This is a genomic window from Staphylococcus sp. HMSC34G04, assembly GCF_001838765.1.
In the GTDB taxonomy this organism is placed as follows: Bacteria; Bacillota; Bacilli; order Staphylococcales; family Staphylococcaceae; genus Staphylococcus; species Staphylococcus epidermidis.
The window spans coordinates 57672-173014 of record NZ_KV838710.1 but is presented as its reverse complement, the minus strand read 5'-3'; the positions used below and the strand labels follow the sequence as shown (position 1 = coordinate 173014).

General features: G+C 32.5%; 87 protein-coding genes, 1 tRNA gene, 4 pseudogenes and 1 riboswitch (1 of these 93 only partly in view). Of the genes and pseudogenes, 28 read left to right on the top strand and 64 right to left on the bottom strand.

Annotated features, from left to right (window positions below; all coding sequences use genetic code 11):
• Together HMPREF3241_RS03425 and HMPREF3241_RS13125 are read left to right on the top strand one after the other, a co-directional pair.
• Positions 1 to 482 carry the 3' portion of a CHAP domain-containing protein gene (locus HMPREF3241_RS03425; protein ID WP_070853459.1) on the top strand. It extends 478 nt beyond the left edge of the window, so only the last 482 of its 960 coding nucleotides appear in the window; its start codon lies off the left edge, out of view; it ends in the stop codon at positions 480 to 482.
• 357 nt (positions 483 to 839) lie between these two features.
• Positions 840 to 1024 (top strand): annotated as a pseudogene (locus HMPREF3241_RS13125) (IS6 family transposase); the annotation flags it as partial.
• A 182-nt stretch (positions 1025 to 1206) separates the two neighbouring features.
• On the opposite strand, the gene HMPREF3241_RS03420 reads toward HMPREF3241_RS13125, so the two are convergent.
• Complete coding sequence (locus HMPREF3241_RS03420; RefSeq protein WP_002446968.1) at positions 1207 to 1653, bottom strand: MarR family winged helix-turn-helix transcriptional regulator; 447 nt, start codon at positions 1651 to 1653, stop codon at positions 1207 to 1209.
• 170 nt (positions 1654 to 1823) lie between these two features.
• Between HMPREF3241_RS03420 and HMPREF3241_RS03415 the strand changes: the two genes are divergently transcribed.
• Complete coding sequence (locus HMPREF3241_RS03415; protein WP_002496635.1) at positions 1824 to 3473, top strand: alpha-keto acid decarboxylase family protein; 1650 nt, start codon at positions 1824 to 1826, stop codon at positions 3471 to 3473.
• A 346-nt stretch (positions 3474 to 3819) separates the two neighbouring features.
• Here the strand turns inward: HMPREF3241_RS03415 and HMPREF3241_RS03410 are convergent, their stop codons facing one another.
• The 9 genes from HMPREF3241_RS03410 to HMPREF3241_RS03370 all read right to left on the bottom strand — a co-directional run bounded on the left by HMPREF3241_RS03410 (position 3820) and on the right by HMPREF3241_RS03370 (position 15731).
• Complete coding sequence (locus HMPREF3241_RS03410) at positions 3820 to 4986, bottom strand: CapA family protein (RefSeq protein WP_070853458.1); 1167 nt, start codon at positions 4984 to 4986, stop codon at positions 3820 to 3822.
• Between the two features lie 252 nt (positions 4987 to 5238).
• The gene (locus HMPREF3241_RS03405; RefSeq protein WP_070853457.1) at positions 5239 to 5997 is read right to left on the bottom strand and encodes an alpha/beta hydrolase; all 759 of its coding nucleotides are present in this window, start codon (positions 5995 to 5997) and stop codon (positions 5239 to 5241) included.
• Positions 5998 to 6290: 293 nt separating this feature from the next.
• Entirely contained in the window at positions 6291 to 6977 is a 687-nt protein-coding gene (locus HMPREF3241_RS03400; protein ID WP_001831835.1) for a Crp/Fnr family transcriptional regulator, read from the bottom strand.
• 244 nt (positions 6978 to 7221) lie between these two features.
• Positions 7222 to 8625: an arginine-ornithine antiporter gene (arcD, locus tag HMPREF3241_RS03395; protein WP_070853456.1), complete on the bottom strand. Its 1404-nt coding sequence runs from the start codon at positions 8623 to 8625 to the stop codon at positions 7222 to 7224.
• Positions 8626 to 8883: 258 nt separating this feature from the next.
• Positions 8884 to 9891: an ornithine carbamoyltransferase gene (gene argF / locus HMPREF3241_RS03390; protein ID WP_070853455.1), complete on the bottom strand. Its 1008-nt coding sequence runs from the start codon at positions 9889 to 9891 to the stop codon at positions 8884 to 8886.
• Positions 9892 to 9995: 104 nt separating this feature from the next.
• Positions 9996 to 11231, bottom strand: a complete 1236-nt coding sequence (gene arcA / locus HMPREF3241_RS03385) for an arginine deiminase (RefSeq protein ID WP_002446960.1) — start codon at positions 11229 to 11231, stop codon at positions 9996 to 9998.
• Positions 11232 to 11568: 337 nt separating this feature from the next.
• Positions 11569 to 12030 carry an arginine repressor gene (locus HMPREF3241_RS03380; RefSeq protein WP_070853454.1) on the bottom strand — a complete coding sequence of 154 codons (462 nt, stop codon included), beginning with the start codon at positions 12028 to 12030 and terminating at the stop codon, positions 11569 to 11571.
• Between the two features lie 513 nt (positions 12031 to 12543).
• Positions 12544 to 14067: a M4 family metallopeptidase gene (locus HMPREF3241_RS03375; protein WP_020362973.1), complete on the bottom strand. Its 1524-nt coding sequence runs from the start codon at positions 14065 to 14067 to the stop codon at positions 12544 to 12546.
• Positions 14068 to 14486: 419 nt separating this feature from the next.
• Positions 14487 to 15731 (bottom strand): ArgE/DapE family deacylase, encoded by a 1245-nt coding sequence (locus HMPREF3241_RS03370; RefSeq protein ID WP_002501383.1) that lies wholly within the window; start codon positions 15729 to 15731, stop codon positions 14487 to 14489.
• A 305-nt stretch (positions 15732 to 16036) separates the two neighbouring features.
• Between HMPREF3241_RS03370 and HMPREF3241_RS03365 the strand changes: the two genes are divergently transcribed.
• The 3 genes from HMPREF3241_RS03365 to HMPREF3241_RS03355 all read left to right on the top strand — a co-directional run bounded on the left by HMPREF3241_RS03365 (position 16037) and on the right by HMPREF3241_RS03355 (position 19814).
• Complete coding sequence (locus HMPREF3241_RS03365; RefSeq protein WP_070853453.1) at positions 16037 to 16540, top strand: chromate transporter; 504 nt, start codon at positions 16037 to 16039, stop codon at positions 16538 to 16540.
• A 204-nt stretch (positions 16541 to 16744) separates the two neighbouring features.
• A complete protein-coding gene (locus HMPREF3241_RS03360; protein WP_083324160.1) occupies positions 16745 to 17659 on the top strand; it encodes a DUF1672 domain-containing protein in 915 nt (304 codons plus the stop codon).
• The gene (locus HMPREF3241_RS03355) at positions 17652 to 19814 is read left to right on the top strand and encodes a coiled-coil domain-containing protein (RefSeq protein WP_070853451.1); all 2163 of its coding nucleotides are present in this window, start codon (positions 17652 to 17654) and stop codon (positions 19812 to 19814) included. The genes HMPREF3241_RS03360 and HMPREF3241_RS03355 overlap by 8 nt, the downstream gene beginning before the upstream one ends.
• A 444-nt stretch (positions 19815 to 20258) precedes the next feature.
• On the opposite strand, the gene HMPREF3241_RS03350 is transcribed toward HMPREF3241_RS03355, so the two are convergent.
• Complete coding sequence (locus HMPREF3241_RS03350; protein ID WP_002486877.1) at positions 20259 to 21038, bottom strand: (S)-acetoin forming diacetyl reductase; 780 nt, start codon at positions 21036 to 21038, stop codon at positions 20259 to 20261.
• A gap of 301 nt (positions 21039 to 21339) precedes the next feature.
• On the opposite strand from HMPREF3241_RS03350, the gene HMPREF3241_RS03345 reads away from it, so the two are divergent.
• The 4 genes from HMPREF3241_RS03345 (at position 21340) to manA (ending at position 26904) form a co-directional block, all read left to right on the top strand.
• Positions 21340 to 21474 carry a beta-class phenol-soluble modulin gene (locus HMPREF3241_RS03345; protein ID WP_001831873.1) on the top strand — a complete coding sequence of 45 codons (135 nt, stop codon included), beginning with the start codon at positions 21340 to 21342 and terminating at the stop codon, positions 21472 to 21474.
• 567 nt (positions 21475 to 22041) lie between these two features.
• Positions 22042 to 23913, top strand: coding sequence for a BglG family transcription antiterminator (locus tag HMPREF3241_RS03340; protein WP_070853450.1), 1872 nt, complete (start codon positions 22042 to 22044; stop codon positions 23911 to 23913).
• Between the two features lie 84 nt (positions 23914 to 23997).
• Complete coding sequence (locus HMPREF3241_RS03335) at positions 23998 to 25938, top strand: fructose-specific PTS transporter subunit EIIC (RefSeq protein WP_070853449.1); 1941 nt, start codon at positions 23998 to 24000, stop codon at positions 25936 to 25938.
• A 15-nt stretch (positions 25939 to 25953) separates the two neighbouring features.
• Positions 25954 to 26904, top strand: a complete 951-nt coding sequence (gene manA, locus HMPREF3241_RS03330) for a mannose-6-phosphate isomerase, class I (protein ID WP_002476080.1) — start codon at positions 25954 to 25956, stop codon at positions 26902 to 26904.
• 310 nt (positions 26905 to 27214) lie between these two features.
• Here the strand turns inward: manA and HMPREF3241_RS03325 are convergent, their stop codons facing one another.
• Complete coding sequence (locus HMPREF3241_RS03325; protein WP_070853448.1) at positions 27215 to 30073, bottom strand: YhgE/Pip domain-containing protein; 2859 nt, start codon at positions 30071 to 30073, stop codon at positions 27215 to 27217.
• Positions 30074 to 30361: 288 nt separating this feature from the next.
• On the opposite strand from HMPREF3241_RS03325, the gene HMPREF3241_RS03320 reads away from it, so the two are divergent.
• On the top strand, positions 30362 to 32329 hold the full coding sequence (locus tag HMPREF3241_RS03320) for an amidase domain-containing protein (RefSeq protein ID WP_070853447.1): 1968 nt from the start codon (positions 30362 to 30364) through the stop codon (positions 32327 to 32329).
• 368 nt (positions 32330 to 32697) lie between these two features.
• Here HMPREF3241_RS03320 and HMPREF3241_RS03315 read toward each other — a convergent pair whose 3' ends face one another.
• Positions 32698 to 34728, bottom strand: a complete 2031-nt coding sequence (locus HMPREF3241_RS03315) for an LPXTG cell wall anchor domain-containing protein (protein WP_002490902.1) — start codon at positions 34726 to 34728, stop codon at positions 32698 to 32700.
• 249 nt (positions 34729 to 34977) lie between these two features.
• Here HMPREF3241_RS03315 and HMPREF3241_RS03310 point away from each other — a divergent pair, with 249 nt between their 5' ends.
• Positions 34978 to 35406 carry an organic hydroperoxide resistance protein gene (locus HMPREF3241_RS03310; RefSeq protein WP_002446944.1) on the top strand — a complete coding sequence of 143 codons (429 nt, stop codon included), beginning with the start codon at positions 34978 to 34980 and terminating at the stop codon, positions 35404 to 35406.
• A gap of 313 nt (positions 35407 to 35719) precedes the next feature.
• Positions 35720 to 35896, top strand: a complete 177-nt coding sequence (locus tag HMPREF3241_RS03305) for a hypothetical protein (RefSeq protein ID WP_001831885.1) — start codon at positions 35720 to 35722, stop codon at positions 35894 to 35896.
• 231 nt (positions 35897 to 36127) lie between these two features.
• On the opposite strand, the gene HMPREF3241_RS03300 is transcribed toward HMPREF3241_RS03305, so the two are convergent.
• Positions 36128 to 36817 (bottom strand): flavin reductase family protein, encoded by a 690-nt coding sequence (locus tag HMPREF3241_RS03300; protein WP_002446943.1) that lies wholly within the window; start codon positions 36815 to 36817, stop codon positions 36128 to 36130.
• A gap of 161 nt (positions 36818 to 36978) precedes the next feature.
• Positions 36979 to 38151 carry an MFS transporter gene (locus HMPREF3241_RS03295; protein ID WP_002446942.1) on the bottom strand — a complete coding sequence of 391 codons (1173 nt, stop codon included), beginning with the start codon at positions 38149 to 38151 and terminating at the stop codon, positions 36979 to 36981.
• 340 nt (positions 38152 to 38491) lie between these two features.
• Here HMPREF3241_RS03295 and HMPREF3241_RS03290 point away from each other — a divergent pair, with 340 nt between their 5' ends.
• Positions 38492 to 38848, top strand: a complete 357-nt coding sequence (locus HMPREF3241_RS03290) for a hypothetical protein (protein WP_002446941.1) — start codon at positions 38492 to 38494, stop codon at positions 38846 to 38848.
• Positions 38849 to 38994: 146 nt separating this feature from the next.
• Here HMPREF3241_RS03290 and HMPREF3241_RS03285 read toward each other — a convergent pair whose 3' ends face one another.
• The 12 genes and pseudogenes from HMPREF3241_RS03285 to HMPREF3241_RS03230 all read right to left on the bottom strand — a co-directional run bounded on the left by HMPREF3241_RS03285 (position 38995) and on the right by HMPREF3241_RS03230 (position 52293).
• A complete protein-coding gene (locus HMPREF3241_RS03285) occupies positions 38995 to 39474 on the bottom strand; it encodes a peptide-methionine (S)-S-oxide reductase (protein WP_002446940.1) in 480 nt (159 codons plus the stop codon).
• Positions 39475 to 39642: 168 nt separating this feature from the next.
• A complete protein-coding gene (locus HMPREF3241_RS03280) occupies positions 39643 to 39990 on the bottom strand; it encodes a magnetosome magnetite crystal formation protein family (RefSeq protein WP_002446939.1) in 348 nt (115 codons plus the stop codon).
• 105 nt (positions 39991 to 40095) lie between these two features.
• On the bottom strand, positions 40096 to 41436 hold the full coding sequence (gtfB, locus tag HMPREF3241_RS03275) for an accessory Sec system glycosylation chaperone GtfB (protein ID WP_070853446.1): 1341 nt from the start codon (positions 41434 to 41436) through the stop codon (positions 40096 to 40098).
• Positions 41429 to 42937 (bottom strand): accessory Sec system glycosyltransferase GtfA, encoded by a 1509-nt coding sequence (gtfA, locus tag HMPREF3241_RS03270; protein WP_002446937.1) that lies wholly within the window; start codon positions 42935 to 42937, stop codon positions 41429 to 41431. Before gtfA ends, gtfB begins: the two co-directional genes overlap by 8 nt.
• A gap of 17 nt (positions 42938 to 42954) precedes the next feature.
• On the bottom strand, positions 42955 to 45345 hold the full coding sequence (secA2, locus tag HMPREF3241_RS03265) for an accessory Sec system translocase SecA2 (RefSeq protein ID WP_002476086.1): 2391 nt from the start codon (positions 45343 to 45345) through the stop codon (positions 42955 to 42957).
• Positions 45338 to 45909 (bottom strand): annotated as a pseudogene (asp3, locus tag HMPREF3241_RS03260) (accessory Sec system protein Asp3). The gene secA2 and the pseudogene asp3 overlap by 8 nt, the downstream one beginning before the upstream one ends.
• Positions 45896 to 47185 (bottom strand): annotated as a pseudogene (gene asp2 / locus HMPREF3241_RS03255) (accessory Sec system protein Asp2); the annotation flags it as partial. The pseudogenes asp3 and asp2, both read right to left, overlap by 14 nt.
• Before the next feature lie 73 nt (positions 47186 to 47258).
• Positions 47259 to 48560 carry a hypothetical protein gene (locus tag HMPREF3241_RS03250; RefSeq protein WP_070853445.1) on the bottom strand — a complete coding sequence of 434 codons (1302 nt, stop codon included), beginning with the start codon at positions 48558 to 48560 and terminating at the stop codon, positions 47259 to 47261.
• Positions 48561 to 48835: 275 nt separating this feature from the next.
• Positions 48836 to 49651, bottom strand: coding sequence for a phosphonate ABC transporter, permease protein PhnE (gene phnE, locus HMPREF3241_RS03245; protein WP_002476085.1), 816 nt, complete (start codon positions 49649 to 49651; stop codon positions 48836 to 48838).
• Positions 49648 to 50400, bottom strand: coding sequence for a phosphonate ABC transporter, permease protein PhnE (gene phnE / locus HMPREF3241_RS03240; protein ID WP_162832815.1), 753 nt, complete (start codon positions 50398 to 50400; stop codon positions 49648 to 49650). Before phnE (HMPREF3241_RS03240) ends, phnE (HMPREF3241_RS03245) begins: the two co-directional genes overlap by 4 nt.
• Positions 50401 to 50449: 49 nt before the next feature.
• A complete protein-coding gene (gene phnC / locus HMPREF3241_RS03235; RefSeq protein WP_002446931.1) occupies positions 50450 to 51223 on the bottom strand; it encodes a phosphonate ABC transporter ATP-binding protein in 774 nt (257 codons plus the stop codon).
• A 113-nt stretch (positions 51224 to 51336) separates the two neighbouring features.
• Complete coding sequence (locus HMPREF3241_RS03230) at positions 51337 to 52293, bottom strand: phosphate/phosphite/phosphonate ABC transporter substrate-binding protein (protein ID WP_002458058.1); 957 nt, start codon at positions 52291 to 52293, stop codon at positions 51337 to 51339.
• A gap of 234 nt (positions 52294 to 52527) precedes the next feature.
• Here HMPREF3241_RS03230 and HMPREF3241_RS03225 point away from each other — a divergent pair, with 234 nt between their 5' ends.
• Both HMPREF3241_RS03225 and HMPREF3241_RS03220 read left to right on the top strand, forming a co-directional pair.
• Positions 52528 to 54078: a Gldg family protein gene (locus HMPREF3241_RS03225; protein WP_070853443.1), complete on the top strand. Its 1551-nt coding sequence runs from the start codon at positions 52528 to 52530 to the stop codon at positions 54076 to 54078.
• 96 nt (positions 54079 to 54174) lie between these two features.
• Positions 54175 to 55710: a bifunctional metallophosphatase/5'-nucleotidase gene (locus HMPREF3241_RS03220; RefSeq protein ID WP_002490901.1), complete on the top strand. Its 1536-nt coding sequence runs from the start codon at positions 54175 to 54177 to the stop codon at positions 55708 to 55710.
• A gap of 99 nt (positions 55711 to 55809) precedes the next feature.
• Here HMPREF3241_RS03220 and HMPREF3241_RS03215 read toward each other — a convergent pair whose 3' ends face one another.
• Complete coding sequence (locus tag HMPREF3241_RS03215) at positions 55810 to 56985, bottom strand: MFS transporter (RefSeq protein WP_046044189.1); 1176 nt, start codon at positions 56983 to 56985, stop codon at positions 55810 to 55812.
• A gap of 592 nt (positions 56986 to 57577) precedes the next feature.
• Here HMPREF3241_RS03215 and HMPREF3241_RS03210 point away from each other — a divergent pair.
• Positions 57578 to 57667, top strand: a tRNA-Thr gene (locus tag HMPREF3241_RS03210).
• Between the two features lie 272 nt (positions 57668 to 57939).
• Here the strand turns inward: HMPREF3241_RS03210 and gehC are convergent.
• Positions 57940 to 60006 (bottom strand): YSIRK domain-containing triacylglycerol lipase GehC, encoded by a 2067-nt coding sequence (gehC, locus tag HMPREF3241_RS03205; RefSeq protein ID WP_002487506.1) that lies wholly within the window; start codon positions 60004 to 60006, stop codon positions 57940 to 57942.
• A gap of 406 nt (positions 60007 to 60412) precedes the next feature.
• Between gehC and HMPREF3241_RS03200 the strand changes: the two genes are divergently transcribed.
• Entirely contained in the window at positions 60413 to 61198 is a 786-nt protein-coding gene (locus tag HMPREF3241_RS03200) for an arylamine N-acetyltransferase family protein (protein ID WP_070592593.1), read from the top strand.
• 108 nt (positions 61199 to 61306) lie between these two features.
• Here the strand turns inward: HMPREF3241_RS03200 and hisIE are convergent, their stop codons facing one another.
• The 9 genes from hisIE to HMPREF3241_RS03155 form a co-directional block, all read right to left on the bottom strand.
• A complete protein-coding gene (gene hisIE, locus HMPREF3241_RS03195) occupies positions 61307 to 61942 on the bottom strand; it encodes a bifunctional phosphoribosyl-AMP cyclohydrolase/phosphoribosyl-ATP diphosphatase HisIE (RefSeq protein ID WP_002446921.1) in 636 nt (211 codons plus the stop codon).
• Complete coding sequence (gene hisF, locus HMPREF3241_RS03190; protein WP_002490899.1) at positions 61939 to 62697, bottom strand: imidazole glycerol phosphate synthase subunit HisF; 759 nt, start codon at positions 62695 to 62697, stop codon at positions 61939 to 61941. Before hisF ends, hisIE begins: the two co-directional genes overlap by 4 nt.
• On the bottom strand, positions 62694 to 63398 hold the full coding sequence (gene hisA / locus HMPREF3241_RS03185; RefSeq protein ID WP_070592594.1) for a 1-(5-phosphoribosyl)-5-((5-phosphoribosylamino)methylideneamino)imidazole-4-carboxamide isomerase: 705 nt from the start codon (positions 63396 to 63398) through the stop codon (positions 62694 to 62696). The genes hisF and hisA overlap by 4 nt, the downstream gene beginning before the upstream one ends.
• Positions 63391 to 63969 (bottom strand): imidazole glycerol phosphate synthase subunit HisH, encoded by a 579-nt coding sequence (hisH, locus tag HMPREF3241_RS03180; RefSeq protein ID WP_070592596.1) that lies wholly within the window; start codon positions 63967 to 63969, stop codon positions 63391 to 63393. Before hisH ends, hisA begins: the two co-directional genes overlap by 8 nt.
• Positions 63966 to 64544, bottom strand: coding sequence for an imidazoleglycerol-phosphate dehydratase HisB (gene hisB, locus HMPREF3241_RS03175; protein WP_002446917.1), 579 nt, complete (start codon positions 64542 to 64544; stop codon positions 63966 to 63968). The genes hisH and hisB overlap by 4 nt, the downstream gene beginning before the upstream one ends.
• A gap of 116 nt (positions 64545 to 64660) precedes the next feature.
• Positions 64661 to 65905: a histidinol dehydrogenase gene (gene hisD, locus HMPREF3241_RS03170; RefSeq protein WP_070592598.1), complete on the bottom strand. Its 1245-nt coding sequence runs from the start codon at positions 65903 to 65905 to the stop codon at positions 64661 to 64663.
• Entirely contained in the window at positions 65898 to 66512 is a 615-nt protein-coding gene (hisG, locus tag HMPREF3241_RS03165; RefSeq protein WP_002458067.1) for an ATP phosphoribosyltransferase, read from the bottom strand. Before hisG ends, hisD begins: the two co-directional genes overlap by 8 nt.
• Positions 66513 to 66536: 24 nt before the next feature.
• Positions 66537 to 67349, bottom strand: a complete 813-nt coding sequence (locus HMPREF3241_RS03160; RefSeq protein WP_002487479.1) for an ATP phosphoribosyltransferase regulatory subunit — start codon at positions 67347 to 67349, stop codon at positions 66537 to 66539.
• A gap of 236 nt (positions 67350 to 67585) precedes the next feature.
• Positions 67586 to 68002 carry a carboxymuconolactone decarboxylase family protein gene (locus HMPREF3241_RS03155; RefSeq protein WP_002458069.1) on the bottom strand — a complete coding sequence of 139 codons (417 nt, stop codon included), beginning with the start codon at positions 68000 to 68002 and terminating at the stop codon, positions 67586 to 67588.
• Positions 68003 to 68104: 102 nt separating this feature from the next.
• Here HMPREF3241_RS03155 and HMPREF3241_RS03150 point away from each other — a divergent pair, with 102 nt between their 5' ends.
• Positions 68105 to 68515 carry an Lrp/AsnC family transcriptional regulator gene (locus HMPREF3241_RS03150; protein WP_001829421.1) on the top strand — a complete coding sequence of 137 codons (411 nt, stop codon included), beginning with the start codon at positions 68105 to 68107 and terminating at the stop codon, positions 68513 to 68515.
• 162 nt (positions 68516 to 68677) lie between these two features.
• Complete coding sequence (locus HMPREF3241_RS03145; protein WP_002446910.1) at positions 68678 to 69085, top strand: YjdF family protein; 408 nt, start codon at positions 68678 to 68680, stop codon at positions 69083 to 69085.
• Between the two features lie 150 nt (positions 69086 to 69235).
• On the opposite strand, the gene HMPREF3241_RS03140 is transcribed toward HMPREF3241_RS03145, so the two are convergent.
• A complete protein-coding gene (locus HMPREF3241_RS03140) occupies positions 69236 to 69754 on the bottom strand; it encodes a GNAT family N-acetyltransferase (protein WP_049382846.1) in 519 nt (172 codons plus the stop codon).
• 308 nt (positions 69755 to 70062) lie between these two features.
• Between HMPREF3241_RS03140 and lqo the strand changes: the two genes are divergently transcribed.
• Complete coding sequence (gene lqo / locus HMPREF3241_RS03135; protein ID WP_255341872.1) at positions 70063 to 71601, top strand: L-lactate dehydrogenase (quinone); 1539 nt, start codon at positions 70063 to 70065, stop codon at positions 71599 to 71601.
• 1222 nt (positions 71602 to 72823) lie between these two features.
• Complete coding sequence (locus tag HMPREF3241_RS03130; RefSeq protein ID WP_002446907.1) at positions 72824 to 73339, top strand: YceI family protein; 516 nt, start codon at positions 72824 to 72826, stop codon at positions 73337 to 73339.
• Between the two features lie 261 nt (positions 73340 to 73600).
• Here the strand turns inward: HMPREF3241_RS03130 and HMPREF3241_RS03125 are convergent, their stop codons facing one another.
• On the bottom strand, positions 73601 to 74578 hold the full coding sequence (locus HMPREF3241_RS03125; protein WP_070846503.1) for an SMP-30/gluconolactonase/LRE family protein: 978 nt from the start codon (positions 74576 to 74578) through the stop codon (positions 73601 to 73603).
• Between the two features lie 282 nt (positions 74579 to 74860).
• On the opposite strand from HMPREF3241_RS03125, the gene HMPREF3241_RS03120 reads away from it, so the two are divergent.
• Both HMPREF3241_RS03120 and pcp read left to right on the top strand, forming a co-directional pair.
• Entirely contained in the window at positions 74861 to 75823 is a 963-nt protein-coding gene (locus HMPREF3241_RS03120) for an oxygen-dependent tRNA uridine(34) hydroxylase TrhO (protein ID WP_002446905.1), read from the top strand.
• 193 nt (positions 75824 to 76016) lie between these two features.
• Positions 76017 to 76655, top strand: a complete 639-nt coding sequence (pcp, locus tag HMPREF3241_RS03115) for a pyroglutamyl-peptidase I (protein WP_002446904.1) — start codon at positions 76017 to 76019, stop codon at positions 76653 to 76655.
• A gap of 32 nt (positions 76656 to 76687) precedes the next feature.
• Here the strand turns inward: pcp and HMPREF3241_RS03110 are convergent, their stop codons facing one another.
• Positions 76688 to 77248, bottom strand: a complete 561-nt coding sequence (locus HMPREF3241_RS03110; RefSeq protein WP_002499736.1) for a tubby C-terminal domain-like protein — start codon at positions 77246 to 77248, stop codon at positions 76688 to 76690.
• Positions 77249 to 77428: 180 nt separating this feature from the next.
• On the opposite strand from HMPREF3241_RS03110, the gene HMPREF3241_RS03105 reads away from it, so the two are divergent.
• Entirely contained in the window at positions 77429 to 79021 is a 1593-nt protein-coding gene (locus HMPREF3241_RS03105) for a BCCT family transporter (protein WP_002499737.1), read from the top strand.
• A 163-nt stretch (positions 79022 to 79184) separates the two neighbouring features.
• On the opposite strand, the gene HMPREF3241_RS03100 is transcribed toward HMPREF3241_RS03105, so the two are convergent.
• The 5 genes from HMPREF3241_RS03100 to lpdA form a co-directional block, all read right to left on the bottom strand.
• Entirely contained in the window at positions 79185 to 79697 is a 513-nt protein-coding gene (locus HMPREF3241_RS03100) for an immunodominant staphylococcal antigen IsaB family protein (protein WP_002446901.1), read from the bottom strand.
• Positions 79698 to 79899: 202 nt separating this feature from the next.
• A complete protein-coding gene (locus HMPREF3241_RS03095) occupies positions 79900 to 81177 on the bottom strand; it encodes a dihydrolipoamide acetyltransferase family protein (protein WP_002446900.1) in 1278 nt (425 codons plus the stop codon).
• Between the two features lie 13 nt (positions 81178 to 81190).
• On the bottom strand, positions 81191 to 82231 hold the full coding sequence (locus HMPREF3241_RS03090; RefSeq protein WP_002475401.1) for an alpha-ketoacid dehydrogenase subunit beta: 1041 nt from the start codon (positions 82229 to 82231) through the stop codon (positions 81191 to 81193).
• 70 nt (positions 82232 to 82301) lie between these two features.
• Positions 82302 to 83255, bottom strand: a complete 954-nt coding sequence (locus tag HMPREF3241_RS03085; RefSeq protein WP_002446898.1) for a thiamine pyrophosphate-dependent dehydrogenase E1 component subunit alpha — start codon at positions 83253 to 83255, stop codon at positions 82302 to 82304.
• A 41-nt stretch (positions 83256 to 83296) separates the two neighbouring features.
• Complete coding sequence (gene lpdA, locus HMPREF3241_RS03080) at positions 83297 to 84649, bottom strand: dihydrolipoyl dehydrogenase (RefSeq protein ID WP_070853442.1); 1353 nt, start codon at positions 84647 to 84649, stop codon at positions 83297 to 83299.
• Positions 84650 to 84974: 325 nt separating this feature from the next.
• On the opposite strand from lpdA, the gene HMPREF3241_RS03075 reads away from it, so the two are divergent.
• The gene (locus tag HMPREF3241_RS03075; protein ID WP_070853441.1) at positions 84975 to 86393 is read left to right on the top strand and encodes an anion permease; all 1419 of its coding nucleotides are present in this window, start codon (positions 84975 to 84977) and stop codon (positions 86391 to 86393) included.
• Positions 86394 to 86551: 158 nt separating this feature from the next.
• A riboswitch (TPP riboswitch) is annotated at positions 86552 to 86653 on the top strand.
• Positions 86654 to 86708: 55 nt separating this feature from the next.
• On the top strand, positions 86709 to 87620 hold the full coding sequence (locus tag HMPREF3241_RS03070; RefSeq protein ID WP_070853440.1) for an ABC transporter substrate-binding protein: 912 nt from the start codon (positions 86709 to 86711) through the stop codon (positions 87618 to 87620).
• Positions 87621 to 87719: 99 nt separating this feature from the next.
• On the opposite strand, the gene rarD is transcribed toward HMPREF3241_RS03070, so the two are convergent.
• The 11 genes and pseudogenes from rarD to HMPREF3241_RS03020 all read right to left on the bottom strand — a co-directional run bounded on the left by rarD (position 87720) and on the right by HMPREF3241_RS03020 (position 107361).
• The gene (rarD, locus tag HMPREF3241_RS03065; protein WP_002458084.1) at positions 87720 to 88622 is read right to left on the bottom strand and encodes an EamA family transporter RarD; all 903 of its coding nucleotides are present in this window, start codon (positions 88620 to 88622) and stop codon (positions 87720 to 87722) included.
• Between the two features lie 134 nt (positions 88623 to 88756).
• Entirely contained in the window at positions 88757 to 89254 is a 498-nt protein-coding gene (locus HMPREF3241_RS03060; protein ID WP_002458085.1) for a MepB family protein, read from the bottom strand.
• 94 nt (positions 89255 to 89348) lie between these two features.
• Positions 89349 to 91052, bottom strand: coding sequence for an ABC-ATPase domain-containing protein (locus tag HMPREF3241_RS03055; protein WP_070592609.1), 1704 nt, complete (start codon positions 91050 to 91052; stop codon positions 89349 to 89351).
• Positions 91053 to 91206: 154 nt separating this feature from the next.
• Positions 91207 to 92547 carry a glucose transporter GlcP gene (locus HMPREF3241_RS03050; protein WP_070592611.1) on the bottom strand — a complete coding sequence of 447 codons (1341 nt, stop codon included), beginning with the start codon at positions 92545 to 92547 and terminating at the stop codon, positions 91207 to 91209.
• Between the two features lie 284 nt (positions 92548 to 92831).
• Complete coding sequence (gene lip / locus HMPREF3241_RS03045) at positions 92832 to 95015, bottom strand: YSIRK-targeted triacylglycerol lipase (RefSeq protein WP_002475412.1); 2184 nt, start codon at positions 95013 to 95015, stop codon at positions 92832 to 92834.
• 370 nt (positions 95016 to 95385) lie between these two features.
• On the bottom strand, positions 95386 to 96009 hold the full coding sequence (gene ausB / locus HMPREF3241_RS03040; RefSeq protein WP_002475407.1) for an aureusimine biosynthesis 4'-phosphopantetheinyl transferase AusB: 624 nt from the start codon (positions 96007 to 96009) through the stop codon (positions 95386 to 95388).
• A gap of 9 nt (positions 96010 to 96018) precedes the next feature.
• A complete protein-coding gene (gene ausA, locus HMPREF3241_RS03035) occupies positions 96019 to 103182 on the bottom strand; it encodes an aureusimine non-ribosomal peptide synthetase AusA (protein ID WP_070853439.1) in 7164 nt (2387 codons plus the stop codon).
• Positions 103183 to 103379: 197 nt separating this feature from the next.
• A complete protein-coding gene (locus HMPREF3241_RS03030; RefSeq protein WP_070592614.1) occupies positions 103380 to 104621 on the bottom strand; it encodes an MDR family MFS transporter in 1242 nt (413 codons plus the stop codon).
• A 265-nt stretch (positions 104622 to 104886) separates the two neighbouring features.
• Positions 104887 to 105093 (bottom strand): annotated as a pseudogene (locus HMPREF3241_RS13115) (single-stranded DNA-binding protein).
• 38 nt (positions 105094 to 105131) lie between these two features.
• The gene (locus HMPREF3241_RS03025; protein ID WP_002475429.1) at positions 105132 to 106550 is read right to left on the bottom strand and encodes an MDR family MFS transporter; all 1419 of its coding nucleotides are present in this window, start codon (positions 106548 to 106550) and stop codon (positions 105132 to 105134) included.
• A gap of 562 nt (positions 106551 to 107112) precedes the next feature.
• A complete protein-coding gene (locus HMPREF3241_RS03020) occupies positions 107113 to 107361 on the bottom strand; it encodes a hypothetical protein (RefSeq protein WP_002458092.1) in 249 nt (82 codons plus the stop codon).
• Positions 107362 to 107692: 331 nt separating this feature from the next.
• On the opposite strand from HMPREF3241_RS03020, the gene HMPREF3241_RS03015 reads away from it, so the two are divergent.
• Entirely contained in the window at positions 107693 to 109141 is a 1449-nt protein-coding gene (locus tag HMPREF3241_RS03015) for an MFS transporter (protein ID WP_002458093.1), read from the top strand.
• 79 nt (positions 109142 to 109220) lie between these two features.
• Here HMPREF3241_RS03015 and dhaM read toward each other — a convergent pair whose 3' ends face one another.
• The 7 genes from dhaM to HMPREF3241_RS02980 all read right to left on the bottom strand — a co-directional run bounded on the left by dhaM (position 109221) and on the right by HMPREF3241_RS02980 (position 115295).
• Positions 109221 to 109595, bottom strand: coding sequence for a dihydroxyacetone kinase phosphoryl donor subunit DhaM (gene dhaM, locus HMPREF3241_RS03010; RefSeq protein WP_001830585.1), 375 nt, complete (start codon positions 109593 to 109595; stop codon positions 109221 to 109223).
• Positions 109596 to 109598: 3 nt separating this feature from the next.
• Positions 109599 to 110174, bottom strand: a complete 576-nt coding sequence (gene dhaL / locus HMPREF3241_RS03005; RefSeq protein ID WP_002446881.1) for a dihydroxyacetone kinase subunit DhaL — start codon at positions 110172 to 110174, stop codon at positions 109599 to 109601.
• A gap of 54 nt (positions 110175 to 110228) precedes the next feature.
• Positions 110229 to 111191 carry a dihydroxyacetone kinase subunit DhaK gene (gene dhaK / locus HMPREF3241_RS03000; RefSeq protein ID WP_002446880.1) on the bottom strand — a complete coding sequence of 321 codons (963 nt, stop codon included), beginning with the start codon at positions 111189 to 111191 and terminating at the stop codon, positions 110229 to 110231.
• Between the two features lie 15 nt (positions 111192 to 111206).
• Entirely contained in the window at positions 111207 to 112310 is a 1104-nt protein-coding gene (locus HMPREF3241_RS02995; protein ID WP_002446879.1) for a glycerol dehydrogenase, read from the bottom strand.
• A 304-nt stretch (positions 112311 to 112614) separates the two neighbouring features.
• Positions 112615 to 113580 (bottom strand): biotin synthase BioB, encoded by a 966-nt coding sequence (bioB, locus tag HMPREF3241_RS02990; protein WP_002458096.1) that lies wholly within the window; start codon positions 113578 to 113580, stop codon positions 112615 to 112617.
• Positions 113581 to 113880: 300 nt separating this feature from the next.
• Positions 113881 to 114756 (bottom strand): 5'-nucleotidase, lipoprotein e(P4) family, encoded by an 876-nt coding sequence (locus HMPREF3241_RS02985; protein ID WP_002458097.1) that lies wholly within the window; start codon positions 114754 to 114756, stop codon positions 113881 to 113883.
• Positions 114757 to 114866: 110 nt separating this feature from the next.
• Positions 114867 to 115295: a FosB family fosfomycin resistance bacillithiol transferase gene (locus tag HMPREF3241_RS02980; protein WP_070853438.1), complete on the bottom strand. Its 429-nt coding sequence runs from the start codon at positions 115293 to 115295 to the stop codon at positions 114867 to 114869.
• Between the last annotated feature and the right edge of the window lie 48 nt (positions 115296 to 115343).

The following is a 115343-nucleotide window of genomic DNA, read 5'->3' as shown; positions in this document are numbered from 1 at the left end:
ACAAAGATAAGCATGGAATGATTACTACCATTGATATGGATGAATTATATGATGAGTTGCAAATTGCTGAATTCAATGATAAAACTAAGACAAATGATGGAAAACCATTAGCTATTGGTAATGGAAAAATCGTTGATCAACCCATATTCACAGATAAGAATAATTTATATACTGCAGGTCAATGTACTTGGTACGTCTTTGATAAACGTGCACAAGACGGACATACAATAAGTACTTTCTGGGGTGACGCAAGAAACTGGGCAGGACAAGCATCAAGTGCTGGTTTTAAAGTCGATCATTCACCAAAAGAAGGTTCAATCATGCAAACGACCAATGGCCCATACGGTCACGTTGCGTATGTTGAACGTGTTAATAAGGATGGAAGCATATTTATTTCTGAAATGAACTGGGTAGCACCATATATCGTTTCAACACGTACAATATCTGCTTCCGAGGTTGATTCTTATACTTTCATACATTAAAAATTGAAAGACCTTGTAATGACTTAGCTTAATATAATTTGTCCTTTTGAAATAAACTAAAATACTATCAAATAGATTCATCCTAATACTTTATGTATTGTTCAATTTGAGAGGTATTCTAATCAAAGCTAAATGAGTTTTTAAGAATCATATAAAGAAATGAAAGTAAGCATAAGAGGTTTGAGTTGCAAAAGAAAAAGAGATTCTGTTGCAAAGTTAATTTTATAGAGTAATTTAAACAAAAAAGAAAAGATCTCTGTGAATTTTTTAGATATAAACAATTTATAAGGACGTAATTATTGTAGCTGTTGGCTAATATCTAAGATACGCACTTGGTTATTGTAATATATCTAAAATATTAATATCCTCATTGAGCAAGATTACCGCCATATTAAAGTGAGAGAGGTAAGGCATCCAAACATCAATACATCAAACTTTAAAAAGTATTGAATGTATTTACGATCTTTTAAAATATTTCAGGTCTCTTCAGATCTATGGATTTCCTACAGTGCTACGAAATTCGTCACATGTTGGTCAATTAAGAGAATACCACCATTTAAAAGTGATAATTAGTTAAATTTTTTGCCTATGCAATAGAAGCAAATAGATAGTAACTCAATGAACTAAATTTAGTTTGAGTAATTATAAAAAAGACAATTTCTATTGAATAAATATAGAAATTGTCTTTTTCTTCGTCTAAGACCTTTATGTTCCAACATCTTTGTCAATCTTCTTTCAAATGTTCAATTGTTTTGAAGCCTTCACGATAATTAGCTAGTTCTTCCATCATCGCGTACCAATCATGGCCTACTTTTTGTAGTGTCTGTTGAATTAATTCATCTTGTGCTTGGTTTAACTTACCTATTAAATCATCACCCGCTTCAGTGGTAAAAAGTTTTTTTACTCGTCTATCCTGCTTAGATGTTTGTTCAATAATTAAACCTTCTTCTTTTAATTTACGTAACGTTGCATGCGATCCTTGTTTAGATATTTCAAGCGTAATCAAAAGTTCTTTAATTGTTATACCCGGTAATTTATTAATGAAAAATAGGAATCGATGATGTTGGCGACTCATGCCATATTGCTCAATAATTTCATCCGCTGTAGTAATAAAAGTCTTATACGCGAAGTAAAACAGCATATGTTCGTAATCATTTTTATTTTTAGACATTTAACACTATCCTTTTTTATTCAATATCGTTATTATAATAAACTTTTGACTGATAGTCATATATTTCAGAAACTGTTCAAACTTTTAATAGGTCAACTTAGTTGACTTTATTTCAGATTGACGTTACTATGATACTTGTAAGATAAAAGAAATCAAAGGTGGAATTATATATGAAACAACGCGTAGGACAATATTTAATGGACGCGGTTTATTCAGCAGGTGCTGACAAAGTTTTTGGTGTCCCAGGAGATTTTAATCTAGCCTTTTTAGATGATATTATTGCACATAATCATATTAAATGGATTGGAAATACAAATGAACTTAATGCAAGTTATGCCGCTGACGGATATGCACGTATTAATGGCATCGGTGCAATGGTAACAACATTTGGAGTGGGTGAATTAAGTGCTGTCAACGGAATCGCTGGATCTTATGCTGAGCGTGTGCCAGTTATTGCCATCACTGGGGCACCTACTCGAGCTGTAGAACAAGAAGGCAAATACGTTCACCATTCCCTTGGCGAAGGAACTTTTGATGATTATAGAAAAATGTTTGAGCCTATTACAACAGCGCAAGCTTATATTACACCTGATAATGCTACCACAGAAATTCCAAGAGTAATCAACGCGGCGATTCAACAACGTCGTCCAGTTCACATTCATTTACCTATTGATGTCGCACTCACAGAGATTGAAGTTTCAAAGCCATTCAAAGCAGAAGTAGAACCACAAAAAAACGTTCAAACTTATATCAATATGGTTCAAGACAAACTTGAATCGGCAACACAACCTGTCATTATTACAGGCCATGAAATAAATAGTTTCCATCTGCATAAAGAACTCGAACAATTCGTTAATCAAACTCAAATTCCAGTTGTTCAGTTATCTTTAGGTAAAGGTGCATTTAATGAAGAAAATCCTTATTATATGGGTATCTTTGATGGTTCAATAGCAGAACAAGATATTCAAGATTATGTCAATCAAAGTGATGCCATTTTGAATATTGGTGCTAAATTAACAGATTCTGCAACAGCTGGGTTCTCATATCAATTTGATATTAATGATGTGATTATGCTAAATCATAATGAATTTAAAATTAATGATACATGCATCGAAGCATTTTCATTACCAAATATATTAAATGGTTTAAATAAGTATATTCACTACAAAAATACTAATGATTTCCCACAATTCGAGAGACCACAAGCACATAATTATGAACTTAGTGATCAGCCATTAACTCAAGAGACTTATTTCAATATGATGCAAGATTTTTTACAACAAGATGATATTTTAATCGCTGAACAAGGTACATCATTCTTTGGTGCTTATGACTTAGCCTTGTACAAAGATAATACTTTTATCGGGCAACCATTATGGGGTTCTATCGGCTATACACTACCAGCAACGTTAGGAACACAAATTGCAAATCCATATCGTCGAAACATTCTATTAATTGGTGATGGCTCACTACAATTAACTGTTCAATCATTATCTACAATGATTCGTCAACATTTAAACCCTGTAATATTTGTAATTAATAACGATGGTTATACAGTTGAGAGAATGATTCATGGTATGAAAGAACCTTACAATGACATTCGCATGTGGGATTACAAATCATTACCTTCTGTATTTGGTGGTGACAATGTTTTAGTTCATGATGTAAATACTTCAGAAGAACTCATGCTCACCTTTGAAAACATTAAATCTAATAGTGATCGCATGCACTTTGTAGAAGTGAAAATGGCTGTTGAAGATTCACCAGCTAAATTAAGTAATATAGCTAAAGCATTCGCATCACAAAACAAATCATCTTAATATCTTTTTAAAATTCTATAATATAAGCAATTCAAACACCCGTATGATTCTCTAGTTATACGGGTGTTAAATATATCTTTATAGAAGTTGAAACTTAAAAAATGACGTTTCCCGTGAAACAACATTCATTTAACGTTATATTTTATATCAATTAAAAGTAAAATGTATAAATAATCACAAACATTGATGACTCTAATAAATCATTCTTAAGACGCCTTTTTTAATGAACTCAATCATATCTTTAGCCATTGCTATAGTTTTAGAATTTGTTTTAACTTCCGAGTTAAAAATTCCAAATATACAAATAAGCCTGCACATTCTTTAATGTGAGGCTTACTTTGCTTATTTATAAACTTCGATTATCTAAAAATTGTTGATCAATGACTGAACGTGTAATATCTCGTAAGTGATTAGGGGCCATTGTTGAATCATATCTTTGATTTCGTCCATGATGAGCCGCATCATTATCATTATAATCATCTAGCATCATCACTTTAAAGTTCGACTTAAGGAACCGGTTTTGGTGTTGAGTTAATTCGTAATAATTCACCATACTTCTCCACTTCACATCTTGAACTTGAAACTGTTTATCTTTCTTACTAATTTTAAAATCTATTCGGCCTAATAAATCATTACTTTCATCCCCTGTTGACTGACCGTTCAAGAAATTTCCTAAAGAATATGCTACGAGTGTACGATTCCCTTCTCTACCATCAACCCATTTTACTGGTTGAATCACATGAGGATGTGTACCTAAAACTACATCAACACCTGCATCAGCGAAAATTTGTGCATATTTTTTTTGAGTGGCGTTAGGCTGATGCTTACCTTCATTACCCCAATGTGCTGAAACAAGTACTACATCACTTTGTTGTTTGGCTTTCTTAACATCTTGCTTAATTTTATTTTCATCAAACGTATCTACCGTATAATCATGAGTTGGTTGATGATCGTTTGTACCAAATGTGTAACTTAATAAAGCAACTTTCACACCTTTAATTGTTTTAATAGGAATTTGACGGTGTGCTTGTTCTGATTCATATACACCCGTGAACAAAACTTGATCTTTAAATTTGTTCCAAGTATGAATATGATTTCTTACACCTTGCTCTCCTTGATCTAAGGCATGATTGTTTGCACCGTTTATAAAATTAAAGCCTGTATCTACTAAATCCTGAGCAATACTACTCGGTGTATTAAAGTTTTTAAATCCTGAATAAGGCCTATCATCCCCACCTAATGGTGATTCTTGATTAACAAAAGAAATATCTGCGTTTTGAATGTCTTTTCTTACTGGTTGATACATGGGTTTAAAATCAAAACTATTCCCCGTAATTTGTGCATCTTTATATACAACTGGGTGAATTAAATTATCACCTACAGCAACAACACGTATCGTTTTATTTGCATTTTGTTTATTACCAAAAGATTGATTAATCGTACATCCACTAACAACTATGAAAAACGTAAATAATATCATGGTATACACTAAATATTTAGATACTGTTTTCATTTTTTAATACTTTATCCCCTTTTATAAACTTTTGTATTTATTTTCATCATATCTCTATTAACTTTAATAAACAATATATGATATGTGAACATGTTAATTTTAATAAATAACTATAGTTGCCTTACCTGTCATCTTGATTAACTGTAACACCGAACAAAATCAATAAGAGAAGAATACTAAGACGAGTAACAATTTTTTATATTCGTTTAATAAGATGTCCGCCTAAATATCCAAATTCAACCCTTTGTATCATTACTGGACAAACCACTCAATCGCACGTTTAATAGCTCTATCCCAATAAGCATAATCATGATCTCCTGGACCATCTTCAAACTTATAAGAAACCCCTTTTTTATTTAATGTCTCAATAAATTGAAGGTTATCATGATATAAAAAGTCTTCTTTACCACACATGATAAACAATTCAGGAATATCTACATTAGCATCGATGGCTTGATCAAGTAAGTAGTACGTATCGAGTTCTGTACCTTTAATTTGACTATCTCTTCCGGTGATAGCTTGTGGAGAGAAATCAATCCAATCCAAATCAATGAGTCGCTGTGCTTCAAAAACTGCTGAAAGTGGTGCAGCTTTAGCAAATTTATCACTTTGAGTTAGCGCAAATTTAATCGTTCCATAACCGCCCATTGAATGTCCTGCAATAAAATTATCTTCTCTTTTTCTAGAAAGTGGTAAAATTTGATGTACGTATTCGTAAATTTCTAATATGTAATCATAGTAACTATGTCCATATACCATATTTGCATAGCCACTATGATCGACGTTAGGCATTATAATCGCAAGTTGATGTTCATTTGCATAACGCTCGATACTTGTATATCTTATGTAAGTTGTTTCATCGCTAGACAATCCATGTAATAACAACATTGATTTCAATTGTTTCGCTGTTCTTGAACTATCAAAGAATGTTACATCCTCCGGTAAAATAATCGTTAAATTTTGATGCATTCCTATCGTTGGTGAATTGTAATTCATTGTTATTAAAGCCATATGTGTCACTCCTCTACTGTATTATCTATTATTTTACTTATTCTTTTTATCAATTTATAGAAAAAACGCAACTTTGACTATAGATTATATAAATTTCTATACTTTCCAATGCGGAACTAAAATTTTATTCTCTATATTAAACAAGTTGATTTACTATAGATTGTCTAACCTTTAAATATGATGTATTTCTAAAGCAATAAATCATGAAATAAAAAAAAACGATAGTGAATGATTTCATAGAAACCTATTCGACCATCGTTTGTCTTCAATTATGTATGAGTGATACGCACACATTATAAGTCTTTACTAACCAACCAATTTTTACTGTTTTTAAAGAGTATTTTTTCTTCTCTAAGTTCATTTATGATATGACTCGTCGTTTCTCTAGATATTCCTGCCATATCACTCAATAACTGTATTGTCATAAAATGCTTAATTTCATAAAACTCATCATGATCATAACCTACTGTTTGACATAGGTAACGTAAAATCTTAGTCACGCGTTCTTTAGCTAGTTTACTCGTTAAAGCCATATTATATTCAATATGTTGACATTGTGTTTCGCTTAATAAGGAGAATAATTTCACAAAAATCTCTTCGTGATTTTTACATAAATATTCTATTAAATCTCTTGGTATTCCAATCATTTCACAATCTGTTAGGGCTGTACACATTTCATTAGGAACTTTATCTTGAAATAAGTTATTTAAAGGAAAGAGCACTTTTTCTCTATTCAAATATCGATATACATCACCATTCAAATTAAAGTTTTCTCTCATAATATTACCTTTTAAGAGTAGGTAAATATGCGTGGTTTCATCAGACGAATAGTAGACAATTTGTCCTTTGTTGTAATGTCTCACAAAACATTGACTTTTAAATGGCAGTAATACGCCTACAGGAATATTGATATAAGATGCTAATTGTTTAAAACTTTCATCAAGTTCATTTTCTCTACAAAACATTTGATTTCCAGTCATAAAAATAACTCCTTATTGCCTTAGACTATGGTCAAAGGGGACGCTATAATTTCTCCGATTTAAAATTTATTAGAATTCTGTATATACTACAGACAATATTTACTATGGACCACTGTTCTTATTATACCAATAGTTTAAATATCAAATATTTTATATACTCTTCTTTGTTTGATTTTTATCGATTAAACTCCCTTTATAACTCATGATTGATCAATATCTATAACATTTAAAAATATAAATTACATCATCGTAATAACCCTATCAATGCTAAAATAACGATAAGACTGAAGAAAATATAGTCAAATTGTGTAAGTCGCTTTTGATTATTTTTTTGAACAACTACATAGACGATAATCCCCGGAATATAGAGCAACATGGTAAGTAACAAATAATCTATACCTGACGCGTAAACCAGCCAAATTGCATAAATAGATGCTAGAATTCCTATAATCCATTGTTTAGGCGTTGCAGTTAACTTGTGTTCTATTGTATATTTCACCTGATAAAACGCACTGAACATGTATGGATAAAGTATAGCACTTGCCGCGAGAGAAAATGCAAAATGATAGGCACTTTTGGTAAACAGCATGCTAATAAGGAATATTTGAACTAATACATTAGTAATGAATAAGGCGTTCATAGGTGCCCCATTTTTATTTTCTTTTGCAAACCACTTAGGAAACAAACCATCTTTAGCTACAATAAAAGGCAACTCTCCGGCAAGTAATGTCCAACCTAGCCATGCACCTAATACTGAAATAATAAGACCAATATTGACAAATGTTGCTCCCCAATCACCAACAATATAAGCTAAAATTTGTGCCATTGATGGTGCCTCAAGTTTAGAAATATGATTTTGAATTACAATACCTTGTGCTAATACAGTCAGCAAGAAGTAAATGAGCAATACTGAAATAAGTCCGATAACAGTGGCAGTTCCAACATCTTTTTTATTTTTAGCTCTTCCGGAGAATACAACAGCACCTTCAATACCAATAAATACCCAAACTGTCACTAACATCGTACTTTTAACTTGTGACATCGTATTAGCGAAATGAAATGATAATGATCCATATCCATCCATTCCAAAGAAACCTATCCTGAATGTATTAAAATTAAAGGCTACAATCATACATATAATCACTAATAAGATAGGAATTAATTTTGTAATAGTAACAATACTATTGATTAAAGCAGCCGTCTCAACTCCTTTTAATATTAAAAAGTGCACACTCCACAATAATATTGATGCCACTATGATACTAGGAAATGTGTTGCCCCCTTTAAATATTGGAAAGAAGTTCCCTATAGAAGACATTAATAACGTTGCATATGCGACATTACCTAAAAAAGCTGAGAACCAATATCCCCAAGCACTTGCAAACCCTATAAAATCACCAAAACCCGCTTGAGCATAACTATAAATACCACCATCTAAATCAGATCGTTCATTAGTTAAGTTTTGAAAGACAAGCGCTAATGAAATCATTCCAATAGCAGTAATCAACCATCCAATTATAATTGCTAATCCTCCAGCGTGGCCTCCCATATCAGATTGAATATTGAAAGCACCGCCACCAATCATCGAACCTATAACAAGACCGATTAATGATGTTCGACCTAATCTTTTATCTCCTGTGTCATTCATATTCATTTCTCCTTTAGAAGGAGGGAGTGAAAACGTATATGCCTTTTAAAATACACATATATAGATGTATTACGGAAAGATATAGATGAGTAACGACACATCTTTGATAGTCATTGACCGAAGTTCTATATCATCCTCTCAACATGATTTTGAAAAAAGTTATTTTTATTATGTGACACTATTTGTAAAAATAAATATTCGTTTATTTAATAAAGCATACACGTGATCTTATCCCTATTTATTTTTCTTGTAGTAAATCTAGCCTAAAGTTGCTGCCATCACAGCTTTAATCGTGTGCATTCGATTTTCAGCTTGCTCAAACACTCTAGAATGCTCACTTCTAAATATTTCGTCTGTCACTTCCATTTCAGTTAAGCCATATTTTTCAAAAATATCCTGACCATATTCTGTTTGTGTATCATGAAAAGCTGGTAAACAATGTAAAAATATCGTATTGACTTTCCCGGTTAAATTAAACATTTTTCTATTTACTTGATAGTCTTTCAATAAATGAATACGTGTTTCGAATTCACTTTCTTCACCCATTGATACCCAAACGTCAGTATAAATAACATCTGCATCTTTGACGGCAGTATGAATGTTATCAGTCATCTTAACTGAACCTCCATAATTAGACGCTTGATCTTTAGCAATATTAAAATATACATCTCTTGGTGTTAATGATGAGGGTGTACAAATACGTACATTTACGCCAAGCATCGCACCCGCCACCATAAGCGAATGTGCAACATTATTACGTCCGTTTCCTACATAAGTTAGGTTGATGCCTTTTAAATATCCAAAATTTTCTTTAATTGTCATATAATCAGCTAACATTTGTGTAGGATGCCAATCATCAGTTAACCCATTCCATACCGGTACTCCAGAGAATTCGGCCAATTGTTCAACAGTTTTTTGGGAAAAACCTCTAAATTCAATTCCATCAAACATTCTTCCTAAAACTTTAGCAGTATCCTCAACAGATTCTTTTTTACCTAATTGAATATCATTTTTCCCTAAGAATTCAGGGTGTGCACCTAGATCAATAGATGCGACTGTAAATGCGGCACGCGTGCGAGTAGACGTCTTTTCGAAGAGTAAAGCAATGTTCTTACCTTCTAAATATCGATGTGGTGTGCCTTGTTGTTTATATCTTTTTAACGTCATAGCAAAATCGATTAGACCTTCAAATTCTTCACCTGTGAGATCATACTCTTTTAGCAGTGACTTACCTTTTAAATCGAAGGGTTTCTTGATGTTTTTCATGGGATGTGCCCCTTTCATTTTATAAGTCGCTATCAAATTTAATAGCATAAGTGAATGTATTTCGTGATGCTCAAGCTATATCTATTCAACACCCTATCTTATATCTATAGATCTTCTCTTATTAAAGGTTGACTCATACATCGAGGGCCTCCTCGACCACGTACAAGTTCACTTCCAGGAATTTCAATAACTTTGATACCATGCTCACGTAACAATTGATTAGAAACATAATTACGATCATAAGTTACAACCACACCGGGACGGATGCATAAAGTATTCGAACCATCATTCCATTGTTCACGAGCTCCGTCGATGATATCACCATTTCCAGTTGGTATTAATGTAATTTCATCAACATTGAGCACTTCTTCTAATGTTTGTTTAAGATGACTAGAATGTTGGATTTTGATATCTTCAGCTTTATCATCGTATTCGATAATAAAGATATTCATGTTTCCTTCTGATTTAAGAATTGCTGAATGTGTAGTGAATTTGTCGTAATCAATCATTGTACAAACAGTATCTAGATGCATAAATGTTCGACTAGTTGGAATCTCAATCGCCACCACCTTTTTAAAAGTAGATAACGGATCTTTAAAAATACGTCGTGCTAAACGTTCAATTGCTTGTGCAGAAGTACGTTCAGATATCCCTATTGCAAGTACATCTTTAGATAAAACCAGTTCGTCTCCGCCTTCGATGTTGAATGGGCAGTCACGATCCAACCATAAAGGAACATTCTCATCTTTAAATCTAGGATGATGTTTTAAAATATATGAAATGAAAATCGATTCTCTGCGTCTTGCTCTCCAAAACATGCGATTTACTGTCATACCTTTACCAATTGAAGCTTGAGGATCACGTGTGAAATATAGATTAGGCATTGGGTCAAGATAAAACGGATATTTATCATCCATGTACTCTACAAGGTGTGTCGATTCAAGTTGTATTTCTTCTTTGCGTACGCCAGCCATAATCTTATTAATTAATGCTTGATTTGACAAAGTTGAAAAGAGTTTTTTTATTTCTGTTTCATGCCCTAGGATAGTTTTTCTAGATTCTGCTAAAACGTCATCTATAAATTGCTCTCTGACATTTGAATCTTCTATACTTTGTGCTGCTAATTTTTCTAAATAAAGCACTTCTATTCCTTCATCTTGAAGAACTTGAGCAAAACGATCGTGCTCTTGTTGAGCTACCTTTAAAAATGGAATATCATCAAACAATAATCCATCTAAGTAATCAGGCACTAAGTTTTCTAATTCCTTCCCTGGTCTTTTAAGTAATACCGTCTTTAGTTTCCCGATTTCACTGTTAACTTGAATAGGTCCATTTGTCATACTCATTTCCTCCTTTTCTTCGCTACATTATCAGTATAAAACTGATTAATAACTAAGTTCGTGATGATTATCACATACTAAATGTAAAAAGTTTCGCAACATTTGGTTATTCAATACATAATTATGTTTGAATATACATTACTATTGCATACTTTCGTTGAAAAAATGAATATTTGAGTAATATGAACCTTTACATCTTTATGGATAAAAGTTTTTTATTCATAAATTTGAATAGTTAGTCAACTGACAACACTTATATTTATTGAGATAAAAAACACCTGATAAACGATGTATGCGCTTACCAGGTTATATTTATAATAAACAACTTTATAAATTTTTATGAATAATTATGATTAAATATTTTGTAATAGACATATTCAGCTATAGACTGGGAATGTGTAAGAATCATAATCGTATCATTACCACTTATCGTTCCTATAATCTCTTTCAATTGTAACTGATCAATATAATAATTTATGCTTTGTGCAAATCCTGGTGTCGTCTTTATTAGTATATACGATTCTTTAATCATAGTGTTAATAATTTCTGTTTCTATGTAATCATTAAGTTTTACTCTTGAGTCTAATTGAGACTGCTGCGTATGTAATTTATATTCATATTGATTTGCCTTCACAGGCAGGCGATAAATATGGAGTTCTCTTAAATCTCTTGCAATAGTAGTCATGCTATAACGTACACCAAAGTGATCATCAATGTAATCAATTATATCTGCTTTTTTATAAATGTGATTTTGCTTAACAATCATAGTTACTAAATCTTGTCGTTTACTCTTTTTCACTGAATGATCAACTCCTATAGATAACTAATTTATTTTAATTTATAAATTAAAATTTCTTTTTATTTAATTATACTTTATCATTTTATTGTTGATAATTATAAGAATTTTTATGTCGTTTGTGACAAAGTACGTAAACATACATTCAAATTTAAAATTAATTTGTTTATTTAACTATCATTTTATCTATATTTCCCCTTTTATTCTTATTAGGTTTTTTATACTCATTACTATGCAGGCACACTTACGCTAGACAAACCGTAGTCTTACCTCAAGTTAAAGTAAGCGGCTTTGTATTAGTTTAAAAATTCCTGAAGATTTTAGTTCACTCTTATGATGAAATAAAAAACCTGAGACAGTTAAGTTTGTCTCAGGCTGAGTCGAAATTAAGTCAACACTCATTTCGATTAAGGCTTTAAAAATTGTAAATATTTAACATTACTTCTTCTTTGTTAAGGCTCTTAAAAATTCATTTATAGATACTTGTTAACATATTTTTATTTTAAAACGGTACGCTTATACGCCAACACTGTCCCATGCTTGACCTACTTGTTGAGCAATACCGTCGCCATATAAATCAAATGCTGCTTGTTGTAATGATGCTTTGGCATCTTGGAAATCAGAATTTGAAGTTAAATAAACAGTTAACGCTCTATAGTAAATTTGTTCAGAACGTTGTTTACCAATACTACGAATTGTGTTGTAAGCTGCTTTGTTCGGAATACCTGAATTCGTATGTACGCCTCCATTGTCAGAATTTGTATAAACAAAATCATTCATATGAGATGGTTGTCCAAAACGCTCTGGATTAGATAAACTTCTTAAGGCATCTCCGCCTACGCCAGGTGTATAAACATCTTCACCCATTAAGAAATCTTCATCATCAACGAAGTAACCAAATACATCTGAAAAACTTTCATTTAATGCACCTGATTGAGAACGGTAAACAAGATTAGCAGTTTGCTGTGTTACACCATGTGTTATTTCATGTGCAACAACATCATTTGCACCAGACAGCGCTGTAAATGTACGTCCATCTCCGTCACCGTAAATCATTTTATCACCAATCCAAGCCGCATTGTTTCTGTTATCTTGACCTTGGAAGTTATTTACATGTGCGAGTGAAATAATTGGGCTACCTTGATTATCATATGATTCTCGGCCGAAAGTATCTTTATAATAGTCATACGTTTCTTTAGCATAATAATTTGCATCTACACCTGCACGTTGTTCATCATCAACAAAATTTCTATCTTTATCTTGCATTAAGTAAGCTTGACCAGTATTCGCATCGTAATTGTAAGCTGAAAGTGTACCTTGTTGAGTTAAATCTTGTAGTGCATAGCCACCGCTGACACTATTAATATTAATTTGTTTCATGTCACCTAGTACACCTTTACCTGTACCTGTAGTAGCTGCTTCTTTGATCATATTTAATTTATCAACCACTTGACCCGTTTCAGCGTCAATTTTCACATTCCAATGAGAAATTTTTGGTGAAGTTGTAATAATTTCTATGTTATAAACATATTTATTTTTTTCTCCATCAATCTCAACTTTATTGGTTTTGATGACATCACTTTTTAAGTTTTTAGCTTTTTGACGGTCAATTTTTATTGCTTCGAAAGCTTTATCTGTGGCATTTTCTTTACTTATCGATACTTTATTCGTAGGTTGAACTTTCTTAGCATCAGTATCACCATTGACAAGAACTACCTTACCCTCTTTATTCGTATGAACTTTTACTTCTTTGTCGGGTGCATACGTGTTGCCCACTTTCGGTTGCAATGTGTAATGCGTAAATCCTTTGTTATCTTTTTCAGTATCAGTGACCTTATAATCTTTGTAATGATTTTTTATATTTTCAGATTTTGGTAACTCTTTCAATGCGTTAGTTGCTTGAGATTCTTGGGTTACTTTCGCATCGATGTTTTGAGTTGCTGATACTTTATCCTTAGCGTCAACCTCCGTATTGACTAAAGGACTTGCCACAGTTAATGCGGCAATACTTGTAAGTGCGAATTTAGAAAAATTCTTCATTTTATTACCTCCTATAAATTAATGAAAAACAACTTACTATATAATAGTAATTAAAATTTTCTGAAAAGTAAATGAAAATTTCATTTAATTCACATAATTATCACTTATAATTTTTTTGTATAAATAATTTGTACAATACTTTAAAAATTTATGTTAAAATTTTAATTTAGAATTAATGTTATAATACACTTCAGTTAATTAAAATGAAATAAAATTAATTATTATATCAAATAGTTAAAACGTTTCACTTCAAATGCTATATTTTGAGAAATAGATTTAAAAAGTCGTCACTTTCTGAAGAAACAACAATTCTAGAACAATATGGTACGGCGTATTTTTTAAATACTGTTTAGTTTTACGATGTTATATTAAAAACACCCTCCAAGTTGAATATTGGAGAGTGTAACGTCACATCTTTATTACTCATTCTCTTCATTTAAATATGAAGTGATAAACTCTATATAGTATTCCACAAATTCTAAATAATTGGCTTTTTCTACGCACTCATTTATTTGATGAGGTCCATTTCCCGGGCCAAACATTAAAAATGGAAAATTTTCATCTTTTCCTTTTAATAAGTTGGAAGCATCAGTAACTGCTACAGTAGGAGTAACGATTAAATCTCTTTCGTTAGAAAAATGGCTTTTTGCAATATCAAACCCTAGCTCTACCAAGCGATTTTGACCTGTTGTTACTACAGGTTCTAAATCAAGATAAAGTTCTTGTGTCAAACTAGCACCATTTTGATTTGCTTGCTCTATATATTCATTAAATAGCGCTTTAACTTTGTTATTATTATATTCTGGTATTGTGCGTACATTAAATTCAGCTGTAGCAAAATCAGGTACTGAATTAACTTGTGTTCCCCCTTGAACAATACTATTAGTCATAACAAGTCCTTGAATAAGCTCTTGTGCCTTTTCCTTTGTTATATGGTTAGGTAGTTGACTTCCTAAATTATTTATCATATTTGAAAAATCTAAGGATTCACCTTTTACTGATTGTGTTATTTTTTCATATTCTTGATTTATATTTTGAATAAATTCTAATAAAGGCTTAATAGCATTTTGACCTAAAAATGGTAATGAACTATGTGAAGCACGTCCTTTAGATTTTATTCTAAAGTCCATTGAACCTTTATGTGCATACACCAAACTAGGAAATGATGGTTCCGCAATAAGTAATGCATCTAAATCATCAGCATATCCTTTTTCAAACAACTGTTGCGAACCAGATTGTTCCATTTCTTCACCCACTGTTGCCATGAATTTAATAGTTCCCTGTGTTAACTTACCACTTTCTTTAATTTCAATAAGAGCAATGGCTAAAGCTGCTAATCCAGATTTCATATCTGCAGCTCCCCTACCGTATAAATAGCCTTGATCCTCTGTGAGTGTGAAAGGATCATACGTCCAATGATCATGATTTCCCTCAGATACTACATCCATATGACCAGATATTCCTATAACTGGTTGACTTGAACCAACGGTTGCAATTAAATTTGCTCGACCATCTGTAACTGTATCAATATGTGAACGAATTCCATACCGATTAAATAGTTTTTCTAAGTACTGTGCAACCTCTAATTCATTGCTATTTACAGTTTTTATTGACACTATATCGGATAAGATTTTAACTCTTTCCTCATTAGATAATACGCGCATCGTTATTCCACCTTTCTTAATTTGTAAAACTTTTAATTTAACAATGTAAGTATAACTTTTATTCTATAATGTATCTCATTTATCTATATTGTTTACCTTACAATACTTATATTAATTGATTATAACAAGCATAATGGTTCAGTCATGACATCATGCTTAGACGTTAAACGATAATTCTAGCTTGTAATATATTACTAGAAAATTAAATATGGAATTTTTAATGTACTTTATAGAATAATTCTACTTACAATAAAAAAAGGATTATAATAAAATATAGTTGATAAAAAGGATGGAGGATATACGCTTTGAAAAAATTTTTAGCTACAATAGTGGTAATCATTCTTATATGTGCATTGGGCTTTTCATTATATGCAGCTATTAACCACCATACGAATTCTAATAAGAATGATGAAAAAATAGAACACAATCGCAAAAACAAACAAAATGATACTTCAAATCAGATTCGTGATACTCATCAACACCAAGACCAAACGCAACCAACAAATAATGACTATAACAACGAGAATCAATCAGATACTGAACAACCAGCACAACAACCTAATTACCATCAATACCCAAATAATAATCAACAGTCTGGTTCAAATAAAAATAACTCTTCAAAAAATAACAAACAGAAACCGAATCAGAACAAAACTAATCAATCAGATCATCAACCAGCACAATCAACACCACAACAGTCGTCACAACCTAATCATGATCAATCTGATTCACAACAAAATGGCAACTCAAACAATAATTCCAACAATCAAAATCATGGAACAAATGATAATCAGAATAAAAATCGTTAATCATATGACAAAGCTTATGCATGTATCAAATTACATTGTATAAGCTTTTTATTTTTTTATTCGAATATGTTTGAAAATACTATAAAATCGATTTAACTAATATGTGAAAAATGTTATATTTGTTTAATACTTTTATAAATTCTATTTATATAATTTATAAATTAAGTTAAAATGAAAGTAACTAATCTTATATTGAGGTGTATCATGAGAAAACTGATATCTACCATTATCGTTTCAACATTATTAATTGGAGGATGTTCCACAGTGCATAAAGAAGCAAAACATTCATCACAATCAATTCCTGAAGAAGTTCCCGCAAGTCAATACAAAGGTCAAGGTTTCCAACCAGTAGCTGAAAAAAGTGCTATCGCACATGCGAAAAAACATCGTGAAGAATACGAAAAACTTGGTGAACAATTTTTTAAAGATAATTTTAGCCTTAATGTTAAAGCCACAAATGTTGTAGGAAGTGGTGATGGCGTCGAAGTCTACGTTCATTGCGATGATCATGACATTGTGTTTAATGCAAGCATCCCTTTTGATAAGGAAGCAATACATGAAGAAGGCTCCATGCGAAGCAATGATAACGGAGATACCATGAGTAATATGGTTGGAACTGTGTTAAGTGGTTTCGAATATAAAGCACAAAAAGAAAAATATGATAACTTAACAAAGTTCTTTAAAAACAATGAAGAAAAATATCAATATACCGGTTTTACTAAAGAAGCAATACATAAGACACAGAATGTTGGATATCAAAATGAGTATTATTATTTAGCAGGTAACGTTACTAATATTAATAATTATAGAAAATATTATGAACCTTTAATAAAAAAAGATTCTAAGAGTTTCAAAGAAGGCATGAAAAAAGCAAATGAAGCAACAAATTTCAAAGCCAAAGTTGAAGTCGTTTCAACATTATTCAGTACTAAATCTGATTTTACTAAAAATAACTCTAAGAAAGATTTATTATTCTTAAGTGATGATTTATATCATTACAAAGAAAAACCTGAAAACACAAACATAACTTTACAATTAAGTGAACCAAAAATTAATTCTACACGCGCATTTTATGATGCTAATGACCCATTAGAATATGGAGTGCATAAACATGAATAAAATCAATGATAGAGATATTGCTGAATTAAATAGCTTTTGGGCTTATCAAGATACAAAAAAACTGAAAACATTTTCAGTAAATGACAAGAATTTTAAACAAGTTGGAGGGTATGAAGATAATAATAATCAAAATATTAATGGTGCAGCAGATATCAAAGTTTACGAGTTATTAGATAGATACGGTATACCTTCGGGTGAACAATTTATAGTATTTCAGGGCACTGATAATAATGAAACTATTAATCCTAACAATCCTTTGAAAGGTAAACTTGCAGATGATTGGCTTCAAAATATAAAATTAATGAACAATAATAATAAAAGTACTGCTTTAATTAAACAAAATCAGAGTTTTATAAATAAATACAATAAAAAAATAAATGATGCTAAAAAATTAAATTCTGATGAATTTTATATAAAATACGGAGAAGAAAGAGAACGATTTAAAGATGTAAAAATAGTTAATAGTGGTGGAAATTCTCAAGGAGCAGTTGGTGCTAAATTAGCAGGTGTTAAAAATCCTAATTTAAAAGTAGTTACGACTGATCCTGCAACCTTACCTGAAGCGTCTTGGAGAGGCACTAAATCTAAAAAACATAATAATATTATAAATTATCATAGCACTTATGATATATTGTCTTGGGTTCAAGATCCGGTATTTAAAAATAATCCCGGGAAACGTGTAGACCTTAAAACCGGTGTGCCTACTCTTGAAGGTCTTGCTGATAGTCATTTAGGTTATAAAAGAGAATTTAATAAAATAAATAACACATACAAAGATATACCTGTTAAAAAGATAAAATCTGTTAAGGATACGGATACTAAAAAAGGCAAATCAAAACCTAAAACGATTAATATTACTTTAGACATGGACGGCCGAATCCCAATAAATGTCTGGACAGGAGAATCTATTTCTCGTTCTGGTACTGGCACATTAATTAAATTAGATATTGAAAAGTTAGAAAATCTCCATAATTTAGTAACTGGTGAAACAAGTAAAATGTTATCTGAATGTGTTAAATTTCTAAATGAAAGCTTTAATATATCTCAACATGAAAACAATAACTTTAGTAATCGTAAGCATAAACTTAAAAGTGATTTCATTGATAAAATATGCCTTGATTCCTTGGAAAACTTATGTAATTCCATTAAACACAAACGACAGTCTTTTGAAGAAGCGATTGATCAAGTACACAAAGTTATCGATCCTATAATTGGCTTAATACCTTCTATAGGTCTTAAATCACTTGAAGAATATATTTCTGAAATAGTCCGTAATTTAGAAAAGGGTATCGAAGCAATTCACGATACACTTGAAGCAAAAATCCAAAAAATATTTCAAAATTTGGATAATGATTTTCACGATGGTGTAGCTGAAGAAATGATGAAGCATCTTCAAGTGGTATCTAGAAATATTTTACAAGTAAAACAACAAAATGATATTTATGGTCGTCAAATAGCAGATATTAAAAATATCATGTCTCAACAAGATGCCACTATAATGGATGGTAATACTAATATAAGTTATAGTGGTGAAAATATGGTTTACGGTTCAATCGAATCTTCCAATTACTTAACTCGTAAAATGTCAATTTTAAAAGATCATATTGATAAGGGCATAAAAGATTTAGCAGAATATGTAGAAGAGTTATATAACGAGTATTTCAAACCTGTTAAGGATGATATCGATAAAACAGTTACTGCACTTACAAATGCGAAATTAAGTATATATTCTATTAAAACAATGTTGAAAAACCCAGCTATTATTACTGCATTGAAAGCTTCTCCATTTAGTCCTTCAATTGTAATTTCTGCACTTGAAAGATTAGTAGGTGAAATAGATAAGTGGGTATCTCTATTAAATGATTTGAAAGTTGCGTCGCCTATTCTCGAAAATCACTTAGATGATATTATAGAAAATGCGAAACCTACGATTGTTAATATGATTTTTGAACCAAGTCATTATGACGATATGTTTATTTTAAATACTCAAGCTCAAGCGCGTTTAGATCAAATGGCTCAACAATTTGAAGTAGTGTGTAATGGGTTGAATGAAAATGCTGGGCAAGCCATCAAAACTATGGATGAATCAGCATCAGTGATACGTTCGAATATGTCAAAAGTAAATGCGCAATTAGAAAAATTAGCTGTATATTAATAAAAAAGATGTATGTGAGCACACTTTTCACATACATCTTTTTTATCTTCATTCTTTTATATGATAAAAATTAAAATCACTATGTTTGTTTAAATGATAAAGCAATAAACAAATCAAAGTATCAATCATTGTTTACCTAAAGATTATCCAATATTTGCAATTGCTAGATTTCATGTCGTTTCTGGATTTGAGAGTGAATATTTTTCTAAGCGCATACCTGTTGTAAAAGATATGCCACAATATATCACGCCATCAATTTTAAATTTAATTACTAATTATAAATATTGACCATTTTCTAAGCGGTTAAAGTACCTTAAATAGCTTAAGTTATTTTTACAGAATAGAAGAATGTTAATGTTTGATAATTAAAAAAGTTAATTCTAGAAATTTAAAATCTCTAGAATTAACTTTACTCAACTTTTTTATATCTCATTGATATTTATCTTAGTGGAATCTCATACCACCGTCAACGATGATTGTTTGGCCAGTAATATAATCTGAATCGCTACCTGCTAAGAAGCTTACTACATTAGCTACATCTTCAGGTTTAGACAAGCGTTTTAAAGCAATTTGATCTGTAAATTGTTTCCAACCCCATTCCATTGGTTGGTTATTTTCCTCAGCAAGCTTTTCAGCGATACCTTTCATCATTGGTGTTTCAACAATACCAGGTGCGAATGCGTTGACTGTAATATTTTTCTCAGCTAAATCACGTGCTGCTACTTGAGTTAATCCTCTAACAGCAAACTTAGTACTACTGTATAGAGATAAGCCTGCATTACCTTCAACACCTGCTTGAGATGTGGCATTGATAATTTTACCGCCATGTCCTAATTTATCAAATTGTTCAATTGCAGCTTGGATGCCCCAGAATACACCACCTACGTTAACACCTACAACTTGATTAAATTGTTCAGGTGTTACTGATTCAATTGGTGTCATTGGACCAAGACCAGCATTATTAACTAGGACATTTAAATCGCCAAAGTGTTCAACGACTTGATTTAACACACTAAATACTTGATCACGATTTGAAACGTCTGCTTTAAAAGCAACTGCTTTTTGCCCTTCTTTTGATAATTTTTCAGCTGACTCTTTAGCTACCGCTTCATTAAAGTCTACAAGCGCGATGCTATATCCATCTTCAAATAGACGCTCAGCAATTTTCAAGCCAATACCTTGTGCTGCACCTGTGACAACGGCTACTTTTTTTGAGTTACTCAACAAAACCACTCCTCAATATTTCTTAATATTATATATTTAAATTATCATAATTTGTGCAATTTGATGTGAAGATATTGTGAATAAATGCACAATTTTATTAACATTTAATTTTCAATGTTCATCTATTGCAATTAATTAAATTACAAGAAGTCGCAATATTCCAAATTCCTAGTTCTCAATTTTATTTTGTTTTTAAAGAATTTGTTAAAATTTCTCAACTCCATTTACATGTATCTACATGTATGTTAAAAATAGTTATGTAAGCGTATCACAAACAACAACAAGGGAGGATTATATTATTATGTCAGGTATCGTTGAATCATTACATAACGCTGTAAACGCTGGTTTACACGTAAAACAAGATTGGGTAGACATGGGATTCGGTATTGCAGATACAGTTGCAAAAATCGTTGATCAAGTTTTAAAATTTGTTTAATTCAAAATAGCATATGAAACCTCATTGTTTCTAAATACCATAAAACAAGGCTGGGATACATATCATGTCCTAGCCTTGTTAACATATTAGTAGTTGTAGATGCTAATTAAGTTGAACAAGTGACTATACTGTACTATTCATCTTAAAATATTAATTCTATAACCTTTTTAGAATTTATCATTTTAGCCCTCTATTTCTCTGACAAAATCATTTGTTCTAATACTCCACCATCATACTGGACCATTAACTTTCACTCTTAAGCGAACTGATTTCCACATGGTTTAAAGTGAAGCAATTTTTATTAGAGATATTAATTTCATCTCTTTACCACTTAATATATATCGAACTCAAATCTAATTTAATTCAAATTTTACTTTTTAATAATTGATGTCCACTATTCTAAAAATATAACTTAATTATAAATAACGACTTCTTATAATTGTAATTAAGATGATGGTAATATTTTTCACGTTTTCCCCATATTGATTGTGTTCAATTTTAATAATAGAATTAAAGTAAATCATTGAAGCGTTTTCTCAAAGTTTATATAGAGAAGAGTGATTAATCGTGATCGATAGACAAATCAAACTCATCAAATTGTTATTAAATTATACAGATACGTATATAAGTGGCCATGATATTGCCAAACAGTTAAATGTATCTAATAGAACTATTCGTAATGATATTAAAACTATACATACTACATTTCTAAATGAATTAATTTTAAGTGTACAATCTAAAGGTTATCTGCTAAATACATGGCTTTATACACCTAATGAGATACAATCTGCTTTAGAATCAGTTATTGTAAAAGAGAATAAATTACTTGTCACAATTGCTTATAGGTTATTTATGGAAAAGCATACATTCACTATCAAAGAGCTATCTTCAACTTACCATTTAACAAAATCAAAAGTGATTGATTATATAACACGTATACAAACGTGGGCTATAAAATTTGATATTTATTTATCAATTAAAAAGAAGCAAGGTATCATGATCGATGCGAGTACAACGAGTATCAGTAATGCTGTACTTCATATCAACCAACTTACAGACGATGACTTTAAAGTTGAAAACCTTATTTTACAAGAGTTACCTCAAGCCCATACTAGAAAAATAAAGCAAATTATCTCAAAGCATATAGATAATCATCAATTATCAACTTCTGAAAATAAAATACAACAATTACTTGTGCATCTAATTTTAATTATCAAACATTCTCAACCAGAGGAAGAAGATTGGAGCACTGATTCAGAATCTTTAACTATTGCGAAAAAGTGTATAAAAGATATCAACGAAACGCTTGGATATCAACTTAACAATAAAACAAGCGAATGCTTTTCCTTTTTTATTAGCTACCATTACAATAAGTTTGATTTAGGGGTCCAACAACTATTTATCCAAAGTTATATCGATCGCCTCGTTGAATTAATGGAGCAACATATTGGTTTTCCCTTTTCACAAGATACAATTTTAAAAGATAATATGAACGTTCACTTTAGTCGTACATATTTGCGATTAATGCGTCATGTGTATCTAAATAATCCATTAACAAGTCAAATCAAACGACTATATCCCTTTGTCTTTAATACACTATATGATAGTATTCGACAATTATCACAAGATACAAATATCCAATTAAGTGAAGACGAGATTGCCTTTTTAACTATACATTTTCAGTCTTCTATCGAACGTCATAAGTCATCACATATTCATGTTGTAATTGCTTGTTATTATGGTTTAGGCATCTCAACGTTACTCGCTGAGAAAATCAAACAACTTAATCATGCAATACAAATCGTAGATACATTAAAACTTGAAGATATTAACGACTATCATTTTGAAGGGATTGACTTATTAATTACTACTCAAGACTTTGATACAAGACAACTTTTACAAACACCTAAAGTCATACAAGTATCACCTTTATTTTCAGATGAGGATGCTAAAAAAATCGAATTCTTTATAAAAGCCATGCAAAACCCATTATCAAAAGATGATATATTATCAAAAATTCAGTTGAGTGTTGAGTCCAATTTCAAACTGAATCATTCAAATCACATTCTTCCAATTTTTGAGAAATCCAAAGAAATTTTAGATTATCATCATGCAACTCTAGATGGCTATATAGAAAGTGCCATAGATCGCGAAAAACAATCCTCAACATATATAGGTAAAGGGATAGCACTCCCGCACGGCAACCCTGAAAAAGTACTAAAATCACACATGATTATATTTAAACCTTCTCAACCTATAACATGGAAACAACATAAAGTTAAACTTGTTTTCTTTTTAGCAATGAGTAAAAAAGATTTAAATATTAACCGTAAAATTATACAAACAATTGCTCAATTAGAAGAAGATGACATCCATCAATTATGTCTTTTAGATGATTTACAACTAAAAAACACTTTGTATGCACGTTTTAAAGAATAATTGCCACTATTGACGGCAATTATTCTTTTTTATGCTTAAATGTATGCGTTTACAATTATTGTTAGGAAAAGGAGCGTGCATACTATGAAAATACTTGCAGTTACATCATGTCCAAATGGAATTGCTCATACATATATGGCTCAAGAAAAATTAGAACAAGCGGCAAAAGATATGGGCGTTGATATTAAGGTTGAAACTCAAGGAGGCCTCGGAGCAGAAAATGTGCTCACTTCTAAAGAAATCAAAGAAGCTGATGGAATCATCATTGCTGCCGATAGACAGGTAGATTTATCAAGATTTAATGGTAAACCTCTCATCAATGAAAGTGTACGTGAAGGTATTCATAGACCTAAGGAATTAATACAGCGTGTGATTGACCAAGATGCACAAATTTACCATGATCAAAATATTTCTACAAATATGTCTAGAGACCAGGAAGAATCTCATAAAAGTAATATTCAAATGGTGTATCAGCATTTAATGAATGGTGTATCCTTCATGGTGCCATTTATCGTCGTTGGCGGTTTACTCATAGCTATTGCCTTAACTCTTGGAGGACACACCACTCCAAAAGGATTAGTTATCCCCGAAGATTCATTTTGGAAATCTATTGAAAATATTGGTAGTTTATCGTTTAAATTTATGGTTCCCATCCTTGCAGGTTATATCGCGGTGAGTATTGCTGATAAACCTGGTCTTGTTCCAGGTATGATTGGTGGTGCCATTGCTGCAGATGGTAGTTTATATGGAAGTGAAGCAGGAGCCGGTTTCCTTGGTGGTATCGTCGCAGGTTTCTTAGCGGGCTATATTGCAAAATGGATTAAACAGATTAAAGTTCCTAAAGCTATGGCCCCTATTATGCCTATCATTATTATACCTATTCTATCTTCATTAATAGTTGGTCTCATTTTTATATTTGTAATAGGCGCACCAATTTCGAATATTTTTGGTGCATTAACATCATGGTTAAAAGGAATGCAAGGGGCTAACATCATTATTCTTGCTCTTATTATTGGCGCGATGATTGCTTTTGATATGGGAGGTCCAGTTAACAAAGTAGCATTCTTATTCGGTTCTGCATTAATTGCTGAAGGCAACTACACTGTGATGGGAATGGTGGCTGTTGCAGTATGTACACCACCGATTGGTTTAGGTTTAGCAACGTTTGTTCGTAAACACCAATTTAATAAAGCAGAACAAGAAATGGGTAAGGCATCATTTACGATGGGATTATTTGGTATCACTGAGGGAGCAATCCCTTTTGCTGCACAAGATCCTCTAAGAATCATTCCAGCTAATATGATTGGTGCAATGATTGCTTCAGTGATAGCGGCCATTGGAGGTGTCGGTGATAAAGTTGCTCACGGAGGTCCTATTGTCGCTGTACTAGGTGGAATCAGTAACATTTTATGGTTCTTTGTAGCTGTTATTGTCGGAAGTCTAGCAACCATGTTGACAGTCTTGTTATTTAAACGTCACACCCCTGCTACAACAAAAAGCAGTAGTGGAAATGATACTTCTGTTGGAACTGACAATGTATTTTCTGATGACCAATCTACTAATCACACTACACAATCCTCACATCATATAGTGTTCGATAAATCACTCATTGAAATTACCAAGGAACCAATGACAAGAGATCAAGCGATTGATAGATTACTTACAAAGTTATGCCATCGTCATTACATTACGAATATAGAAGAGGTAAGAACCGCAATCCTTAAACGAGAAGCTGAGTCAACAACTGCTATCGGAATGAACGTTGCAATACCACATGCTAAATCTCATGCAGTTAAACGTCCTATCGTCGCTGTATTAAATCATAAAGCAGGTGTAGAGTGGGAAAGTCTAGATGAATCAAATCCTCAGCTCATTTTCCTTATAGCTGTTCCCAATGATAATAACGATACACATTTAAAACTGCTACAACGTTTATCACGAACGCTCATGAAAGATAATACGCGTGATGAGTTAATTCATGCTCAAAGTCGTGATGAAATATTTAATATCTTAAAAGAGATATAAAGGAGCGTATGACAAATGGTACTTTTTCTTCAACCCGTATTTCAAGAACGTTTATGGGGTGGCACCAATCTCACTCAATTTGGTTACGATATTCCGAATAATTCTACGGGTGAATGCTGGGCAATTTCCGCACATAAAAACGGTCCCAACACAATTCTTAACGGAAAACATAAGGGGAAATCTTTAAAACAAGTTTGGGACGAGGATAAAGCACTTTTCGGAAATGACTCACGTAAAGATTTTCCACTCCTCACTAAAATTCTAGATGCACATGATCGTTTGTCAGTACAAGTACATCCTGATGATGAATATGCACTTAAACATGAAGGCGAATACGGTAAAACTGAATGTTGGTATATTTTAGACGCTCAACCTGGTGCTGAAATTATCTATGGTGTTAATGCTACAAGTAAAAATGAACTTGAACATATGATTGATCATCATGAATTCGACTATTTATTTAAACATGTACCTGTTAAGCCGGGTGACTTCTTTTATGTACCAGCCGGTACAGTTCATGCTATTGGTTCCGGAATACTCATTTTGGAAACCCAACAATCCTCAGATACAACATATCGTATATACGATTATGACCGAAAAGATAAAAATGGTCATACGCGTGAATTACATTTAAACCAAAGTAAAGATGTTATTGATATCACTACAACTGAACCTAATACAACACCTAAGACTGAAATGATAAATGGCAATCAATACACTCAATTTGTTGCTAATCATTTCTTTACGGTTGAAGAATGGTCTATCAAAGACATATTAGATTTTCAAAAACCACACACTTATTGCTTAGTGTCAATGATTAACGGCCACGGGCAAGTTTCAATCAATAACGAAGTATATAAAATCGATAAGGGTGATCATTTTATTTTAACTTCTGAAGATCAATATATTAACTTTGTTGGTAATATGGATATAATAGTCAGTTTTAGTAAAGATGAGGCATCTTAAATAAACGTGTTGCATCAATTTTTAATTTAAATCAATTGAATAAAACATCATGTTACTTGAACTGACTTAATCATAGATTTTTCTTTCATATAAGAGAAGCATCGATAATTACAACTGTGCCTGTTTCTATAGCAATAAAATCTGTCACTGTTAAACTTAGGATAAACAAAAACGGTTATCCACCTTCTGTTAAGGTGAATAACCGTTTTTTAACTTATCTTTCTAAGATAAGAACAATACAACATGTTTTCCTGTAAGTATCATTTTAAATCATACTGTTCTGACATTAATTAAGTAAAATCGTTGATCTTTATTCAGTTACTTTACTTTCGTCAGCTTTTTCAGCAATTTTACGGATAATAGGGTCAGTCACAGGTTTCAAGCAATAACCTACAACCATGAATCCAATTCCGAATAAACCTAAAATAATCACTTTCGTAATCAGTATCTCTGGAACTATACCTCCAACTGTTTCACGTAATGCGTCGATAGAATACGTGAATGGTAAATATGGAGATATCGCTTGGAAGAATTCTGGCGTTGTTTGAATTGGGAATGTACCTCCTCCACCAGCAATTTGTAACACAAGTAAGATAATAGCAACAGCCTTACCAGGGTTACCTAACAATGATACAGATGTGTAAATGATCGAGTTAAATACGAGTGAACTAAACACGGCAACAGAGACAAATAATATCGGTGATTCTATCGATGCTTTAAGGATAACTAAATCACCGATAGATACTATTAATGCCTGTATGATACCTAATAAGAAAAAGAAACCAGATTTACCAAGATACACTTGTCTCTTCGTCATAATAGGTTGTAAGTGTTCGTGTTTGTTATCCACAGATAATAAGCTAACCATTAATAATCCTCCAACCCAAATAGACAATGCAGTATAGAATGGCGTCATACCAGAACCATAATCTTTTACTGGGAACACATCTGTCGTTTTTTTATTAATAGGGTTAGCAACAATATCCGCCTGTTTCTTCAAATCATTTTTCAGTGTATCTATTAACTTATCTACAGCATCATCTTTATCTAACTTTTTGAAGATTTTATTTGCTTTTTTCAAGTCTTTCTCAACATCTGGCAATTTATTTTCTGAGAAATCGGCAAGCGAAGCAAGTGCTTCTTTAGCTTGAGGCTGTTTCTCGTTTAATAAATCTACAGCATTATCATAACGGCTAAATAAAGATGGTATTTTTTGGTTTACAGACTGTGTTACATTAGCTAATTCTCTCTCTAATCCAGGCAAGTCATTACGTACAAAGTCTGCGGCTTTCGCGACATCTTTTTTAGCTGTTGGGAAGTAAGCCTGTGCAGTTCGCATTGCATTTATATATGCGTTTTCGATTGCTGGCAATGCAGTTTGAATCGTATCAATTCTCTTTTTACCGCTATTTAAAATATCTTGACCAGCGTTAATCACTCGGTTAATAGTATTTAATTTAGACTGGATTGTTGATAATGTATTTTGACCTTTATTAAGTTGATCAGTAATCTCATTAGAAACAGCTAGTAAATTACGATTAAGTTCTTTTTTAATGTAATTTCGTAATGTATCTAACCTTTTATTTAAGTTAGGTAAGTCACGTAATACATTGACTGCTTCTAATTGTCCAGAGCTACCATTTGACAATGCATCTATTAATTGATTGGTACTTTTTAAATTATCATTAATGCTATTGTTTGCTTCTTTCACTTGCTTAATTTCATTAGATAAATCAACATGTTCACTTTTTTCCAACTCTGACAAGATATCTATAAATTGTTGATTATACTTAGATGCGTTTTCTAAGCGTGATTTTATATTTTTTAATGGTTCTTTAAACTCTGATGGTTTATCTGAAGCGATGACACCATATGCTATATTTTTTAATGACTTAATGTCTTGTTGGGTAGCTTGTGCTTGTTGATCTGTTTGATTAGATAATGATAATAAAGCTTCTGTTAAAGCTGTATTCATTGATTTTACATCACTGTTAGATAAAATGTTATCACTGTATACGGGTTGATTCTCACCTGATTGACTCACAGGTACTGTTTTAATGTTTGAATGACTCTTCCCTTCCGAATGAGATGATTTTATAGCGCTTTGGGGTGTAGTTGATGCTTGATTTCTTAAATTTTGATTTGCTTGGTTGTTCACATCTTGAGCGCGACCCGCTGATTCTTGATAGTCTCCCACTCTCGCTTTAGCTTGAGTCAAATAACCTTTTGCATCATTTAACTGACCGCTCGCTGCATCAATACCTTCACTTGCAATATCAACACCTCTATTGATTCTAGGGAATTGTGCTGGAACATCATTAGCAGCAACATTTAAAATTCTTTCAATATTAGGCATGTAGCTATCAAGTGCAAGAATCAACTTAGCCCTTTCATTAAGCGCCGGAATAGACGAATTAACAGCATTAAGTTTTTCTTGAGCATCTAATACATTCCCTTTATACTTCCCTAAACTTCTAAATTGATTAGCATAAGCATCCAAATCGTCTTGATGTTTATTTAGTTCAATAATCTTGTCTGCAAATTGATTAATTTTAGGCAATGAATTATTAGCTTGATATACAGCACTCTTAATTTTATTGATTGTAGGTACATTATCTTCAATTGATAGTCCGACTTTATTAGCTTCAGAAAGTAAAGCGGTTGCTACGGTTTTGTTAAATTGTTTATTTGCTTTATCAATCACAAACGACGATCCCGTATCGGTTAACTTAGCTGCTACGGCATTAATCTTCTGATTTACTTTAAAATCTATATCCGCCTTTTGAGGATGTTTTCTTAAAGTGCCAGTGATTTCATGTGTAAATTTCTTCGGTATATAAATACCTGCATAATATTTTCCCATCTTAATTTCATGGTCAGCTTTTTCTCTACTCACAAATTGCCAGTCAAAACTATCATTCTTCTTTAAAGTTTTGACCATTTTATTTCCTACATTAATATTCTTACCACGAACTTTTTCACCTTGGTCTTCATTCACTACGGCAACTTTGATATGTCCTGTATGACCATACGGATCCCACATAGCCCAGAGGTTAAACCATGCATAGAATGAAGGAAGAATTGCTAAACCAGCTAAGATGACCCATACACCTGGTGTTTTAGCAACTCTTTTTAAATCCGTGATAAAAAGTTTTAGTGCGTTTTTCATTTTCACACTCCTAATTATCATTATTCTTTTTTATTGTAATACATTTCCGTACAGATGATTACTTAAATGTGCATATTTTTTTGCTTACGTAAAGATGATACACATATTATATTAAAATTTGATTAAATGGATTTATTTTTCTAATGTTGATTAGTATAATATTTGTATTAAGGCGTAATTCATTTTTGTTGATACTTGTCAACTTTATAAATCATAAGATAAATTATATCAAATTCTCATTTGTTATGACAATAACTAAAAATAATTTTTAAGGGAGCACACACTAAGATGAAGAAAAATAAATTTTTAGTATATTTACTATCTACGGCGCTTATCACGCCAACCTTCGCTACACAAACAGCTTTTGCTGAAGATTCATCTAATAAAAATACAAGTTCAGAGAAAATGGAACAACATCACGCACAAAAAGAAACATCAAAGCAATCTGAAAAAGATGAATTTAACAACGATGATTCTAAACACGATTCTGATGATAAAAAAAGCACTTCTGACAGCAAGGACAAAGACTCTAATAAATCATTATCAGCTGACTCAACACATCGCAACTATAAAATGAAAGATGATAATTTAGTTGATCAACTTTATGATAATTTTAAGTCTCAGTCAGTAGATTTTTCTAAATACTGGGAACCGAATAAATACGAAGATAGTTTTAGTTTAACGTCACTCATCCAAAATTTATTTGATTTTGATTCTGATATAACAGATTACGAACAGCCACAAAAGACAAACCATTCTTCTAATGACGAAAAAGATCAAGTAGATCAAGCAGATCAGACAAAACAACCATCACAACATCAAAATCACTCACAGTCGTCTGCTAAACAAGATCAAGTACCATCAAACAATGAAAAAGAAAAGACAACTAACCACCAAGCCGATTCTGACGTCAGTGATTTACTTGGAGAAATGGATAAAGAAGATCAAGAAAGCGAAGACGTAGATACAAACAAAAATCAATCTTCTTCTGAGCAAAAACAAACTCAAGCGAATGATGATAGCTCAGAACGTAACAAGAAATATTCTAGTATTACAGATTCAGCATTAGACTCTATTTTAGATGAATATAGTCAGGATGCTAAGAAAACAGAAAAAGATTACAATAAAAGCAAGAATACAAGTCACACTAAAACATCTCAAAGTGATCATACTGACAAGAATCCACAATTACCAACAGATGATGAATTAAAACATCAATCAAAACCTGCACAATCATTCGAGGATGACATTAAACGCTCAAATACACGTTCAACAAGTCTTTTCCAACAACTACCTGAATTAGACAATGGTGACTTATCTTCTGATTCATTTAATGTTGTTGACAGTCAAGACACACGTGATTTCATTCAATCAATTGCTAAAGATGCGCATCAGATTGGAAAAGACCAAGATATATATGCATCAGTTATGATTGCTCAAGCTATTTTAGAATCTGACTCTGGAAAAAGTTCACTTGCACAATCACCAAATCATAACTTGTTTGGAATCAAAGGTGACTACAAAGGACAATCTGTAACCTTTAATACTTTAGAAGCTGATAGCAGTAATCATATGTTTAGTATCCAAGCAGGTTTCCGTAAATACCCAAGTACTAAACAATCTCTTGAAGATTATGCAGATTTAATCAAACATGGTATCGATGGTAATCCGTCAATTTATAAACCAACTTGGAAGAGTGAAGCTCTATCATATAAAGATGCTACTTCACATCTGTCACGCTCATACGCCACAGATCCTAATTATTCTAAAAAATTAAATAGTATTATTAAACATTATCATTTAACATCTTTTGACAAAGAAAAAATGCCTAACATGAAGAAATACAACAAATCAATAGGTACAGATGTGTCTGGTAATGACTTCAAACCATTTACTGAAACTTCCGGTACATCACCTTACCCACATGGTCAATGTACTTGGTATGTGTACCACCGTATGAATCAATTTGATTCATCCATTTCTGGTGACTTAGGTGATGCTCATAATTGGAATAACCGTGCTGAAAGTGAAGGCTATACGGTAACGCACACACCTAAAAATCATACTGCAGTTGTGTTTGAAGCTGGACAATTAGGTGCTGATACACAGTATGGTCATGTTGCTTTCGTTGAAAAAGTTAATGACGACGGTTCAATTGTTATTTCTGAATCAAATGTTAAAGGATTAGGTGTCATTTCATTCAGAACTATTGATGCAGAAGATGCTCAAGATTTAGATTACATTAAAGGTAAATAGTAAAAATTTAAAATTATTTGAGGTATTACCCACAAAATAATAGCACAAAGATGTATTCCAATTTACAATGCATCTTTGTGCTTATTTTATATTCAATAACTATATTTGAGTAAGTTTACATTAAAAAGTCCATTTTTATATTTTTCTCAAGTGATTTCTAAAAGTATATTATTCATTATATATAACGATCGTTATTGCATGTCAAAAAAGAGTAGGACAGAATTGATTTTAAATTCTTAGTCCTACTCTTTTATACTGACTCTTGTTATAAACTTTGAGTAAGCGTTGCACCAACTCAATCATTAACTGTGTAATAGTTTAACTACACATAAGATTGATGATGTCTATTAGTATATATCATTTTCAAATTAATTTTGGTGTTTTTTTCTACGAGCCATAAAGATGAGCGCCCCACCTAATGACATGAGTACAACAGCCACTGGCATCCAATGTTGTTTGATGACTTCACCTGTCGCTGGTAATGAAATATTACCATCGTCGTCAAATAGATCACTTAAAAGGCCACCTTTATTATCTAAAGATAATCCATTCTCCGGTGCCGAATGATCTAATTTATCAAGAATAGATCCTCTTGAGTGAAGTTTATCAAGTAAACTTGGTCTATCAAATATTGAATTAGAATCACCGACACCTTTGTTAATACGATCTAACAAGGATGGTCTATTCTTTATAGGATCTAAAATATATTCTAAGTCTTTCTTAGCTTGTTTTGCTCGTTTTTCTAAATCTAATAAATCATTTGCCTTGCCTTCAATCGCAGAGTGAATGAGATCCATGATATCTGATTTGTCCTTTTGTACACGCGCAATAACATCAGCGATAATTTTAGCTTTGTCTTTATTGATACGGGTTTGTAATATTGTTTCAATCGCTTGTCTTTTGTCTTTAGCATCATTAATCACACCATTCAATATATCATCAGCTGTTGCTGTTCCTTGACTATTAAAATGACGTTTTAATTGTTCTACGATTTGAGAATTCGACAAGTTTTGGCTTAACAATTTTTTGGCAATACGATCTGCTTCATCATTACCAAGTCGTGTCGTCAACAGTTGTTTAATTAAACTTTCTTTATCTTTAGATTGATCTAACATTGATTTTAAAATATCATCACTAGAAGTTAATGCAAGACCATCGATTTGCTTGGCAATTTGATTAGCGATATCTTCATTACTTCGGCCATTTGTTTTAATACGTTTCATTATATCTTCTACTTCATTTTTGCTAAAAACACTATTTAAGATATCTTCGGTTGCTTGTTTTTTATTACTAGCACCATTGAGTTGATCTATAATAATATTTCTTTGTCGGTCAATACTTTGCTTAGTTTTATCAATTTCTTTTTTAAGCGCTTGTTTCTTATCATCAGATAAAGTGTTATTATCCTCTACTTTTGTATCTAGTGCTCTTAAATTCATTAATTTATTATTTATATAATTAGAATCTAGTGATTGATTGTCAGTTTGTACCTTAGCAAGTGCTTTTTCAATCTTATCACTACCTTGTAATGAACGTGTAATTGCTTGTATATCTTGTTTTCCATCTGTGACATGTTGATTTTTTGAATCCCTAATTTGATCAGTATCTGATGCTAGACGTTCTAATGTTGAGCGACGACCATCATTACTTTTATCGTCTTTACTATCACTATCAGATTGGTTTGTTGTTGTACTAGATTCTTCTTTGTTATTTTCTGTTTTATTAGATGGTGATGCTTGCTGATTGCTTTGTTCAGAAGGCTTATTATTAGAGTCAGACTTAAAATCTTGTTGGATTTTATCTAATTTATCAATAACTGACTCTTCAGAATCATCAGTAGTTGCATTACGTGTACTAGCACTTGTATCGTGTACTTTATTATTTGAATCATCTTCTTCATCGGTTGTTGAGTCGCTAGGTTTAGAAACACTTCCTTCATCTTGTTGACGGTTATCAACATTTTTAGCAATTGAATCTAAATCTGACAGAATTTTATCTAAGTCTTTAGTTATATCATCATTATCTTTTTCAGATGTATCGTCATCTTCAGTTTTTGATGATGTGGCACTAGAGTCTGTCGATTCTAAGTGATTATTTTTATCTTTTGCATCATTTATAATACGGTCAATGCTTGATTGATTATCGACTTTATCTAAACGTTCTTCAAAACTTTTGATATCTGCGTCAGAAAGTTCTTTCAAATCTTTAATATCATTTTTAGCTTGTTGGATTTTGTCAGCGATGGAGTTACTATTAGAAGTATTTTCAACATTTGATGATGTACTTTCTGAATCTGCAAAAGCATCTTTTGTAAAGCCATAACCAACCAGCGAACCACTAAGTAACAACGCAGAACATGACAGCTTGAGGTAGACACCAATTTTATCTGTTCTCTTCATTTACACATACTCCTTTAATAAAGTTACCTGTATTATTCTTTAAATAGATTTACATGATTTAATCAAAAATATACATATCACATTATAATACATAATTTCATAGATTTGTAGATAATGAACCTAAAATAACAAATTTAAAAAACAAATTTCTTGTAATTATTAGTAATTTGGTATTACACTTCTTTACACACATAATTATTTAAATAATATATTAAATTAAGTGTAATTCAAAAACAAGGAGTTTTTATAATGGCAAATTCTATTTACTCAACTACAATGATTTCAAATGGTGGACGTGATGGTCGCGTTTTTAGTCCAGATAATACATTTGTTCAAAACCTTGCAACACCTAAGGAAATGGGTGGTCAAGGAGGCAACGATACTAATCCTGAACAATTATTTGCTGCTGGATATAGTGCATGCTTTAATAGCGCGCTATCATTAATCTTATCTCAAAATAAAATAAGTGATGCAAACCCAGAAGTTGAAATCACTATTGAATTACTTAAAGATGATACTGACAATGGTTTTAAACTTGGCGCAGATATTAAAGTCACACTTGAAAATATGTCCCAACAAGATGCTGAGAAATTTGTGGAGCAAGCACATCAATTCTGTCCATACTCAAAAGCAACACGTGGTAATATTGACGTTCAGATAGACGTTACAGCTCAATAAAACTTGTAATCGTACAACTAACTCTTTGCAAATAATTCTATACACGATTAAAGAGTAGAATAATGAATTCAAATTGAATTCTATTCTACTCTTTTTATATATTCTCATACTTCCACAATCACTGTTTTTCATTTTCAATCCCTCATTATATTTACTTTTCATAAACAAAATATCTTTTTTTAAATCAATTTCATACTTTTTAAAAAATTTTACTTTAAAACAACTATAAAAAGGTTAAAATGGTAATAGTATAAGTAAGTAGATTTTTTCTTCATAAAATGTAAAGTTGCCCATCACCGAAGGAGGACTATTTATGTTTACCATATCAATCATCGCTATGATTATTGGTGTTGTGCTTATCGTTTTAAGTCAAATTATCTATCATTCAAAACCGATAGATGCTAAAGAAAAAATGTTTATACCCGGTGTATGCCTTTTTTTAGTAGGACTCTTAAGTTTAATCGGTCACTTTGTTAATGGCTACGTATGATCTTTTTTCAAAGCTGTAAAACATACCAACATCTCTATAACAAAACATAGTATTTAAAAATTTTGTAATTATTAAAAGAGCCTAGGACATCAATGTCCTAGGCATATTTAGCTATTGGCTTTTGTCAGTTAAATTTAAAATACTCTTTTTCAAGTTTTTAAATTTCTAGTTCTCATTAATGAATCTGAACGACGAATTCAATATGAAAATGATTTCATTCTTTTTGATGTATCATGATTCTTTATTAGTGTTGTCAAAATTTCGACCTTCTAGTCCAGCCAATTCTTCTTTCGACGCTGCAGGTGCTTTCATTTCAAATATTTCATCGACAACCGTGTAATCATAATAACCGAGACGTGCTATAGGTCTGATTGACTTAATGTCTAATTTTCCGTTGTCCATAATTACTTTATCGTCAATATGCACTTGTGCTACACGACCGATGACTATATCCACAGTTGAAACAGGGTCTCCAGTGGGAATTCTTACTGTTTGAACGTATTCACATTCAAAATGAACAGGTGATTCCTTTACCCTACTTCCAGGAGCTTCGATACACGATTCTTTCGTCACACCAGCAAAATCAAATTCATCATCTTCTGGAGGTAATGCTTTGGATGATAAATTCACTGCTTCACGCAAATCATATGTTGCCATATTCCATACAAACCAACCAGTTTCTTCCGCATTTTTAACTGTATCTTTTCTTTCATGATCGCCAAGCACTGACTGATTAGCCGCAAACATTACCATTGGGGGATCCCATGTAAGATTTTGATATTGACTGTACGGCGCCAAGTTATCTTTACCTTTTTTAGATACTGTAGAAATCCAACCTATAGGTCTAGGTACGGTGCTACTTTTGAACGGATCATGTGGCAATCCATGACTTTTAACACCTTGTTTTGGTGAATAATTCATTTTATATCCACTCCTATCGTTAATCGTTCTATCAACTTAAGGTTACATAACTTGACTTAGCATTGTCTAATATTTATCAATCATTTCAATATAGTTAAAAGTTAAAAATAATATTTATAACTTTTAACAACCAATATTGCTTTTATCATTTGAAGCTATTTTCAAGAACGTTGGTCACCTGGCATAAATATTGATACAACTAAAGCAATCAGTCCGACAATAGCAATCATTAAAAACTGTAAGAAAAAGTTAGACAGTTCGCCTACAAATAACATTAAAATAGGTGCAATCGCTGTTCCTAAGAATAATACAAATGTATTAACAGATAAAAAGAAACCTTGATTGTTTTTAACAACTACACCTACTTTTGAAATAACAGTAGGAATCGCAAATGCGATGCCTGCAACAAACAACACACTAAATGTTGTAATAAGTATAATATTCGTAGTCACACCCATGAGTATGATCGACACAATACATGTTGTTAATGCGATAGTTATCAAGCGCTTCATACCTATACGACTGCTTAAACGCCCTGCAAATAGAGATAATAGCATGCCTATCACACCGAACAATTTCATCATTGAGGACACAGACATGTCTCCCCCAACTTGGTGTGATGTGACATATTCATTTAAAATATCATACATACTTATAAACATAATCAATAATGTTAGTGAAATAAATAAACAATAGAAAACTTTAAGATTGTCTTTGAAATCTTTAAAGTTATTGAAAAACTTAAAGAGTTGTATATCAGGATTTTTATGTGGACTCTCAGGTACATTTTTATAAATAACTAATACGAGAATTAAATATAGGATTGTTAAAATAAAATATACCCACTGCCAATTCAAATAACTTACCACTAATTCACTCATATTTTGCCCTAACACACCTGATAACATAAAACTTGTACTGATAAAACTAATTGCTGTTACACGTTTCACACGTGGATAAGTTTCAGTTGTATAAGTCATGACTACAGGAGAAAATGATGCAGCAAATACGCCTTGTAGTGCTCTTAATATTAATAACACTGTAAATGAATGAACAATACCTATCATCAGACAGATGATAACTAATGCACTCATACCTACTAAAATAGTTTTAATTCTGCCATACTTTTCAGAAATCGTTCCATAAAATAGACAACTGATTGAATATGTTAATGAGAATAAAACACCGTTTAAAGTTGCTATAGATTCAGGAACATGAAAGTCTTCTGCGAAAGTTGCTGTAAGAGGTAGAGCCGTATATAAACTTGCCATTACAATGATACCTGAAATAAACATGATTGTCGTAATGAGATTATAGTTTTTACTTTCTTCCATCGATTTCCATACTCCTTTCTAAATTTTAATCAATACGATTATTATGACAGGTTGTTTCAAATACCTAAAGAGATATTTAAATTGACGAAAAATTAAAACATTATAAATACACTTGTATACATTTAATTTCTTTATAGACACATGAGAGCTGAAAAATTGACATACAGATTACTTCAATTTAAGATTACCATTACCTTTTATTATCTATATTTCACAAACCTATGATTAAATCGTTAGTATATTACAACATTTCTGTTAAATTGTGCATTTAATTTTTATTTTAGGGAAAAGAGATGTCTAGAAGGAATTCATATTTACAGATAAATAGGAGGAATCTTTAATGATTTTACGTTATGCTACAAATTTAAAACTAGCTAAAGAATTATATGATGCAAGTAAACCTAAATTAAAAGGCGATCAAGGTATGATTGATACGTTCACTAATACATTTGGTTTACCGGAAAACTCAGTTAAATTAGCAGGTGGCGTTGAAGCTGCAGCTGCTGGTTTATTTGCTGCAAGTTTTTTAAATAAAAATATTTCACGCTTAGGCTCACTTGCAGCAATTTCAGTACTTGGTGTTGCAGCTTACAAACATTTTGAAGCAGGGCATGGTAAAAAAGGTGCACAACATGCTTTAGACTTATTAGGTTTATCAACACTTAGCTTATTAGATACTTTTTCTTGTAAAAAATAAGTACTTCAACATATAAATATATATTAAATAAAATAACAGCGGTAATTTCCTTATTAATCTTATCAAGGAATTACCGCTTCTTTTATGTTATCTATCAACGAAAAAAAATGCATTCAATTCATCAGTCTAGATGAATACGACAATGATTATTTCTTGTATTTATTAAGCAATGCTGGAGGAACATGACATAAATAATAATCCTCCGGAAATTTCTCAAGATGATTCTGATGTTCTTCTGCACTCTTCACATAATTACTTAGAGGTTGTACTTCGACCATTACTTGTTTCGCGTCTTCCCTGCGCTTAATGTAGTCTTTTGCTTCATTTAAATGCTTCGAACTTTCACTATACACGCCTGTTCGATATTTTTGACCCTTGTCTTGACCTTGTTGATTTAAACTATAAGGATTTATCATTTCAAACAAATAATCCAGCAGCATATGTATTGAAGTTTTTGCAGGATCAAAGTGTATCTTCACACATTCGGCATAGCCATCATAAGGAGCATCTAAACATTTCGACGTTCCATTTGCCCTTCCAGCTTCTGTTTGAATAACTCCTGGAATCGTATTAAAAAAAGCTTGAGTTCCCCAGAGACATCCACCAGCAAAATATACCGTTTCCATATCCTCACTCCCTAAAACAAATGTGTTAACTCCCTTTTCAATAATAAAGAATTCAAAATAAGTCTCTCAGTTCATTCAATTACAATCAAATAAGAAAAGAACCTGTACATATGATTGATGTATCAGGTTCCATATTATTAACTTGATTACTCTGTTCATTCTGTCTTACTAAGGCATCAATAATTTGATACCCTTCACAATATTAATAATAAATAATACAAGCGAAGCGATAAGTAGAATACCTCCAATAATTACTCCTATCACTAGTACAGCAACTCCATTTGTCGAATCAATCAAGGATAGTCCAGCAGCAAATGATATAAGTCCTAATGCCAAACACACCCAACTCAATATATGGTTAAATAATGCATTTCTTGAATACGTAGATGCTGGTGGTTGTCCAACAATCCATACGATTAATGGAAACAATACAGGTGCAAAAAATACACTTAGATAACTTAAAGCCCCTAACATATCATCCGTTTTATCATGATAGCTTTTATCAAAATTTTCCATACAATCAATCACCTCAATTTAAATATAAACACATTCTGAGAATTCATTTAAGTGATATGGAATACAATTACAATATTGTAAGTTTCGATACAAAAATACTAATGATTAACCACTTAATGCTTGTACTAATGCATATTTAAATGTTGATACCGGCACAGCATTAGCATGACGTTGTTGTAGTGCTAAACGTGTTTCAAATTGACCACGATGATTTCCTATCTCTTTCAAAGCGTTACTCAACTGACTTATATCATTTACAAGAAACTGATTTTCTATTGCAACGAAATCTTGGTTATGAACAACCTCTTTATATCCCATAATTAACAATTGATGATTATATGCGCTTCTTACAGCATTCCCTATTTCGTTCCCCTCATTAATGTCTAAATAGATATCACATTGTTGATATAAGGTTTGAACTGTTTGATCTTTAATTATTGGATATAATTTAACATTTTCATATTGCGATAAACTTAATAATTTTGAAGACATCTCAGTTTTAGCGCCTATGTGAAATTGATAATCTTTATGCAAACGTATCAACGTTTCAACATGTGGTATTTGATCTGAATTTGTTAATGTTAATACATTCTTAGAATATTGATTCCGTTTATACATGTCATATAAGTAACCAGATGCATATACTTTCTGTTGTTCCTCTCTAGATAGTTGTTCTTTGATCAATTTATATTCATTTTGATTAGGAACAATAACGGCAAAGCGACTTTGAAGGTTTTGTGATAACATGACTTTCATATTTCCTGGGATATAACCATGAGATTGCTCTTGCCAAAATAAAATACCTTTTTTCAATGTCGGTAAATGATAAATTGCTAAAAATGGTGTTGATAAAGTATTAAATATAACTTCTTTTATCTCAATACCCATTTCACTCAAGTAAAATTTAATCCCCTCTGTATATGACTCAAAAAAATAAGATTTCCCTTCATATTCTACAACTACATCGTTAGTTACATAATTCTCATAAATCACTTCTTTACCTTCACGTGTCATATACTTTTTTAATATTGCATTACCTAGCAAATCGTAAACTGTTTCAGCAAATTTAAATCCTTCTTTTGTATAATAATCAACCGAACGCAAACGCTGTTTTGAATCAAGCCACTCTACATGGCTAACTACACGTGTCTTATAATGTTCCTTATAAAAGATTTTACCTCTAAGCTCACCCATATCTGTAATAGTAGCCATTGTCGCATCTCCTTTAATTTCCCAAAAAGGCGGCGTATCAATATCATTAAAAAAAGCAGGGGTATCATCTTCATAAATTTGATATGCTGCGAAAAAACGATACGGCGATGTCACATCATCAGGTAAAAAACCATCATCATTAATTACAATCGTAAAGTGATTGTAACCAGCATGCTTAAGAGAGTGATGTAATTCCTGTGTTTCTTGATTATAATTTTCGAATAAATTAATCATATAGCACCTCTTCAATGAGTTGTCTCCATAGATCAACAATATGCGATGTTTTAAATGATTCTGCAATGTTATACGATACCTCATGTGCCCTTATGGGACCATCTTTAAAATATCGAATAATCATATGAGCGATTTGCGTTGTGATATCATCAGTAGACGCTTGTTCAAAATCTATCGATATCAAATAGCCATTTTGATGATGTCGAATAAATGTCGGACTGCCATAATTCACATCAAATCCAATCATACCTAAACCTGAGCCAACCGCTTCCATTAATGTCAGGCCGAATCCTTCACTTTGTGAGGCAGCTATGAATAATTCATATTGCTGATATATTGTACGAAGATTTCTATGTCCTTTAATTTGTATGTAATCCTCAGCACGATGTTTGATAATAATATTTTTAATTTTTTCTTGTTCTTCTCCTTGTCCGTAGATATCAAAACTCAATTGAGGTAACTGATGTTTAGCTTTAATCACAGCTTCCACTATCCAATCAACATGTTTTTCGGTAGCAAGACGTGATGCGGTTATGATGGAATATGGTTTTCTTTCTTTTTCAGGATATTGTAACGATTCTATACTACCTACTGGAATTGTACGTATACGTGGGCAATCATTCTTATATTGTTTAAATTGTTCACTTAGTGTATGCCTTTGCAAATCTGTCGCTGTGATAAAGAAATCAATATACTGTGCATTTTCGAATTGATACTCATAATAATTATTCCATAAAATGTGAGTCCCATCAGTCGCCCCTTCACTGAAATGTTCAGCGTGAACGACTACGCCAACTTTACTGGATCCCTTGTTTTCTAATATGGCTTGTCCCACATCAGTTGCTCGATCAATAATAATGATATCATCTGAATCCAATCGCAATTGGCGTATAAAGTATGCGACGAGTGCTTGTTTACTGTATAAACGTGCATCATCAAACACAAAAACATGTTCATCTTCATCTATATATTCGCGGTATGCAATTGATCCATCTTCATTATAAAATTGACGCATATATATTTTAGCTTTATTGTCAAAAGGAGCATAATACTCCGAGAATGTTCTTACATAGCTATAAAAATCTTTCCTAATTAACATTCCATTCACTACAAACTCCGCACGATCAACGTAATGTTCGTTAGCATTTTTTAAATAGCAGGTTACGAATGTTTGCTGATTATTTAAATAGAGTCGTAATACTTTACCGTTTTGTTCTTTTCGAGTAACCTCATTACCTAACTCTGAAATTAAATCATCAACTGTGTACGTTGTAGGAGCGATTTTTACGTCTGTGAAGTATTGATATAGCCAAATAACTTCATCATCTTTAAACCCTATGTTGCTTGTTAGTGTTTGAATATTTTCTGATTGAATAAAATCTAAAAATATAAATTTTGTTGGATAAGGTAATTGCCTTAATAGTTTTGCTCGATACACTTGTGCATATTCAACACCACTACTGGCCCAACCGATTCCAAAATTGATATTATAAATCGTCATGTCTAACACCTCTTTGTTTATGGGAAATGAATGACCATATCTCCGTCCTTATCAAAGGTTAGAATACTTAAACATAAATTTCTAACCATCTTCCTTTTTATATCTTCAGACATATATTCATACGTTTCAAGAGCCACTTTGTGATATTCAAAAATGACATTACGCTGTCCATTTTGTCGATTGTTTACACTGGCTTTAAGTTGTTGTAAGTTATCTACTTGCTCAATCCATTCGCTATCTATCGCTTTCAAGATTGATTTTTGAATGAAACGAAGTTTTAAATATGAATCCGTCGCAATTTCTAAACGATTGTTAAATTGTTGAGTAAATTGTTGTATTAAGAATTGTATGATTTCTTCATCATTTTGCATATTAATATTTGATACATCTTCATCAAAGATAAAACTTAAGTTTTCATATATATAATTCACAAGTGCACGTTCACTACTTAAGCCAAGATTTTTAACGTCTTTTGTAAACACATCTCGTGCAAGCTGTTCAAAATTAAAATCATCAAAATCGCTTGCTTCAAGTATGTGATTACGTTCAGCATAAATTTTATCTCGTTGAACACTAATACTTTTTTCGAATTCATTTGCCATTTCTCTATTTTTCATAGCAGTCTCTTCAGATACACGTTGCGCTTTATTAACAATTGACTTTACACGTTTTTTAAAGAGTGCACTACTTTCTAGTTTAGATGCATCCATCGTTTGGAGATTTTTATTTTCTGCCAAGTTAGAGTTACTCCAACGTTTTACTAAATCATCATCAAGTGATACAAAAATCTGTGAATATCCAGGATCTCCTTGGCGACCTGAGCGCCCTCTTAATTGACGGTCAACACGACTGTTATCCATATGTTCATTAATTATCACTGCTAAGCCACCGATATCATGAACCTCTTTTGATAACTTTATATCAGTTCCACGCCCTGCCATACTTGTAGCAACAGTAACTGCAGATAATTGTCCCGCCTCAGCAATCATTTGTGCCTCTTTAGCTACATTTTGAGCGATTAATAAATTGTTAGGTATATCACGTTTAAATAACTCAGCTGAAAAATATTCTGCCGCTTCTGCAGTACGTGTAATTAGTAACACAGGTTGTTGAGATTCATGTATATCAATCACTGTCTTTAAAATTGCATCGTTCTTTTTGTCACCATTAGCAAATACTCTATCGGGTCTATCATCACGTTCAATCGGACTGTGCGTCGGAATCTCTATAACAACTTTTGAATATAAATCAAAGAATTCTTTTTCCCCTAATTTACCTGTTCCAGTCATACCTGAAAATTCATCAAATTGTTTAAATAAATTTTGGAATGTTATGGTTGCCATCACACTCATATCTTGAGAAATTTCAACATTTTCCAGAGCCTCTATAGCTTGATGTAAACCAGACTGAAGCTTCGTTCCAGGTAGCATACGACCAGTGATTCTATCTATAAGCACAATCTCACCATCAAAAATAAAATAGTCTAAATTATATTTGAATAAATACTTAGCTCTAAGCGATAAATGAATCATCCTCACTAAATCAAAATATTGCTGTTGGTATATATTATTCACTTTGAAATAATGGTTTGCTTTTTCCGAGCCCTCATCAGTGAGCCACACTTCTTTTTTATTAAAATTAACTATGAAGTCTTTATCTTTCTCAAGTGTTTCAACAAACGTTTTAACGATGTGAAATAAATTAGATTGTTCACGTGGCGCACCAGAAATAACTAAAGGCGTTTGGGCAGCATCTAATATAATAGAATCGACTTCATCAATAATAGCAAAGTTTAATTTCGGTAAAAATTTGGCACGAATATCATCAGCTAAATTATCAATTAAATAATCAAACCCTAGTCGCCCATTAGTCGTGTAAACAATGTCATGATGGTACAGTTCATATTTTTCATTTTCAGCGTATTCGTATTCTGGAATGTCCACAAATCCTAATGATACAGACAAGCCTAGCCATTCATATAGTGGTTTCATTTCTAAAAAATCGCGTTTTGCTAAGTAATCATTTGTTGTGATTAGATAAGCACCTTTACCTGTAAGTGCATTTAAGTACAGAGGCATGGTAGCAGTAAGCGTCTTACCTTCTCCTGTTTGCATTTCTGCAATATTCCCCTGATGCATAGCGATTGCTCCTAAAATCTGCACATCTTTTGGATACATACCTAAAACTCGCTTGGAAGCTTCTCTAACTGTGGCATAAGCTTGTGGCAGAATGTGATTGAGTGAAGATTTATTATCATTTAAATAAACTTTAAATTCTTTTGTCTTCGCTTGAAGTGCTTCATCACTAAAATTTGAGAATTCCTCACTCAACGCATTAATTTGATTTAATATTTTACGCAATTTTCTTAACCTAATATTATTAATAATTTGGTTGACACCTTTAGCCATTCATATCACTCCTGTGATAGTTTGATGTGTCTAGATGATGTGTCCTTATATTGGTTATTATTTGATTAATTACTTTAAGTTTTTTCTCAGGATCTATATATTTCGTTGTCTCGTAAGCTTGATTACTGTCTTCTCTTAATTCTTGCACAATTATATTGCGAAAAGATAAATGATTTATGCCAGCATTAATAAGTTCTAAATCATATGAATATGCTTCTCTAGGATAGACAATATTTTCTTTTTTATTTTTTAAAATTTGGTGACTAAGAATTTCTTTATTCTTACGATAAAATTTCATTTTAAAATAAGCCGCACCCTTAGGTTCAACTTCAAAATTAAATTGAAATTGATATTGGTGCCCTTTTTTTAAATAGATAGCTTAGGGCTTACACGGTCTTCTGCAAAATCAGTTAACATATACCAACTGTGAATGATTGTACCGGATGGCATCAAAGGGTTCTCAAAATAGATATTATCTTGATTAAAACGTAATTTTGTACCATACATAAATGTTGATGAATTAACTAGTCGCCATTTGACTTCAAATTTCCTATCTTCTTGCATGTGTCACCCTCCCAAATCGCTCTTCCATGATTAAATGATAAAAATTAATAAACCAATGAGTAACAGTAGCAGAATCATCGTTATGTCTACCAGGAATTCTTTTACTTATCACACGTGCATGTTGTTTTGTAAGAACAGGCAATAAATCTTGAAATGCATATTTGTCATAATCATCATGCTCCATGTAAGCAATCGCAAATGTTGTCATTGACAAATCACTATGCTGAATTTGCTTCCAAAAATGATTATCTAACTGAACAACATCTTTGTTAGTTATGTCATTTTGATTCAATCGCAAAATATCTAGTGACGTTCCAAAATCGTTTGGACGAACGAGTTTCATATTATTAGCAATAGTACCTAGATTTATCAAAGGTTTTCCTACAATAACAGCCGCTGGATTTAATTTTGTAGCGTAATAAAGTGCGCCAAATGACCCCATTGATAACCCTGAAAGAATTAATTGGTTGTTCGCAAATCCCAAATAATCCAAAGCATTTTGGATGACCTTACGGATTGCCTGTTCATAATTCTCTGACCCTAGGTAAAAGGCACCACCTTCGATTCTAGGATCAGCTATTAAAATAAATGGAGCATTCATGCGTTTCATCATAAAGTACCCTTCAAAGCCCTCAGCAGTACGATACCCACTAAAATACACATTGAGTGGCGGTTTTAAATCTCCAGGATGAAAGTAATGTATAAATTCTTGCTTATTTTCATCACTATATCGTTTTCCGCCTAATATGAACTGCCCTAATTCCAAGCGTGACCAACGTTTATGAATAGCACCTATAAATAATGTTCCTTTACCTTTAGCTTTGATTGATACACTCACATATGTTTGATAAGGACGAGCAGGTAGTTCTATGGGGGCGTCTAAATCGTCTTGTTCATATATTAGCTTTTCTACTGGTTGATCAGTTGAATAAACAGGCGTCAATCTCAATGTATATTGGATTTTAGCATCACCTTCAACTTTAAATTCTGGCCATATTTGATTCACCTTATTGGCATCAGCGATGATATTTTGACTCCATGTAATGAGGGGTTGGTATGATTCCCCAAATCGTCCTGATACTTCAATAGATTCATTTCCATTAAATTGATAAGAACCATCAAAATGAATACTAACGCGACAATGAATAGGTTTTACTTTATCTCCATATTGCCCAGGAAATGTAACTGCTTCTAATTTTTGTTGTAATTGTTCTTCATTTTCATAAATGAGTGGTTTTATAAAATTACGTTGTATTGTCTTATCTTGTTGGTAACGAATAAAAAACTAACTTTAAATAAAGTTAGTTTTAAAATTATTGATTAATGAATTTCTTTAGACAAAATATTATTTACCATTGTCCGTTGTTGTATTGATACATACCTTCTTTTAAATATATTCCCCAAAATATATAACACAATATGCCTAGCCCCATGGAATCAAATAAAATAATATAATTCATATTAACAAAGATAGTGATTAAAAATAATAAAATAGTTATACTCATTGGAAAAGTAACTAAAAGTACCATATGAAGCATGTATATCGTACATAAAGTAAGTCCTATTATTCCAGTAAAGATAATCATACCGAAGATGATATTACTCGTTTCTACATTAAAGTATTGTATTTCTGAACTCGCTTTTATTATTGGTATACCAAAACCGCTTCCTAAAAAAGGATGCTCAGTTAGCGCATAATCAATAGCTTTAATATTCATATCACTCGGCATAAAGACTTCCTGGCTATTCTTCCCTTTTAAGATTAGTTTAATAAAAAGGTGATAAATGTATGGTTGATTGATTATAGCAATTGTCATTAGTATCATAGCACCAATTATGGGATGTTTAATTCTCTTTTTCATGTGAGATAACGGTAATAGAAGCATTAGACATAAAATAACAGATATAAAAATATGACGAGAATTTGATAAATAGAGCTCTATTATTCCAATATTTAACAATAATAAATTGAATACATCATAATCTTGTTGTTTGATTTTTGTTACCATATATAAAACTAGTCCCATAGCAAGAATAATTGCGAATGAATGTTCATCTTTGAAAACACTTCGAAGTGATTCCCCATCAATTAAATATGATTTTGGCGCTATAACTATAAGTAAAAAAGTAAAGGCAATCATTAGCGTGATAAATTGATTAATCCAGTTAATAAGATTTTTTATCTTTTTTATTAAACTAACATACATAACAATCAAAATTAGCGGTATAAAGAAGTTAAGCAATTTAAGAATAGATTCTATCGGATCGTTAGATACAACTAAACTCATTATGATATAAAGTAGCATAAGAATCATAGTAGATTTGATAAACCTTAATATCATTTCATTTCTTATCCAATTTTTTACATATTTAAATAGAAAAAATACCCCAATGACATAAGTCAAGATATATTTCATACTTACTATGTAATGCGTCATCTCTAGTGTGTCAAAGGGAGTATATATCTGAGATCTGAGCATATAGAGTATGATTAATTGAACGACACCTAGCGCCCCTCTTTTAAGAAGTAATAAAGATAAAGCGATAGATATCATTAATGTCCATTTATTAGGAATGCTAACCATAAAAATGGATAAGATAATCAACCATTCGATAAATTTACGTTGAGTGATGTTTAAAAATTGTTTCATGATATAAGCCTCAAGTTGTCTAATTCGTGATGTAAGTGTTTAATCAATTTTTAATTATGAACATGTTATTATATTTCTATTACAAATAATTAAACGCTATCAACAAAATATTTTTCTAAATAATTTTATTATATTTTAGAATTATAACATGAATACATTCCTACCGAAAATTAAAATGATGAATATGCCGTATGTCTTAAATTAAAATTTTTATTCCAATAAATGAAAACAATTAATGCTTTAGACAATGAACATATCCTTCCACCATAAATGCACTAAACGATACGTTTACGAACCGCGCCAGATATTAAATCAACTAAAGCGACCATCGCAATCAAACCAATTAGAATCATGCCAACTCGGTCCCAAGATCGTGTTTGTAAAGCAAAAATTAATGGTGTACCTATGCCACCTGCGCCGATTAATCCTAAAATGGAGGCTGAACGTAAATTCAATTCAAATCGATATAAAATAAGTGAAATAAACGATGGTAAAATTTGTGGTATTACAGCAAACATTAACGTCTTCATTTTATTTGCTCCACTCGCTTTTAAAGATTCTACAGCGCTAAAATCTAAACTTTCAATATCTTCAACAAAAAGTTTCCCTAACATACCGACTGAATGAATCCCCAGTGCAAGTACACCTGAAAACGAACCCGGTCCAACAGCTTTAATAAATATTAACGCCATTACAATTTCAGGAAACACACGTATAATGCTTAATATGAATTTACTTATACCCGTAACTGGTCGTAATTTCATCATATTTTTAGCGCCTAAAAATGCAAAAGGAATACATATAATTGATGCAATGAACGTGCCAATTACTGCAATAGCAAAAGTTTCCAGCAAACCTCTAAGTAAATCTTCACCATCAGGTATATATATGTAACTTAAATCTGGATGAAATAATCCGTAAAAGATAGACTTTAATATTTCAATAGACTTACTTTTAAGTTCAAGGCCTGGAATCCCTGCAAACGCCCATATAATTATAGCTGCAACAACAATGACTATAATCCAATTTTTAATTATTCGTTGACGATGTTTTTTTGATTTTAATTCATATTTACTATCCAACGTATTCATGCTAATCTTTCCCTCACTTTCGAACTCACATAGTCAATAATCACTACAATGATTAGAGTGAACAGGATAATCATTGCTGTCTTCTTATATTGAAATAATCCTAACGTTTGATCGTAGAACAACCCAATACCACCTGCGCCAACAAGGCCTAAAACTGCTGATGCCCGAATGTTAATTTCAAAAGCAAATAGCACATATGACATAAATGATGAAAGTGCTTGAGGAACAACGCCAAATGCAATCCATTTCACTTTATTAGCCCCTACAGCTGTCATAGCTTCCATAGGTCCTGGATCAATTGTTTCTAATGATTCATATAATAATTTACCAATGATACATATTGTTAGAACAAAAAGTGCTAATACACCCGGAATTTGTCCAATACCAAATATGGCTACAAATACGGCAGCTAATAATAAATCAGGTATTGTGCGTACAATATTAAGAACAAAACGTGATGGTATCGCAATCCATTTAGTTTGAACAATATTACTCGCACATAGTAGCGCTATTGGAATGGAGACAATACTTCCTAGAAAAGTACCGACAATTGCCATACGAATCGTGTCTAGCATTGGTTGTGTAATATGATCTAGATAACCCCAATCTGGTGGTATCATTTGTTTGAAGAATACGCCAATTTGTGGAAGACCTATCATTAAATCTCCAATGCTAAAACCAGTATAAATAAAACTCCAAATAATCAAACCCGTGATTAAAATAATTGAAAAGCTAGTTTTAAGAGACATCCTTTTATTTAAATAGCTATTATATTTATGCGTTGTTGGTGTCGTCACTTTATTCCACCCCTAATTTTTCATCGTCCTTAATTGAGCGACCGTATATATGATTAAATACTTCATCATTTGCCTCAGACGCGGGACCATCATAAACGAGCTCTCCCGCTCTTAAACCAATTATTCTCGAGCCGTATTCCTTTGCTAAATCTACAAAGTGTAAATTAATCAAAATAGTAATACCTAGTTCTTCATTGATTTTCTTTAAGTCATCCATCACTTGTTTTGTAGTTAATGGATCTAATGAAGCAACTGGTTCATCTGCTAATATAATGGTTGGTTCCTGACATAACGCTCTAGCTATTGATATACGTTGTTGTTGACCACCTGACAACTGGTCAGAGCGTTGGTCATATTTATCTAAAATGTTGACACGTTCTAAAGCATTCATTGCCTTGACTTTATCTTCCTTAGGAAAAAGACCAAGTATCATTTTCCAAGTAGGGTGGTATCCTACCCTACCACTCAAAACATTTCTAAGCACTGTTGAACGCTTAACTAAGTTAAAATGTTGAAAAATCATCCCTATACTTCGACGCATTTCTAATAATTTTTTACCGCGTGCTTTAGTTATTGATTGACCTTCGATAGTAATTTCACCTTTGGAAATATCATGTAGCCGATTAACCGATCGTAGTAATGTTGATTTACCTGCTCCAGACAATCCAACAATAACTGCAAAATCACCTTTTTCTATATTTAAGTTAATATCTTTTAATCCCACATGGCCATTTGGATACACTTTACTAACATCCTTAAATTCGATTTGACTCATCAACAAACACCCTTCTTTTATAAAGAAAAGCTATGAGACTCAAACCGCAAGAGGTCTACAAACCTTCACGTTTAATCCCTTAGCTTTTCTTTTTATAATTCATTCAATTTATTTTATTTCATATCATGAACAGCTTTTTCATATTGTCTAACGATATCAAAGTCTGAATCTTTAGTATCAACATAACCTTCATGAGAGTATACCTCGCTAATGATTTTATGACCTTTTTTAGTTTTAGAAATTTCTTTAAAAGCTTTTTTCAATTTATCTTGGAATTTTTTATCCATATCAGGACGTACTGAAATCGTATCATTAGGAATAGGTTTAGTGAGTTTTAATATTTTAGTATCTTTAAATACATTTGGTTGATCTTTTTTTACAACTGTACGTGCATCATTAAATACAGCTGCTGCATCCACATCTCCATTTAACAATGAAATAACTGCTTGGTCGTGTCCTTTAACATTGACTATCTTCATATCTTTTGTTGCATCAATACCAGCTTCTTTTTTTAATGTTACTAGAGGGAATGTATATCCTGCTGTAGAAGTTACATCTTGTAATGCTATTTTTTTACCTTTTAAATCTTTGAGACTATTAATACCAGAGTCCTTTTTAACAAGGATTTCTGATTTATAATCATCAACTAACTTTTTACTTGGAGATCCATCTTCATTAACGTCGTAACGTTCTGCCTTTAATAATAAATCCGCTGCCTTTTGATCGTGTGCTAAAGTATATGCAGTTGGTGGCAAGAAACCAACATCCACTTTCTTAGATTTCATCGCTTCAACTATCGTGTTGTAGTTTGTTGAAACTGATACTTTAACCGGAATCCCTAATTTATCTGACAACAATTTTTCTAACGGTTTTGCCTTAGCTTCAAGTGTATCAGCATTTTGAGATGGTACAAATTGTACTGTTAATTCTTTAGGTGTATAACTACCTGATTTTGAATCTGATCCGCTATCAGAACTTTTATTATTATTCAAAGAACTTGAATTCCCACAGGCTGCTGCAAAAATAACCACCGATAAAACAAGCACCACTAAAAACTTAAGATTTTTCATTCTACTTACTGTCCCCTTCATATCAATATTGGTGTAATATGTATATTTTTGAAACTATATTTATAGATTAGCATATCTTATAAGTGATGGGTATTTAATTTTAATTAAAATTATAAATTTTTTATAATAAATCGTAAGAAATTGTAAAAAATCTGTTAAGCAAGCACAATACGCTATACTTTTATACTATACTTTTTAAAAATTCCATCTTTTATATAAGGAGTAATCATAGAGATGAAAATATTTAAAACTTTAAGTTCTATACTAGTTACATCTGTTCTTTCTGTGACTGTGATTCCATCAACATTTGCATCAACAGAATCTACTGCTACAAATCAGACACAACAAACAGTACTTTTTGATAATTCTCACGCTCAAACTGCGGGCGCTGCCGATTGGGTGATTGATGGCGCTTTCTCAGATTATGCAGATTCAATGAGAAAGCAAGGTTACCAAGTTAAAGAACTAGAAGGAAAATCAAACATTTCTGATCAATCTTTACAGCAGGCGCATGTATTAGTTATTCCCGAAGCTAACAATCCATTTAAAGAAAATGAGCAGAAAGCAATCATTAATTTTGTTAAAAATGGTGGTAGCGTCATTTTCATCTCAGACCACTATAATGCCGATCGTAATTTAAACCGTATTGATTCTTCAGAATCAATGAATGGTTATCGACGTGGCGCATACCAAAATATGACTAAAGATATGAATAATGAAGAAAAAAATTCTAACGTTATGCATAACGTTAAGAGTTCTGATTGGCTCTCACAAAACTTCGGTGTTCGTTTTAGATATAATGCACTTGGAGATATCAATACTCAAAATATCGTTTCAAGCAAAGATAGTTTTGGTATTACTAAAGGTGTACAATCAGTTTCGATGCACTCAGGTTCAACATTAGCAATAACTAATCCTAATAAAGCTAAAGGCATTATTTATATGCCCGAACATTTAACACATAGTCAAAAATGGTCTCACGCAGTTGATCAAGGTATTTACAATGGTGGTGGCATCAACGAAGGACCTTATGTAGCCATTTCAAAAATTGGTAAAGGAAAAGCTGCATTTATTGGTGATAGCTCTCTCGTAGAAGATCGTTCACCTAAATATCTTCGTGAAGATAATGGGAAACCTAAAAAAACGTACGATGGTTTTAAAGAACAAGATAATGGAAAGTTATTAAATAATTTAACAACATGGCTAGGCAAAAAAGAATCTCAATCTTCTATGAAAGACATGGGTATTAAACTTGATCATAAAACACCGTTACTTAACTTTGAGCAACCTGAGAATTCAATTGAACCTCAAAAAGAACCGTGGACTAACCCAATAGAAGGTTACAAATGGTATGATCGTTCAACATTTAAAAAAGGGAGTTATGGAAGTGATCAACAGGGGGTAGACGATGGAGTAGATGACAATAGCTCTTCTCATCAAAAACAAAATGGCAAAGTTGAATTAACTTTACCTCAAAATATCCAACCGCATCATCCATTTCAATTTACAATCAAACTCACGGGATATGAGCCTAATAGCACAATTAACGATGTAAGAGTTGGACTTTATAAAGATGGAGGTAAACAAATCGGTAGCTTTTCTTCTAACCGTAACCAATTCAATACTCCCGGCTATAGTCCTAGCCAATCAATTAAAACAACTGGAGCGGGTGAAGCCTCAATCACACTCACAGCTAGAGTGACAGATGAAATTAAAGATGCTAATATTCGTGTTAAACAAGGGAAAAAAATTTTATTAACTCAAAAAATGAATGAAAATTTTTAACACCGATAATAACTTAGTGTTGAAAAGTGAGACATTGTTTTTAATTTATATATCACAGAACTATGTCTCTTCCCCGTACTTGAGGAGGTTAATTCAATGTCTCAAATTGCTTTCTATATCCTTAGTGATGTCCACGGTTTTATATTCCCAACAGATTTTTCATCAAGAGGAAAAGATTTACCCATGGGGTTGTTAAAAGCCAATCATCTTATCGAGCAAGACTGCGTGCACTATGACGACAGTGTAAAGATTGATAATGGAGACTTCTTACAAGGTTCTCCATTATGTAACTACTTAGTATCTAAATTAAAGAGTAGTCTCCCATTAACATCAATATATAATCGTTTAGGGTTTGATTTTGGAACTGTTGGCAATCATGAATTTAATTATGATTTACCTTATCTAAAACAGGCCATCAATCAACTTCATTACCCAGTTTTGTGTGCAAATATAATTGAAAATACACAGCCATTCACTGGCCAAGGTATTCATTATTTTAAAGTAAATGGTTTAACTATAGGAACTATTGGATTAACCACTCAATATATCCCTCACTGGGAACAACCTGATTACATTAAGACACTCACTTTTAACAGTGCTTTCCACACATTAAAATCTGAGTTACCTACACTTAGGGAAAAGAGTGATATTGTAGTAGTAAGTTATCATGGTGGCTTTGAACGTGATTTAGATAGTGGCATCCCGACAGAGGCGCTTACTGGGGAAAACGAAGGGTATGATATTCTAAGTCAGTTTAGCGATAGTATCGATGTGTTGATAACCGGCCATCAACATCGTGATATTGCGACAATCAAGAACCAAACAGCCATCATTCAACCAGGTTCAAAAGGTACAAAAGTTGGAAAAATAGTTATTGAATATACGCATGATAAAAAAGTATTAATTAAAGAATGTAAATTAATGAATGTTCATAACAATACCTCCTTTAAGCCGAATGACGAAGATATCGTTTTACGTAATCAATTAGAAGATTGGCTTGATACTCAAATCGCAGAACTCCCCTACGCTATGAGAATAAACAATTCATTTGAGGCAAGAAAATCACCGCATGCATTTGTTAACCTTCTTAATTATATTTTACTAGAAAAAAGTGGTGCAGATATTGCATGTACAGCACTATTTGATTCCGCAAATGGCTTTGATGAGAAAGTAACCATGCGTGATATCATCAATAATTATCCTTTTCCTAATACTTTTAAAGTGATAGAACTTAGTGGAAAAGATATTAAACTTGCAATTGAACGAAGCGCAAGTTATTTTGACATTGTTAACCATAAAATCACAGTTAATAAAGAGTTTCTAGAACCTAAACCTCAGCATTTCAACTATGACATATTTGCAGGTATCCAATATACAATTCATGTTGGTCATCCTTACGGTGAACGTGTTAGTGATTTGCAAATTAATGATGCACCACTACAAAGTGATCAAATATATACAATATGCGTAAATAATTATAGAGCTGTTGGTGGTGGGAATTATGATATGTATGTTAACAAACCTGTGATAAAAGATATTCAAATCGAAGGTGCTCAATTGTTAATAGATTACTTATCTCACAATGATTTATCTCAAATCCCACAAGTGATCGATTTCAATGTTGTTAAGTAATCCCTCTTTCTATTAAAGTATCATTGCTGAAAAGTTTGATTGTATAAAGAAAAATCCTTATAGAGGTGTCGCCACACTTCTATGAGGATTTTTTAATAATCATGAATATTCATTAAAAGTGACATGTTTCTTTTCATAAAGTTGATTAACAAGATTAAGAAGCATACCCAACACTATAATCCCACCAGATATCATAGTAATTTGAATGTAAGGTAATCCTACTGATAATAATATAGATCCAATAATTGCACCAAGAAAATTAGCAACATTGAAAATAGAAGCTGCTAACGTGCTTGCAAGAAGTGGTGCTTCTTTTGCACTTAAGATAATTTTGCTATTAAGTAACGGTGTTGTACCAAATGTACCAAAACCGAATAAGAAGCAAATGATTAATGCTAATATTGAATTTTGAATAACAGTAACAAATAGTACGATTGTTAAAAATAGTAAAAGAAATGTAAGGTATAAATTTTTTGTTAATTTATTTTCCGGTACATTACCAGTAATTAAATTCCCTATTACACCGCCTAAACCAAACATAAATAAACAAACAGTTAAACCTACAATTTTAAATGGAGAAAAATCTCGTATCATTGGCTCCATAAATGTATAAGTAGTAAACACACCAGAGTAACCAAACACAATAATGGCAATCACAATTAAAATGTGTGGATTCTTAAACACTGTTAATTCTTTGCTAATATTTGCTTCTGCACTTAAAGAAACGTTGGGAACAAATTTAATCATTCCTAACATAGTAATGATTGCCAACACAATCATGAATCCAAAAACAACTCTCCAATTTGCAAAGCCACCTAAAAATGATCCGAATGGTACACCTAACATTACAGCAATAGTTAAACCTGCCTGAACAAGTGCAATGGCCTGTGTTTTTTTAGCAGGAGGTGCGACTGTCGCAGCAACACTCATACACACACCGAAGAATGGCGCATGCATTGCCGCAGACATGAGTCTTGATAATAACAATACATTAAAATTCGGTGCAAGCATCCCCACTATATTACTTATTATAAAAATCGCAACTAATATTGGTAACAGACGATGGGCGTGAACTTTCAATGTAATGATTCGCATTAAAGGACCTATCAATGCAACACTAATAGCATAAACACTAATTAATAAGCCAGCACTCGAAATAGAAACCTTCATATCATCAGCGATTTGTGTAAGTAAGCCTGTCACTACATATTCAGCCATTCCTACTGTAAATGTTCCTATCATAAATATAATGAACAACATTTTATTATCTTTCATGAGCGTTTCCTCCCTTTTCTTAATATCAAAAAATCAATATGAGGGATATCTTATAAAAAATTCGTCTCAATGTGAAGAGTATGTTTTCAAATTTTCATCTTCCTCAAATATTAATCTCATAAGTTTTCATATTGTTTTCATGTAATAATATTAAGACAATTTATGATGACTTGATATAAAGCATACGTTTAAATACGTCTGATTGAATTGATTTAATTTTGATAAATAAAATTGAATATTCATGAAATAATGTCGATTTTTTGACGAACCCTCTTATAATACGTTTTCTTTTCCCTGTTTGATCATAATTAAATGATTTTTTAAATAACTCGACAGTAATTATCTTTAAATTCATTTTAATATTTGAAGGTAATTTGATGATCTGAAATTAAAACAGTTACCTAAAAATTAATTGTAGTATGGACAATGTAATAGTATGTGATTAATGTCGATTGAATGATAATCACAGTCCGAATTGTATATATATATTTTAAGTAGCTTAATGAAGACGATTTACATGTTTATAATGAAAAACTAATTGATACTTTACAAAACCTTCTATATATTATATGATACTAATTGTTGAAATTTTGGAGGGATACTCAAGTCTGGTTTAAGAGGCTAATCATTCGTGATTAGTAGGAGCTTTTTGCTCGCGTTGGTTCAAATCCTTCTCCCTCCGCTATATATAAAAGAGCCTGAGGCATTTATTTGTCTCAGGCTCTTTTATATATTGGCTATGATGATTCAATTGAACCTCATAAATATCCCTTATCCAAGCTACGATATATGTAAACACTTGAATAAGGGATTTTTATCTTACTATAGTTTTACGTTATGAAAATAAATTTTTTAATACTCTGTATAAAGAGCCTAATAATTGAAAGAAATCACCTGTCATTTATCTCACTCCTATCTATATAAAATTACGTTAGGTTTATACCCTATATCATTTTATTTATTTGTTGATGTTAATTGTTCACTTTGTACTAAATCATCAGCAAGACCGTGCCAGAACTGTTGTAACTCATCTCTAGTACGTTTAGTATCTGTACTGTCTTGTCCTACAAAGTCCACATGATCCCAGTCATGTTTTGTTGGAGTTACTTGCCATACACCTTTTTGATTTTTATCTGTAGCTTCAACATATTTTTGATTAAATGGATGTTGTGAAGAAATGACTGAAACAAGTCCATCATTTTCTCTCCATTCTTTCTCTTTAGCTTTTCCAATTAAGTTACCAGTAATTGTAAATGGTAAGAACATGTTAAGATCAGCTTTTTGTTTTCCTGCCAATGTTTTATGTGTTGATTCGCCCGTATAAGTTTTATATACAATATTAGGATTTAATGATGTTTTTCGGTTTAAATCTGTTGCGCCATCGCGTGTTAAATCGTGTAAACCACTATCTTCTGATTTCCACAGTTTTGAATTTTGAACACGTTTAACATATTGAATATAAGATTCATTTGGTTTTTGTTTTAATCCCCAATGTTCTAATCCAAAGTCTACACGTGAATCTTTATTACCATACATTTTACCTACGTCATATACAAGTTGGCGTACAATCGCTTCGTTACCTAATAAGTCTGACGCATGTGTACCATTATGTGGTGTACCGAGTGTTGTAATAGATGACACCATATTGTCGTGGCCACCTTGGAATAATGGAGAAATTTCCCCACCATGTTGTTTTTGATATTCAACTTCTTCTGGATTACCATGTCTCAATAACTCTTCTAATTGACGAATTGTTTGACCACCCATACTATGACCAACTAAATGTATTTTTTGACCTGGTTTCCAATCTTTATACACACCTTCATAAGTTTTACCGTAACGTTCATGACCATATTTAGCTGCGTGTGCTGCACCATAGTCAACACGTCCACCTTTGATGTAGTAGTATAACTCAACAGCACGGTCATAGTTACTACCAAATGCACTTATACTTGCTTCATAAGCCTCATATCCATTTTCTTCTAAGTCTTGGCGAATATTCATTTTATCGCCACCCCAATAATGCGTTAGCACTGATGGGTTGATATCGTCTGTAAATCCATTGAAACCATGTACTAAAATAATTGGATCATTGTTTTTATATTGTTTTTGTTTTGCTGATTTATTTGTTTGATCCTCGTTTTTTTCACTCACTTGTTGCTTAGACTGTTTATTAGTTGTAGCAACAGCATTACTTTCTAAATTAGCGAGGCCATCTTGAGACCCTTTATCATTTTTAGAAGATTTATCTTTATCTGTAGTTGGATTCGCTTGCTTGTCAACTTTAAGAGGTTCCTCTTTACTATTTAAATTAAATGTTTCAACTTTGTCGTCATCTTTCTTAGCAGTCACTTGTTGAGTGTCGTTATTTACTTCTTTGTTTACCTCTTCTGTTGATTGACTATCTTTTGATTGATTTTGACCTGTTGTTCGTAGTAGATCAGTATTTTTAGATGATTGTGTATCTTGTTTACTCAAATTCTCTTTTTGAGAGTCTTCTTGTTGGGCAGTTGTATTATCGAGTTGTGAAGGTTTAGTTTTCACATCTTCATTGGACTGTGCTGCATTTGAGTGTAAAGTTTGATTGTTTTCACTAGCATGCTTTTCCAGTTCAACTTGTTCTTGTTGTGGTTTCTCTTCAGAATGATTTTGAACAAATGCTTCATTCTTTTTATTTTGTTCAACTACAGATTCAGATTTATTGTCATTTTGAGAATCTTTTTGTTGCTGAATCAAATCCTCATTTTTTGGTGTTTCGTTATGTAAGTTTTCATTTTCAGTAATAGAATTAACATTACTTTTCTCATTAACATTCTTATTTTGCGTTGATTGTTGTTCACTTAACTTTTCATTTTTATCCCCAATAGATTGTGTTGTGCTATTTTCAACAGTTCCTTTATCCTGTTGTTGCTCAGCTGCCTGAGCCGATCCTCCACCCATAAATAATAATGCTGCAATCAGAATGGATGATGCACCTACGCTAAATTTACGAATACTGTATTTATTTTGTCTTGTCTTCACAATTAGCACCTCTATCTATTTGTTTATTTTAAAATGAAATTTTTGTCGGTAATTTGTTAGATGAAAATATTAATAATCATACGTGGTATAAATCCGAAAATTTTACTAAAAATGGGTTTGATTGCTTCCATAACTATCTCCTTCCCACCAAAGGTAAGCGCTTCCATTTTTGTTCAAAAAAAATAAAAATTATAAAAATAATTTTAATAGGCCATAAAAGAATAATTCACTTATCTACTTTGGTTTGATTTGATTAATATATTACATCGATGTTCACAATTTGTCAACAATTACATGCAATTTAATTATTTATCATACTAATATTAAATCTAAAGAAATGATGGTAATCTATATATACTATAAAATAAAAAATATCGATTTATATAAAAATAAAGGATGATTAGTAATGGATATACAAAAGTTTGAATCTTATCTAAAAATTAAGAATTCATATTATTCAAACCCTTCTCTTGAAGCATTGAATTACTATGTAAGACGCTTTATGATAACTGTGCCGTTTGAAAATATTAATGTTCAAAACAAAATCCCTATCTCAGTTGATATCAACGATTTATACAATAAAATTGTTATTCAACGGCGTGGCGGATTTTGCTATGAATTAAATCATTTGTTTGCTACGTATTTAGAACATAAAGGCTTCCACGTCACTCGTGCTGCGGCAACAGTTTACACACCAAATGGTGGACGTAGTCCTGAAGGTTCGCATATGTCACTTTACGTTAATATCGAAGGAACACTTTATATTACTGATGTTGGATTTGGTGATTTACCTACAAGTATTATCGAGATAGGTTCTAAAACACAATTCATTCCAACATATGATAAAAATGGAGTTTACCGTGCTGTTTGGATTAATGACAATCAATATGCCTTACAGAAGCTTAGACAAAATAAATGGATGACACTCTATGAAGCACATTTAAAATCTCAAAGCATTAAAGACTTTGAAGATAAAATAAGCTACAATGAGCATCATCCTCATTCTATTTTTGTACGACATTTGCTTATTACACAACCACAATCGTTTGGACGTGCAACAATGACTTATCATTCTTTAACTTTAAGCAATGATAGTACTAAACATAAATATGACGTTACTACCAATAACTACAAATATTTTTTAAAAAAATATTTTAATTTAAACGTATCAATTATCCCATTTGAACCATAAATAGGATGAATCGTCATTCACTTTCATCCTATTTTTAATCATTGATTTATAAGATTCATGGAATAAATCCCCCATATTAAATTAATTAAAATTCTAAATTATACTACCTTACCATTCTCGAACCTCTTTGCGCTCGCCTTTAAAATTATTTCTTTTTTGATGGCGATGTGCTAGTACCTGTTCTACTTCTGAAAATGGAATATCTAAACTATGTAGTAACACAAAAAGGTGATACATGACATCTGCTGTTTCATTAATAACTTCTTCACGATTATGTTTTATCGCACCTATCACAACTTCAAATGCCTCTTCACCAAATTTCTTGGATATTTTCTCGATGCCTTCCTTTAACAAATATTGAGTGTAAGAGTTAGATTGATTGGCTTTAGCACTTTGATGAATCGTTTGTGCTAAAGCTTGAATTTTAAAGCGTGATGCAATTTCAGTATTAAAACAACTCAGACTTCCAGTGTGACATGTAGGACCTTGTGGCATCACTTTGATTAATATTGTATCTTGATCACAATCTATATGAATACTCTCAACGTGTTGGAAATGACCAGAAGTTTCACCTTTAGTCCACAAACGTTGTTTAGATCTAGAGAAGAAAGTTACTTTCTTTTCTTTCAGAGTTTTTTGATAAGCTTCTTCATTCATATATCCCAACATTAATACGCTATCCGTTTGTGCATGTTGCAAAATTACTGGTACTAATCCTTTAGAAAAGTCTATAGGTTTATTCATCTCACAAGGATACCTCCTTCACGCATTTTATCTTTAATTTCTGCTACTGTAGTTTCTTGATCATGTAAAATACTTGCCGCTAAACCTGCAGAAACATCTGTGTGTTGAAACAGTTCAACAAAATGTTGTGCATTTCCTCCACCCCCAGAGGCGATAATCGGAATATTAACTAATTGTTTAATTTTTGCTAAATGTTCAATATCAAAACCTTGTTTCATTCCATCATGATGCATGCTAGTTATAAGTAATTCCCCGGCACCTAAATGCTCTACTTCTTGTACCCAATCATATACTCTGACATCAGTTAATTTTTTACCACCGTGCGTAGTACAGAAATAATCCTTTCTGTCTTTATCATAAAAGCTATCAATAGCAATACAAATACATTGACGACCAAATTTCTCACTTGCTTGTCGAATTAATTCTGGATGTTTTAAAGCGCTTGAATTGAGTGATACTTTATCTGCTCCGTGATTTAATAGTTGTGTAATATCATCTAAATTTTGAATACCTCCTCCTACTGTTAAAGGGATAAATAATTGTTTTGCCGTTGCTTCTATCACTTCTATCATAAGATCATGTCCTGCTTCCGTCTTCGAAATATCAAGAAAGACTAGTTCATCTGCACCGGCTTCATTATAAAAAAGAGCCAAATCAACTGGATTACCGATATCTCTTAATGACTGGAACTGGATACCCTTTACGACGCGTCCATCTTTAACATCTAAACATGGAATTACTCTTTTTTTAATCAAGATAATCCCTCCCAGAATTCATCCCGATGTGATGCTTTTCCTACAATAGCAGCATGAACATTTAACGATTCTAATCGAAACAAGTCCTCTTGATGTCTAATACCTCCTGAAGCAATCACAGGCAACGATGTATAAAGTGCGAGACGACCTGTCAAATCAAAATTAGGCCCAGAAAGTTTACCATCTTTCGAAATATCGGTATAAATTACACCACCCAAAGGTAAATGCTCAATTTGGGCAACATAATCAAATAAATTGAGTTTGGCATCCTCTTTCCATCCATTAATCTTTATTTTCTCTCCAAAAGCATCTACGGATAAGTAGAGTTTATTGGGAAATTGATGTGTCATATGTGTTAACCACTCTATGTCTTGGATACCTTTTGTACCTACGATACAATAGTCTATTCCTGAATGAATATAATTTTCAATTGTTTGTTTTGAACGAATGCCGCCACCCACTTCTATAGGCTTAGTGGTCAACTTTCGTAAGGAACGAATGTAGTCGAATTCTTTTACTTCTTTTGCTTTAGCCCCAATTAAATCTACAATATGTATACGTTTCACACATTTAAATTGACTATAAAATCGGATACTGTCTTCTACAGATTTTTCCATTTTTTCTTTTGAATCATATTTGCCTTCTGTTAATCGAACACTTGTTGAATTAATCAAATCAATAGCAGGCCATAAATCAATCATTAATAAACCCTCCTTTAAGCGCTTGATTTAGAATCTCTAATCCATACGTTCCACTTTTTTCTGGATGAAACTGGATACCGATATAATTTCGGTATTGAATGACTCCCGGAATCTTCGTACCATAGTCAGCATAAGCCACTACATATTCTGACATTTCTGCTTGATATGAATGAACAAAATACACATCACTTTGCAGTAAAGGATGTGTACTCTTTAATTCATTCCATCCCAAATGAGGAATAGGATGAGATGATTGGATTGGCACTATATTTCCTGGGACAAGTTCCAATCCACTAATGTCACCTTCTGCGCTATGTTGAAAGAGTAATTGCATACCTAAACATATTCCAATTATCGGTTTATCATGTATATTTTTAAGCATATCTTTGATGCTTTTTTCTTCTATAGAATGCATCGCATCTCGAAAATGTCCAACACCTGGAAGTACGATAGCTTCAGCTTTTTGTACATCTTTATCATCACATGTCAAAATCACATCATATCCTAAATGTTGAATCGCTCGAGTGATGTTACTTATGTTTCCCAATCCATAATCAATAATCGCAATCATTCAATTACTCCTTTAGACGATGGAATACGTCCATCTTCATTTTGTGCAAGAGAAATCTTTAATGCTCTTGCAAAAGATTTAAATATTGCTTCAATCTCATGATGTGTATTTCCACCTCTTAATAAGTCAATGTGAACGGTTAATCGCGCATTAATTACTAGTGCTCTAAAAAATTCTTCAACTAGTTCAGTGTCAAAAGTTCCTACCTTTTGAGCGCTCAACTTGCTATTAAATGAGAAATATGGACGACCACTAATGTCCACTACTGTTCGAGCAAGCGCTTCATCCATGGGTACATATGAGCAACCATATCTTGTAAAACTTTGTTGAGTCTTAACTAATTCAAGAAGTAATTGTCCAATAACTATTCCTATATCTTCAGTTATATGATGATCATCAACATACGTATCACCAGTGGCCTCAATAGATAAAGTTAATCCACTATGAAAAGTAAATAGCGTTAACATATGATCCAAAAATCCTACACCAGTATTAATATGAGATTGTGTTCCGTTATTAGCCAGCGAAATATTAAGCTGAGTTTCTTCAGTGTTTCTTTTGATTTGATAGTTCATAACATACGCTCCATTTCTTCACTATTTTTTCCAGTAGAAGAAGCTGTTCTTCTGTAGCAATAGAGTAACGAACATACGCATTCATTTTTATTAACAGATATCGTAATAACCTATCCTTATCGGCGTACGTGAATCGATTTTTCATGATTAAATAAAGATTCTATATGTGCAATATGCTCAGCTGATTCTGCCACTTCGTTAAATGTTTTTTGTGATAAATGAATGACTGAATGTCGTGTCATAAAGTCATTCACAGAAAGCCCATTTGTAAATCTAGCTGTTTGATTAGTAGGAAGTACATGACTTGGACCTGCCACATAGTCCCCAATAACTTCAGGAGAAAAGTGTCCTAAAAAAAGTGCGCCAACATATTTAACTTTATTTATATACATTTCAGGTGCCCGAGTTTGAATAGATGCATGTTCAGGTGCAATCGTGTTCATAATTAAACATGCTTCTTCAGTATCTTGAGCTAATATTAGATAATGATGATTAGTAATACTTTGTGATATGATATCTTGCCGTTCAACATATTGAAGCTTCTCTTGTATTATAGTGTTCAATTGATTAAGTACCTTTTCATTTTCACTAATCACATAAGTACAAGCCATTTCATCATGCTCTGCTTGTGCAAATACGTCATAAGCGATTGCGTCTAAGTCAGCACTTTCGTCTATAATCAAGGCTATTTCTGTCGGTCCTGCGATTTGGTCTATGCCTACTTGACCGAATACAAACTTTTTGGCATAAGCAACATATTGATTTCCTGGACCTACAATTTTGTCAACTTTTTTTATAGTTTCCGTGCCATAAGTTAGTGCTGCAATACTTTGTGCTCCACCGACTTGATAAACATGATGAACGCCTGTAATGTAACAAGCGGCTAACACCTCTTGACATATACCGTTATTTTGAGGTGGGGTAACAACAGTAATCTCATTAACACCTGCTACTTGAGCAAGTGTTGCAGTCATTAATACCGTAGACGGATAGCTAGCCTTACCTCCCGGCACGTAAATACCTACTCGTTCGATAGGATGGTATCGTTCATAACATTCAGTTTGTTGAGATGGTTCCTGTTTCACCTTAATATTTTCTTGATACACTTTAATTCTCTGATAGCTTTGCTCTAATGCATCTCGTGTTTTATTATCTAGCATGTCATATGCATTTTTTAGTTGGCTTTGCTCTAATTCAAGATTCTCAGTTTCCACTTGATCAAATTGTAAATTATAATTTTTTAAAGCTTTATCTCCCTGTAATTTAACTTCTTCACAAATCTGACTCACTATCTCGTACAAAGATTCATCTAGAGATTCAACATTATTAAATTCTTTTAAAAATTGTTGTGCGCTAAGCATAGCTAATAGACACTCCCAACTGCTTGATTAGTCTCTCTATTTCAGATGATTGCTTAAAATATGATTCTTTATTTGTAATTAACTTAGCGTTAATTTCACTGATATACTTTTTCTCAACGAGCCCGTTAGCTGTAAGCGTAGAACCAGTTTGTACAATATCTACAATAGCATCAACCATATCCACTACACATGACAATTCAACTGAACCGTTAAGGTGAATCACTTCTACATCCATACCTTCTTTATTGAAGAATTGAGTAGCTGTATGTACATAGCTCGTTGCTACTTTTTTATAGCAAGATGTTTCTGGCTTTGCCGCCAACGCAAAATGACATTTACCAAATGGCAAATCGAGTAATTTATTAATATTATATTTTTGACCATTCAGAATATCACTTCCCACAATTCCTACATCAGCAATACCTTGTTCTACATAAGTGGGAACATCGCTTCCTTTAACTAAAATCATTTCAATGTTGTCGACTGTAAGCAATAACTGTCGTTGTCTATTTAAAAGTACAGTTGCAATATCTATCTGATTAACTTGTTGTAAATATTCGATAAAACTCTCTAATAAACGACCCTTTGCTAATGCAACTCGTAACATGGCGTTCCACCTCACCTTTTATAATTAAAGTGTTAATCCTAAACCAAAACCTTCTAGTGAACCGTGATAATAACCACCTGTCAAAACGCTATGAGTAGTATTTTTAAGATGACATTTTATAAAAATACCTTTGTAATAAGATCTAGGCGCTTGTGCAGTTACGTCAAGGTGGATTTCAGTAATCCCATGATCAGTAAACCATTGTGCCCAAGATTGAATTGCCCCCATTGCAGGATGTTGCTCAGGTAAATAATGAGATAATATTTTAAGTTGGTTTAATGTGTTCTCTTTAAGAATTTGAATGATGGGATGATTGAAAGTTAGTGTTTGAATAAGCCCTGATAAATTGCGTTCTTCTATCATCTCCATAACTTCTCTAGTTTGATGATTTTTCTCTAAAAGTGCATCAATCAATTGATAGTGACCTAAAATGACAAATTGAATATCATCATGAAGTACGTTTTGAATAAAATATTGGAAATCTAAGAAATTTTGAGTGATTTTATCAAATTGTGGCTCGTAGTTCTCGATGCCGACTTGCTTTATAACTCTGTTATCTCTGATAATATCCCCTGCATAAGCTACTTTTTTAAAATGTGTTGGATAGTTCGAATAATATCTGAATAATTGATCAGTAAAATCATTTCTTAATGCATAGATAGATTTATTTTGTTGCCAAAAGCTTCTTTCATCCATTTGTTGCAAATCCTCGTGAGTCAATCGTCGCCAATCCAATTCTTCAATTAAGTTAAAATCTACAACATTATACTTTTGTTGATGAAAAAACTTTAAAAAACGTAATTCCTTTTCTTTCATTGAAATAATGGTATTGTTCATACTTACGCCACCCCTCCCTCACGCTGCATTCTTTAGTTCGATAATACACTAAAGTAAAAATGTAGTAATACACTAACATGTTACAAGTTATCTGACAAGTATTTTTCTGAAAATTCTTTCTTTTCTAATGAAATATATCTAAGTCTTTAATTATCAATTTTTAATTAAAATAAAAACCTCTTGTGAAGTAAATAATACTTTACAAGAGGCATATATTATTGATCAGTATTAAATTTTTAATTATTGCTAGGTTGTAAATTCATCATGGCACCAAATTCTTGTTGACAGTGGGTAAATGATACGAATGCTAACAATTCTACAATCTCTAAATCAGTCAGTGTCTTTGTTAAAACCTGTATTGTAGATTGTGGAACCTGTCCCTTTTGTGACACATAAACATCAACAAAACCTATGCAAACTAAAGATTTTTCATCGGTAAATTTCTTATTGGGTTTTCCTTTAGATTTGCAGTATAGACAACCACTGTTTTGAGCTAATATTTTCCTGATTTCTTCTTTTAAATCAACAGATAATTGACCCTCATTTTTTAATATATCTTCTAATGCATTCCATTTTTCTTGAACACTAGGGAGATGTCCGAGAAGTTTGTCAAAAGAAGTATCACCACGATGAGATAAGTTAATTATAGCCATCTAATCACCTCTTATTTATTTTAATTAATCAAACATCAGTGATGAATGTTATAATTAAAGTAAATTTATAGTTTACTTATTAATAATAAGGAGATTTTCCCATTGGACCTAACAAATCAAAAAATTCTACACTTACTTGAGCAAAATAGTAAGCTATCGCTTTCTGAAATTGGAAAGGAAGTAAATTTATCTACACCTTCTGTTCGAGAACGAATCTATAAACTTATTGATTCGAAAATCATTGAGCGATATACAATCGATATTAATTACGATGCATTAGGTTTCGATATTAATGTTTTAATAGAAGTAACTATAAAAAATAACCTATATAAAGATTTCAAAGCATTTATTTCAGTTCAAAACAATGTTGATTTTTGCTATAGAATTTCTGGAGATAGTTGTTTTATATTTAAAGCGCATTTTAAAAAGATGAGCGAAGTCGAAACACTCATCAACGAAATCCAATATTATGGTCATACAAAAACACATTTTATATTTTCAGAAACAAAATAGTATTTTATGATTTATCAATATTGTCGTTTATGTAATACTATATAAAGAAATGTAAAAACACAATTGGGTTGGTAGTCCCAATGCAAATCACTTATATTTGTCAGTAACCTTCCTCCTCAGGTCGTCCATCATTTCAATTTTAAATTGAGGAGGGACTTATCTATGAAATTATCTATTTTTCATGATGGTCAATTTTTTGTAGGTGTCGTTGAATACCAAGAAGGCTGCATTCATAAATATCTAAAAGTTACATTTGGTAATGAACCTAGCGATGAAACAGTGTTACGATTGATAACTTTTAAACTTATTCCTTTATTAAATCAAACACAGGGCAAGAAGAAACCTATTCAAAAGCATAAAAAAATTAATCCAAAACGTTTACAACGTAAAATCGCTAAAGAACAAAAAGAGACCAATTTAACTACATTTGCCCAACAAGCGATTAAAGAAGAACAAGAATTGAATAAGCTAAAAAGTAAAAAGCTTCAGCGATTAGAAAAAGAACGACACAGACAATACAAAAGAATGTTAAAAAGAAAAAAGGCGCATGAAAAGCACAAAGGTCACTAATTTAATTGAGTCTGCCACATATATTAAATGTGCTGCAGACTCTAAACTTTTTCAAATTAATATAGATAACTTAAATCTACCAATTTGAAGTTAATCATTGCTTCATTTTTAATTACTCATAAAAACTACGAATTCATCATGCTTATAGTTTTAGTTATTATCCAACGCTTGTACGTTAAAAAAACAACGATCTCCTTTATTAATTACATCGTCCCAGTTAGCATCATAATTATATCCGAGTCTTTGTGCTAATTTAATAGAATTTGTATTATATTGATTTGTTCGAATTATTTTTGGTGTTATAGTATCATGCTTTTTTAAATGACGAGCAATCTCCTCCATCGACTCAAAAGCTAAACCAACACCAGTATACGATGGAAATATTCTATAATACGCATTAAGAAACTGTTGTTGATGAATTGTACGATACTCAAATCCTGCTATTCCCACTACTTTTTGATTATCTCTCATAATTAAAATGAAGTAACCAAATTGATATTCATCCCAATGCCTCATCCATCCTTTAATAAAATCTCGGGTTGCTACTTTATTCTGATGAATACCTTTAGGTGTATACTTTGTAGCTACCTTATTTGTATGCAATTGATAAAGTTCATCTGTATAACTCAAATTGGGCTTCACTAGCTTTAATCTATGTGTTTTTAACATCTACATCACCTTTTCCAATAAATTATTCAATTGTAGATAACTTAATATTGTTTACGCACTCTTTTCACTATTGAGAAGAGTATATATTATATTTAGACTTACGTCAGTCTCACCTAAAAATTTCACATAACATCCAATTTTGACAATATAGTTCACCTTATATTTATACTTGTTCACTAGTAAATGTGTCTAATCAATGATCATATTGTGTCCAAAATATTACAAAATGGAATAGGTAGTATTATAAATATGTATTTTTGTTATATGGACTATCGTCTTATAATAGGAATCAGCGCAATAATTTAATTATTTTTGCACGAATTCTTAAACTAAAGAAAGGTGAGCAAAAAATGGCTAATAAAGAGTCAAAAAATGTTGTTATTATTGGCGCTGGTGTCTTAAGTACGACATTTGGTTCTATGATTAAAGAATTAGAACCTAATTGGAACATCAAACTCTATGAACGCTTAGATCGTCCAGGTATTGAAAGTTCTAACGAAAGAAACAATGCCGGTACAGGACATGCGGCGTTATGTGAATTGAACTATACAGTACAACAACCTGATGGTTCAATTGATATAGAAAAAGCCAAAGAAATCAACGAACAATTCGAGATTTCAAAACAATTCTGGGGTCACTTAGTAAAAAGTGGTAACATCAGTAACCCTAGAGATTTCATTAATCCACTTCCTCACATTAGTTTCGTAAGAGGTAAAAATAACGTTAAATTCTTAAAAAACCGTTACGAAGCAATGCGTAACTTCCCTATGTTCGATAACATCGAATATACAGAAGATATCGAAGAAATGAGAAAATGGATGCCATTAATGATGACAGGTCGTACTGGTAACGAAATCATGGCGGCTAGTAAAATCGACGAAGGTACAGATGTTAACTACGGTGAATTGACTCGTAAAATGGCAAAAAGTATTGAAAAACATCCAAATGCTGATGTTCAATACAACCACGAAGTAATTAATTTCAATCGTCGTAAAGACGGTATTTGGGAAGTTAAAGTTAAAAACCGTAATTCTGGAGACGTTGAAACTGTTCTAGCTGATTATGTATTTATCGGTGCAGGCGGTGGCGCTATTCCACTATTACAAAAAACTGGTATCCCAGAAAGTAAACATCTTGGTGGATTCCCTATCAGTGGTCAGTTCTTAATTTGTACAAACCCTGATGTCATTAATGAACATGACGTCAAAGTATATGGTAAAGAACCACCAGGCACACCTCCAATGACTGTACCACACTTAGATACACGTTATATCGATGGTGAAAGAACATTATTATTTGGACCATTTGCAAATATTGGCCCTAAATTCTTAAGAAACGGTTCTAACTTAGACTTATTCAAATCAGTTAAACCTTATAACATCACAACATTACTTGCATCTGCAGTTAAAAACTTACCTTTAATCAAATACTCTATCGACCAAGTATTAATGACTAAAGAAGGTTGTATGAACCATCTACGCACGTTCTACCCTGAAGCTCGTGACGAAGATTGGCAATTATACACTGCAGGCAAACGTGTTCAAGTTATCAAAGATACTAAAGAACACGGTAAAGGATTCATTCAATTTGGTACAGAAGTTGTTAACTCTAAAGACCACTCTGTTATCGCATTATTAGGTGAATCACCTGGAGCATCAACTTCAGTATCAGTAGCCCTAGAAGTTTTAGAGAAAAACTTTGCTGAGTATGAAAAAGATTGGACTCCAAAATTACAAAAAATGATCCCATCATATGGTAAATCTCTTATCGATGATGTTAAGTTAATGAGAGCAACTCGTAAACAAACATCTAAAGATTTAGAATTAAATTATTACGAATCTAAATAAAATACTTTCCCTGTAAAATATAAAAATGATGAAGAGAAAATAAATAAATATAAAATATTTCTCCCCTATCCTCAAAACCTTAATTAATATTAAATTAGAGTAAATAAATTTAGAAACAAAATTAACCCCTACTCCTGATACCTCCAACGAAGTCGAGCCAACTTCGTTGGAGGATTTTTTATTTTTTTCTTAGCGACTTAAGTATCTATCACAGTAGATATCTAACAAATCAGCGATACAACAAAATTTATGAATTGTCCATGTTTTAAAACTCAATGAGTTAAAATAACTATTCACACGATTTCTTCTCAATTCACTTTTTATAAACACTGTTTCTATATAAAAAATAAGCTTGTCTCTCTTTTTATAAAAACAAACTCAAATATCATCTCATTATACATTTTTAAAGACGTCGTTTAACCCATGCACTCTTTATATAAATATATCCATTGTACTAAAGGTTATTTAAAATTCCATGTTGCAAGTCATCATAGATACGAGAAAGCCTGTGAGTTGATTTAATTTCAGAGTATAATTGAATAGAATCTTCAACAATTTCATCACTCTACTATAAAAAAACACCCGTCCTAAGACGAGTGAAAATAAAAAGAGTTAGAAATAAAAGGAAACTAAACATAAAAAGAACAATATAATAGATGATGGTCAATTGATGTGTTATATGAGGTATTGAAGAATTTTCACTTTGTTTGCACTTCAAATAAAATAGACAGGGACGGATGTGTCCATCTTATATTCATCCAACCATCATCTCTATATCATTCTTAAATCGTAAATATTACGATTTAATGTTATGTTACTTTCTTCTAATTGCAATGTCAAATGAAAATATATGTGTTTAATTATTTTTTGACATATACGTTATCTTACTTCAGTATTAAATGAAATATTCTTAGTTTATACTTCAATAATTCTCTCTATGAGCAACCTCAAATTAACAATCACATGTTCTTTTTTATTTTAAAATAAAATTTTACAACATTTTTTCTGGAGGATAAATTTACTGTTGATTGCAAAATATCATCATTCTTTTATGTATACTTCATTTCTTTTTAACAAATCTAGTATTATAAACACACTAAAAAAGGGGTTAAAAATCCGTAAATTTAATAAGAGCAAAAAAATTGATAAGTCATCTTACTGTATCTAGAATATAAATACAAGAAACATAACTATTGTAATAAAGAGAGAAGGGGTTATAATAATGACAAAATTTAACTTTGATCAAGTTCACAGTGATATTCAGTTTAAAATTAAACATCTTATGGTGTCTCAAGTAAAAGGAACATTTAAACAATTTGATGTTCAATTAGATGGAGATATTAATGATTTAACTTCACTAAAAGCAACAGCTACTATTATTCCAAGTTCAATTGACACTCAAAATGAAGACAGAGACAATCATTTAAGATCAAACGATTTCTTCGGTACAGAAGACAACGATAAAATGACATTTGTAACTAAAGAAATCAACGAAGATCAAGTAGTTGGAGATTTGACAATTAAAGGTGAAACTCATGAAGAGACATTTGATGTTGAATTTAATGGTGTAAGTAAGAATCCAATGAATGGACAACAAGTCACTGGTTTTATCGTTAGTGGAACAATTAACCGCGAAAAATATGGTATTAATTTCAACCAAGCTTTAGAAACTGGTGGCGTGATGTTAGGTAAAAACGTGAAATTTGAAGCATCAGCAGAATTTAGTATCGAGAATTAAACGATTTGTTATAGAAAAATTTCTTAAACTTTTTATCTTTAACAGTAAATTACAACAACACATATAATAAATGCCTGGGACACATTCAATGTCTCAGGCATATTTATTTATGGACAATCGTTTTATTAATAGAAAATACAATGAGTTGTATCAAATTTTCAAATTGAGCTATGCGAGTGAAGAACATAAAGTTTTATTCGACTTTTGTGCTACTTCCTTTATTTATACAAAACAACTTATTCCATACGCTTTTTTAAGAATTTATTGAAATTGATAACTCTCATATCCTTTAGCAAAGCCATTAACTGTATAAAGCATAGCCCCACCTTCTGAATGGTTTTCAATATCATTAGTACAAATTATAAGTTGATTTGTACCAGGTATGAATTGTGGATGTGTTGTACGTAACATCTTCCCATCATCACGTCCCGGCATTAAAATTTGACCTATAGGATAACCTCTCTTATTGAAAACTAATACACGTCCTTGTCCATACATAGCCACATATAAATTATCATCACTATCAATACAACAAGAATCCGGTCCTTCATGACCTGTAAAATAATATGGTACTGTTGCTCCAAATGGTGCAATAGTCACACCATCATCCTCTAATGTGATTCGGTGAAGTCGATTAGTTGTAGTTTCGGTTACCCATAGTACTTTTTCATCCGTACTTAAAGCAATACCATTCGCCACAGAAATATTTTGAATAATTGGCGTAACCTTCTTAAAGTCTGGATCTACATAGTAAACACCGCCCAAAGGTTGTGTAGAATACCCTCTAAAATCAGTGAAATAAAATCCGCCTTTACTGTCAAAAACCATGTCATCAATACAATATTCTGTATTTAAATCAGAAATAATTTCTTCTATTTGTTCACCATTTTCTGTTGTCGCAAATATGCCTCCAGTTGTCTTAAAATCACCTAGATAACAGATAAATAAACGGCCATCTTTATGTACTTTAATCGCTGCCGGATTATCTTTAACAGACTGAAATTCTGTTGTAACCTCCTTGGTCGCAGGATTAACTTTAAAAATATTCCCTTCAAACACGTCTAATAAGAATAACTGACCTTCGCGATTAAAATTAAGTCCTTCTAGTTGTAACCCTTTATCTGAAATTTTCACCCACGGCTCTGCTGTTACCGTTTGTAATTCACTTTCTGACACAATTGGCACTGCACTTTTTGATTTACCAGTATATTTTAATGTTGGTAATTTTTGATTTGCCATCGATTGAATCCCTCTCTTTATTCAGTGACTTTATTCTCATTTTATAAAAATTTATATTAAATGTCATTATAGCTACACAACTACACTTTTATTCATATATGAAAACAATCACATCTTATATCGGTCAAATGACGGATTTATAGGCTACCTTATTGAAAGTAATTCTCATTTTGATACAATATTAAAATGTCTAATTTTTAAACTTCAATCACTATCAATTTTTTTATATAACTTCAAATACTTTTAAATTAACTAAAATTGACTAAAGAGGAGCACAGATTTATGGATTATAGAGTACTACTTTATTATAAATATGTAACTATAGATGACCCTGAAACTTTTGCAGCCGAACATTTGAAATTTTGTAAGGAACATCATTTAAAAGGAAGAATACTAGTTTCAACGGAAGGCATTAATGGAACATTATCTGGAACTAAAGAAGATACTGATAAATATATAGACCATATGCATGCAGATAGTCGTTTTGCTGATTTAACTTTTAAAATTGATGAAGCTGAAAGTCATGCGTTTAAAAAGATGCACGTGCGTCCAAGACGTGAAATTGTTGCACTCGACTTAGAAGAAGATATTAATCCACGTGAAATTACCGGTAAATACTATTCTCCTAAAGAATTTAAAGCCGCACTAGAAGATGAAAATACTGTTATATTAGATGCTCGAAATGATTATGAATACGATTTAGGACATTTTCGCGGAGCTATTCGTCCTGATATAACACGATTCCGTGACTTACCTGAATGGGTGCGTAATAATAAAGAACAACTCGACGGAAAAAATATTGTCACATATTGTACAGGTGGCATTCGTTGTGAAAAATTTTCTGGTTGGTTAGTAAAAGAAGGATTTGAAAACGTAGGTCAGTTGCATGGTGGTATTGCTACATACGGTAAAGACCCTGAAACTAAAGGGCAATATTGGGATGGTAAGATGTATGTATTTGATGAACGTATAAGTGTCGATGTGAATCAAATTGATAAAACAGTCATCGGCAAAGAGCATTTTGATGGTACACCTTGTGAACGTTATATTAATTGTGCAAACCCTGAATGTAATAAACAAATTCTTGTTTCTGAAGAAAATGAAGAAAAATATTTAGGTGCATGTTCGTATGATTGCGCAAAACATGAGCGCAATCGCTACGTTGCCCGTCATCATATTAGCAATGAAGAATGGCAACGTCGTTTAAACAATTTCAAAGATGTGCCTGAACACACACATGCATAATTCAAACACGCCTTTATTGTGAGTTTAACATTTCACATATAAAGGCGTATTTCATATGATTTAAATATCTATAATAACTTTTAACCCTGTTTTTTGACATAAAGAATACGTAAAATGGCAAATATTGATATCATTTATGTCACTGATAGTGTTAAAATAAATAACATAATAAGTCTGCTTAAGGAGTGTCTGCATGGAAATATTAGTCACAGCATTTGAACCATTTGGAGATGAAAAAATTAATTCTGCACTTGAGGCTGTTAGCCATCTGGAAACTAAAATTGGTTGTCATAAAATTGATCGATTGATACTTCCTACAGTATTTCATGACTCTGCGAATGTGATTGCTAAAGTGTTAAAATCTAAAAATTATGATGTTGCTCTAGCTATCGGACAAGCAGGTGGTCGTAGTGAAATCACTCCTGAGCGTGTAGGTATAAATATAGATGACGCACGTATTAAAGATAATCAAGGACACCAACCTATTGATCAAGTTATACGTCACGATGGCGCACCCGCTTATTTTTCTAATTTACCTATCAAAAGAATGACAATGGCAATTCAAAAGGCTGGTCTCCCTAGCAGACTATCTAATTCCGCTGGAACATTTGTATGTAATCATATCTTATATCAACTTGGATATATGGCAGACCATTTTTACCCTGACTTATTATTTGGATTTATACACGTGCCTTTGATTCCTGAGCAAACAATTAATCATTCTCAACAACCTTCATTGTCCGTTGAAGATATCGTAAAAGGATTAACTGAAGCAATCAAAGCTATCGACTTCGTTGAAGATAACAAGATTGCATTAGGAGAAATCCAATAGTCTCTTAGTTCACTAATCATTCTGTATGTACTTTAAACAGGTGGCCCTGGGAACATCAAGCTCGTTTGACGTTTGCTCACATATGTATTAGCAAAAGCGTGCATGATAAGAATATAGAGTAATTGATGTTCTTTAAACACCCTATCATTCCCTTCTGCATAAGCATAATCACCAATTTGTTTCCAACTCGCAATTTGTGTATCTCGCTTTATATCTTTGATAGTAGTATGATGTTTCTCATTAGCATGAATATTTAATATTATACCGTCAATTTTTAATATTCCATACGTCTCCTCATAACCATTACTTTGCTTATCAAATAACGCTTCACACTGCCTACCTTTTGAATCACGATATTCTACTTTAAAATGTTTTTTCTCCATATATCGCGATACCTTAATATAAGCTACACTATTATTATTCACATCACATATCTCATATTGATTTAATTTTAAACCTAAGGTCAAATAACCAATACATTTTTGAATAAAATTTTTATACACTTTCGATATCATACCAACAGGTTGCTGAGCATCATTTTTTATAATTGAAGTCTGCGTTGAGAATCGATTTCTTTTTAAATATTTATACATTTTGTCACCCATCTCTCTAATATCATACTTTTATCATATACAACAGACTTCTCTAAATCAAAATCTCTTTTTTATCAAATCATTTTAAATACAAAAAGTATTTTTGAAAATATTTCCAATTATCTGTATACTTTAAACAAATACTTTGCAAGTTAAAAAGGGATGAATAAAAATATTAAAATGAAAAACAAACGAAAAATAAACAATACGCTTGTTTATACTATCTCTGTTTTAATTATTGTTGTTATTACACTTATTGCGGGTATCTTTCCTAAAGCATTTGGGATGTATGCGCAAAGCATTTACGATTGGATTACAAATTGGTTTGGTTGGCTATTCCTTATCATTGTCTTTGTTTTGGATGTATTTTTAATATTCTTAGCTTTTTCTAGATATGGGCGCTTTAAACTTGGTTCGGATGAAGAAGAACCAGAATTTTCCATGCTATCTTGGATTGGCATGTTATTTTCAGCAGGCCTTGGCGTTGGTATAGTCTTTTGGGGTGTTGCCGAACCTTTAACGCATTATCTCCATTCACCCTTCCCAGGAAAAATTGCAGATCACTCTGAAGAATCAGCACGTGTCGCGATGGGATATACATTTTTCCATTGGGGGATTTCACAATGGTCAATTTTTGCAATTTCAGGATTAATCGTTGCATACTTTCAATTTAGAAAACAACGTAACGGGCTTATTTCAACAGCTATGGAGCCCGTTTTTGGTGAAGCTTATAAACGTCCATTCAGGAATATTATTGATATATTAGCAATTATTGCAACCGTAATGGGAATTGCTACATCCATTGGTCTGGGGATTATGCAAATTGGTGGTGGATTAAACCATCTTTTTGATGTTCCTAATAATAATTCCACTAAAATCTTAATTACTATTTTGATGGTAGCCATATTTTTAGGCTCTTCATTAACTGGCTTAAATCACGGTGTAAAATGGTTAAGCAATTTTAATATCATATTAGGCGCGGTTTTACTCATATTTATTTTGGTTTTCGGTGATTTGAAGTTTATTCTTGAATCATACACACTAGCAATTTCTGATTATTTGCAGCATTTTATAGAATATAGTTTACGCGTAAATCCATACTCAGGAGATGATAGTTGGATTCAACAGTGGACTGTTTTCTATTGGGCTTGGGTAATTTCGTGGTCACCTTTTATTGGTGGCTTTGTAGCAAGAGTATCTCGAGGACGTACAATTAGAGAATTTGTCGTAGGTGTACTCATTATCCCTCCTCTAATTTCGTTTACATGGATTGCAGGTTTTGGCGGTACAGCTATTAAGCTTGCTTTAAATCATAACGACAAGCTTGTTCATATTGTCGATAAAGATTATACTGTTGCCTTGTTTGAATTATTATCACATTTTCCATTGTCGGAAGTCACTAGTTCCTTAGCCATTGTACTTATTTTCATCTTTATTGTAACAAGTGCTGATTCAACTACGCATATTGTTGCAGGTATGGCTACAGGTGGTGCTATCAATCCATCTTTAAAACATAAAGTCTTATGGGGTCTACTTATTGGGGCGATTTCAGTTGCTATGACAATTGCAGGTGGTCTTAAAAGTTTACAAACTGCATCAGTCATTACTGGTCTACCATTCTCTATCATTTTATTACTAATGATATTCTCACTCATGAGGGCTTTAAAAAGAGAACCCATCCATCATTTTAAAATGACATCAATTGATGATGAAAAAGATTACTCTATTTCATTAGAAGAGCGTGAAAAACAGGATGAACAAGAAAATCAGTAAAGCAGCTTTAATTGAGTAGCGCTATTATTCACTTTCTTTATTATTCTTTTGAACTATGACACAACGGGAGCGGGACAGAATTCATATTGAATTCGTTGTCCCACTCCCGTTTATCTATGTTTTAAAATAATATTCTCTTTTTTAATTTGCTATATATAATCATTTATGACAATGTAGCACTTGTAACATACCCATCTTTAACGTGAAAAACGATGTTTCCTTTTCCAACTTGATAACCGTACAAGCCATCTGTCTTACTTGTTTTGTTTTTAGATAATGGCGGCTGATAATTATAATTTTTTCCATACTTTTGTTTAATTTGATCTAAAGTAACAGTTCTGGAAGCAATTTTAAATTGTACGTTGTTTGCTTTATTTCCGTTAATTTGTTGAAATGTCTGATCGTATATTTTTTTAGTAGCAGTCTTAGATTCATATTTTTGATTTACCTTAATACCATTAAATGTAACGTTTCCAGCTTTTAAACCTTGATAAAATGAATTGCTAAGTACAAAGTCGCCACCCGATGCAGTATAACCATTATATTTATACCAGTAACTGTGTGCTGTTTGTGCCTTTGCTTCATTAGATACACCATTATGCTCTGTTACATTTAAACCTAAAATTGCACCTAAAGTAATACCACTTACGACAAATGCTTTTGCAAACCCTTTCATAATGTATCACACTCCTAATATAAAATAATAATGTGTTGCTACATTCAACATATAATATTTCATTAAATATTACAACTATCTATTAATAGGTAAAAAATCTCTTAATGATTTTTATCAGTGCTCTATCAATCTTTATTTTGAAATTAAATGAAAGCGGGCTAACAAAATTGTTCAATGTTGTTAGCCCATTCATTGTCACTACCTATAACATCAATAAATAAGGGTTTTCGATATATTTAGCTAGTACTTTAAGAAAATCGGCCGCACCTGCACCATCTAAAATTTGATGATCAAATGTCAGACTTAAAGGAATTTTTGAAACTTGTTTAATGTTATCCGCTTCTAGCACGACTTCTTTAGTTAAAGCACCAACGCCTAGAATACCTGTTTCACCTAAATTTAAAATTGGTGTAAAGTATTCTATACCACTAGCACCCATATTAGTGATTGTAAATGTTGCTCCCTCTAATTGCACTGCTCCTGTGTTTCCTTCACGAATAGCTTCAGCCGATGATTTAATTTCATGGGCTAAAGTACCAATACTTTTTGTATCTGCATGATTAATCACTGGCACCATAAGGCCTTCGTCTAGAGACGTTGCGATTCCTAAATGGACATCTTCATACTCAGTTAATTCGCCTTGTTCATAACGTGCATTCATTGCTCCATATTCTTTAAGTGCAAGGACTACTGCTTTAGCTAATAATGCAGTAACAGTTAATTTAACATCTTGATCTGCTTGTTTAAGTTCCGTAGCTAATCTGTCTTTGAAATCTAGCAAGCGATCCGCATCAACCTTACGATGTAATGTTAATTGAGCAGTATTATTAAGACTTTGTCTCATATTTTGAGCAATACGTTGACGCATAGGATTCAATCCTTCACCAATCGCACTTGTATCCACAGTCTGTGTTGGAACACGACTTGTATCTTCATTAGATGTCGTATCACTAGCATAGTCGTATCCATTTGCTTCAACACGTTGAATATCTAGTTTTGTAATACGATGATTACCGCCCGTGCCTTTTATCTTGTTAATGTCTAATCCTTTATCCTCAGCCATATTACGTGCGAGCGGTGAGATAAAGATTCTTTCTCGTGATGCGCTTTTAGGCGAATTATCTTCATTATCGGAAGATTGTTGTGATGTATCTTTAACTTCTTGCGTTTCTTTTTCATGCTCGTTGTCTTCTTTTACTTTTTCTGATGCTAAATCATCTTCATCTTTATCAATAGCTTCCCCTTCTTCTCCAATTACACCTAATACCGCTTTAACTTCTGCATCTTCTCCGGCTTGCACTTTAATTTCTAACAATGTCCCACTCGCCGGCGCTTCAACATCGTTGGTTAATTTTTCAGAGCTTATTGTAACAATACTCTCTCCTTGTTTTACGGTGTCACCCTCTGATTTAAACCACTCTTCAACTGTTCCCTCTTTCATTGTCATTCCAAGCTTTGGCATAATAATATTTTCACTCATTGTGATACACCTCCTATGCGTTAGCCTTTTTTAAATCATCAATTAATTCAGATGCAATATTTAATACCTTATCAGCATTCGGCATATATGCCGCCTCTAAATTCGCTGCAAATGGTACAGGAGTGTCTGGTGCAGTCACTTTCTTAATTGGACCATCTAAGTAATCAAATCCTACATCTCCAATCACTGAAGCAACATCTCCAGCAATGTTACACTGTGGATTAGATTCGTCAATAACAATTAGGCGACCCGTTTTCTTCACAGAATCTAAAACTGTTTCTTGATCCCATGGTGACACTGAGCGTAAATCGATGACCTCAACTGATACTTGATCTTCTGCAAGTTTTTCAGCAGTTTCTTCCGCTACAGCTACCATTTTGCCAATAGCCACAATTGTTAAATCGTCACCTTCACGCGTCACATTGGCTTTACCAATTTCTATAGTATAGGGTTCTTCAGGAACATTACCTTTTTGTCCTAATAATGTTTTATCTTCTGAAAAGACAACAAGATTGTCCTCTTGAATAGCTGACATCAATAGACCTTTCGCATCATATGGATTAGATGGAACAACAACTTTAACTCCTGGAATTGCTGCAAACATATTATATAAAGACTGAGAGTGCTGTGCAGCAGCGCTTGCCCCTGCTCCATGAACAGTACGTACAACTAGTGGGATTTTGGCTTTTCCACCAAACATATATCTCATTTTTGCACCTTGATTTAAAATGGGATCTAAACCAAATCCGATAAAGTCGTTGAACATGAGTTCAGCAATTGGACGTAGCCCCGTCGCAGCAGCTCCTACTGCCGTGCTCAATGTAATGTGCTCAGCAATCGGTGTATCGATTACACGTTTACGACTATATTTTTTTGCGAGTCCTTTTGTAACACCAAATACACCACCGAATGTATCATCATCTTTGATGTGGTCTACCTTTGCACCACCTGAGACATCAGTACCAATTAAAATGACATCCTCATCTTTTTCCATAGATTGGTCAATGGCTTCATTAATAGCACCCATAAATGTTAACTTGCGTTCTTCACTCATCGTAAAAACCTCCTTATGTGGTTAGGTCATTTGTTCTTATATCTTTTAATAAATATTCCAACTTTCTGATTTAAGCAAAAACATCTTTGTATAATGAATCCTCATCTGGTAATTCGCTTTCTTCAGCAAATTTCACAGCATCTTCTACCGCTTGCTCAGCTGCTTTTTCTATTTCATCTGCTTCTTTTTCAGTGAGCCAATTTTCTTCAATTGCTCTTTTTCTAAATTCAACTGTCGCATTTTTATCTGCATTACGATCATCTGGTGATTTTACTTTTTGCTCATCACCTTCAAAATGTCCATATTTACGATACGTATCACATTCAATTAACGTTGGTCCTTCACCTTTTTTAGCGCGTTCTACAGCCTCTTGTGTTGCTTTATATACTTCCACAACATCCATGCCATCAACACGTACACCCGGCATATTATAAGCCGCAGCACGCTCTGCAATTGTTTCAGAAGCACTTGCGTAGTCATGTGTTGTTCCTTCAGCAAATTGGTTATTTTCACATATAAAAAGAACAGGTAAATCTAAAATTGAAGCAAAATTAAGACCTTCATGGAAATTACCTTCATTTGCAGCACCATCACCAAAGAAACATACCGCAACATTATCTTTACCTTGATTGATGATAGAAATACTTGCGCCAATTGCTAACCCAAAACCACCACTGACAATACCATTCGCACCGAGCATTCCTTTGTCAATTTCTGCAACATGCATTGAGCCACCTTTACCGTGACCTAATCCGTCACGTTTGCCCATAATTTCTGCCATCATACCATTTAAATCGCATCCTTTTGCAATCGCATGACCATGACCACGGTGTGTACTTGTAATATAGTCATCATCACTTAATTGAGACATAACACCTGTTGCAACGGCTTCTTCACCTACATATAAGTGTACGAATCCTGGGATTCTACCATCACTAAAAATTTTGTGTACCTTTTCTTCAAAAAATCGAATTTCGTTCATCGTTTTATAAATCCAACGTGCTTGTTCTTTTTCCATTTTCATTGTCAATTCCTCCTATCTTTCATAGGTCATAAAGTTTAAAACTACATATGAATTGCAGAATCAAAAAATGCATCTGCACTCTCACCTATTGCTTCTAATAAAGCCGGGTGTGGTTGAATAATTTGAGAAAGTTCATGAATCGTACCCTCTGATGCTTTGACACTTAAAAGTTCTCCAATGATATCTGTAGCATGTGGTCCTACAATAAAAGCACCAAGAACCTCTCCATACTTTTTATCAACGACAAGTTTAATAAATCCTTCATTTTCTCCTTTAATTAACGCCTTTGCATTCCCTTGAAATGCTGATTGAGTCACTTTCACATCATAACCAGCCTCTTTAGCTTGCGCTTCTGATAACCCAACTGATGCTGCTTCAAGTCTTGTGTATATACAACGCGTAATATCTTCTTGACGCACAAGTGACGGCTGTTTGTTCATTATTGTTTCGACAACATGAATGCCATGCGCACTTGCTGCATGTGCAAGTTGATATCCTTTAATTAAATCTCCTATAGCATAGACATGTTTTTGACTCGTTTCATAATGTTCATTGACTTTAAAGAATTTACCATCCATTTCCAAATTTAAATTCTTTGCAACTTGCGTATTCGGTTGTCTACCTGTTGCAACAAGAAGGGTATCAAAGCTAACATCATCTTGCCCATCTAATATTATTTTCGATTCCTTAACTTGTTTTATCTTTGCTTTCGTCAGTATCTTAATACCTTGATTATCTAAATGTGCTTTTAACATTTCTCTAGTTTCGTTGATTTCAGTTAATAAAATGTCATCTGCAACTTCTATTATCGTAACTCTAACTCCAAGATCAGCCATTGAGGATGCGAGTTCTGTTGCAATCACACCCCCACCGATAACCGCTAACTGTTTTGGTAGCTTCTCTAAATCGAAAAATGTATCGGTTGTTTCATAATTGACTTGATCTAACCCATCAATTGGTGGAATGAACGGCTGACTGCCAGTTGCTAAAATGATATCTTTCGCTTGATACGTTTCATTGTTAACGTCCACTTTTAAGTTTTTAGAAATTCGTGCTTCCCCTTCAATATAAGCAACTTTATTTTTCTTTAACAACTGCTTCACGCCACCCGTAAGTGTTTGTACAACTTTCTTTTTACGTTGGACAAATTGAGTAAAATCAATTTTTAAGTCTTTCGTTGTGATACCCCAATCATTTGCAACTCGTATGTTGTGCGCTTTCTCGCCGTGTTCTAACAACGTTTTAGAGGGGATGCAACCTACATTTAAGCACGTGCCCCCAGCATTATTTTTTTCAATGACTGCAACATTTTTACCAAGTTGCGCACCACGTATTGCAGCTACATAGCCACCAGGTCCAGCTCCTATTACGATTAAGTCATATGATTTACTCATATAATAAATGCCTCCTTTCACCAATAGTACGTTGTGCCATCCCAATTTCATTTGCATGAGGAATAAGAAATATTACATTTGTAAGCGCTTTCTTATCCCTTCAATTCCATTCTACTTCAAGTATTTTGAGTTTTCAAACAATTGTATGTTATTAATTATTAATACTCTATAAACTTTATAAATTACTGTTTATCTAACTCTTAAACTGATTTAAAAAAGTAATGATGTTTAAAGATTGTATAATTATAAAAAGACCTGTACATCAGCGTGTGATAAGACTATGATTAAAATGTAAAAAAGATTTTAGATAAAGGAAGATGGTGTCGTGGGAAGTACTGTTAAATATCGTAAGTTTATTCTACCTATTGTCGTTGGTTTAATTATCTGGGCATTGACACCTATTAAACCAGATGCCTTAAATGATCAAGCCTGGTATATGTTTGCTATTTTTGTGTCAACCATCATTGCTTGTATTACTCAACCTATGACTATAGGTGCCGTATCAATCATTGGGTTTACAATCATGATTTTGGTTGGAATTGTTGATACAAAAACTGCCGTTCAAGGCTTCGGTAATAGTAGTATTTGGCTTATTGCAATGGCCTTTTTCATTTCAAGAGGATTTGTAAAAACAGGGCTAGGTCGACGTATTGCTCTACAATTCGTTAAATTATTTGGAAAGAAAACGCTTGGTTTGGCTTATTCACTTATTGGTGTTGATCTTATCTTAGCTCCTGCTACTCCAAGTAATACAGCACGTGCTGGTGGTATTATGTTTCCAATCATTAAGTCTTTGTCAGAGTCATTTGGTTCATCGCCGAAAGATGGCTCTGAGAGAAAAATGGGTGCGTTTTTAATCTTTACTGAGTTCCAAGGTAATTTAATTACTTCGGCTATGTTTTTAACAGCTATGGCCGGTAACCCAATAGCGCAAAGTTTGGCTGAAAAAACGGCACACGTTCAAATTACATGGATGAATTGGTTTGTTGCTGCTATTATACCCGGATTAATTTCTCTCATCGTTGTCCCTTTCATTATTTATAAATTATACCCACCAACTGTTAAAGAAACGCCTAACGCTAAAAAATGGGCTACTGAACAACTAGAAGAAATGGGACATATGTCTATAGCCGAAAAAGTGATGGTTGGTATCTTTATCATTGCATTGGCTTTGTGGGTATTAGGAAGCTTCATTAATGTTGATGCCACGCTCACCGCATTTATTGCTTTAGCATTGTTATTATTAACAGGTGTATTAGCATGGTCAGATATTTTAAATGAAACAGGCGCATGGAATACACTCGTTTGGTTCTCAGTTCTTGTATTAATGGCAGAACAATTAAACAAGTTAGGCTTTATCCCTTGGTTAAGCAAACTCATTGCTCAAGGTTTGAATGGCTTTAGTTGGCCTATCGTTTTAGTTTTACTCATCTTGTTTTATTTCTACTCACATTATTTATTCGCAAGTGCAACAGCACATGTCAGCGCTATGTACGCTGCGTTACTCGGTGTTGCAGTCGCTTCGGGTGCACCGCCATTATTCAGTGCATTAATGTTAGGGTTCTTTGGTAACTTACTGGCATCAACAACACACTATAGTAGTGGACCAGCGCCTATATTATACGCAGCTGGCTATGTTACACAAAAGCGCTGGTGGACTATGAATATTGTACTTGGTATAGTCTATTTTATTATTTGGATTGGATTAGGTTCACTATGGATGAAACTCATTGGTATGATGTAAAGTTAGAATTTTAATTAAACTTTCGTTCATCAAACATATTGTAAGCTAACGTTTGAAACGTTAGCTTATTTTTTGCATCATACTCCCATGATTAATATTTGCTATATTCATTTTACTTTTTATTCAATTCAACTATGTTATTCTGTACATAGATTAACCAGTATCACTAGGGGTGCAATTCAATTTGCTGAGAGAAAGTCTACTTTCAACCCTTGAACCTGTTGGTTAGCACCAGCGTAGGAAAGTGAGCAATATTGACAACTGTTTCTTCATTCACTTTTTTACGCAATAATTAAATGGATGGAGGAATTTTTTATGAACAAATTAACAGTAGGTTTAGAATGGTTTTTAAATCCTGATCATATGCCATTAATCATAGGTATTGAAAAAGGATGGTTTAAAGAAGAATCATTAGAAATTGAGATGATTGAACCAAAAGAGCACTTTGATGCATTAGACGAGATTGAAAATGGTTCAATGGATATCGCGATTACTGAACCTATTCATCTGGTTCAAGATAGAGCTAAAGAACAAAACGTCATCGGGTTTGCGAGATATCTTCACACTAACGGCGGTATTATGTATAACAAAGATAAAAATATCGCTCGCCCCAAAGATTTAATCGGTAAGCGACTTCAATATCCTGGCGCTCCCGGTCCAGGTGGTATTGCCATGGCTAAAACGATGATTGAAGCAGATGGCGGCACATATAAAGAGGGTGACATCACACCAGTTAATCATAGCTTTTATCATACTGATGCACTTTTAACTGATAAAGCTGATGCTGCTACACTTATTTTCGAAAATTTTGAAATTCTTGAAGCTAAAAATCAAGGACTAAATGTAGATTATTTTCCACTAAAAAATTATAATGTACCTGATTTTTGTCAACTCATTTTCATTACTACGCCTGAAGTATTAAATACGAGTGAGATCAAACTTAGAAAGTTTCTGAAAGTCATTCAAAAGGCCATTCATTACATCAATCATCATTTAGCAAGTGCAATTGAAATTTACTCAATGTATACTCGAACTGATATCTCTAACCAATTAAACAAAGATACAATTGAAGCAACAGCTAAATGTTTTACAAATGATTTGTCTATGAGTTCCGACTACTACAATGATTTACAGTTGTGGCTTAAAGAAGTCAATGATATTAAAGACACGATTAACCCAACTTTATATTTTACAAATCAACTACTATTCAGTCGATATACAAAATAAAAAATACACCTTCACTCTATTTAAACGTTGATGTACACATCAATAGTTAGAATCAATATCTAATTTAGAGAATGCACATTAAATAAAGTGAAGGTATATTTATTTTACAACTGGGTTTTTCTTAATTTGAACATATTGAGAAATACTATATAACACAATACCTATCCATATAAAAATAAAGGTAATCAATTGATCAGTGTTAAATGGCTCTTTAAAGACAAAGATACCTAAGATAAACATGATTGTCGGCCCTACATATTGAATGAAGCCAGTTAACGATAATGGAATTCGCTTAGCACCTGCTGAGAACAGAATCAATGGTATTGCTGTAATTGCACCTGAAAATAGTAGCCAAAATGATGATATATTTAATCCAAATGTTATGTGTTGTTGCTGCCATAGGTAAATAACATAGATTAAACCTGCTGGTGCAGTAACAATACATTCAATAGTGATGCTACTTATCGCATCGATATGCACAATCTTTTTTAGTAAACCATAAATACCAAAAGAAAATGCTAACAGAAGTGAAATAAATGGAAATTCACCGATTTTTATTGTCATATAAAGTACGCCTACTAATGCAAAGATGATGGCTAACCATTCGAATTTATTAAATCTCTCTTTTAAAAATATAAGCGCCAATACGATACTCACTAGTGGGTTAATGTAGTAACCTAGGCTAGATTGTAGCACGTGACCATTAGATACTGCCCAAATAAATGTCCCCCAATTCACTGTAATAACATACCCTGCAACTATGATGGCAATAAGTTGTACGGGATGCGATACCAACTGATTAACATCTCTAAAAAAAGCGTTCCGTTGATTTTTTCCTATAATGAGCACAAAAATCATAAATATCACTGAAAAAATAATGCGGAATGCCAAAATTTCAAAAGCGCCTATTTCATCAATTAAACGCCAATAAATGGGTAAAATCCCCCATAAAATATAAGCACCTAAAGCTAAAAATATTCCTTTTTTATACTCCGAAGACACCATTAACCCTCCCTCAATATAAGTGATTAGAAAATGAGACTCATTCCAACTCATTGACAGTTATGTAATCAAGTTTACTAATAAAACAGTAATATTTACACATATCTGTTTGCGCACAGCTTTTGATTTTATAATCAATCTTCATTAAAATAAGCACGTTTAATACTTGGTACATCAATTGTTTGAGACATATCTATAAAGTATTGTTTTTGCCACGCTTGTGTCTTTTGAGCGACACGATTTAAATCTTTCTCCCAAGTAGGATACACTCGAAAAGCCATTTTCCCTTTAGATTCATGATGTCTTAAAATACCTTTATGGAAAAGTACATGTTTTGGAAAAATAAACTGACCTACTTGAGAATCATCTATCACATGTACAATTAATTTCCCAGGAAATGACTCGTAGTCAAATGCACGATTTTTCTTTGTTTTATCTTTTTCCCAAAGCGATAAAAAATATCCTTTTTTCTTTGTTGTTTTTTTAGCTAACCTACTTTTAAATACGTAGTCGTTAATATTAAAATTGTATGCCTCATAAGACTGATTCCATTGTTCATCTCTTATAATTAATGATTGTTGTAAATTCATTATCTTTATGATGTGATTTAACAATCGAACTGAAGACTTCATCTTCATACTCCCCTTTATTTTCAGTCTCAAAGTTCAACACATCGACGCAAACTCTGAGATACTTTTATAATAAATATTTAAAATGGGCATATATTTATTCCCTTTGCTTTATTTTTAATCTACGATATCGATTAAGTGTCGCAATAAACTCCTGCTTTCTAGGTAGCGCTAAATGACCAGGATGACCATGATGATTTGATATAACATCTAATCCGTGTTTCTCAATCCGTTGATACAAACAATTGGTCAATTCTACAATCGTACTTTTGTCATCTAGCAATTCATTTTTTACATAACTTAACATCATCGCTAAACCTTGTGTTTGACTGTCATCGACAAGTTGTTCTAAGCCAGAAATATGAATAGTTTCCTTACCATACGTTACTACATTCAATCCTTTAGCTTTAAAGCGATCACGTTTCCCTTTTTGATTAAAACTCGCTCTCAACGGAATTCTTGATGGAATGTGACCGAACTGATTGTGAGAAGAAACCTTTCTTTGATAACCGTCTGACTGCGCAATGTCTTTAGCTTGTTGCGTAACATCTTTCAATACATATTCATCCATCATCAATACTTGATCTGCCACGTCAAAATAATCTCCCGAACCTCCAACGATTAGAATAGTCGACACGTTATGGTCGTCATATAATGCTTTTACCTTATTAGAAAAGGGTGTAATCGGCTCTTTTTCGGGAGCAATTAAACGTTGCATACGACCATCACGAATCATGAAATTCGTTGCAGATGTATCTTCATCAATGAGTAACAATGACGCTTGTGATTCTAAAGCTTCCATGACATTTGCAGCTTGAGACGTACTACCACTCGCATTTTCAGTTGAAAAATGTATAGTATCTTTTTCACCTGGCAAATGATCAATAAATGGCTGGATATTAACATTTTGAATACTTCTTCCGTCTTCAGCACGAATTTTCATTGCATCTTGATTTGTAATCACATATTCTCTACCATCACCAGCAATATGATTATATACACCTCGTTCTAACGCTTCAAGTAATGTTGATTTACCATGATAACCGCCTCCAACTATTAGTGTAATGCCTTTGGGAATACCCATACCCTTAATAACTTTGCCACTCGATAGTTTCATTACAATCTCATATTGTTTGGGACTTTTAAATTCAATAGCGTTATTCATAGGTAGATCTGAAACACCACTTTTTCTTGGTAAAATAGCACCATTTGCTACAAATGCAACAAGGTCACGTTTTACTAACTGTTGTCTAATCTCCTCTTGATCCATCACTAATTCAACTTGTTGTTGCAATTGTGAACCATTAATGTTGCGATAACATAAGGCATGTTCTACTATTTGAGGCAATACATTAATAAGTGTATGTCTTGCTATTCTACCTAATATGGTACGTCCTCGTGCTGGTAATCCAACTTCAATACGTGCCTCAATTTGATGATTCTTAATTACTACTGCGGTACGCTCTAAGATTTCTTGGCCACAACTATCAATTTGAATTTTACTTACTTTTTTATCTTGGGCTACTATTGATTGAATCTGCTTATGAAACACGCGCGTTAAGTAATCACTCACAGCTCGTTGTTTCAGTTCAGAATTTAATAAAGAATCAGGAAATTTTGCTTGTTGGCGATCTATAACGACACTCATCTTAGATGGTGGCGCAAATGAATCAGCTTGAATATGATCAATACGTAGTTTAAATAAATTAAATTTGTATAGGTCTTTTATTTGCTTATACGCACCGTACTTTTGACCGTCTAACGATGTTAAAATCTGTTCAAGTGCTTGGGCACTTTTCATATTTTCAACCTCCAACGTTCATATATTATTACTTTTATTCTTGTACTTATTATCAAGTGTACTAAACGTTGACATTCCTACAAAAATATTTGAACTAAAAAATACTCCAAATTTTCAACTATACATTGAAAATTTGAAGTACTTCTCATTGTAATTATTCAGTTCTTGCGCCTGTACGCTCACGTAATTCATATTCTATTTCTTCTAAACTACGTCCGCGTGTTTCTGGTAAGAATTTAATTACGAACATCATCGCTAACACGCCTATGAACGCAAAAATTAAGAATACCCATTCTGTACTTAATGCATCACTTAATATTGGGAAGAATAATGACACGATAAGCGTTCCGATATTTAGCACAAGCGCTGAAATACCAGTAGCAGCGCCACGTGCGCGCATCGGGAATAATTCAGGTAGCATAACCCATAGAACAGGTCCCCAAGAAATCCCGAAGAATACGATAAATAATGATAAACAAACAATAATAATCCACGCTGATGAAGCGATTCCAATTGTCCAAATTAAGATTGCCATAATTAATAATGAGGCAATCATACCAATATTACCACCAACAAGTAATTTTTTACGATCAATCTTATCTACTACAAAAATGGCAACTATTGTTACAAGAACATTAATAGTTCCTATACCAACTGAACCTAATATAGACGCCGCTTCACCCAGTCCAGCCTTAGCAAAGATTGAAGATGAATAGAAAATGACCGCATTGATACCAATAAATTGTTGGAAAATAGCAAATATACAACCTACAATTAATATTCTACCTAACCATGGTGATTTAATGACTGTCCATGTTGATTCAGAGATAGCGTTAATTTCTTTCATTTCTTTAAGTTCTTTATCAATTTCGCTATCGTCATAGGTAATTTTCATCACTTGACGAGCAGCTTCTTCGTTTCTATTTTCAAGTAACCATCTTGGACTCTCAGGCATAAAATAAATACCCACGAGTAAAATAACCGATGGAACAACTGCTAATCCAAGCATCCAACGCCAACCCTCAATATCCGCAAATGCATAGTTGACTAAATATGCTGCTAAAATACCAATTGTAATCATTAGTTGATTAAGTGAACCTAGTGAACCACGATATTCTGTCGGCGCCATTTCACTTAAATAAACAGGTACTGTAGACATCGAACCACCCACTGCTAAACCAATAATTAAACGTCCAATAATTAATAATGCTAAATTGGTTGATGCAGCAAGAATCAGTGCCCCAATAATAAATACAATAGCGATGAGCATTACTAGACGTCGACGACCTAATTTATCGGCAAGTGGGCCACTGCTTCCTGCACCGACTATTGCGCCAATTAACATTGAAGACACAACGATACCCTCAGTTGTACTATTGAGAGGTATGTCTTTATGTATAAATAATAAAGCACCGGAAATCACACCATTATCATAACCATATAATAAGCCACCAAGTGCTCCCAAAATAAAGATTAAATACTTATTTGCTTTCATTCGTATCATTCCTTTTTCTATAGCTAGACTAATTATAATGCCTATATGAAAGCGTTTCAACATAATTTTATTAACATTTACTTATGAATGGTTATGATTTGATATTCAAGTCAAGTATAAATAAATATCATCATATTGCTTAAATTATCTATATCAATAACTTCACTAATCATAGCAATTTAAATATAATCATTGATTCTAGAAATACATATATAAATAAAACACCCTATCCGCTCACAATTTCTATCGACCGGATAAGGTGCCTTTGATTTTTCTTTATTTAATTATTGTTTATCTGTCACTTTTTCATTACGTACCATATCTTCAAACATGTTGTCCCAGAAATCTTCTAATTCTTCTTTAGAGATACGAACTTCTGATGTATCTGTACCAACAAAGTCACCATGGTCCCAATTATGTTTAACTGGTGTCACTTGCCATACTCCTTTTTGAACTTGATCTGTCGCAGACGTATGCGCTTGGTTCAATGGATATTGCCCAGAGATGACAGACACAAGTCCATCGTTTTCTCTCCACGCTTTGTCTTTTACTTTACCAATCGTATTTGCAGTTAATGTATAGCCTATGTTCATATTGACATCTGCTTTTTGAGTACCATTTGGACCTGGTCTTGTAGATTCACCCTGATATGTTTTGTAAACAATATTGGGGTTTAAAGATGTTTTTTGATTTAAGATATCTGTACCCTCAGTAGTTAAATCATAGAATCCATTATCTTTTGTTGTCCATAATTTACTTTGTTTCACACGTTGAATATATTGAACTAATGTTTCGTCTTCTCTTTGTTTAAGTCCCCATTGACTTAAACCAACATCAACATGAGATAATTTATTACCTTTTGACCTTGCATAGTCATATGCTACTTGTCTAATGATTTCTTCATTACCTAATAAATCTGCAGCATGAGTGCCATTATGTGGTGTGGCAATAGTAGTAATAGACGATATCATATTATCTTGCCCACCTTTATATAACGGAGAAATGTCACCACCATGTTGTTTTTGGTATTCTACCTCTTCTGGACTACCATGACGTAATAACTCTTCAAGATAACGAATTGTTTGACCACCCATACTATGGCCAATGAGATGAATTTTTTGACCAGGCTTCCAATCCTTATAAGCACCGGCGTATGTTTTTCCGTAACGCTCGTGTCCATATTTTGCAGCATGTGCCGCACCATAGTCTACACGTCCACCTTTAATGTAATAGTACAATTCTACAGCTCTATCATAATTACTGCCAAATGCACTTACACTTGCTTCCATCACATTATAACCTTTAGCTCTATAATCTTGAATAATTTTGAGACGGTCACCACCCCAATAGTTACCTTTTCCTGTAATGGGACCAGTTCCTGATGCATAACCATTAAATCCATGTACAAGAATAATAGGATCGTGATTTTTATATTCTTTTTGTGATGCTACTTTATTTGTTTGATCCTTCAATTCTTTGGATGCCTCTGTTGTCGCAGTATTTCTTGTTGTTGCCTGAGAATTTTTAGTGAGTGCCTTGATCCCTTTTCTAGAATCATCTTTTTCATTTTCAGGAGATTCTTTTGTGGAAAGATCTTTGTCTATGTCATCCACTTTAAGTTCTTTATCTGATGTTGTTGACTTTTCTTGATTTAAACGTTCATCTCCACGATTATTTCGAGTAACACCTTCATCTTTTGCTGTTATATGTTGCTCTGAAACATTCTCAGATGCAGTATCCTCATTCGATTGCGTTGCATCTTTATTGTATTGATGATCTAATTTTCCATCTATTCTTGAAGATTTTTGAACCTTTTCGATGCTCGATTGTTGGAGGTTAATTTTTTCTTGAGATTTTTCTTGTTCTATATTTTGATTTTCCTGTTGAGCATTTTTTACATCTTTACTTTGTAACTGCTTTTGCTTGTTTGTAATCTCCTGTTCACGTGATTCTTTCATTTTTGTTTGTTCAGATGTTGTTTTATCATCTTGTTGGGGTTTTACTAGGCTTTTTGCATTTTCATTCTTTCTAGTTTCTTCTTTTTTTGCATTTATGCCATTCGTTGCATGTTCCCCAATCTTTTTAGGATTTTGTTGGTCATTCTTTGTCATGGATGTCTGAGGTTGATTGGATTGACTATCAATTTGTTTGCCTTCATTAGATTTAACGTCAGTACTAGGTGTCTCATGATATGAGTAGTCATTGTTATGTATTGTTGGATTTTTATCAATTGTTTCTGAATGGTAATTTTTATTATCTTTATTCTCAGGTTGTTGAATTTCTTGATCTTTGTGTTGCAGCTCAATAGAATGTGATGCACTTACTTCTGATTGTTCTTGATTTTCAAGATGATTGGATTCAGCAGCATGTACTGAGCCTCCGCCAATAAATAACATCGATGCAACAATGATTGAAGACGCACCAACACTTAACTTTCGAATGCTATATGAATTCTTTTTATTTTTCATGTTTAAAGCACCTCTATCTTTTTTATATCATTTATAACCGTGACTTAAATGAAAAGATTAATAATTTCGCGCGGGATAATTTCTAAAATTCTTTGAATCCAGGCCTTCATCAATAAACTCCTCTCTCTTAGCTGAATGATTTAACAATTTATGAGAACAACACCAATTTTACACAATGAATATTAATCTATTATTAATTTCTTTTTACAACTATATAAACAACAATAAAATATGTACTTAAATTTAAACTTTTAAATACACACATATGCATTATCTGGATAGCAATTAGTCAATCGAACAACCTTTAAAGTTTAAAAAGACACTCAAACGATTTTCATATCGCTTAAGCGCCTTTTGTAAATTTACACCATTATAATAATTGTGTGAGCGGCACCACTTCAAAGTTTAAACTATGTTTACTCATATGACATATTTGAATGAGCCTTTTAAAATAATCCACTGAGGTAAATTGGACATGTTTTTTTAAAAATCTTAAATTTTGTGTCACATCATAGCGGTCTAAACCATTCACTAATCCCTCACCAATGAGTTTTGTATAACTTTCTTTCTTAGTCCAAATTTCATAAAAATCTTTAAGTGTAGTCACTTGGTTAAATTCATTTGTTGTAAAATTCTTCGCCAAATATTTATAATCTAAGTCTTTCATTTCTTCGATATCAATGCCAATAGGCTGATTATCTATTATACAAACGAGATAAGGATAACTATACGAAAGACTCACGTATATATGACAAGAACTTCGTATCTCAACTTTACCCATAGTTGTGATGTGATACCTCCATTCTTTAGGAGTTAATCCAGCACATTGTTCAATAGCATACTGAATCAATACATCACCTAATTGGTGCATAAGTCGATCCTTTAAAAATTTATAGTGCATTCGTTCTGGCTTTTTCAACTGACGAGAACTTCTATTCAAAAGCAATTCTACTTCCTCTAAAGTTTCTGTCATCTTAGTCACATACAAATACATGATTCACCTCTAGTTGGCATCAAATTTTTCAAACAATAAGTGGTACCATTGTTGCAACCATTGGCAAGAAAGATGTGGCCATTCACCTTGTAATTCTTTCATTACTGTTTGAGTCATATTTGAATCTGTCACACCTGAAATTTGATTATCTCCATTACTATTAAGACCAATCAATTCATGCATACCTAATTCATGTAATTTCTGTTCAAACTCACTATCACTTACTACAGTCATTTCTGACCCTTTGGCATTGTCAATTACTTGTTTCATAGTTATTGAACGTGGTGCGTATACATGATAAATAATAGGTATTGCATTGGATCTTGCCAATTTAATAATATGGCGCGCTGTGACATCTATAAATGAAAATTCAACTTTAGCTTTCGATATACTTTCTCCTATAAACGGCATTTTTAATAAATCATGCATGACAATACTAAAACGATTAGTTGTTAAATTTTTCATATTTAATGGTCCGGTAGAAGCACTTGTCAGATTTCCTAATCTTATAATCTGAGCTGCTAGACCTTCATTAACCGCTTCTAACACTTTCATCTCGCTATAAAACTTACTTTTAGTGTATGGTGATGTAAATAACTGGCCTTTATATAAATCTTTTTCAGAAAATGAAATATCGTCTTGATGTGCTTTAAACACCGTACCTACACTTATCGTTGATATATAGATTAATTTCGCTTTTTTATCCTTAGCTAAATCAATTAATGCTTGTGTACTTCTTACATTGACATCAAAAAATGTTTCATCATCACCAAAGTGATCTGTACGTGCTCCGGCATGAATAATTGTATCAATGGCTGAATCGATAATGAGATGATCAAGTTCTGATAAATCAGCTAAAACAATATCAATATGCTTCATTAATTTATCCACATGAGCCATATCAAAATAACAATTTAAATTATTTTCCAAGTTAGTCTTAGCTTGATTGATATCATGACCTCTGACAATACATGTAATTTGATCAGCATTATCTTGCATTTCATCAATTAAATATGCGCCTAGGAACCCCGTTGCACCAGTTAGCAATACATGACCTAAAGAAGATTGCGCTAGGTGTTGTGGTTTTAGTTGATATCGTCGTTCAACTAATGATTGTAATTGTGGTAGATGATCTGGTAATACTACTTCTGGTAGTGCTTGGCGTGTTTTTGTGTGATTAGCTATATAACGAACAGTTTTAAATTGATATACATCTTGCATTGTAATGTGTATGCCATTTGATTTTAGTTTTGATACTACCACCATTGCATCTAGTGATGTACCACCCATTTCAAAGAAGTCATCATCTATACTCATAGATGATACGTCCAACACTCCGCTAACGATTTGTGCTATTTCTCGTTCGATATTATTACGTGGTGCAACAAATTTATTTTTGTGTACATTAGGTACAGGTAATTTTGACTCATCCACCTTATCATTTCCTGTTAATGGTATTTCGCTAATAGCTGTTAATGTATTAGGAATCATGTATTTAGGCAAATATTGATTTAAATGTTGTGAAATATGATTTTCGTCTTCTTGACTTCCAACATAATAAGCATGCAGCACTTCATGCTCACTTTGTTTAGCTAAAATAACAACGCTATCTGTCACAGTATCCACTGAATTAATGATATTTTCAATTTCACCTAGTTCAATGCGATAGCCATGTACTTTAACTTGCTTGTCTATTCTACCAAGAAATTCAATTTGCCCATCTGGCATCAATCGTGCTAAATCACCACTTCGATAAAGTTGTCCTGGACCAAACGGGTTTTCAATAAATTTTTCCGCCGATAGTTCGGGTCTGTTTAAATATCCTGAAGTTAAACTTTCTCCTGCAATACATAATTCACCTGGAATACCAACGCCACATAGTTTACCGCCTGACATAATAAAAATATCAACATTAGCTAACGGTTTCCCAATCGGAATAGTCGATGGTATGGCGTCACCTTTTTTGTATATCCAACAAGATGCGATAACCGTATTTTCAGAAGGACCATAGGCATTAACATACATATCACAATGCTTAGAGATATGCTGCACAAATGCTGGCGTACTTGTCGCACCTCCTGTAATTACTTTAGGAATGTAAAAATGATGCATCACATTATATACCTGTAGTGGAATAGATGCGATGGTGATATTTTCTTGTGAAATTAACTTTTCTAATAAATCTGTATTGGTCCGCTCAACTGATGTTGCAATGACAAGTGGATATCCATTTAATAAACTACAGTAGAAATCAGTTGCCGAAGCATCGAACACATAATTAGCGTACTGCAGATAGACTTCATCATCGGATAAATTGAGTCTTTTTGTCCAAGCACACACTAAATTTAATATATTACGTTGTTTCACTGATACTGCTTTAGGCTTTCCTGTTGTTCCAGATGTATAAATATGATACAAATCATCTTCCAAATTCCCTGCATATTCTATATTTAAACTTTTATTATTTTCAGTGTTATCAATATCTTCGATTTTAATTACTGGTATATGTGAGGATATTGTTTTTCCATATGTGAGAACTGCTGCGACTTCAGCGTCTTTAATAATAAATTCAATGCGCTTATCGGGATAAGTGACGTCAATAGGTACATAAGAACCTCCAACTTTTAATACAGCAATCATACTAGCAACCATTTCAAAACTTCGTTCAGTTAAAAGGGCTACACGTTCCCCTTTTTGAATGCCATTATGTATCAATGTTTGAGCTATACTATTAGAATAATCATCAAGTTCTTGATACGTCATCGATTGTCCATTCATTTTAAGTGCTACATCATCTGCTTTCGCTTTCATGACATCATGTAAAAGTTGCTGTATTGACTTATTTTTTGGCAAGTCTAAAGAACAATCATTCACATACTTGTCCAACCAAATTAATAAGTCATCATTTTCATCAATATCTTGAATTTTTAGGTTTTCGGTAGATATTACATGTTTAATAATCATTTGAAGTTGTTCAGCAATATGATGAATGGTTTCTTGTTTATATAAATCTGTATTATATTCAATATTAACGACATAGCCATCTTGATCTTCTTCAATAATAAATGACATATCAAATTTAGCTGTTGTTGACTGAGGTGGGATATGTGTCAGTTGACTATGTCCAAAATTCGCATGATTTGTTTCATTATTTTGAAGTACGAGCATCACATCAAATAACGGATTATGTGAAGCATCTCTTTCATCAACAAGATCATTGACTAAGCTTTCAAAAGGATATTCTTGATGTTCATATGCCCCTAGACACATCTCTTTCATCTCAGCCATCAATTGATCCCATGTCTTTTGATCATGTGGTCGACCACGATATACAAGTGTATTAGCAAACATACCTAACATATTTTCAGTATCGCGATGCGTACGCGCACTGATTACACTACCAATAGCGATATCGTCCTGACGTGTATATTTGTGCAATAATACCATGATTGCACTAGCAAAGAACATAAAGTCTGTCACTTGATGTTGTTCTACATAAGATTTCAATTGCTGTTTGATTTGATGATTGTAATGAAACGACAACATATTACCGTTGGTTGTTTTAATACTTGGTCTAGGATAATCCGTAGGCATGTTTAATATTGGAACCTGATTTTCAAATTGTTGTAACCAAAAGTGACGTTGTTTAGATAAATCTCTATGCACCATCCACTCACTATAATCTTTATACTGAAGCTTAAGTTCAGGTAATGATTTATCTTGATATAAAGCGTTCATATCAGATAGTAAAATCGTGTTACTCATACCATCATTAATACTATGATGAGTATCCATAAATAAATAATCTTGTTGTGGTCCATGTATATATTTAACTCGCATCTGACTTGGTTGTTCTAAATCAAACGGTTCCATAAATGATTGAATAATATCTTGCTCGTTCGTTAGAGATGTCGTTACCTCTTCAAAATCAGGTAAAACGTGTGTTGCAATACGTTGTTTAACTTCATTGTCATCAATTACATATTGTGTTCGTAATATTTCATGACGTTCAATTAACTTAGATAATGCACGTTGCAATTGCATAACATTGAGTTCAGAAGATAATCTCCATAAGAATGGAATGTTATACACTGTGTCTTTAGGATTGACCTTCCATAATAGATACATACTTTTTTGAGACGCACTTAAATCATATTGATACGATTCATTTGCTTTGGGAATCACATCATAGACATCATTTTGCAGTTCTTCAATTTGTTGTCCTAGTTGCTCTACAGTAGGAGATTTCATTAAATCACCTACTTTAAGACGTTTTTTCAACCTTTCTTCAATACGGTTTACAACTAATGTTGCTCTAAGAGAGTGTCCACCTAGTTCAAAGAAATTATCTTTAATACCTACCTGATCAATATGTAAAATCTCTTCGAAAATACGGCAAACAGTGCGTTCAATATCGTTACGAGGTTCTACATAATTTCTATTATTCTTTAGATTAATTTCAGGTAATGCACGCACATCTAATTTCCCATTCATCGTGATGGGTATACGATCCACCTTCATAAAATGCACAGGTATCATATATTCAGGTAATGTTCCACTTAAAATATCTTTTAATTGACCTGTTGATTTTAATTGCGATGCTTCATAATATGCCACTATTTGTTTATCTTGGTCTTGTTCCCGAACGATGACTACAGCTTTATTAATATCACGTATAGCTTCTAATGCTTTTTCAATTTCTGATAATTCTATTCTAAATCCACGTATTTTAACTTGCTTATCGATACGACTAATATAATCAATATTGCCATCTTCTTGAAGACGAACTAAATCACCGCTACGATAAAGCATTTCATTATTAAAAGGTGACTGAATAAAACGTTCAGCAGTAAGTTTAGGTTGATTTAAATAACCTTTTGCTAAACCTGCACCACCAATGCACAATTCACCTGGAACACCTACACCACAAATACGTTCACCTTGCATGACATAAACTGTCGTTCCACTAATAGGTAAACCAATAGGTATACGTGAAGGCATCTCTTGTGGAATCGCAAAAGTTGTAGTAAATGTTGTATTCTCTGTCGGTCCATAACCATTGATTATTTGAGGATGACACTCACGTGAATTTAATAAGTGAACCCACTTAGCATTTAACACTTCCCCACCGATAAACAAATAAGTTAAAGATTCTAATGCTTCGATACGTTCGCTGGCAATTTGATTAAATAAAGATGACGTTAACCACATCGTGTTGACTTTATTTTCAGTAATAGCTTGATCTAACAATTGAGGATTTAACAATGTATCTTTAGATGTAATGACTAACCGTCCACCATTCAATAATGGACCATATATTTCAAAGGTTGCTGCATCAAAAGCTACTGTTCCTGATAATAAGACGGCTGTATTTTCATTCAATTCGACATAATTTGGATTGTGTACTAAGCGATTAATACCTCTATGTGGCACCAGTGTCCCTTTAGGTTTACCAGTCGTTCCTGATGTATAGATGACATAAGCGATATCTTCTGAACAATTAATGCCTCTAGGGTTATCAATCTCTTGTTCTCTTGAACCAACTATAAATTCTATATCCATTTGAGGTAAATCTGATTGAAATGATGTACGATATGTTAAAACCGCTTTAGGTTTTGCGTCCTCAATAATATAATTTATTCTTTCTTCAGGATAATCTGGATCAATTGGTATATAACCTGCACCAGCTTTCAAGATGCCTAACATTCCAATAATCATCTCTAAGCTGCGTTCTGCTATTAACGCCACCATATCATTAGGTTCAATCTGATTATTTAAACGCAATTTATATGCTAAAAGATTCGCACATTGATTTAATTGATGATATGTCATCGATTGTTGTTCATATTGCAACGCAATACTATCTGGATGTTGGTGCACTTGACGTTCGAATCTTTCAACCACGCTTTTATAAGTGACCTCACTATAATTGATGTCATTGTTTTGAAAATTGATGTTGTTATATTTAGCTAAATCTGATCGATCACTGAGTTTTATATCTTTAATTAATAATGATGGATTTTGTGTAATTTGCATATAAATCCCATTAATTAATTTGACTAACGTATGTACAGTTAAATCATCATAAACATTGTCATTATAAACTATCTCAAAACCACCCTGTACGTGAGGATAAAACTCTAAATCCGCTAATGATGATGCTTCATTGTATAGACGATGTATATGATGACATATATGATTAAGCTCAAATTGTTCTTGTACTTTTTCAATATGAATCATCGTTTCTACATCTGTTTGTACTGCTTTAGGTTGAACAACAAAAGACGTACCACACATTTGAAGCTCTTCAAGTAGTGCGGAACACTCATCCACCATATCTTTTACGGTGTCACTTTGACTAACACTTAAATTAAGTGGGGCAATGTCTGTGTTTAAAACCATCATATTCTCAGTATTTTTATTATCTATCGAAAAATGGATGCCTAACGTCACATCAGAAGACTGACTTATAAAATGATGCGCTAAGTAAATACTTACAATCCACACATCAATGTCTAAAGATGGTAGTTCTGTATGCAAAGAACACATTTTTTTCTTTTCACATGTATTCTTAACAGGTATGTAAGCGTAATTATCACCGTCTGCATTCAATACGTTGAAGTGCTTTAATGGACATTCAGCTTGATTTTGATCCATCTTTTGGTTCATTTCTTTGATCCAATTATAAAAATCCGAGATACTATATTCACTTTTTAAAGAGTGGGTATAAGCGATATTTAATTGTTGCAAAAATGGAGTTAATTGACTTTCATTAAAAATAGTAGCGTGGAAATCTAAAAGTAGATAGGCTTCATCTAGAAATTGATAAATCTTAAAATTAAACAGAGGTAATTGATTGAAATGGTAGGAATTTAAATTACGTGTAAAGAATGCTTCTAAATCTATGCTTTGCGACATTTCATTAACTTCTTGAATTTCAATAAATGGAAAAAAATCTCTTAAATTTATCTTGAGTTGATTAAAATCATCTGTCACAAACTGTGTGCGCAACACAGGTTGATTTTGAACGACATCTAATAATGCATACATTAATCTATGTAACTCAATGTCGCGACTTAACTTTACCCAATATGTCACCCTGTGTTCTGAACTTGATTGATTTAAATGTTTAAAATAAAAATACTTTTGAAAATATAGTGCTTCAATATTCATTAGAGTCCTTCTTTCATATTCATTCCCAAAATAACTCATAAACAACATACATCATATTTTCTAGCCATGATTTATATTAGTATACTCTCACTATAGAAAACAATTAGGAATATGAAAATTAACAAAATCTTAATAAATATAGTTTTTTTAAAATTACGAGCAATTTGGTACGAATTATACATTTCTAATTTAAAAAATTATTGTGAATTTGCATTATTAAAACGACTCACTGCAATGTAAAGTGACATGCCACCTAGCAGTAATAAAACAAACATATAAATCCCCATCTCCATTGAAGTTAAAAACACACCTAATATAATTCCAAATCTTGCAAGTAATTCAGCTAGGTTAAATCCTAAAGCATGCACTGCTGAATATGTCCCTCTCTTATGAGAAGGAACCATTTTAAAACGATTTTCTTCAAGAATTGGAGAATATACCATTTCACCTATCGTCGCTATAATCATAAATATGATAAGTAACGTAAAATCATTAAGATAAGTGAGGTTCGAATATCCAATGACATAAAAAATAATTCCAATCAATAATGCTGTTTTAACATCCATTTTCATAACAATTTTTGAAATAAAATAGGTAAAAATGATAACAATGATTGTATTCGTCATTAATAGAAGTGAATACATTTTAACGCCATCGATATGTAACGAAAACAATATCATCGGATCAAACTCTTGTTTTAAACGCACTGAAATGTATGATGATACAGATAACTCACCCATCGTTAAAATACTAAATCCTATAATTAGAAGTAGATATGTTGTATCTTTAAATACTGGTTTATAACTTTTTAATATTTGACCCACGGAGAATTGTTGCTCATTAGCATGATGTGTGTACGACTGATTCACTTGATTTAAATCTTTAGGCAACCATATGAAAAGTGCTATAAAAACCATAATGTAAATAGCAAATGCGATTAAAAACAACATAGATTTATGTGCCCCATACATCAATCCACCTATGAGCGCACCAAAGGCTACAGCAATATTCGTCAGCCAATAACTTACCTTATAAATATATTGCTCAACTTCAGGCGTAATCGCATCCATAATAATCGTGTCCATAATAGGTTGCTGCATGCCTATTGTGATACTAAATATTGCGTAAGCGATACAAAATAAAATGATCATATATACTTGTTCCGAGATTGTAATCGCCATAATTACGAGCATTAAACTTAATATCAATTGATAACTTAGTGTCAATGTCTTTTTAGGTAATCGTTCAATAATATGACCTGATATTATTGATATGGGAAAATTTATCATGACTAGCGCGAATAAAAAGAGTCCTGAAAAATGTTGATTGACCATATCTGTTAAATACAATGCCATAAATGGTAAAAATGCTGTAACGATCATATTTTGGAAGAAATCACATATCAGTCGTATCTTTAAAGTCAAACTCAATTGTTTCAAATTCATCCTTCTCTCTATGTTAGAATATAAACTTTTAAATCAAATGGATTGTTCTGAAAAAGAATTAAGAACAATTTAATTTTACATCATATATACTATATATAGTCTTTCTTATATTTAAATGCAAGTTTCATATTAAGTAAATTGATTAAAAAATTGTTTCAATTTCTCATTAATCGATTTCATTTTAAATAAAAATATTTCATCGGTATATTTAAGTGGTGGATGGGGGCTTGAATTTAGAAATTATGATGGAATTCATTTTTTATTTAACAACCGTTAGTCCGTTTGAATTTCCACTAAAAAGCTGAATAATAAGACATATATTCATAATGTCTTCATTGTCTCACTCTCTAAGCGTCGATACCCAAATTGCTTTGTCTATTGAAATACACTCTGTTAATGCCCAGAAGTTCACCGCTGTCTTTACATTATAAAAAACCTGGAACATCAATTTGTGTCCCAGGTTCATCCCATAATTCAGTCTCTCTTATACAGTTTTTTGAATAATTAATGATTTTTTTCTTCTTTTATGAATAACGCTAAGATAAATCCAACAATAATTAATACTGTAGTAAAAATAAATGCAACATCTATACCATGTACGGTTGCTTCTTGTGTTAATTTCATTTTTGACATTGTCGCGTGTGAAGCTGTATACTGTTTTGCCACTATTGATAAAATTGTCACACTAATCGCTGTACCCATAGCACCTGCAATGATGCGTAAAGAATTCATAATTGCTGTACCATGTGAGACATCATCTGATTCAAGTGCATTCAGTCCAACTGTATTAAGAGGCATCACTAATAATCCTAATGCGATCATCCGTATAGTATAAACGAGAATCACAAACCAGTATGGCGTTCCTGTAGTAAGGAACGAATATAAAAATGTCATACTAATGAGTAAGATAAAACCAGGTATCACAAGCACTTTAATACCATGTTTATCAAAAATTTTTCCTGTATAAACCATCGTTAAGCCATTAATGACCGCGCCTGGAAGTACGACAACCCCCGATAATAATGCGGATTGACCTAAACCTGTTTGAATATAAATAGGTATGAGTAACGCAGGACTTACCATTGTAATATATACTAGCATTGAAGAAACAGCTGAAAGTGTGAACACTTTATTTTTAAACACACGCATATTTAACAATGGATGTTTTAATTTAAGCTGACGCGTTGTAAAAATTATGATAATGGCTATACCAAGTACAAATGTCACAATGACAGGTAGAGAGGTGATACCAAATGTACTCACGCTACTAAATGCGAATAATATTAAACCAAAGCCGAAAGTAGAATAAACTACAGAAATTTTATCAAGAACAATGTCTTTTGTTTTTGTATTATTTTCAACAAAGAAAAATCCTAAAATAAAAGCCACAGCAGCAATTGCTGAAACAAGATAAAAAGGCATTCTCCAACTAAATAAATCTACGAATAATCCAGTTAACGTTGGACCAATTGCAGGCGCACTTTGTACAACCACACCTGCCAATCCCATCGCAAACCCACGTTGTTCAGCAGGAAACAGTGTAAATACTGTAAACTGCATCAAAGGCAAAAGAATGCCGGCACCAATCGCTTGGATAATACGAGATATCATTAAAATTGTAAACGTAGGTGAAAATGCCGCTACAATAGATCCTATAAGAAAAATAGCCATTGAGAAAATATATAAATGACGTGTCGAATATTTATCCATTAAAAAGGCAGTAAGAGGAATCATAATACCGTTAACAAGCATAAATCCAGTAATTAACCATTGCGCTGTTGTTTCTGTGATGTTCAGTCCTTTAATAATTGCTGGAAGTGCTGTGTTTAAAATAGTTTGGTTGAGCATTGACACAAAAGCACTAATAAGCATTACCGTAACGATAGCGTTACGTTTTGAGGTAGTCATTGAAATATTAGACATCGAATGGTACTCCTTTCAAAAATGAAGTTGCAGACACCAAACTTAAGATTGTGTAGAAGACTATTAAAGAAACAAGTTGGTGGGTATAACATGAATGGTAGTCTTACTTGCACATTAACAAGAATTATTACTACATTGTGAAATATATCCTAGAAGTCTTATATAAGTACTTAACTGTATAAAATGATTAAAAATTAACAGAAGTAAAATAAAATTCGTATCGAATACGATGAACTACGCTTTTCAATAGATTGAGTTAAACCTTGTTATAATCACATTTTAGTTCTATCCTCATATGTGAATACATAAAAATACCCGAGACGTTTGATGATGTCTCGGATATTAATCATATATTACTATTTTATATATCTACATTCCTTTTCAATTCCCAACTTACTAGCGTCATCATTTACACAACACTACTTAATAACAAAACGCTTTTCGTTAAACTTAATCCTCTCGTTGTTGTTCATGATATTCAACTTTATTTATATGATATAAAACCTGAAAATTTCTCAACAACTGCTATGTCATAATCATCTTGAGGGATGACTAACTTCCTTTATTTATCCTTTTGTGCTCTCTGCCATTCCTCTGCCAAGAATAATAGAGCCACAATACCTATAATCATAACGCCAATCAGTTTCATATGTATAATATCGGCTTGATACATATATATAAGACTTGCAATCACACCAACAGGCACAATAAGGCCTAATATTTTATTTCCCGTACGCGATAAAAAGTAATGAATAGCAAGCAAAACAGCGTATATAATGACTGGCGGTATGTAATGTAAAAAATCCATCATAACGTATTATCCTCCATTCGAATTCATTAATAACCTTCTATGTAAGGATAACGTACTTATGGTTATTGGTCATTGATTCCAAAGTTTAGTTATTATATTTTTAATGAAATACCATGCCATTTTCATATCTTTAACAGTATAAATAATTACATTATCTTTTTAAAAATAAAATATATTAAGATTTTCTTTTTCATTTTTAATAACATCATATCAGTTTATTTATCCACCTTACCATTAGCGTTATAATGATTAAGTTGCTTTTTTTATCAACAAAAATTTAAAGATGTGAGATGAATAAATGATGGAATTTTGGTCTTCAAAACGAGACAAGATGTTAGAAATCACTGTCCTCGTGTTTATTACAATTTTTGGTGTAGGCTCTCAATTTTTTTCAAATTTAGCCTATAGTTTAAATCAAGGTATCCTTCAAACATCCTTTGGTATTGGCTCTCAATATCTGATTATCCCCTCTGTATTAGCTAATTTCACTTTTGCTTTAGGTATACCGTTGGGGCATACACTCACACATAAATATGGATTCAAGCGTAATTACTTATGCTTTGTGTTTATATTTCTCATTGGTTCAATCTTAGGACTTTTATCTTTTAACTTAATCATTTTGTCTATTGCTAAAATGATTCAAAGTTTCAGTTCAGGTGTATTATTCTTTACCTTGTTACCTAAACTTTTCTTGAACTTTCCAAAACAATATAGAAATGTATTTTTATTGATGGTTATTGTAGGTTTATTTGGTTCAAATGCGCTTGGAGGATTATCTGGTAGTTTATCATTAGAATTAGATCGTTGGCATTGGATTTTTGTAGTAAATATCATCTCCGCGATATTATGCTTAATTCTAGGCAACGTCATATTAAGAAAAGATGAATATCATCAAACGTCAGATATTCATATTAGTCGATCAATGATGATTACTTTAGTATTAAGTACCATTTCTTTAATGATTCCTATGTCACTTCTTACTCAAAAAGGCTACCATTCATTATGGGTGTGGCCGATACTCTTAATTGCAATATTTTTTATTGTAAATTTTATCATTACAAATCGGCAAGCTACACATCCTATTGTTCACTTTCATACACTATTCAGTAAAAAGCCTTTCGTCGGTGCAACAATGGCAATTTCATCACATTTAACTTTATTAACAGGCATTGCTGGTATCAATGTCTATATCGTAAGAATATTAAAGTTGCCTTTTGATATTTCATTACATTTCTATTTCTTTTTCTTTGTTGGAGTCATTATAACGGGTATCTTAAAAATGTTCTTTTATAGCTCTGTCGGTGCAGGTTTTTTAGGTACATTGGGATCGTCAGCCTTGCTATATGTAAGCATCCATTGGATTATTCTGGGAAATACGATTAACATTCCATTACTTTATATTCAAGGTCTTCTGCTCGGCTTCGGTGCAAGCATGACCTTAGTTAGTGGCTCGATGGCTACATTATTGGACGGAGATTTAAAAGAAGCAGCACAACGTTCTCAAACCATGCATACAATGAGAAATTTCTCTGCTGCTATGTTGATACCGATTATTGCTTATACGATTAAGAATCATATCCAAAAAGGAACACAGTCTATATATGCCGAAAACATTACTGATAAAATGATTTACCTTAAAAAGTTGCAAGATGTTGCGATTGATGCTGATCATCAAATATTCTTATTAATGATTATTTTCAATATGGTCATGTTCGTTTCTTCAATTATACAAATGATTTTAGGTAAAGGTAGACGTATTACACCACCTCGGGAATCATAAAAAGATGTTAAATCAAAAGCTAGGCACATTACAATGTATCACTTGTAATGTGCCTAGCTCTATATATAAAGATTTAGTATTATTCTTCAGGATATTTAGCTCTTACTTCAGAGATAACACTATCCATACTCATATTTGATTTAATTCCTACACTTGCAATAAAACTTCCTTCAACGATTGGCGCTTCCATTTTAACAATTTTGTGGTCACCTTCGTACATTTCTAAAGCTGTGTCTAAATTCATGCCTGCTGAACCGATGTCATAGAAACAAAGCGCATCATTTTCAAGTCCATTAATTACAGAGACGATTTGATCAAATGATGTACCGATTTCATCGTCACTTAAACCACCAACGGCAATAAGGTCAACACCACCGTCAGTCATTTGATTGATTAATTGTTTAACACCTTCTGCGATTTTATGACTATGACTTACTACTACTATAGATGTCATGACTTACTCTCCTCCTATAATTGCATTAAGAATATAAACACTACTTTGTGCACCAGGATCAATATAACCTTTTGAAGCTTCGTTAAAATATGATGCACGGCCTTTAGTAGCTACCATATCTTTGGTTTCATTAGCAAATGATTGTAGTTTATCAAGATCTACTGTTTCATCATTTTCAACAGCTTTTCTCGCACGTTCGATAACATCATACATCGTTTTTTCATTTAATTCGACTTTACCACGTTGTTGAATGCCATCAGCAAACGCTTTAAGTACGTCTTTAAGATTATCATGATCAATTTCATCATTCACTGCACTCGCCATTTTGATAAAACCAAACCCGTATAATGGTCCAGAAGCACCACCTACGTTAGACATTAACGTCATACCTGTTGATTTAAATAGCGCTTGCATACTTTGATCATCTATTTTTTCTTTTAAGTGTTCGAAACCTCTGACCATATTTACGCCATGATCTCCATCACCAATAGCTCTGTCTAAATCAGTCAGTTCACTTTCTTTTTCTTTAAAAGTATTTTCTAAATCTAATAAGCGTGCTTTGATATCTGCTACATTCATTCTCTAAGTCACCTCAAAATTTAATATATATTTATTACTTATTGAATTTTAAAATTAAAAATATTTACTTGCTGTAGGTGCAGCTAAAGCTTCACTCACTTCTTCACTGAAGGGGAGTACAGTAATAGAGAAGCCTTGCATGTCTAACGCTGTCATATAGTCACCTACGAACCATTGTTTAACATCAATATCATTCTGATTGAATTGTTCATCTAGATATTTAGTAACTATATTTAATTCTGATAGTGGTGTACCACCCATACCGTTAACCATTACGATTAAAGGTTTTTTCTCAATTTCTTTGTACAACTGATCGAGTAAACGTTCAACAATCACGTTGATGGGTTGTACGTCTTCACGATGTAAACCTTTTTCACCGTGAATACCGATACCAATTTCCATTTGATTGTCTTCAATATCGAAACCATTTTTACCAGTTGTGGGCACCATTGGAGGCGTTAATGCCATACCAATACTTTTAATATCTGGTAAAAGTGCCTCAACTTTAGATTTGATTTCATCAAGTGCAACACCTTTTTCAGCTAGGTATCCAGCATATTTATGCACAAACACTGTACCTGCTACTCCACGGCGTTTTTCCGGGTCAGAAATTGCAATATCATCTCTAACAATGACACTTTCAACTTTAATATCTTCCATTTGAGCCATTTCTTGAGCCATTTCAAAGTTCATAACGTCTCCTGCATAGTTTTTAATGACAAGTAGAACGCCGTCACCATTGTCCACAGCTTTAATGGCATCTAATATTTTATCAGGTGTAGGTGAAGTGAAGATTTCTCCACATACAGCTGCATCGAGCATGCCTTCTGCTACAAATCCTGCATGTGCAGGTTCATGACCACTACCGCCACCAGAAACGAGTGCAACACCTGATTGTTTTTTATGCTTTCTAACAACAATAGTGTCAGATACAACTTCAACATCGTTGTTTGAAACTGTAATTCCATCAAGCATATCTTTTAAAATTGTGTTTTTATCTTGAATTAACTTTTTCATTCAAAGCGACTCCTTTTAGTTGAACTGACTTTTAGATAAATCGTTAACAGTTAAAATTGCGTCTGCGATTTCATCAGCAGTGATTTTATCACTTAAGTTAGCAAACGTATCATTTGGTGTTAATGCACGTTCACCTACTTGAACTAATTCTTCATAACTTGTGTTTTCAATGTGAAGACCTTCTAATGTTGTTGGCATATTGATATTATCGAAGAATGTTTTGTATTTCATGAATTTTTCAGTTGGCGCATTTTCAAGTACTAATTGTACTAAAATACCGTATGCCACTTTTTCACCATGAGTTAAGTGGTGGATGTCTCCTTCTAAAGCTGTGAATCCATTATGAATTGCGTGCGCACCTGCTAATCCGCCGTTTTCAAATCCTAAACCTGAAAGTAATGTATTGGCTTCAATCACAGCATCTACTTGTGGTGTCACGATATGTTTTTCTACAGAAGTATAAGCACTATAACCATATTCAAAAATAACTTCTTCACATTTTTGAGCGATTGCTAAACTTGCTAATGTAGGTTTGCCATGGAACATGTTTTGTCCTTGTCTACGAAGTGTAGATTCAACTTCGATTAATGTTGCTAAACCATCACTCATACCTGATGCAAATAAACGTACAGGTGCTTGTGCAACAATTTCAGAATCTACGATAACTGTATCAGGGTTTTTAGGGTAGAATTCATAACCACTAAATGATCCATCTTCGTTATAAATAACAGATACTGCTGCTGTTGGTGCATCCATTGATGCTGTAGACGCAAAATCGATGACGCTTGCTTTAAGTTCAAATGCCACAGCTTTACCTGTATCTAACGCTTTACCTCCACCTAAACCAATAACAACGTCAATATTTTTTTCTTTATATTGTTTAGCTATACGTTGAATTTCTTCTTCAGAAGATTCTCCTTTAAATACTTCATATTCAAAATCAACGTTGTTATTTGCTGAGAAACTTTCTTTTATTTTTTCTTCAGTAATATTCCAAACTACTTCGTCTGCAATAATCAACGCATGACTACCAAGACGTTCTGTTTCTTCAGCGATAGAGCTAACAATACCTTTCCCTTGTACATATCTTCCAGGTGATTGATAAATAAATTTAGACATAAGTATTCCTCCAAAACATCTTTTATATTTATATTAAAAAATAAGATTTAAAATGAAATAATGTAATCTCATTCCCCTAATCTTAATTTTTAATAAGCATGGATCATACTGTCTCTCATCTCTCAATTCCTAGTATACGCTTTCAAAAAATTTTTTAAAGGATTATCCATCGAAAATTTAATAGTATTTGATTAAATTGTTGTTAATTCTTTTAAAAATTCATTAAAACAGCGCATGGTTAGTGCATTATGACAATTTATTTAAAACTATATTTACATTGAATGAAAATATTTTTAATTATAATTTAACTGTCAATTTCAAACCCTAAATCTTCAATCATACGATAATCTTCCTCATTCGGTTGACCACCAGTAATTAAGTAATCTCCTACAAAAATTGAATTGGCCGCTTTCAATGCGAGTGGTTGTAATGAACGTAGATTTACCTCCCGTCCACCTGCAATTCTAATTTCTTTTGTTGGATTGATTAACCTAAACATCGCTATAATTCTTAAACATTTCATTGGTGACAATAAATCTAATCCACCGAATTTAGTTCCTTTAATAGGATGTAAAAAATTAATAGGAATGCTATCAGCATCTATGGCTCTTAAAGCAAATGCCATATCAATAATGTCCTCATTTGACTCTCCCATACCACATATCACGCCTGAACAAGGAGAAATATGATTATCTTTCATCATTTCAACCGTATTCACTCTATCCTCATATGTATGTGTAGTTACTACTTCATCGTGATAACGCTCACTCGTATTTAAATTATGATTATAGCGATCGACACCAGCAGTCTTTAATTTTTTAGCTTGTTCTTCTTTCGTTAATCCTAAGCATGCACAAATCTTTAGTTGTGGGTGTACCTTTTTAATATCTTCTACTGTTTCACAAATATGATCGACTTCTCTGTTACTAGGTCCTCTACCACTCATAACGATACAATATGTACCGATTTGATTTTCAGTTGCTACTTGAGCACCTTTTTTAATTTGGTCCTGTTCAACAAGTGCATAACGTTGCTTTTCTTTCATTTTTACAGATTGCCCACAGTACCCACAATCTTCTGCACAGATACCACTTTTAGCATTTAATATCATATTAAGCTTAACTTTTTTACCGTAGTAATGTTTTCTCACTGTATAGGCTTCATTTAATAAATCAAATGTATCAATTTCAGCATTTTCGAAAATAGATATTGCTTCATCTTTTGTTAATGACTCTTGATTTAACACACGTTGGGCTAGGTTTAATGTCATAATCTTTAACTCCTTTTTCTTAAAAATTAGCATTTCAAATCATCCGATTGCACATTGTAAACTTTTTCCTATTATAAGTTTACATTAATCTAGATATGATTGAAAATATTTATAAAAAAGGTTTATAAAAAAAGGATGGAACAACGCGTACATTGTTTCATCCTCGCAATGGTATAACACGGAATTAAAGTACTCCATGTAAATATAACTTTATTAATTATTAAAGTGTCTGCACACAATACGATCATTATGCGCAAAACTTTCTTTTACTAATAGAAATTTAGTATTTAATGTCAGGAATTATTTTACTTCACCCGTTTTAGGATTAAATTGTTTAATTGATGCCTTTCGTAATGTATCTTTTTCATTCTTACTTATTTGGTAATTGTTATGATAAAGTGTAGATTCCCAACTTCCATACATTGGATTAGGGAAAATAATATACTTTGTGCCAAAATCTTTTTCATGTTTCTGCACGAGTTTCTCACGTTCTTTAGCAGTAGACTTTTTAGGATCTGTAAAATCTAACAAATTGTCACCAAATAACATCACTAACTTATGATTTTTTTCGACTTGTTGGCGTCGTGATGCTTTACTTTTATCGTTTTTCCCTTTTAGTAAAATATGATTATCTTTCGCTTGCGGTAGTCCAATATTTTTTAAATTTTCCTTTGTAGCTTTAAAATCTTTTTCTTTATCACGGTCAGAAATATAGTAAATATCGATACCTTTTTTGTCAGCATATTTTAAGAATGATTTGGCACCATACACAGGTTTTGCCTTCGCTGCTGCAACCCATTCATGCCATCCTTCTGGAAAAGATGTATCGTGCATAGAAGCATATCCTTGATATGGTGAATTATCAAGCACTGTTTCATCTAAGTCTAAAGCTATAGCAAGTTTTTTCTTACCTTTATGCTTTTTGATATTTTCATCTAACTGATATTTCGCAGTATTGTATCCCTGTAGATAAAGTGCCTTCGCTTCGGCAGAATTTTGATACCATGAGACAGCCATTACATTTTGTTCACCAAGGTTGGGATCATTTTGATGTTGTGTCGTATGATTATGGTTATCTTTAGTATGAGATTCACATGCATATGTATGAATTGGTGCCGAAATTGTCACTGTCGATGCTAATGTAGCTATTGCAATGTACTTTGATAATTTATTCATTGATTCACCTCATTAAAATAATTGAAAATTACAAATTTTAGTATATAGTAATTTTATTCCAAAATGAATCATAAAATTTTTTTACAAAAAATTACATATCAATTAAAATATCAAAACTCACCGTAAAATTGCATATGCGTCTTCTCACTTTTATAATATTCCATTCTATCTTTTAATGTCCCAGTATGTAATTCAATTTTATGCCCATCCGGATCTATAAAATATATCGACTTTTTGTCTTTAATATCTCTTGGTCGCCCTTTTAAAATATTTACTTGATTCTCTTTAAGCCATTGAATCCATTTTTGAAAATCTTCTTCATCTATGGAGAAAGCAACGTGTGTATAGGAATGGTTTATTTCATTCCTTGGTATATTTTTTTCTTGATTCAGTGCAATCCAAGTATGACCAATAGTTAAATATGCTGTCGTTCTCCCTGATACTAATAAGTCACCTTGTAAAATATCTTTATAAAATTGTATAGAGGTATTTAAATCACTTACTGAAAAACAAATATGATTAACACTTGTTATTTCCATTTATACACTCCTTGTATTAGTGAAGCTAAAATTTAATATCATGCGTAA

Excerpts from the sequence above, each read along its gene's own strand:
- HMPREF3241_RS03420 (WP_002446968.1), bottom strand. The coding sequence starts at position 1,653 with ATGTCTAAAAATAAAAATGATTACGAACATATGCTGTTTTACTTCGCG.
- HMPREF3241_RS03415 (WP_002496635.1), top strand. The coding sequence starts at position 1,824 with ATGAAACAACGCGTAGGACAATATTTAATGGACGCGGTTTATTCAGCA.
- HMPREF3241_RS03410 (WP_070853458.1), bottom strand. The coding sequence starts at position 4,986 with ATGAAAACAGTATCTAAATATTTAGTGTATACCATGATATTATTTACG.
- HMPREF3241_RS03405 (WP_070853457.1), bottom strand. The coding sequence starts at position 5,997 with ATGGCTTTAATAACAATGAATTACAATTCACCAACGATAGGAATGCAT.
- HMPREF3241_RS03400 (WP_001831835.1), bottom strand. The coding sequence starts at position 6,977 with ATGACTGGAAATCAAATGTTTTGTAGAGAAAATGAACTTGATGAAAGT.
- arcD (WP_070853456.1), bottom strand. The coding sequence starts at position 8,625 with ATGAATGACACAGGAGATAAAAGATTAGGTCGAACATCATTAATCGGT.
- argF (WP_070853455.1), bottom strand. The coding sequence starts at position 9,891 with ATGAAAAACATCAAGAAACCCTTCGATTTAAAAGGTAAGTCACTGCTA.
- arcA (WP_002446960.1), bottom strand. The coding sequence starts at position 11,231 with ATGACAAATGGACCTATTCAAGTTAACAGTGAAATCGGGAAACTAAAG.
- HMPREF3241_RS03375 (WP_020362973.1), bottom strand. The coding sequence starts at position 14,067 with ATGAAGAATTTTTCTAAATTCGCACTTACAAGTATTGCCGCATTAACT.
- HMPREF3241_RS03370 (WP_002501383.1), bottom strand. The coding sequence starts at position 15,731 with ATGCGCGTATTATCTAATGAGGAAAGAGTTAAAATCTTATCCGATATA.
- HMPREF3241_RS03360 (WP_083324160.1), top strand. The coding sequence starts at position 16,745 with ATGAGAAAACTGATATCTACCATTATCGTTTCAACATTATTAATTGGA.
- HMPREF3241_RS03355 (WP_070853451.1), top strand. The coding sequence starts at position 17,652 with ATGAATAAAATCAATGATAGAGATATTGCTGAATTAAATAGCTTTTGG.
- HMPREF3241_RS03345 (WP_001831873.1), top strand. The coding sequence starts at position 21,340 with ATGTCAGGTATCGTTGAATCATTACATAACGCTGTAAACGCTGGTTTA.
- HMPREF3241_RS03335 (WP_070853449.1), top strand. The coding sequence starts at position 23,998 with ATGAAAATACTTGCAGTTACATCATGTCCAAATGGAATTGCTCATACA.
- manA (WP_002476080.1), top strand. The coding sequence starts at position 25,954 with ATGGTACTTTTTCTTCAACCCGTATTTCAAGAACGTTTATGGGGTGGC.
- HMPREF3241_RS03325 (WP_070853448.1), bottom strand. The coding sequence starts at position 30,073 with ATGAAAAACGCACTAAAACTTTTTATCACGGATTTAAAAAGAGTTGCT.
- HMPREF3241_RS03320 (WP_070853447.1), top strand. The coding sequence starts at position 30,362 with ATGAAGAAAAATAAATTTTTAGTATATTTACTATCTACGGCGCTTATC.
- HMPREF3241_RS03315 (WP_002490902.1), bottom strand. The coding sequence starts at position 34,728 with ATGAAGAGAACAGATAAAATTGGTGTCTACCTCAAGCTGTCATGTTCT.
- HMPREF3241_RS03310 (WP_002446944.1), top strand. The coding sequence starts at position 34,978 with ATGGCAAATTCTATTTACTCAACTACAATGATTTCAAATGGTGGACGT.
- HMPREF3241_RS03305 (WP_001831885.1), top strand. The coding sequence starts at position 35,720 with ATGTTTACCATATCAATCATCGCTATGATTATTGGTGTTGTGCTTATC.
- HMPREF3241_RS03300 (WP_002446943.1), bottom strand. The coding sequence starts at position 36,817 with ATGAATTATTCACCAAAACAAGGTGTTAAAAGTCATGGATTGCCACAT.
- HMPREF3241_RS03295 (WP_002446942.1), bottom strand. The coding sequence starts at position 38,151 with ATGGAAGAAAGTAAAAACTATAATCTCATTACGACAATCATGTTTATT.
- HMPREF3241_RS03290 (WP_002446941.1), top strand. The coding sequence starts at position 38,492 with ATGATTTTACGTTATGCTACAAATTTAAAACTAGCTAAAGAATTATAT.
- HMPREF3241_RS03285 (WP_002446940.1), bottom strand. The coding sequence starts at position 39,474 with ATGGAAACGGTATATTTTGCTGGTGGATGTCTCTGGGGAACTCAAGCT.
- HMPREF3241_RS03280 (WP_002446939.1), bottom strand. The coding sequence starts at position 39,990 with ATGGAAAATTTTGATAAAAGCTATCATGATAAAACGGATGATATGTTA.
- gtfB (WP_070853446.1), bottom strand. The coding sequence starts at position 41,436 with ATGATTAATTTATTCGAAAATTATAATCAAGAAACACAGGAATTACAT.
- gtfA (WP_002446937.1), bottom strand. The coding sequence starts at position 42,937 with ATGACGATTTATAATATCAATTTTGGAATCGGTTGGGCCAGTAGTGGT.
- secA2 (WP_002476086.1), bottom strand. The coding sequence starts at position 45,345 with ATGGCTAAAGGTGTCAACCAAATTATTAATAATATTAGGTTAAGAAAA.
- HMPREF3241_RS03250 (WP_070853445.1), bottom strand. The coding sequence starts at position 48,560 with ATGAAACAATTTTTAAACATCACTCAACGTAAATTTATCGAATGGTTG.
- phnE (WP_002476085.1), bottom strand. The coding sequence starts at position 49,651 with ATGAATACGTTGGATAGTAAATATGAATTAAAATCAAAAAAACATCGT.
- phnE (WP_162832815.1), bottom strand. The coding sequence starts at position 50,400 with ATGTCTCTTAAAACTAGCTTTTCAATTATTTTAATCACGGGTTTGATT.
- phnC (WP_002446931.1), bottom strand. The coding sequence starts at position 51,223 with ATGAGTCAAATCGAATTTAAGGATGTTAGTAAAGTGTATCCAAATGGC.
- HMPREF3241_RS03230 (WP_002458058.1), bottom strand. The coding sequence starts at position 52,293 with ATGAAAAATCTTAAGTTTTTAGTGGTGCTTGTTTTATCGGTGGTTATT.
- HMPREF3241_RS03225 (WP_070853443.1), top strand. The coding sequence starts at position 52,528 with ATGAAAATATTTAAAACTTTAAGTTCTATACTAGTTACATCTGTTCTT.
- HMPREF3241_RS03220 (WP_002490901.1), top strand. The coding sequence starts at position 54,175 with ATGTCTCAAATTGCTTTCTATATCCTTAGTGATGTCCACGGTTTTATA.
- HMPREF3241_RS03215 (WP_046044189.1), bottom strand. The coding sequence starts at position 56,985 with ATGAAAGATAATAAAATGTTGTTCATTATATTTATGATAGGAACATTT.
- HMPREF3241_RS03200 (WP_070592593.1), top strand. The coding sequence starts at position 60,413 with ATGGATATACAAAAGTTTGAATCTTATCTAAAAATTAAGAATTCATAT.
- hisIE (WP_002446921.1), bottom strand. The coding sequence starts at position 61,942 with ATGAATAAACCTATAGACTTTTCTAAAGGATTAGTACCAGTAATTTTG.
- hisA (WP_070592594.1), bottom strand. The coding sequence starts at position 63,398 with ATGATTGATTTATGGCCTGCTATTGATTTGATTAATTCAACAAGTGTT.
- hisH (WP_070592596.1), bottom strand. The coding sequence starts at position 63,969 with ATGATTGCGATTATTGATTATGGATTGGGAAACATAAGTAACATCACT.
- hisB (WP_002446917.1), bottom strand. The coding sequence starts at position 64,544 with ATGAACTATCAAATCAAAAGAAACACTGAAGAAACTCAGCTTAATATT.
- hisD (WP_070592598.1), bottom strand. The coding sequence starts at position 65,905 with ATGCTTAGCGCACAACAATTTTTAAAAGAATTTAATAATGTTGAATCT.
- hisG (WP_002458067.1), bottom strand. The coding sequence starts at position 66,512 with ATGTTACGAGTTGCATTAGCAAAGGGTCGTTTATTAGAGAGTTTTATC.
- HMPREF3241_RS03160 (WP_002487479.1), bottom strand. The coding sequence starts at position 67,349 with ATGAACAATACCATTATTTCAATGAAAGAAAAGGAATTACGTTTTTTA.
- HMPREF3241_RS03155 (WP_002458069.1), bottom strand. The coding sequence starts at position 68,002 with ATGGCTATAATTAACTTATCTCATCGTGGTGATACTTCTTTTGACAAA.
- HMPREF3241_RS03145 (WP_002446910.1), top strand. The coding sequence starts at position 68,678 with ATGAAATTATCTATTTTTCATGATGGTCAATTTTTTGTAGGTGTCGTT.
- HMPREF3241_RS03140 (WP_049382846.1), bottom strand. The coding sequence starts at position 69,754 with ATGTTAAAAACACATAGATTAAAGCTAGTGAAGCCCAATTTGAGTTAT.
- HMPREF3241_RS03130 (WP_002446907.1), top strand. The coding sequence starts at position 72,824 with ATGACAAAATTTAACTTTGATCAAGTTCACAGTGATATTCAGTTTAAA.
- HMPREF3241_RS03125 (WP_070846503.1), bottom strand. The coding sequence starts at position 74,578 with ATGGCAAATCAAAAATTACCAACATTAAAATATACTGGTAAATCAAAA.
- HMPREF3241_RS03120 (WP_002446905.1), top strand. The coding sequence starts at position 74,861 with ATGGATTATAGAGTACTACTTTATTATAAATATGTAACTATAGATGAC.
- pcp (WP_002446904.1), top strand. The coding sequence starts at position 76,017 with ATGGAAATATTAGTCACAGCATTTGAACCATTTGGAGATGAAAAAATT.
- HMPREF3241_RS03110 (WP_002499736.1), bottom strand. The coding sequence starts at position 77,248 with ATGTATAAATATTTAAAAAGAAATCGATTCTCAACGCAGACTTCAATT.
- HMPREF3241_RS03105 (WP_002499737.1), top strand. The coding sequence starts at position 77,429 with ATGAAAAACAAACGAAAAATAAACAATACGCTTGTTTATACTATCTCT.
- HMPREF3241_RS03100 (WP_002446901.1), bottom strand. The coding sequence starts at position 79,697 with ATGAAAGGGTTTGCAAAAGCATTTGTCGTAAGTGGTATTACTTTAGGT.
- HMPREF3241_RS03095 (WP_002446900.1), bottom strand. The coding sequence starts at position 81,177 with ATGAGTGAAAATATTATTATGCCAAAGCTTGGAATGACAATGAAAGAG.
- HMPREF3241_RS03090 (WP_002475401.1), bottom strand. The coding sequence starts at position 82,231 with ATGAGTGAAGAACGCAAGTTAACATTTATGGGTGCTATTAATGAAGCC.
- HMPREF3241_RS03085 (WP_002446898.1), bottom strand. The coding sequence starts at position 83,255 with ATGAAAATGGAAAAAGAACAAGCACGTTGGATTTATAAAACGATGAAC.
- lpdA (WP_070853442.1), bottom strand. The coding sequence starts at position 84,649 with ATGAGTAAATCATATGACTTAATCGTAATAGGAGCTGGACCTGGTGGC.
- HMPREF3241_RS03070 (WP_070853440.1), top strand. The coding sequence starts at position 86,709 with ATGAACAAATTAACAGTAGGTTTAGAATGGTTTTTAAATCCTGATCAT.
- HMPREF3241_RS03060 (WP_002458085.1), bottom strand. The coding sequence starts at position 89,254 with ATGAAGTCTTCAGTTCGATTGTTAAATCACATCATAAAGATAATGAAT.
- HMPREF3241_RS03055 (WP_070592609.1), bottom strand. The coding sequence starts at position 91,052 with ATGAAAAGTGCCCAAGCACTTGAACAGATTTTAACATCGTTAGACGGT.
- HMPREF3241_RS03050 (WP_070592611.1), bottom strand. The coding sequence starts at position 92,547 with ATGAAAGCAAATAAGTATTTAATCTTTATTTTGGGAGCACTTGGTGGC.
- lip (WP_002475412.1), bottom strand. The coding sequence starts at position 95,015 with ATGAAAAATAAAAAGAATTCATATAGCATTCGAAAGTTAAGTGTTGGT.
- ausB (WP_002475407.1), bottom strand. The coding sequence starts at position 96,009 with ATGTATTTGTATGTGACTAAGATGACAGAAACTTTAGAGGAAGTAGAA.
- ausA (WP_070853439.1), bottom strand. The coding sequence starts at position 103,182 with ATGAATATTGAAGCACTATATTTTCAAAAGTATTTTTATTTTAAACAT.
- HMPREF3241_RS03025 (WP_002475429.1), bottom strand. The coding sequence starts at position 106,550 with ATGTCTAATATTTCAATGACTACCTCAAAACGTAACGCTATCGTTACG.
- HMPREF3241_RS03020 (WP_002458092.1), bottom strand. The coding sequence starts at position 107,361 with ATGATGGATTTTTTACATTACATACCGCCAGTCATTATATACGCTGTT.
- HMPREF3241_RS03015 (WP_002458093.1), top strand. The coding sequence starts at position 107,693 with ATGTTAGAAATCACTGTCCTCGTGTTTATTACAATTTTTGGTGTAGGC.
- dhaM (WP_001830585.1), bottom strand. The coding sequence starts at position 109,595 with ATGACATCTATAGTAGTAGTAAGTCATAGTCATAAAATCGCAGAAGGT.
- dhaL (WP_002446881.1), bottom strand. The coding sequence starts at position 110,174 with ATGAATGTAGCAGATATCAAAGCACGCTTATTAGATTTAGAAAATACT.
- dhaK (WP_002446880.1), bottom strand. The coding sequence starts at position 111,191 with ATGAAAAAGTTAATTCAAGATAAAAACACAATTTTAAAAGATATGCTT.
- HMPREF3241_RS02995 (WP_002446879.1), bottom strand. The coding sequence starts at position 112,310 with ATGTCTAAATTTATTTATCAATCACCTGGAAGATATGTACAAGGGAAA.
- bioB (WP_002458096.1), bottom strand. The coding sequence starts at position 113,580 with ATGACATTAAACCTAGCCCAACGTGTGTTAAATCAAGAGTCATTAACA.
- HMPREF3241_RS02985 (WP_002458097.1), bottom strand. The coding sequence starts at position 114,756 with ATGAATAAATTATCAAAGTACATTGCAATAGCTACATTAGCATCGACA.
- HMPREF3241_RS02980 (WP_070853438.1), bottom strand. The coding sequence starts at position 115,295 with ATGGAAATAACAAGTGTTAATCATATTTGTTTTTCAGTAAGTGATTTA.